The 113,365-nt window shown below is 71.7% G+C and carries 106 protein-coding genes, 1 pseudogene and 1 riboswitch (1 of these 108 only partly in view); of the genes and pseudogenes, 49 read left to right on the top strand and 58 right to left on the bottom strand.

Features of this window, described 5'->3' with window-relative positions; all coding sequences use genetic code 11:
* On the top strand, window positions 1-900 hold the 3' portion of the coding sequence (locus QF034_RS09020; RefSeq protein WP_307174431.1) for a right-handed parallel beta-helix repeat-containing protein. The gene continues 255 nt to the left of window position 1, outside the view; the window shows 900 of its 1,155 coding nt (coding positions 256-1,155); its start codon lies beyond the left edge, outside the window; the stop codon is at window positions 898-900.
* 19 nt (window positions 901-919) lie between these two features.
* Here QF034_RS09020 and QF034_RS09015 read toward each other — a convergent pair whose 3' ends face one another.
* From QF034_RS09015 to QF034_RS09000, 4 genes are all read right to left on the bottom strand, one after another.
* Window positions 920-3,241, bottom strand: a complete 2,322-nt coding sequence (locus tag QF034_RS09015; RefSeq protein ID WP_307174430.1) for a poly(ethylene terephthalate) hydrolase family protein — start codon at window positions 3,239-3,241, stop codon at window positions 920-922.
* 346 nt (window positions 3,242-3,587) lie between these two features.
* Window positions 3,588-4,421, bottom strand: a complete 834-nt coding sequence (locus tag QF034_RS09010) for a pectate lyase (RefSeq protein ID WP_307174429.1) — start codon at window positions 4,419-4,421, stop codon at window positions 3,588-3,590.
* Between the two features lie 84 nt (window positions 4,422-4,505).
* Entirely contained in the window at window positions 4,506-5,360 is an 855-nt protein-coding gene (locus QF034_RS09005; protein ID WP_307174428.1) for a hypothetical protein, read from the bottom strand.
* The gene (locus QF034_RS09000) at window positions 5,357-5,962 is read right to left on the bottom strand and encodes a SigE family RNA polymerase sigma factor (protein ID WP_307174427.1); all 606 of its coding nucleotides are present in this window, start codon (window positions 5,960-5,962) and stop codon (window positions 5,357-5,359) included. Before QF034_RS09000 ends, QF034_RS09005 begins: the two co-directional genes overlap by 4 nt.
* Before the next feature lie 270 nt (window positions 5,963-6,232).
* On the opposite strand from QF034_RS09000, the gene QF034_RS08995 reads away from it, so the two are divergent.
* Window positions 6,233-7,690: an NCS2 family permease gene (locus QF034_RS08995; protein WP_307174426.1), complete on the top strand. Its 1,458-nt coding sequence runs from the start codon at window positions 6,233-6,235 to the stop codon at window positions 7,688-7,690.
* Between the two features lie 72 nt (window positions 7,691-7,762).
* On the opposite strand, the gene QF034_RS08990 is transcribed toward QF034_RS08995, so the two are convergent.
* The 6 genes from QF034_RS08990 to QF034_RS08965 all read right to left on the bottom strand — a co-directional run bounded on the left by QF034_RS08990 (window position 7,763) and on the right by QF034_RS08965 (window position 13,553).
* Window positions 7,763-9,220: a peptidoglycan D,D-transpeptidase FtsI family protein gene (locus tag QF034_RS08990; protein WP_307179839.1), complete on the bottom strand. Its 1,458-nt coding sequence runs from the start codon at window positions 9,218-9,220 to the stop codon at window positions 7,763-7,765.
* Window positions 9,221-9,275: 55 nt separating this feature from the next.
* Window positions 9,276-9,938, bottom strand: a complete 663-nt coding sequence (locus QF034_RS08985) for a response regulator transcription factor (protein WP_307174425.1) — start codon at window positions 9,936-9,938, stop codon at window positions 9,276-9,278.
* Complete coding sequence (locus QF034_RS08980) at window positions 9,935-11,203, bottom strand: sensor histidine kinase (protein WP_307174424.1); 1,269 nt, start codon at window positions 11,201-11,203, stop codon at window positions 9,935-9,937. Before QF034_RS08980 ends, QF034_RS08985 begins: the two co-directional genes overlap by 4 nt.
* Entirely contained in the window at window positions 11,200-12,207 is a 1,008-nt protein-coding gene (locus QF034_RS08975) for a hypothetical protein (protein ID WP_307179838.1), read from the bottom strand. Before QF034_RS08975 ends, QF034_RS08980 begins: the two co-directional genes overlap by 4 nt.
* 98 nt (window positions 12,208-12,305) lie before the next feature.
* Window positions 12,306-12,776 (bottom strand): GNAT family N-acetyltransferase, encoded by a 471-nt coding sequence (locus QF034_RS08970; protein ID WP_307174423.1) that lies wholly within the window; start codon window positions 12,774-12,776, stop codon window positions 12,306-12,308.
* 3 nt (window positions 12,777-12,779) lie between these two features.
* Window positions 12,780-13,553, bottom strand: a complete 774-nt coding sequence (locus tag QF034_RS08965) for an IclR family transcriptional regulator (protein WP_020277261.1) — start codon at window positions 13,551-13,553, stop codon at window positions 12,780-12,782.
* A gap of 132 nt (window positions 13,554-13,685) precedes the next feature.
* Here QF034_RS08965 and QF034_RS08960 point away from each other — a divergent pair, with 132 nt between their 5' ends.
* The 5 genes from QF034_RS08960 (at window position 13,686) to QF034_RS08940 (ending at window position 18,343) form a co-directional block, all read left to right on the top strand.
* Window positions 13,686-15,215: an aldehyde dehydrogenase (NADP(+)) gene (locus QF034_RS08960; protein WP_307174422.1), complete on the top strand. Its 1,530-nt coding sequence runs from the start codon at window positions 13,686-13,688 to the stop codon at window positions 15,213-15,215.
* Window positions 15,216-15,322: 107 nt separating this feature from the next.
* The gene (locus QF034_RS08955) at window positions 15,323-15,931 is read left to right on the top strand and encodes a DUF1349 domain-containing protein (protein WP_307174421.1); all 609 of its coding nucleotides are present in this window, start codon (window positions 15,323-15,325) and stop codon (window positions 15,929-15,931) included.
* A gap of 9 nt (window positions 15,932-15,940) precedes the next feature.
* Complete coding sequence (locus QF034_RS08950; RefSeq protein ID WP_307179837.1) at window positions 15,941-16,405, top strand: GNAT family N-acetyltransferase; 465 nt, start codon at window positions 15,941-15,943, stop codon at window positions 16,403-16,405.
* Window positions 16,406-16,481: 76 nt separating this feature from the next.
* Window positions 16,482-17,195, top strand: a complete 714-nt coding sequence (locus QF034_RS08945; RefSeq protein ID WP_307174420.1) for a DsbA family oxidoreductase — start codon at window positions 16,482-16,484, stop codon at window positions 17,193-17,195.
* A gap of 95 nt (window positions 17,196-17,290) precedes the next feature.
* A complete protein-coding gene (locus QF034_RS08940; RefSeq protein WP_307174419.1) occupies window positions 17,291-18,343 on the top strand; it encodes an aminotransferase class V-fold PLP-dependent enzyme in 1,053 nt (350 codons plus the stop codon).
* A gap of 63 nt (window positions 18,344-18,406) precedes the next feature.
* Here QF034_RS08940 and thpD read toward each other — a convergent pair whose 3' ends face one another.
* From thpD to QF034_RS08910, 6 genes are all read right to left on the bottom strand, one after another.
* Entirely contained in the window at window positions 18,407-19,318 is a 912-nt protein-coding gene (gene thpD / locus QF034_RS08935) for an ectoine hydroxylase (RefSeq protein WP_307174418.1), read from the bottom strand.
* A 6-nt stretch (window positions 19,319-19,324) separates the two neighbouring features.
* Window positions 19,325-19,723 carry an ectoine synthase gene (locus tag QF034_RS08930; protein ID WP_020277268.1) on the bottom strand — a complete coding sequence of 133 codons (399 nt, stop codon included), beginning with the start codon at window positions 19,721-19,723 and terminating at the stop codon, window positions 19,325-19,327.
* A 43-nt stretch (window positions 19,724-19,766) separates the two neighbouring features.
* Window positions 19,767-21,038 (bottom strand): diaminobutyrate--2-oxoglutarate transaminase, encoded by a 1,272-nt coding sequence (gene ectB, locus QF034_RS08925; protein ID WP_307174417.1) that lies wholly within the window; start codon window positions 21,036-21,038, stop codon window positions 19,767-19,769.
* A gap of 52 nt (window positions 21,039-21,090) precedes the next feature.
* Window positions 21,091-21,597 carry a diaminobutyrate acetyltransferase gene (gene ectA, locus QF034_RS08920; RefSeq protein ID WP_086562433.1) on the bottom strand — a complete coding sequence of 169 codons (507 nt, stop codon included), beginning with the start codon at window positions 21,595-21,597 and terminating at the stop codon, window positions 21,091-21,093.
* Window positions 21,598-21,935: 338 nt separating this feature from the next.
* On the bottom strand, window positions 21,936-22,475 hold the full coding sequence (locus tag QF034_RS08915) for a DinB family protein (protein ID WP_307174416.1): 540 nt from the start codon (window positions 22,473-22,475) through the stop codon (window positions 21,936-21,938).
* Window positions 22,476-22,568: 93 nt separating this feature from the next.
* Window positions 22,569-23,669: a pyridoxal-phosphate-dependent aminotransferase family protein gene (locus QF034_RS08910; protein ID WP_307174415.1), complete on the bottom strand. Its 1,101-nt coding sequence runs from the start codon at window positions 23,667-23,669 to the stop codon at window positions 22,569-22,571.
* A 187-nt stretch (window positions 23,670-23,856) separates the two neighbouring features.
* Between QF034_RS08910 and QF034_RS08905 the strand changes: the two genes are divergently transcribed.
* The 5 genes from QF034_RS08905 (at window position 23,857) to QF034_RS08885 (ending at window position 28,185) form a co-directional block, all read left to right on the top strand.
* The gene (locus tag QF034_RS08905; RefSeq protein ID WP_307174414.1) at window positions 23,857-24,702 is read left to right on the top strand and encodes a transporter substrate-binding domain-containing protein; all 846 of its coding nucleotides are present in this window, start codon (window positions 23,857-23,859) and stop codon (window positions 24,700-24,702) included.
* Window positions 24,699-25,535, top strand: coding sequence for an amino acid ABC transporter permease (locus QF034_RS08900; protein ID WP_307174413.1), 837 nt, complete (start codon window positions 24,699-24,701; stop codon window positions 25,533-25,535). Before QF034_RS08905 ends, QF034_RS08900 begins: the two co-directional genes overlap by 4 nt.
* Window positions 25,532-26,323 (top strand): amino acid ABC transporter ATP-binding protein, encoded by a 792-nt coding sequence (locus QF034_RS08895; protein WP_307174412.1) that lies wholly within the window; start codon window positions 25,532-25,534, stop codon window positions 26,321-26,323. The genes QF034_RS08900 and QF034_RS08895 overlap by 4 nt, the downstream gene beginning before the upstream one ends.
* 21 nt (window positions 26,324-26,344) lie before the next feature.
* Window positions 26,345-27,436, top strand: a complete 1,092-nt coding sequence (locus QF034_RS08890; protein WP_307174411.1) for an amidohydrolase family protein — start codon at window positions 26,345-26,347, stop codon at window positions 27,434-27,436.
* Window positions 27,437-27,534: 98 nt separating this feature from the next.
* Window positions 27,535-28,185, top strand: a complete 651-nt coding sequence (locus tag QF034_RS08885) for a hypothetical protein (protein ID WP_307174410.1) — start codon at window positions 27,535-27,537, stop codon at window positions 28,183-28,185.
* A 4-nt stretch (window positions 28,186-28,189) separates the two neighbouring features.
* On the opposite strand, the gene cobC is transcribed toward QF034_RS08885, so the two are convergent.
* The 13 genes and pseudogenes from cobC to QF034_RS08820 form a co-directional block, all read right to left on the bottom strand.
* Window positions 28,190-29,245 (bottom strand): Rv2231c family histidinol phosphate aminotransferase CobC, encoded by a 1,056-nt coding sequence (cobC, locus tag QF034_RS08880; RefSeq protein ID WP_307174409.1) that lies wholly within the window; start codon window positions 29,243-29,245, stop codon window positions 28,190-28,192.
* Window positions 29,235-30,161 (bottom strand): sirohydrochlorin chelatase, encoded by a 927-nt coding sequence (locus QF034_RS08875; protein WP_307174408.1) that lies wholly within the window; start codon window positions 30,159-30,161, stop codon window positions 29,235-29,237. Before QF034_RS08875 ends, cobC begins: the two co-directional genes overlap by 11 nt.
* A gap of 40 nt (window positions 30,162-30,201) precedes the next feature.
* The gene (cobJ, locus tag QF034_RS08870) at window positions 30,202-31,884 is read right to left on the bottom strand and encodes a precorrin-3B C(17)-methyltransferase (RefSeq protein WP_307174406.1); all 1,683 of its coding nucleotides are present in this window, start codon (window positions 31,882-31,884) and stop codon (window positions 30,202-30,204) included.
* A 76-nt stretch (window positions 31,885-31,960) separates the two neighbouring features.
* Window positions 31,961-32,779 carry a precorrin-4 C(11)-methyltransferase gene (gene cobM, locus QF034_RS08865; protein ID WP_307174405.1) on the bottom strand — a complete coding sequence of 273 codons (819 nt, stop codon included), beginning with the start codon at window positions 32,777-32,779 and terminating at the stop codon, window positions 31,961-31,963.
* Between the two features lie 55 nt (window positions 32,780-32,834).
* A complete protein-coding gene (gene cobI / locus QF034_RS08860) occupies window positions 32,835-33,566 on the bottom strand; it encodes a precorrin-2 C(20)-methyltransferase (RefSeq protein ID WP_307174404.1) in 732 nt (243 codons plus the stop codon).
* Window positions 33,563-35,029 (bottom strand): cobyrinic acid a,c-diamide synthase CobB, encoded by a 1,467-nt coding sequence (locus tag QF034_RS08855; protein WP_307174403.1) that lies wholly within the window; start codon window positions 35,027-35,029, stop codon window positions 33,563-33,565. The genes cobI and QF034_RS08855 overlap by 4 nt, the downstream gene beginning before the upstream one ends.
* The gene (gene cobO / locus QF034_RS08850; protein WP_307174402.1) at window positions 35,029-35,628 is read right to left on the bottom strand and encodes a cob(I)yrinic acid a,c-diamide adenosyltransferase; all 600 of its coding nucleotides are present in this window, start codon (window positions 35,626-35,628) and stop codon (window positions 35,029-35,031) included. Before cobO ends, QF034_RS08855 begins: the two co-directional genes overlap by 1 nt.
* A pseudogene (locus tag QF034_RS08845) lies at window positions 35,628-37,650 on the bottom strand (putative cobaltochelatase). Before QF034_RS08845 ends, cobO begins: the two are co-directional and overlap by 1 nt.
* A complete protein-coding gene (gene cobN / locus QF034_RS08840) occupies window positions 37,647-41,303 on the bottom strand; it encodes a cobaltochelatase subunit CobN (protein WP_307174400.1) in 3,657 nt (1,218 codons plus the stop codon). The pseudogene QF034_RS08845 and the gene cobN overlap by 4 nt, the downstream one beginning before the upstream one ends.
* Window positions 41,300-42,811 (bottom strand): cobyric acid synthase, encoded by a 1,512-nt coding sequence (locus QF034_RS08835; protein ID WP_307174399.1) that lies wholly within the window; start codon window positions 42,809-42,811, stop codon window positions 41,300-41,302. Before QF034_RS08835 ends, cobN begins: the two co-directional genes overlap by 4 nt.
* Complete coding sequence (locus QF034_RS08830; protein WP_307174398.1) at window positions 42,808-43,749, bottom strand: cobalamin biosynthesis protein; 942 nt, start codon at window positions 43,747-43,749, stop codon at window positions 42,808-42,810. The genes QF034_RS08835 and QF034_RS08830 overlap by 4 nt, the downstream gene beginning before the upstream one ends.
* Before the next feature lie 101 nt (window positions 43,750-43,850).
* A riboswitch (cobalamin riboswitch) is annotated at window positions 43,851-43,989 on the bottom strand.
* 141 nt (window positions 43,990-44,130) lie between these two features.
* Complete coding sequence (locus QF034_RS08825) at window positions 44,131-44,352, bottom strand: hypothetical protein (RefSeq protein ID WP_086564952.1); 222 nt, start codon at window positions 44,350-44,352, stop codon at window positions 44,131-44,133.
* Window positions 44,353-44,386: 34 nt separating this feature from the next.
* Entirely contained in the window at window positions 44,387-45,637 is a 1,251-nt protein-coding gene (locus QF034_RS08820) for an inorganic phosphate transporter (protein ID WP_307174397.1), read from the bottom strand.
* A gap of 248 nt (window positions 45,638-45,885) precedes the next feature.
* Here QF034_RS08820 and QF034_RS08815 point away from each other — a divergent pair, with 248 nt between their 5' ends.
* From QF034_RS08815 to QF034_RS08805, 3 genes are all read left to right on the top strand, one after another.
* The gene (locus tag QF034_RS08815; protein WP_307174396.1) at window positions 45,886-46,617 is read left to right on the top strand and encodes a class II aldolase/adducin family protein; all 732 of its coding nucleotides are present in this window, start codon (window positions 45,886-45,888) and stop codon (window positions 46,615-46,617) included.
* A gap of 92 nt (window positions 46,618-46,709) precedes the next feature.
* Complete coding sequence (locus tag QF034_RS08810; RefSeq protein WP_307174395.1) at window positions 46,710-47,837, top strand: alpha/beta hydrolase; 1,128 nt, start codon at window positions 46,710-46,712, stop codon at window positions 47,835-47,837.
* A gap of 225 nt (window positions 47,838-48,062) precedes the next feature.
* The gene (locus QF034_RS08805) at window positions 48,063-49,463 is read left to right on the top strand and encodes a hypothetical protein (RefSeq protein WP_370880776.1); all 1,401 of its coding nucleotides are present in this window, start codon (window positions 48,063-48,065) and stop codon (window positions 49,461-49,463) included.
* Between the two features lie 17 nt (window positions 49,464-49,480).
* Here QF034_RS08805 and QF034_RS08800 read toward each other — a convergent pair whose 3' ends face one another.
* Complete coding sequence (locus QF034_RS08800) at window positions 49,481-49,894, bottom strand: VOC family protein (RefSeq protein ID WP_307174394.1); 414 nt, start codon at window positions 49,892-49,894, stop codon at window positions 49,481-49,483.
* 200 nt (window positions 49,895-50,094) lie between these two features.
* Between QF034_RS08800 and QF034_RS08795 the strand changes: the two genes are divergently transcribed.
* The 3 genes from QF034_RS08795 to QF034_RS08785 all read left to right on the top strand — a co-directional run bounded on the left by QF034_RS08795 (window position 50,095) and on the right by QF034_RS08785 (window position 53,157).
* Complete coding sequence (locus QF034_RS08795) at window positions 50,095-51,693, top strand: ABC-F family ATP-binding cassette domain-containing protein (RefSeq protein ID WP_307174393.1); 1,599 nt, start codon at window positions 50,095-50,097, stop codon at window positions 51,691-51,693.
* A gap of 335 nt (window positions 51,694-52,028) precedes the next feature.
* Window positions 52,029-52,247: a helix-turn-helix domain-containing protein gene (locus QF034_RS08790; RefSeq protein ID WP_010037790.1), complete on the top strand. Its 219-nt coding sequence runs from the start codon at window positions 52,029-52,031 to the stop codon at window positions 52,245-52,247.
* A gap of 106 nt (window positions 52,248-52,353) precedes the next feature.
* On the top strand, window positions 52,354-53,157 hold the full coding sequence (locus tag QF034_RS08785; protein WP_307174392.1) for an enoyl-CoA hydratase/isomerase family protein: 804 nt from the start codon (window positions 52,354-52,356) through the stop codon (window positions 53,155-53,157).
* Window positions 53,158-53,712: 555 nt separating this feature from the next.
* Here the strand turns inward: QF034_RS08785 and QF034_RS08780 are convergent.
* On the bottom strand, window positions 53,713-54,429 hold the full coding sequence (locus tag QF034_RS08780; protein ID WP_307174391.1) for a nucleopolyhedrovirus P10 family protein: 717 nt from the start codon (window positions 54,427-54,429) through the stop codon (window positions 53,713-53,715).
* A gap of 83 nt (window positions 54,430-54,512) precedes the next feature.
* Between QF034_RS08780 and QF034_RS08775 the strand changes: the two genes are divergently transcribed.
* The 5 genes from QF034_RS08775 to amaP are packed head-to-tail and all read left to right on the top strand — an operon-like array spanning window position 54,513 to window position 56,879.
* Entirely contained in the window at window positions 54,513-54,986 is a 474-nt protein-coding gene (locus tag QF034_RS08775) for an Asp23/Gls24 family envelope stress response protein (RefSeq protein WP_306968164.1), read from the top strand.
* Between the two features lie 48 nt (window positions 54,987-55,034).
* Window positions 55,035-55,217 carry a hypothetical protein gene (locus QF034_RS08770; RefSeq protein ID WP_086561224.1) on the top strand — a complete coding sequence of 61 codons (183 nt, stop codon included), beginning with the start codon at window positions 55,035-55,037 and terminating at the stop codon, window positions 55,215-55,217.
* Entirely contained in the window at window positions 55,214-55,597 is a 384-nt protein-coding gene (locus QF034_RS08765) for a hypothetical protein (protein ID WP_307174390.1), read from the top strand. Before QF034_RS08770 ends, QF034_RS08765 begins: the two co-directional genes overlap by 4 nt.
* The gene (locus tag QF034_RS08760; protein WP_307174389.1) at window positions 55,594-56,295 is read left to right on the top strand and encodes a DUF6286 domain-containing protein; all 702 of its coding nucleotides are present in this window, start codon (window positions 55,594-55,596) and stop codon (window positions 56,293-56,295) included. The genes QF034_RS08765 and QF034_RS08760 overlap by 4 nt, the downstream gene beginning before the upstream one ends.
* A gap of 5 nt (window positions 56,296-56,300) precedes the next feature.
* Window positions 56,301-56,879, top strand: a complete 579-nt coding sequence (gene amaP, locus QF034_RS08755) for an alkaline shock response membrane anchor protein AmaP (protein ID WP_370880775.1) — start codon at window positions 56,301-56,303, stop codon at window positions 56,877-56,879.
* 21 nt (window positions 56,880-56,900) lie between these two features.
* Here amaP and QF034_RS08750 read toward each other — a convergent pair whose 3' ends face one another.
* Genes QF034_RS08750 through QF034_RS08730 form a run of 5 tightly spaced genes read right to left on the bottom strand, consistent with a single transcriptional unit; the run spans window position 56,901 to window position 61,940 of the window.
* The gene (locus QF034_RS08750) at window positions 56,901-57,656 is read right to left on the bottom strand and encodes an SDR family oxidoreductase (protein ID WP_307174387.1); all 756 of its coding nucleotides are present in this window, start codon (window positions 57,654-57,656) and stop codon (window positions 56,901-56,903) included.
* 5 nt (window positions 57,657-57,661) lie between these two features.
* Window positions 57,662-59,455: a glycoside hydrolase family 15 protein gene (locus tag QF034_RS08745; protein WP_307174386.1), complete on the bottom strand. Its 1,794-nt coding sequence runs from the start codon at window positions 59,453-59,455 to the stop codon at window positions 57,662-57,664.
* A 33-nt stretch (window positions 59,456-59,488) separates the two neighbouring features.
* On the bottom strand, window positions 59,489-59,821 hold the full coding sequence (locus QF034_RS08740) for a hypothetical protein (RefSeq protein WP_307174385.1): 333 nt from the start codon (window positions 59,819-59,821) through the stop codon (window positions 59,489-59,491).
* The gene (locus tag QF034_RS08735) at window positions 59,818-60,396 is read right to left on the bottom strand and encodes a sigma-70 family RNA polymerase sigma factor (RefSeq protein WP_370880774.1); all 579 of its coding nucleotides are present in this window, start codon (window positions 60,394-60,396) and stop codon (window positions 59,818-59,820) included. Before QF034_RS08735 ends, QF034_RS08740 begins: the two co-directional genes overlap by 4 nt.
* Window positions 60,393-61,940: a sodium:solute symporter family protein gene (locus QF034_RS08730; protein ID WP_307174384.1), complete on the bottom strand. Its 1,548-nt coding sequence runs from the start codon at window positions 61,938-61,940 to the stop codon at window positions 60,393-60,395. The genes QF034_RS08735 and QF034_RS08730 overlap by 4 nt, the downstream gene beginning before the upstream one ends.
* A gap of 168 nt (window positions 61,941-62,108) precedes the next feature.
* Between QF034_RS08730 and QF034_RS08725 the strand changes: the two genes are divergently transcribed.
* Window positions 62,109-62,321 (top strand): DUF3311 domain-containing protein, encoded by a 213-nt coding sequence (locus QF034_RS08725; RefSeq protein WP_307174383.1) that lies wholly within the window; start codon window positions 62,109-62,111, stop codon window positions 62,319-62,321.
* A 45-nt stretch (window positions 62,322-62,366) separates the two neighbouring features.
* The gene (locus QF034_RS08720) at window positions 62,367-64,526 is read left to right on the top strand and encodes a carbon starvation CstA family protein (protein ID WP_307174382.1); all 2,160 of its coding nucleotides are present in this window, start codon (window positions 62,367-62,369) and stop codon (window positions 64,524-64,526) included.
* Between the two features lie 129 nt (window positions 64,527-64,655).
* Here the strand turns inward: QF034_RS08720 and QF034_RS08715 are convergent, their stop codons facing one another.
* The 3 genes from QF034_RS08715 to QF034_RS08705 form a co-directional block, all read right to left on the bottom strand.
* A complete protein-coding gene (locus QF034_RS08715) occupies window positions 64,656-65,453 on the bottom strand; it encodes an SURF1 family cytochrome oxidase biogenesis protein (protein ID WP_307174381.1) in 798 nt (265 codons plus the stop codon).
* 49 nt (window positions 65,454-65,502) lie between these two features.
* Window positions 65,503-65,736 (bottom strand): metallothionein, encoded by a 234-nt coding sequence (locus tag QF034_RS08710; protein WP_082319948.1) that lies wholly within the window; start codon window positions 65,734-65,736, stop codon window positions 65,503-65,505.
* A 111-nt stretch (window positions 65,737-65,847) separates the two neighbouring features.
* Window positions 65,848-66,849: a DEDDh family exonuclease gene (locus tag QF034_RS08705; RefSeq protein ID WP_307174380.1), complete on the bottom strand. Its 1,002-nt coding sequence runs from the start codon at window positions 66,847-66,849 to the stop codon at window positions 65,848-65,850.
* 258 nt (window positions 66,850-67,107) lie between these two features.
* Between QF034_RS08705 and QF034_RS08700 the strand changes: the two genes are divergently transcribed.
* From QF034_RS08700 to QF034_RS08680, 5 genes are all read left to right on the top strand, one after another.
* Window positions 67,108-72,414: an HD domain-containing protein gene (locus tag QF034_RS08700; protein WP_307174379.1), complete on the top strand. Its 5,307-nt coding sequence runs from the start codon at window positions 67,108-67,110 to the stop codon at window positions 72,412-72,414.
* 37 nt (window positions 72,415-72,451) lie between these two features.
* Window positions 72,452-72,796 carry a hypothetical protein gene (locus QF034_RS08695; protein WP_307174378.1) on the top strand — a complete coding sequence of 115 codons (345 nt, stop codon included), beginning with the start codon at window positions 72,452-72,454 and terminating at the stop codon, window positions 72,794-72,796.
* On the top strand, window positions 72,793-73,407 hold the full coding sequence (locus tag QF034_RS08690; protein WP_307174376.1) for a hypothetical protein: 615 nt from the start codon (window positions 72,793-72,795) through the stop codon (window positions 73,405-73,407). Before QF034_RS08695 ends, QF034_RS08690 begins: the two co-directional genes overlap by 4 nt.
* Window positions 73,408-73,514: 107 nt before the next feature.
* On the top strand, window positions 73,515-74,399 hold the full coding sequence (locus QF034_RS08685; protein ID WP_307174374.1) for a sterol desaturase family protein: 885 nt from the start codon (window positions 73,515-73,517) through the stop codon (window positions 74,397-74,399).
* The gene (locus QF034_RS08680) at window positions 74,396-75,076 is read left to right on the top strand and encodes a lysoplasmalogenase (protein ID WP_307174373.1); all 681 of its coding nucleotides are present in this window, start codon (window positions 74,396-74,398) and stop codon (window positions 75,074-75,076) included. The genes QF034_RS08685 and QF034_RS08680 overlap by 4 nt, the downstream gene beginning before the upstream one ends.
* Before the next feature lie 23 nt (window positions 75,077-75,099).
* Here QF034_RS08680 and QF034_RS08675 read toward each other — a convergent pair whose 3' ends face one another.
* The 4 genes from QF034_RS08675 to QF034_RS08660 all read right to left on the bottom strand — a co-directional run bounded on the left by QF034_RS08675 (window position 75,100) and on the right by QF034_RS08660 (window position 79,921).
* Window positions 75,100-76,152, bottom strand: coding sequence for a CopD family protein (locus QF034_RS08675; protein WP_307174372.1), 1,053 nt, complete (start codon window positions 76,150-76,152; stop codon window positions 75,100-75,102).
* A 51-nt stretch (window positions 76,153-76,203) separates the two neighbouring features.
* On the bottom strand, window positions 76,204-76,734 hold the full coding sequence (locus tag QF034_RS08670; protein WP_307174371.1) for a hypothetical protein: 531 nt from the start codon (window positions 76,732-76,734) through the stop codon (window positions 76,204-76,206).
* A gap of 77 nt (window positions 76,735-76,811) precedes the next feature.
* Window positions 76,812-78,332, bottom strand: coding sequence for a S8 family peptidase (locus QF034_RS08665; protein WP_307174370.1), 1,521 nt, complete (start codon window positions 78,330-78,332; stop codon window positions 76,812-76,814).
* Between the two features lie 59 nt (window positions 78,333-78,391).
* Complete coding sequence (locus QF034_RS08660) at window positions 78,392-79,921, bottom strand: S8 family peptidase (RefSeq protein WP_307174369.1); 1,530 nt, start codon at window positions 79,919-79,921, stop codon at window positions 78,392-78,394.
* Window positions 79,922-80,174: 253 nt separating this feature from the next.
* Here QF034_RS08660 and QF034_RS08655 point away from each other — a divergent pair, with 253 nt between their 5' ends.
* From QF034_RS08655 to moaA, 3 genes are all read left to right on the top strand, one after another.
* Window positions 80,175-80,531 (top strand): DUF485 domain-containing protein, encoded by a 357-nt coding sequence (locus QF034_RS08655; RefSeq protein WP_086561205.1) that lies wholly within the window; start codon window positions 80,175-80,177, stop codon window positions 80,529-80,531.
* A complete protein-coding gene (locus QF034_RS08650) occupies window positions 80,528-82,153 on the top strand; it encodes a monocarboxylic acid transporter (protein WP_307174368.1) in 1,626 nt (541 codons plus the stop codon). Before QF034_RS08655 ends, QF034_RS08650 begins: the two co-directional genes overlap by 4 nt.
* A gap of 349 nt (window positions 82,154-82,502) precedes the next feature.
* Window positions 82,503-83,492 (top strand): GTP 3',8-cyclase MoaA, encoded by a 990-nt coding sequence (gene moaA, locus QF034_RS08645; protein ID WP_307174367.1) that lies wholly within the window; start codon window positions 82,503-82,505, stop codon window positions 83,490-83,492.
* A gap of 6 nt (window positions 83,493-83,498) precedes the next feature.
* On the opposite strand, the gene QF034_RS08640 is transcribed toward moaA, so the two are convergent.
* A complete protein-coding gene (locus QF034_RS08640) occupies window positions 83,499-83,714 on the bottom strand; it encodes a hypothetical protein (protein WP_307174366.1) in 216 nt (71 codons plus the stop codon).
* A gap of 217 nt (window positions 83,715-83,931) precedes the next feature.
* On the bottom strand, window positions 83,932-84,327 hold the full coding sequence (locus tag QF034_RS08635; RefSeq protein ID WP_307174365.1) for a DUF3099 domain-containing protein: 396 nt from the start codon (window positions 84,325-84,327) through the stop codon (window positions 83,932-83,934).
* A 245-nt stretch (window positions 84,328-84,572) separates the two neighbouring features.
* Between QF034_RS08635 and QF034_RS08630 the strand changes: the two genes are divergently transcribed.
* Window positions 84,573-84,848: a GlsB/YeaQ/YmgE family stress response membrane protein gene (locus tag QF034_RS08630; protein ID WP_307174364.1), complete on the top strand. Its 276-nt coding sequence runs from the start codon at window positions 84,573-84,575 to the stop codon at window positions 84,846-84,848.
* Between the two features lie 92 nt (window positions 84,849-84,940).
* Here the strand turns inward: QF034_RS08630 and tyrS are convergent, their stop codons facing one another.
* From tyrS to QF034_RS08615, 3 genes are read right to left on the bottom strand one after another with little or no spacing between them, the layout of a single operon-like run.
* On the bottom strand, window positions 84,941-86,209 hold the full coding sequence (tyrS, locus tag QF034_RS08625; RefSeq protein WP_307174363.1) for a tyrosine--tRNA ligase: 1,269 nt from the start codon (window positions 86,207-86,209) through the stop codon (window positions 84,941-84,943).
* A gap of 56 nt (window positions 86,210-86,265) precedes the next feature.
* A complete protein-coding gene (locus QF034_RS08620) occupies window positions 86,266-87,684 on the bottom strand; it encodes a metallopeptidase TldD-related protein (protein WP_370880773.1) in 1,419 nt (472 codons plus the stop codon).
* Window positions 87,681-89,204 (bottom strand): TldD/PmbA family protein, encoded by a 1,524-nt coding sequence (locus tag QF034_RS08615; RefSeq protein WP_307174362.1) that lies wholly within the window; start codon window positions 89,202-89,204, stop codon window positions 87,681-87,683. The genes QF034_RS08620 and QF034_RS08615 overlap by 4 nt, the downstream gene beginning before the upstream one ends.
* 272 nt (window positions 89,205-89,476) lie before the next feature.
* Between QF034_RS08615 and fabG the strand changes: the two genes are divergently transcribed.
* The 3 genes from fabG to QF034_RS08600 all read left to right on the top strand — a co-directional run bounded on the left by fabG (window position 89,477) and on the right by QF034_RS08600 (window position 91,504).
* Complete coding sequence (gene fabG, locus QF034_RS08610; RefSeq protein ID WP_086854509.1) at window positions 89,477-90,181, top strand: 3-oxoacyl-[acyl-carrier-protein] reductase; 705 nt, start codon at window positions 89,477-89,479, stop codon at window positions 90,179-90,181.
* Between the two features lie 5 nt (window positions 90,182-90,186).
* On the top strand, window positions 90,187-90,954 hold the full coding sequence (fabI, locus tag QF034_RS08605) for an enoyl-ACP reductase FabI (protein ID WP_307174360.1): 768 nt from the start codon (window positions 90,187-90,189) through the stop codon (window positions 90,952-90,954).
* 199 nt (window positions 90,955-91,153) lie between these two features.
* A complete protein-coding gene (locus QF034_RS08600) occupies window positions 91,154-91,504 on the top strand; it encodes a hypothetical protein (RefSeq protein WP_307174359.1) in 351 nt (116 codons plus the stop codon).
* Here QF034_RS08600 and QF034_RS08595 read toward each other — a convergent pair.
* The gene (locus QF034_RS08595; RefSeq protein WP_307174358.1) at window positions 91,482-92,174 is read right to left on the bottom strand and encodes a FadR/GntR family transcriptional regulator; all 693 of its coding nucleotides are present in this window, start codon (window positions 92,172-92,174) and stop codon (window positions 91,482-91,484) included. The genes QF034_RS08600 and QF034_RS08595 overlap by 23 nt on opposite strands.
* Window positions 92,175-92,253: 79 nt before the next feature.
* Here QF034_RS08595 and QF034_RS08590 point away from each other — a divergent pair, with 79 nt between their 5' ends.
* The 4 genes from QF034_RS08590 (at window position 92,254) to QF034_RS08575 (ending at window position 94,854) form a co-directional block, all read left to right on the top strand.
* Entirely contained in the window at window positions 92,254-93,711 is a 1,458-nt protein-coding gene (locus QF034_RS08590) for a CynX/NimT family MFS transporter (protein ID WP_307174357.1), read from the top strand.
* Between the two features lie 68 nt (window positions 93,712-93,779).
* Window positions 93,780-93,896, top strand: a complete 117-nt coding sequence (locus tag QF034_RS08585; protein WP_086012488.1) for an SGM_5486 family transporter-associated protein — start codon at window positions 93,780-93,782, stop codon at window positions 93,894-93,896.
* Between the two features lie 167 nt (window positions 93,897-94,063).
* The gene (locus QF034_RS08580) at window positions 94,064-94,270 is read left to right on the top strand and encodes a hypothetical protein (protein WP_307174356.1); all 207 of its coding nucleotides are present in this window, start codon (window positions 94,064-94,066) and stop codon (window positions 94,268-94,270) included.
* Window positions 94,271-94,335: 65 nt separating this feature from the next.
* On the top strand, window positions 94,336-94,854 hold the full coding sequence (locus QF034_RS08575) for a SixA phosphatase family protein (protein WP_307174355.1): 519 nt from the start codon (window positions 94,336-94,338) through the stop codon (window positions 94,852-94,854).
* Between the two features lie 57 nt (window positions 94,855-94,911).
* Here the strand turns inward: QF034_RS08575 and serB are convergent, their stop codons facing one another.
* Both serB and QF034_RS08565 read right to left on the bottom strand, forming a co-directional pair.
* A complete protein-coding gene (gene serB, locus QF034_RS08570) occupies window positions 94,912-96,126 on the bottom strand; it encodes a phosphoserine phosphatase SerB (protein WP_307174354.1) in 1,215 nt (404 codons plus the stop codon).
* Between the two features lie 125 nt (window positions 96,127-96,251).
* Window positions 96,252-98,168 carry a streptophobe family protein gene (locus tag QF034_RS08565; RefSeq protein WP_307174353.1) on the bottom strand — a complete coding sequence of 639 codons (1,917 nt, stop codon included), beginning with the start codon at window positions 98,166-98,168 and terminating at the stop codon, window positions 96,252-96,254.
* Between the two features lie 241 nt (window positions 98,169-98,409).
* On the opposite strand from QF034_RS08565, the gene QF034_RS08560 reads away from it, so the two are divergent.
* Window positions 98,410-100,971 (top strand): ABC transporter ATP-binding protein/permease, encoded by a 2,562-nt coding sequence (locus QF034_RS08560; protein WP_307174351.1) that lies wholly within the window; start codon window positions 98,410-98,412, stop codon window positions 100,969-100,971.
* 93 nt (window positions 100,972-101,064) lie between these two features.
* Here QF034_RS08560 and QF034_RS08555 read toward each other — a convergent pair whose 3' ends face one another.
* From QF034_RS08555 to QF034_RS08545, 3 genes are all read right to left on the bottom strand, one after another.
* Window positions 101,065-101,793 carry a transglycosylase SLT domain-containing protein gene (locus QF034_RS08555; protein WP_307174350.1) on the bottom strand — a complete coding sequence of 243 codons (729 nt, stop codon included), beginning with the start codon at window positions 101,791-101,793 and terminating at the stop codon, window positions 101,065-101,067.
* A gap of 354 nt (window positions 101,794-102,147) precedes the next feature.
* Window positions 102,148-103,191 (bottom strand): S-adenosylmethionine:tRNA ribosyltransferase-isomerase, encoded by a 1,044-nt coding sequence (locus tag QF034_RS08550; protein ID WP_307174349.1) that lies wholly within the window; start codon window positions 103,189-103,191, stop codon window positions 102,148-102,150.
* Window positions 103,188-103,886: an SDR family NAD(P)-dependent oxidoreductase gene (locus QF034_RS08545; protein ID WP_307174348.1), complete on the bottom strand. Its 699-nt coding sequence runs from the start codon at window positions 103,884-103,886 to the stop codon at window positions 103,188-103,190. Before QF034_RS08545 ends, QF034_RS08550 begins: the two co-directional genes overlap by 4 nt.
* 235 nt (window positions 103,887-104,121) lie before the next feature.
* Between QF034_RS08545 and QF034_RS08540 the strand changes: the two genes are divergently transcribed.
* From QF034_RS08540 to QF034_RS08530, 3 genes are all read left to right on the top strand, one after another.
* Window positions 104,122-105,267 (top strand): GAF domain-containing sensor histidine kinase, encoded by a 1,146-nt coding sequence (locus QF034_RS08540; RefSeq protein ID WP_307174347.1) that lies wholly within the window; start codon window positions 104,122-104,124, stop codon window positions 105,265-105,267.
* Window positions 105,260-105,901 (top strand): response regulator, encoded by a 642-nt coding sequence (locus QF034_RS08535; RefSeq protein WP_086564108.1) that lies wholly within the window; start codon window positions 105,260-105,262, stop codon window positions 105,899-105,901. Before QF034_RS08540 ends, QF034_RS08535 begins: the two co-directional genes overlap by 8 nt.
* Window positions 105,902-106,057: 156 nt before the next feature.
* Entirely contained in the window at window positions 106,058-106,300 is a 243-nt protein-coding gene (locus QF034_RS08530; RefSeq protein ID WP_307174346.1) for a chaplin, read from the top strand.
* Window positions 106,301-106,550: 250 nt separating this feature from the next.
* On the opposite strand, the gene QF034_RS08525 is transcribed toward QF034_RS08530, so the two are convergent.
* Window positions 106,551-107,336, bottom strand: coding sequence for an Rv1486c family protein (locus QF034_RS08525; protein ID WP_307174345.1), 786 nt, complete (start codon window positions 107,334-107,336; stop codon window positions 106,551-106,553).
* A 161-nt stretch (window positions 107,337-107,497) separates the two neighbouring features.
* On the opposite strand from QF034_RS08525, the gene QF034_RS08520 reads away from it, so the two are divergent.
* The 3 genes from QF034_RS08520 (at window position 107,498) to QF034_RS08510 (ending at window position 109,913) form a co-directional block, all read left to right on the top strand.
* The gene (locus tag QF034_RS08520) at window positions 107,498-108,295 is read left to right on the top strand and encodes an ABC transporter ATP-binding protein (protein ID WP_020272309.1); all 798 of its coding nucleotides are present in this window, start codon (window positions 107,498-107,500) and stop codon (window positions 108,293-108,295) included.
* A gap of 95 nt (window positions 108,296-108,390) precedes the next feature.
* Window positions 108,391-108,822, top strand: a complete 432-nt coding sequence (locus QF034_RS08515; protein ID WP_307174344.1) for an NfeD family protein — start codon at window positions 108,391-108,393, stop codon at window positions 108,820-108,822.
* A 131-nt stretch (window positions 108,823-108,953) separates the two neighbouring features.
* A complete protein-coding gene (locus tag QF034_RS08510) occupies window positions 108,954-109,913 on the top strand; it encodes an SPFH domain-containing protein (protein ID WP_307174343.1) in 960 nt (319 codons plus the stop codon).
* A gap of 64 nt (window positions 109,914-109,977) precedes the next feature.
* Here QF034_RS08510 and QF034_RS08505 read toward each other — a convergent pair whose 3' ends face one another.
* The 3 genes from QF034_RS08505 to QF034_RS08495 form a co-directional block, all read right to left on the bottom strand.
* Window positions 109,978-110,484 carry an HNH endonuclease gene (locus QF034_RS08505; RefSeq protein WP_307174341.1) on the bottom strand — a complete coding sequence of 169 codons (507 nt, stop codon included), beginning with the start codon at window positions 110,482-110,484 and terminating at the stop codon, window positions 109,978-109,980.
* 210 nt (window positions 110,485-110,694) lie between these two features.
* Window positions 110,695-111,234 (bottom strand): YbhB/YbcL family Raf kinase inhibitor-like protein, encoded by a 540-nt coding sequence (locus QF034_RS08500; RefSeq protein WP_307174340.1) that lies wholly within the window; start codon window positions 111,232-111,234, stop codon window positions 110,695-110,697.
* 52 nt (window positions 111,235-111,286) lie between these two features.
* Window positions 111,287-112,069 carry a sporulation protein gene (locus QF034_RS08495; protein ID WP_010037685.1) on the bottom strand — a complete coding sequence of 261 codons (783 nt, stop codon included), beginning with the start codon at window positions 112,067-112,069 and terminating at the stop codon, window positions 111,287-111,289.
* A 145-nt stretch (window positions 112,070-112,214) separates the two neighbouring features.
* Between QF034_RS08495 and QF034_RS08490 the strand changes: the two genes are divergently transcribed.
* Window positions 112,215-112,865: a DNA-3-methyladenine glycosylase gene (locus QF034_RS08490; RefSeq protein WP_307174339.1), complete on the top strand. Its 651-nt coding sequence runs from the start codon at window positions 112,215-112,217 to the stop codon at window positions 112,863-112,865.
* Window positions 112,866-113,365: the final 500 nt, after the last annotated feature.

Genomic DNA, 113,365 nt, shown 5'->3' with positions numbered 1-113,365 from the left:
ACGAGTTCGGAACGCATCACCCTGCGCGCACACGGCGCCGAGAAGGTCCGGATCGACGGCTCAAAGCTGCCTGACGGCTCCTGGCTGGCCGGCATCTACGGTGACTACTGGACGGTCGAGAACCTCGCCTTCGTCAACTCCCCGGCCCAGGGCTTCGTCGCCACGTCCTCCGCCGGCGGCGTCTTCAGGAACCTCGTCACCGCGGACAACGGCGACTCCGGCTTCACCCTGCGCGGCGACGGCACCACCGGCAACCTCGTGCAGAACCTGGACAGCCACGGCAACTACGACCCGGCCGGCCACGGCCAGAACGCCGACGGCATCGCCGTCAAGTTCGGCTCCGGGACGGGCAACAGGATCACCGGCGCCCGGTTGTTCGACAACTCCGACGACGGCCTCGACCTGTGGCAGTTCTCCTCGCCGGTCACCATCGAGCACTCCTGGGCCTTCGGCAACGGCGAGAACCGCTGGAGCGACCCGGCCTTCGAGGGCAACGGCAACGGCTTCAAACTGGGCGGCGGGGGAGCGTCCGTCGCCCACGTCGTCAACAACAACGCCGCCTGGGACAACACGCTGCACGGCTTCACCGAGAACTCCAACACCGGCGCCATTGCCCTGAACCGCAACACCGCCTACGCCAACGCCCAGAACGGCTTCTACTTCGCCACCGGCAGGGCCCGCCTCGGCAAGAACCTCGCGGTGAGCGACAAGGGCGGCCCCGCGAAGCTGGGCTCCGCGGCCGTCTCCGCCGGCAACAACTGGGACAGCGGCGTCGCCACCCCGCCCTTCAGGTCGACGGACGCGAAAAGCGCGTACGCCGCGCGCGGGGCGGACGGCTCCCTCCCCGCGACGACGTTCCTGACGACCGGCTCCACGACCATCGGCTCGACGATGGACTAGCGCGAGTCCCTCCGACGGGTCACCGGCAGGTGTCCATCCACCGGGTGACCAGGGCGGTGTTGTTCTTGTCGGCGTCACGGGCGGGACCGCACAGGAACGGGCCGAAGCGGGTGTCGGCACGCAGCCAGAGGCTGAAGAACGACACGATCCACTTGCCCTGCTTGGCCTTGTCGCCGTAGCCCGTCATCGGGCACAGATGGTCGCCCGGTACCTCGATGTAGAGCTTCTCCGCCCGGGACATGGAGGTGTACCAGGGCACCGCGAAGGTGTCGCCGTGGGCGACGGGGTCGCTCTGACAGGTCAGGAAGAAGGTGGGCTCGGTGACCGAGGCGAAGTTCCCGTTCGGGTGGTACGGGGCGGTCGGCACGCCCGCCCGGAAGCGCGGGTCGTCCCTCAGGGCCGCCATGACGCCCCCGCCGCCCATCGAGTGACCGGCAGCGCCCAGGGTGCCGTTGAGCTTCCCCGACAGCGGATTGCGGGGGGCCTTGCCGAGCGCGAGCAACTGGGTACCGGCGGCGCTGATCTGGCGGCCGCGCGATTCGGGATCGTCGGTGAGTGTCTTCGTTCCGACATTGATGACGACGAAGCCCCAGGAAGCGAGGCGCGGTGCCAGCCACTTCAGGTTCTCCTGGGTGCCCTGATAGCCGGGCATCAGCACCACGCCCGGGTAGGAGCCCCTGGCGGTCGGATACGTGACCGTGCCCGAGCCGTACCCGCTCGGGCGGGGAACGGTGTAGGTGGCGGTGGTCAGCGGCCCGTCGGCGGCCTCCAGGGAAGCGGTCGTCGGGCCCGGGATGCCGGCGGCGGCTGCCGGCGCGGCGGTGGCCGTCAGCAGGGTCAGCGCCAAGCCGATGCTGGTCGCCAGTGCGATCAGCGCCGTCAGGGGCCGGGATCGGGTCGATAACGGCGCGCTGGTGCGGGTGGAACGACTGCAGGGACGCATTGCTCTACCTCCGTGAAGCGCTAGCGGGACTGTGCGAAGAGCCAGTCGATGACCACGTCGTTCTCGTACGTCTGGGCCCAGGACAGATGGGGGCTCACCGGTGTCGTTCCGGCCGTGTAGCTCGTGAACAGGACGTGGCTGCGCGTGGCCCGGGCCTGCCGCAGGAGGGCCCGTGACCGGGCCTCGAACTGTGCCTTCGGCAGGTCGTTGGCCCACTCCCCACGGGTGACCCGCACCGGCGGACTCCAGCGCGTTCATCAGGGTCCAGGTGCCGGGGTTGCCGAACCGGCCCTCCCGGTAGGGGACGACCGGGTCGTCGACCGAGTGGTCGGCCCAGATCGGGATGTGCGTGATCCTGTCCATGGTGGCCGCGTCGCCCCAACCGGCCGTGGGCAGGGCAGCCGCGAACATTTCGGGTCGCTCGGCCAGCAGACTGTAGATGCCGCGACCGCCCGAGGACAGGCCGACCAGATAGAGCCGGTCGGTGTCCACGTGGCCCGCGTGCTCGCGCACGAAGGTGTCGATGAGTTCGATCAGCGCGGCCTGGACCTTCGCGTCGGTCCAGTCCGTGCCGTCGGGTCCGTCCATGGGACGGGGCAGGGGGATCTGCGGAGAGAGGACGAACGCGGGGTCGCGGCGCTGTCGTTCGGGTTCGGCGAACGTGACCGCGACCCGGTTGGACGTCAGCTGGGTCATGTTGTTGTCCGCGACTTCGCCACCGCCGTGCAGGGTGACGACGAGCGGGTACCGGGTGCGGCTCCGCGGGTTCCGCAGGAATCCCGCGGGCCGGTACAGCCGGAAGTCCAGTTCGAAGCCCGCGGAGTCGGTGAAGGAACCGGCGGTGAAGTCGTCGACCACGGGAGTGATGACGTCGTCGTTCCGGTGCGCGAACGGACCGGCCTCGAGTACCGGTTCACCCGCCGGGGTGCGCACGTCCGCCACCTGTCTGACGGAGTAGGCACGGTCGAGCGGAAGGGGATCGGTGGTGCCGACCGCCCTTGCGTTGGAGTCGTTCGGATCGAGCTCCACGATCAGGCGGTCCCCCGGTCGTCCGGGGCGGGAGCGGTCGTCCACTTCGGCGGAGGTGTTGGAGTAGACCCGGGTCACCGTTCGCGCCGCGGTCCGTCCGCCCACGGTGGCCTGGACCTGGAAGGCGGTGGGCGGGACCGTCCCGCCGGGTAAGTCGATGCGGTGCGCGTACTGGATGGCGACCGCTGTCACCAGCCAGTTGTTCCTCGGTGTCACCTGCGTGAGGAGGTCCGTCCGCAGGACCGGGTTGAGCCCTGAGGCGGCTTGCCGTCCTTCGGACGGTGCTGCCGTGGCCGACGTGCTCACGGCCGGTGCCGCGACCGCACCCGCGGTGACGGCGAGCACCGTACGTCTGGGGATCGATCTCATGGGTCCTCGTCTCGGTCATCGAGCTGGGGGGCGGGCCGAGGTGTTACGCGAGAGTTTCGGAGCACCACCGGATCCGTGTCCAGCATCAAACCGAGATCTGTCCATGCGATAGGCGCATCAATTCAAGCGGGTGCGCAGGCAGGTGAGACGACGCCCCCGCCGGTTCGCACCGGCGGGGGCGTCCTGCCGACCGGCCGAGGGGGGCTCGGCCAGGGCTGTCCGGCCGTCCGGAGGGGGGCTCCGGAGGGCCGGGGCGCCGGGACGTCCGGCTGGGGGCCCGGACACCCGGCAGCCGGCCGGCCCAAGGGGGGATTCGGGCCGGCCGGAGCTCACACGTGCCGCGGCATCACTGGTAGCTGATGTCCGAGGCCGTGAACTTGCAGGTCTTGCCGTCCGGGCCGGGCGGGGTCAGTTCCTTGGGCTCCTTGCCCGTGTTGTTGCCCTCGAAGCGCACGCACGTCTTGATCTTCTTCTTGCTGTCGCCGTGGATGCGGATCTTCGACAGCGTCGCCGTGTCGCCGTAGTTGGCGTTCACGCCGACGATCGAGTTCATCGGCGCCGTCACGTCGATGTCGTTCAGCACGACCGTGCGCTTGTACTGGGTCTTGCAGTTGCCGCAGGAGCGCACCAGCTTCCCGGCGTTCTGCACCTGGAAGCCCGACACGTTCAGCGTCCCGGCGCCGTTGAACTGCAGCACCTTGTCGTCGGCGTTCTTCGCGCCGCCGCCGATCACCTTGTACACGGCCGACGACGACTTGCCCTTGAAGCTGGCCGCGTCCTCGCCGACGTCCGTCCACCACACGTTCTGCAGCGTGCAACTGCCCTTGCAGTGCACGCCGTCCGCGGCCGGGGTGCCGATGATGACGTTCTTGAGGACAGCGCCGTCGGCCAGCTCGAAGATGGGGTCCTGGCCCTCGTCCTGGCTGTCGCCGCCGAGCGCGCCGGTGCCGTAGAACATCTTCATGCCGCCGTCGCGGACACCGGAGACCGGGATCGTCTCCGACACGGGCGTCTTGCCCTTGTCCGTGGGCCAGGAAGACGCGGCGCCCGCGGTGGACAGCATCGACGTGGTGGCGATCGCCGCTCCCGTGATGCCGAACGCGGCTAACCCGGAGATCACCGCCCGCCGCTTGGTGACCCGGCGGCGGTGGCGGACGCGCTGTTCTGCTGGTGCAGTCATGTACCGATTCCTCAATGGGAGGTGACTCTTGCGCCTGGTGGTCGCCACCCGCGAGGGAAGGGTTGCCGCGTCTTCAGGAATTTTTCACGAGTCGTCGTCGGTGTCGTCCACGGCCGCGAAACCGCCGCCCACGGACAGTCGCTCCGAGCCGGCGGCGGCCGTCACCGCGTAGCGGTCGGCGCCGGCGTCACGGCCGCCGCGCTCGTGGTCGAACTGGCCCGCGAACACCCACTCGCCCGCCGGGACCTTGCGGCCCTCCTTCAGGGTCCAGGTGTAGAGGAGGAAGCCGTCCCGCTCTTTGACCGTGAGCGTGAAGTCCTGCTCGGGCAGCGACCGCCAGGCGCCCGCGTCGGAGACCCCGCCGGTCTGGGCGACGCTCAACCGTACGGTCAGCGCGGTCAGTTCCGTGCGCGTCTTGATCGTGACGTTGCTCTGCGCCCAGAAGTCGTTGCTGTGCGGGTCGACCGAGCCGTCCGACCACAGCGGCCCGTCCTCGGTGGCGGCCGGCGGGCGCCCGGTGACGGAGGTGCTCGGCGTCCGCGAGGGCGGCGGAGCGGACTCGCGGCGCTCCGGCGGGGCGGACGGCGTGGGATCCACCGGCGGCGCGGGGGCCCGGCTGGTCGCCTCCGGTGACGGCGTGGACGTGGGCGTCGGCGAGGTCACCACGTCCTGCTGCTGCGGCGTGGCGGTCTCCTCCTTCACCGCTGACGCGACGGCGTAACCGCCCACCGCCAGCACACCCGCCACCGCGGCCGTGGCGCCGGCCACCCGCATCCACCCGAACACCGCCGGACGCGTCGCCCGGTGGCCGGAGCCGGCCGGACCGGCCATACCGCGCTCGACCCGGGCCAGGATGTGCTCCCGGTCGGGCTCGTGCGTCCCGGCCGCCTCGTGCAGCCGGGCGCGCAGCTCCTCGTGCACGTCCCGCCGCATGGTCATCGGTCCCTTCCTCCGCCCTCACCGGTGCGCGCCCGCAAGCTTTCCACGGCCGGCGAGCAACGGGGAGCGCCCACCGCCGCGTGCATCCGCTGCGGCACTCCCTGTGTGCCCAGCAACCGCTGGAGTTCGGCCATTCCCTTGGAGGTCTGGCTCTTCACCGTACCCACCGAGACGCCGAGGGCCAGCGCGGTGTCCTTCTCCGACAGGTCGAAGGCGTGCCGCAGCACCACACAGGCCCGCTTGCGGAACGGCAGCCTGCGCAACGCCTCCTGAACGTCGACGACGCCCGCGACGTCCGGGTTCTCGGTGTTCTCCTCGCGCTGCGACCAGAACAGGGCGATGCGCCGCCGCTCCCGCACTGCGCTGCGGATCCGGGTGCGGGCCAGGTTGGCGACCACACCGCGCGCGTACGCCGCCGGATGGTCGGCCGCGCGCACCCGGTCCCAGCGGTGCCACAGCGCCAGCAACGCGTCCGCCGCCAGATCATCGGCGGTGTCCGACTCGCCCGTCAGCAGATAGGCCAGGCGGGCCAGTTCGGCGTAGTGACGCTCGAAGAAGGCGTGGAACTCCACGGAGGCGGCGTCGTCGACGACTGTGCCCACGGGCGACCTCTCCTCGCAGCGGCTTCGGGCACCCCCGGGCTGGGGCGCCTGTGCGTGTCATGTAGATGACATGTGATCATCCGAGGGAGGCCCGGACGAGATCGGGAAGCGTAGCAGCGTTCTCAGGACGGTTCGTACGGAGCTTCGAACGGCGTATGGCGGGCCGGACTCTGATTCCGTAACACGAAGAAAACCTGAATGTGGTTCAACGCGGGAACAATCCAGCCAGCATCCGCACACCGATCACCCAGGCACCGAGGAGCACTCGCCATGTCCGAATCGCAGAAGGTGGCCGACCGGTCCGACGCCGCACCACCGGCGGTGAACAGCGTCGACCGGTTCTTCAAGATCTCCGAGCGGGGGTCCACCTTCGGCCGTGAGATACGCGGCGGCTTCGCCACGTTCTTCACGATGGCCTACATCCTTGTCCTGAATCCCATCATCCTGGGCAGCGCCAAGGACAAGTTCGGGCACCAGCTGGACGCCGTCCAGCTCACCACCGCCACCGCCCTGGTGGCCGCGGTCATGACGATCATCATGGGCGTGGGCGGCAATCTGCCCCTCGCCCTGGCCGCCGGACTCGGCCTGAACGCCGTAGTCGCCTTCCAGATCGCCCCGCTGATGAGCTGGGACGACGCGATGGGCCTCATCGTCCTCGAAGGCCTGCTGATCTGCGTGCTGGTGGTGACCGGTCTGCGCGAGGCCGTCATGCACGCCATACCCCAGCCGCTCAAGCAGGCGATCAGCGTCGGCATCGGCCTGTTCATCGCCTTCATCGGCTTCGTCGACGCCGGGTTCGTCAGCCGCATCCCGGACGCCGCGAACACCACCGTGCCGGTTCAGCTGGGCGGCACGGGAACGCTCACCGGCTGGCCGATTCTCGTCTTCTGCCTCGGCGTCCTGCTGACGATCGGCCTGCTCGCCCGCAAGGTCAAGGGCGCCATCCTGATCAGCATCGTCACCATGACGGCACTGGCGATAGTGATCAACTCCATAGCCGACATCAAGACCTGGGGCCTGACCACACCGTCCTGGCCCGAGAAGCTCGTCGACGCCCCCGACTTCGGACTCATCGGCCACTTCGACCTGTTCGGGGCCTTCAGCGCCCCCGGCGTCGGGGTCATCACCGTCGTCCTGCTGGTCTTCACCCTGATCCTGTCCGACTTCTTCGACACCATGGGCACGGTCGTCGGCATCAGCGCCGAGGCGGGCCTGCTCGACGAGGAGGGCAAGGTCCCGAACCTCGGCCGGGTGCTGCTGATCGACGGTGCCGCGGCGGTCGCGGGCGGCGCGGCCTCGGCCTCCTCGGCGACCTCCTACATCGAGTCGGCGGCCGGCGTCGGCGAGGGCTCGCGCACCGGCTTCTCCAACCTCGTCACCGGCGGCCTGTTCGGCCTCGCGCTGTTCCTGACCCCGCTGCTGACCATCGTCCCGCTCCAGGCCGCCGCCCCGGCCCTGGTCGCCGTCGGCTTCCTGATGATGACCCAGGTCAAGCACATCGACTGGGACCGCTACGACATCGCCATCCCGGCGTTCCTCACCATCGCGGTGATGCCGTTCACCTACTCCATCACCAACGGCATCGGCGCCGGCTTCCTCGCGTACGTCGTCATCAAGACCGTGCTCGGCAAGGCCAGGGAGATCCACTGGCTGCTGTGGGGGACCTCGGTGCTGTTCCTCGTGTACTTCGCGATCGACCCGGTCGAGCAGCTCCTGGGAGCCAAGTAGCGCGAAGGGCCGCCCCCGGGGGGAAGGGGGCGGCCCATCTGTCTGTACAGACGGCTTTCGTGCGGCGGAGGTTCAGTCCTTCAGCGCCGCTTCCATCATCGCCTTGGCGACCGGCGCCGCCAGGCCGTTGCCGCTGACCTCCGAGCGGGCCGCGTTCGACTGCTCGACGACGACCGCCACGGCGACCTCCTTGCCCGACGAGCCGGACTTGGCGTACGAGGTGAACCAGGCGTACGGCACCTGGCTGTTGTTCTCGCCGTGCTGCGCCGTACCCGTCTTGCCGCCCACGGTCGCGCCCGGGACCTGGGCGTTCGTGCCCGTGCCCTTCTCCACGACCGTCCGCATCGCCGACTGCAACTGCTCGGCCGTCGAGGAGGAGACGATCTCCTTCGAGCCCGCGTCGTCGTCGTAGTCCTGCAACACATCACCACCGCTGTTGGTGATCTGCGACACCATATGCGGCGATACCAGCTTGCCGCCGTTGGCTATGGCAGCCGACACCATGGCCATCTGCAGCGGCGTCGCGGTGACGTCGAACTGGCCGATGCCCGTCAGGGCCGTCTGCGACGGGTCCATGTCCGAGGGGTACACGCTCGTGTAGGCCCGGACCGGCACGTCCAGCTTGTCGTCGTCGAAGCCGAACTTCTCGGCCATCGCCTTCACCTTGTCCTGGCCCAGCTGGACGGCCATCTTCGCGAAGACGTTGTTGCACGAGTACTCCAGCGCCGTACGGATCGTGGCGTTCGTACAGGGCGCGTTCGGGTTCTCGTTCGACAGGTCCCGGGAGGTGCCCGGCAGCGTGTAGGGGTCGGGGCTGGCCGTGTTCTCGTCCACCGACGAGTACAGCCCGTCCTCCAGCGCGGCCGCCGCCACGACCAGCTTGAACGTGGAACCCGGCGGCAGCGGCTGCCGCAGCGCACGGTTGACCAGCGGCTTCTCCGGGTCGGCCGTGAGCTTCTTCCAGGCCGCCCCCGCGGTGTTGGCGTCGGTCAGTGACGAGGGGTCGTACGACGGGGTCGACACGACCGCGAGGATCTTCCCGGTCTTCGGGTCGATGGCGACGGCCCCGCCCTTCTTGTCGCCGAGCGCGTCGTACGCCGCCTTCTGCACGTCCGGGTCGATCGTCGTGACCACGTTGCCCGGGTCGGCCCGTTGGTTGGTGATGGTGTCCATCACGGACTTCAGACGGCTGTCGGTGCCGTTGAGGAGGTCGGTGTAGATGCCCTCCAGCTGGGTCGGGGCGTACGCCTGCGAGGCGTAGCCCGTCACCGCCGCGTACAGCTCGCCGTCCGTGTACGTGCGCTTGTACTTGAGGTCGCTGCCCTTCGTCGAGGCCGAGCCGGTGACCGACCGGCCGCCCACGATGATGTTCCCGAGCGGCGCCGAGTACGTCGCGATCGCGTTCCGCCGGTTGTCCTTGTCGTCTGCGAGCGCCTGGCCCTCGTAGTACTGCACCCAGGTCGCCCTGACCAGCAGAGCGAACACCAGCAGCAGCGTGAAGACCGAAGCGCGCCTGATCGTCTTGTTCATCCCGAACATGAGGACGAGCCAGGCGGGGCGGAACGTTCCCACCCGTCCGGTTTTCTCATCCGGCGTTCAGAAATCCCGCCTCGTACGCCGCGATGACCGCCTGCGTACGGTCCCGGGTGCCCGTCTTGGCCAGTACCGCCGCCACATGCGACTTCACCGTGGCGGGGCCGACCTCCATCCGGCGGGCGATCTCCGCGTTGGTCAGCCCCCCCGCCATGTGCCGCAGTACCTCCCGCTCGCGGCCCGTGAGCTTCGCCGCCCACTCCGGCGGCGCCGGGTGCGCGCGTGCGTGCTCGGTCGCGAGGGTGCGGACGGCTGCCGGGAACAGCAGGCTGTCGCTGCGTGCCACCAGCCGGACCGCCTGCACGAGCGCGTCGGCGTCCGCCCGCTTCAGCAGGAACCCGGAGGCTCCGGCGCGCAGCGCGTCGTATACGTAGGAGTCGTTCTCGAAGGTCGTCACGACGACGATCCGGGGCGGCTCGTCCAGGGTGGCGAGGATCTGCTCGGTGGCGCGGATGCCGTCGATCTCCGGCATGCGGACGTCCATGAGGACGACGTCCGGCCGCAGGTCCCGGACGACCGACACGGCCTCGGCGCCGGTGGCCGCCTCGCCCACCACCTCCAGGTCGGGCTCGGCGGAGAGGATGGCGCGCAGCGCGGTGCGGACCATGCGCTCGTCGTCGGCGAGTACGACACGGATGGGGGCGGGGCGGGTCATGCGGGTCCTTTCATCGGCAGACGTACGTGCAACCGCCAGCTCTCTTCGACCGGTCCGGCCGTCATGGTCCCGCCCAGCAGCCTGACCCGGTCCGCGATGCCGCGCAGCCCGTGGCCGCCGCCGGGGCGGGAGGACGCGGGATCAGTGACCGTGGCGGGGCCGGTCACCGGATTCTCCACGGTGATCGCCAGCTCCCCGTCCGCCCCCTCGATCCGCACGTCCACGGCGACCTGCTCACCGGCGTGCCTGAGGGCGTTGCTCAGCCCCTCCTGCACGATCCGGTAGCCCTCCCGGGACAGCAGCGGAGGCAGCAACCCCAGGTCGGTGCCGACCGTGGCAGTCACGCGCTGCCCACCCGCCCGGGTGCGACGCAGCAGCCCGTCGAGGTCGGCCGCGAGGGTCGGCGCCGGGGCGGTGCCGGGCCCGTCACCCTCGCGCAGCACGCCGAGCACGGCGTCGAGTTCGCCGACGGTGCGCCGGGTCGTGTCCTCGATCGCGGCGAGGGCCTCGCGGACGAACTGCGGGTCGGAGTCGAGGACGCGGCGCGCCGCGCTCGCCTGGAGACCGACCGCGCTGAGCGCGTGGCCGACGGAGTCGTGCAGCTCCCGCGCCAGCCGGTTGCGTACGGCCAGGTCGGCGGCGCGTGCCTCGGCGGCCGCGAGCCGGCCCTCGGGAGACGGGCCGAGCAGCGCCGGCGCCCAGCGGGCCAGCAGCGCGCCGCCGCCGGCCGCGCAACCCGCCAGGGCGACGAGCATCACCGCGCCGGCGACCGGCGCGAGCGCCAACGCCCAGGCGTGGTCGAGGACTTCGGGCAGCCCGAGCCGGGTGCCGCCCAGTCCCGCGACGACCGGCAGCGCGATCAGCACGACGGCGAACGGCGGCACGGCCAGCGACATCCCGGCGATGATCCCGCCGAACCCGAGATGCAGGGTGAACCAGCCCGCCGTACGGCCCTTCTCGCCCCGCGTCCGCGCCGGTCCGAAGGCCAGCCGGTCCGTGTCGACACCGCACAGCCAGCGCACGGCGGCGGCCTCCAGCGGCCGGGTCAGCGGGAACAGGGACGTGACGGCGGCGAGCGGCAGCCCCACGCCGAAGGAGGCGAGCTGGAGGGGAAAGGACCCGAAGACGTCCGTGCCGCCGGTGGCCGGACCGATGATCACCGAACCGACCAGGACGTACGGCATGGCGAGGGCGCCGCCGAGGATCAGATGCACCCAGCGCAGCCGGGCCCGCCGGCCGAACAGGGCCCGGGCGGCCTGTCTCACGCTGTCCGCCGCGCGGACCTGGCCGAGCGCTCGGCGAAGGAGTAGACGCCGATGGCGGCGACGAGGAAGCCGACGAGCATCTGCCCAGCGTAGGCGAGGCTCATCAGCGGCGTCGGACGGTCGGCGATGTCCTCGACGCCGCCGAGGGAGGCGAGCGACAGCCAGCCGCCCCAGCAGGCCACGGCGCCCGAGCCGACCCAGGCCAGGCCGAGCGGTACGGCCACGGGCAGCGCCCGGCCCCGCCGGAAGGCCAGCAGGAAGCCGCCGGCGACGGCCGCGAGGAGGAACACCACGAACACCGCTTCCAGGACGGGGAAGTCACCGCCCCGGTCCGCCGCCCGGCCCTCGCTCAGCCCGGCTGTGCCGCCGCAGGCCCACAGCACGTGCAGGGCGAGCGGCAGCAGGGCCAGCACGCCGGCCGCGACGGCGAGGGCACGGTGGGCCGGCCCCACGACACCCACGGGCAGCTCCCACACCCGCCCGCGCCACAGGTGCCCCCAGCGGTCTCGGGCGTAGAGCAGGAACAGGGCGCCCAGGGCGAGCCCTTGGAGGATGAACCCCGAGTACACGACGGCGAATACCCACTCGTCCAGGAAGGCGTCCTTCCCCGGAGACCCCGCGCTCCGTCCCTCGAACGCCCTCACGACCAGCTGCGCCGGGAACCCGACCATGATCGGCGCGAGCAGCCCGGTGGCGACCCACACGGGGAACGCGAGCAGCCACGCGGGCACCCGCAGCCCCCACGGCCGGGTCAGCACCAGCGCCAGCACGATCACCGCGCTGTCCAGCAGCACGGAGATGCCGTTGATCACGGCCATCCCCACCCGGTCGTCGAGGAGTCCGCTCCCCTCCGGAATACCGACGTGGCTCCCGGCGATCCAGGCGGCCTTGAGCCCGAGGTACGGCAGGCAGGAGAGGACGGCGACGGCACGCAGGACGCGCCGGGGGCGGCTGAGAGGGACAGCGGGGCCGTCGACGGCGGCGGGAGCGAGGGTCTGCGTCATGCGAGGTGACTGCGTCATGCGCTCAGGCTCCCGCGCGGCGGGCCGGCGGCACCTCCTGCACGACGACGATCCGCCTCCGCCGGACGGGGGAGGGCGGCTCAGCCCTCCAGGATCAGCACCGTCTCCTCGATCTCCGCACCCCGCGCGCTCGCGTACCCGCTGGCCGTCGCGACGGCACGGAAGCCGCACTTCTCCAGGACGCGCAGCGAGCCCGCGTTGTCCGACGCCGCCCGTGCGTACAGGGGACGCTCGGGCACCTCCGTCAACAGCGCCCGCAGGGCCGCCGTGGCGATGCCCTGGCCCCAGTACGCGCGGTCGACCCAGTACGTCACCTCGCGCTCGCCCGCCACCCCGTACACCGCCGCGCTGCCGACCACGTCGCCGTCGGCCAGGACGGTCCGCACCACGTCGGACGAGGACCGGATCTTGGCCCAGTGGGCGTCGAAGGCGTCCCGGTCGGCCGGGTCCTTGGGGACGAAGGCCGCCATGTGCAGCGCCTCGGGGTCGTTCATCTGCCGGAAGAAGACCGGCAGATCGCTGTCGTGGACCTCGCGCAGCTCGACGTTCATGCCTCAGAGCCTACGGGTGGCCAGCGTCAGCCGGTCCCGCGCGTCGAACAGCGCGTCCTTGACCAGCTGTTCGTGCGCCGGCGTGAGCCGCGCCACCGGCACCGAGCAGCTGATCGCGTCCCGCGCCGGCGTGCGGTACGGGATGGCCACGCCGAAGCAGCGCAGCCCCAGCGTGTTCTCCTCGCGGTCCACGGCGAAGCCCTGCTCCCGGACCTGGGCCAGCTCCTCGATGAGCTTCTCGCGGTCGGTGATCGTGTTCTCGGTCAGCGCGGGCAGGGTCTCCGGGAGCATCTTGCGGACCTGCTCGTCCGAGTAGGTGCTCAGCAGCGCCTTGCCGAGGGACGTGGAGTGCGCGGGCAGGCGGCGGCCGACCCGGGTGAAGGGACGCAGGTAGTGCTGCGACTGGCGGGTGGCGAGGTAGACGACGTTCGTGCCGTCGAGGCGGGCGAGGTGGATCGTCTCGGTCGTGTCGTCCGAGAGCCGGTCCAGGGTCGGGCGGGCCGCCGCCACGACCTCGTCGCCGTCGATGTAGGAGGTGCCGACCAGCAGGGCCCGCACCCCGATGCCGTACCGCGTGCCCGTCGCGTCCGTCTCCACCCAGCCCAGCTCGACGAGCGTGCGCAGCAGCATGTAAAGACTGGACTTGGGGTATCCGACGGCCTCCTGGACCGCCGCGAGGGAGTGCATACCGGGACGCCCGGCGAAGTATTCCAGCAGTTCAACCGTTCGTACCGCGGACTTGACCTGCGCCCCGCCGCCCGTCTCGCCAGCCGACATCGCCCTTGACCCCTTCGTTGGACGGGAAATAGTCTCCACAGCATATTCATCATCAGAGACAGCGTTCAGTATATCGAACGTCCCTGGTGGATGACCCAGTACTGCGGCATTACATGTGTGGAGGGACCCGCGGTGGCAGCAGCACCAGTCTGGAGTGTCGACCCCCGAACCGGGAAGCAGCGTGAACAGGTTGCGGTGGAGGCCACAGCCCAGGAGGTGGACGCCGCCGTCCGTGCCGCGCAGGAGGCGCGTGGCTCACTCGCGGACCGTACCGTCCGCGCGGCCTTCCTGCGCAGCGCCGCCGAGGAGCTTCAGGCGGCCAAGGACGGACTCGTCGAGACCGCCGACGCCGAGACCGCGCTCGGCCCGGTCCGGCTGACCGGCGAGCTCGCCCGCACCTGCTACCAGCTGCGGGCCTTCGCCGACATCGTCGACGAGGGCGCCTTCCTCGACGTCGTCATCAACCACCCCGACGACACCGCGACCCCGCCGATCCCGGACCTGCGCCGCTACAAGGTGCCCCTGGGTGTCGTCGCCGTCTACTCGGCCTCGAACTTCCCCTTCGCCTTCTCCGTCGCCGGCGGCGACACCGCGAGCGCCCTCGCGGCCGGCTGCCCCGTCGTGGTCAAGGCGCACCCTGACCACCCGGCCCTGTCCGAGTACGTCGCGAAGATGCTGCGCCGTGCCGCCGCCCGGCACGACATCCCCGAGGGTGTCGTCGGGCTGGTGCACGGCTTCGAGGCGGGCATCGAGCTGATCAAGCACCCGCTGGTCACGGCGGCCGGCTTCACCGGTTCCGTGCGGGGTGGGCGCGCGCTGTTCGACGCGGCCGCCGCGCGTCCCGTGCCGATCCCCTTCCACGGCGAGCTGGGCTCGCTGAACCCGGTCGTCGTCACCGAGGCCGCCGCCGCCGAGCGGGCCGAGGCGATCGGTGCGGGCCTCGCCGGCTCGATGACGCTGGGCGTCGGCCAGTTCTGTGTGAAGCCGGGCCTCGTCCTCGCGCCGTCCGGCGCCGCCGGTGACGCCCTGCTGAAGTCGCTGACCGACGCCGTCAGCGACACCGACGCCGGGGTCCTGCTCGACCACCGCATGCGCGACAACTTCGTGGCCGGTGTCGCCGAGCGCGCGCAACTGCCCGACGTCGACTCCCCGGTCACGCCCGGCGCGGGCGGCGAGCACACCGTCAGCGCGGGCTTCCTCACGGTTCCGGCGAGCAGGCTGGCGGCGGAGGGCGAGCACGACCTGCTCCTGGAGGAGTGCTTCGGGCCGGTCACCGTGGTGGCCCGCTACGAGGACGAGGCCGAGGTGAAGGCCGTGCTCTCGCGGCTGCCGGGCAACCTCACGGCGACGGTGCAGCTGTCCGAGGAGGAGGCCGCGGGCGAGGGCCGGGGCGCGGAGCTGCTGCAGGAGCTGACGCCGCTGGCCGGGCGTGTGCTGGTGAACGGGTGGCCGACGGGGGTCGCCGTCGCGCCGGCGCAGCATCACGGTGGGCCTTACCCGGCTACGACGTCGACGTCCACGTCGGTGGGGGGTACGGCGATCGAGCGGTGGTTGCGGCCGGTTGCCTACCAGAACGCTCCGGAGGCGCTGCTTCCTGCGGAGCTGCGGGATGAGAACCCCTTGGGGCTGCCTCGGCGGTTCAACGGGCGACTTGAGCGTTGATCGCGTAGCGCCGTAGGGGTGCGGGTGATCTGCGGGCTGCCGGTTGGTTGTGGTTGATCGCGCAGTTCCCCGCGCCCCTGGAGGTCGGACCTGAAAGACTTGGCCGAATGGATCTCGAACTTCCCGAACTTCCTTTCGCCCTGCGCTCTTACGGGCCCGAAGCCCACTGGTCCTATGAGGACGGGGTGCTCACCGGGTGGGCCGGTGCTCGGCAGGATCGGTTTGTGCCGCCCACCGGGGAGGGGCTGGACCCCGCCTCCGACGCGCCGAGGCTGCTGGGGGCGCCCGAAGGGGACTTTCAGCTGATCGCCCGGGTCACGGTCGGGTTCGGTGCGGCCTTCGACGCCGGGGTGCTCTACGTCCATGTCGGCGAGCGCGCCTGGGCCAAGCTCTGTCTGGAGTACTCCCCGGACGTGCCCACCGTCTGCACGGTGGTCACCCGGGGGCACTCCGACGACGCCAACTCCTTCGCCGTCGACGGCAGTTCCGTCTGGCTCCGGGTGAGCCGCACCGGCCGCGCCTTCGCCTTCCACGCCTCCCGCGACGGCGAACGGTGGACCTTCGTCCGCCTCTTCACCCTCGGCGACGAGAAGGAGACGGGCGCGGCCCTGATCGGCTTCATGACCCAGTCGCCGATGGGGGAGGGCTGCGTGGTGACGTACGACCACATCGAGTTCAGGCCGCACTGGCCGAACGACCTGCGCGACGGCAGCTGAGGCCTGGTGGTGATCCGTACCGTCCTGCCGGACGAGGTGGAGGACGTCGTCGCCCTGCACGCGCGGGCCCGGGCGACGTACTACCCCGGCGGGCTGCCGCAGGACGGCACCGACTGGCTCGCCGCCTGGCGGAGCGCCCTCGTGCGACCGGACGGCCAGGTGCTGTGCGTCGTCGAGGAGGGCCGCATGGTCGGCCTGGCTTCCTTCCGCACCCCCGAGGGCGCCCCGGCGGACACGGTGAAGCTGTTCCAGTTCCACGTCGACCCCGGCCACTGGGGCCGCGGCGTCGGCAGCGCCCTGCACACGGCCTGCGCCGAGGCGTGGACCTCCGACGGCAAGCGCACGGCCGTTCTCGAGGTGCACGTCGACAACCGGCGGGCGCAGCGGTTCTACCGGCGGCACGGGTGGGTGCCGGAACCGGCCGAGCCGGGGGATCACCACCTGACGATGAGGCTCCCCCTGACCGCGGAATGAAACCGGCTGCTTGAATGTTCACCAACTCGGCGGAGGGAGCCTCCGCGCCCCGTACGAGCTGGAGAGAGCCGAAGACATGCGCGTCGAGATCTGGAGCGACATCGCCTGCCCCTGGTGCTACGTGGGCAAAGCCCGCTTCGAGAAGGCGCTGCGGGACTTCCCGCACCGCGACGAGGTCGAGGTGGTGCACCGCTCCTTCGAGCTGGACCCGGGTCGTGCCAAGGACGACATCCAGCCCGTGATCACGATGCTCACCAGGAAGTACGGCATGAGCGAGGCGCAGGCCGAGGCCGGTGAGGACAACCTGGGCGCGCAGGCCGCCGCCGAGGGGCTGGACTACCGCACCCGGGGCCGCGACCACGGCAGCACCTTCGACATGCACCGCCTGCTGCACTTCGCCAAGGAGCAGGGGCACCAGGAGCGGCTGCTCGACCTGCTCTACCGGGCGAACTTCGCCGAGGAGCGCTCCGTCTTCAACGACGACGAGCGGCTCGTGGAGCTCGCCGTGGCCGCCGGGCTGGAGTCGGAGGCCGTCCGCGCGGTGCTCGCCGACCCCGGCGCCTACGCCGACGACGTCCGCGCCGACGAGCGGGAAGCCGCGCAGCTCGGCGCGAGCGGTGTGCCGTTCTTCGTGCTGGACCGCAAGTACGGCGTCTCCGGCGCCCAGCCCGTGGAGGTCTTCGCCCAGGCCCTGACCCAGGCGTACGGCGAGCGCTCGCCCCTGACGATCGTCGACAGCGGGGACGCGGACGCGTGCGGGCCGGACGGCTGTGCGGTGCCCCAGCGCTGAAGCCGCAGGTCGGGGCGTATGTATAAGCGCCTCTTAGCGACATCACGCAGAAATCGGTAATGGACGGGGAGATCCAGGGGACGCAGAGTGGTTCCATGGAGACCTTCGAGAATCTCGTCCGTGCCGAGTTCGCCCCGAAGCACACCTACCTCAACACCGCGAGCAACGGGCTCCTGCCCGCCCGTACCGTCACCGCCCTGCACCAGGCGGTGCGGATGCGCGCGGAGGGCGTGCCCCTGGGGCCCCTGTACGAGGACGTCGAGGCGGCCCGCGCGTCCTTCGCCCGGCTGGCCGGCGTGCCGGCCGAGCGGGTCGCCACCGGAGCCTCGGTCGCCGAGTACGGCGGGCTGATCGCCGCCTCGCTGCCCGAAGGCGCCGAAGTCCTCACCGCGGAAGCCGACTTCGCCTCCCTGGTGAACCCGTTCCACGCGCGCGGCGACCTCAAGGTGCGCGCCGTGCCCCTGGAGCGGCTCGCCGAATCCGTCCGCCCCGGCACCGCCCTGGTCGCGGTCAGTACCGTCCAGTCCGCCGACGGCCGGCTCGCCGATCTGCCGGCCGTGCGCGAGGCGGCGCGGGCGCACGGGGCCCGCACCTACGTCGACGCCTCCCAGTCGGCCGGCTGGCTGCCGATGGAGGCCGACGCGGACGACTTCCTCGCCGCCGTCGGTTTCAAGTGGCTCCTGGGACCGCACGGAGCGGCGTTCTTCGTCGCCCCGCGGGACTTCGGCGGGCTCACGCCGCTGCTCGCCGGCTGGGTCGCCGGTGAGGTCCCCTGGGAGAGCTGCTACGGCCCGGTCGAGGAACTCGCCCATTCCGCACGGCGCTTCGACATCAGCCCCTCGCTCTTCAGCTACGCCGGGCTGCGCGCCTCCCTGGAGCTGCTGGAGGAGATCGGCATCGACGTGGTGCACGCACACGACGTCTCCCTCGCGGACCGCTTCCGCGTCGGGCTCGCCGAGCTGGGTCACGCGCCGGTGCCCGCGCCGGGTTCGGCGATCGTGTCCGTGCCGGGGCTCGGCCAGCGGCAGGGCGAGCTGAGCCGGGCGGGCATCGAGGTGTCCGACCGGGCGGGGAACCTGCGGGCGGCGTTCCACCTCTACAACACCACGGCGGACGTCGACCGGCTGCTCGAAGTCCTGGCCGCATGACAGAACCGGGTGGGGCCTCCCGTCCCACACGAGGAGGCCCCACCCGGCAGCTTCGTCACACGGTCACTTCACCGGCGTGAAGTCCCGCGCCCCAATGAACTCCGGACGCCGCACCGGCGCCGCGAACGGCTCCACCGCCGTGTTCTCCACGCTGTTGAACACGATGAACACGTTGCTGCGCGGGAACGGCGTGATGTTGTCGCCGGAACCGTGCATGCAGTTGCAGTCGAACCACGTCGCCGAACCGGCCTTGCCCGTGAACAACTTGATGCCGTGCTGCGAGGCCAGCAGGGTCAGCGCCTCGTCCGACGGCGTGCCCGCGTCCTGCATCTGCAGCGACTTCTTGTAGTTGTCCTTCGGCGTGGCCCCCGCGCACCCGAGGAAGGTCTTGTGCGACCCCGGCATGATCATGAGCCCGCCGTTGGTGTCGTAGTTCTCGGTCAGCGCGATCGAGACCGACACCGTGCGCATCCGCGGCAGACCGTCCTCGGCGTGCCACGTCTCGAAGTCCGAGTGCCAGTAGAAGCCACTGGCCCCGAAGCCCGGCTTGACGTTGATCCGCGACTGGTGGACGTAGACGTCCGAGCCGAGGATCTGCCGCGCACGGCCGACGACCCGCTCGTCCCGCACCAGCCTGGCGAACACCTCGCTGATCTTGTGCACCTCGAAGACCGAGCGGATCTCCTTGGACAGCGGCTCGACGATCGACCGCTCGTCGGCACGGATGTCCGGGTCGTTCACCAGCCGGTTGAGCTCGTTCCGGTAGACGGCGACCTCGTCGTCGGTGATCAGCTCGTCGATCGCGAGGAAGCCGTCACGCTCGAAGGAGAGCAGGTCGGCCGGCGCGACCGGACCGGGCGCGTCGGGGGCGCCCCAGACGACCGGGTCCTGGCGCGGGGTGAGCACCTCGGTGGCGCCCCGACTGGGATAGAGGTCGGGGATACCGGTGGTGGTGGTGTCGGTGGTGGCGGTCATGAAATGTCACACCTCCTCGGTGAGCAGCGGGTAAACGCCGTTCTCGTCGTGGTCCTCCCGTCCGGTCACGGGCGGATTGAAGACGCAGAGGCAGCGGAAATCCTTCTTGATCCGCAGCGTGTGCTTCTCGTGCCCGTCCAGGAGGTACATCGTGCCGGGCGTGATGGTGTACGACTTCCCGGTCTCGCGGTCGGTCAGCTCGGCCTCGCCCTCCACGCAGACGACGGCCTCGATGTGGTTCGCATACCACATCGACGTCTCCGTACCCGCGTACAGGACCGTCTCATGCAGGGAGAAGCCGACCTTCTCCTTGGCGAGGACGATGCGTTTGCTCTCCCACGTGCCGGACGCCGACTTCACGTGCCGGTCGGTACCTTCGATCTCCTTGAACGAACGGACAATCACGGTGCTGCGATGCCTCCTTGATGGGGTGGTGCCGGTTGGTTGGTCAGGCGGTCTCGCGGACGGCGCGGGCCAGCATCGACAGGCCCTCGTCCAGTTCCTCGGGCGTGATGGTCAGGGCGGGAAGCAGTTTCACGACCTCGCTCTCCGGCCCGGACGTCTCGATGAGCAGCCCGAGCTCGAAGGCGCGCTTGGCGACCTTGCCCGCGCGGTCCTTGTCGTGGAACTCCATACCCCACACCAGGCCGCGGCCCCGGTACTCCTTCACGTCGGCCAGGTTCTCCTCGGTGATGGAGATCAGCGCCTGCTCGACCTGCTCGCCGCGCTTGCGGGTCTGCTTCTCCATCGCGGAGCCGTCGGCCCAGTACGCCTCCAGGGCCGCGGTGGCCGTGACGAAGGCCGGGTTGTTGCCACGGAAGGTGCCGTTGTGCTCGCCGGGCTCCCACACGTCGAGCTCCGGCTTGAACAGGCACAGCGACATGGGCAGGCCGTAGCCGCTGATCGACTTCGAGACGGTGACGATGTCCGGCACGATGCCCGCCTCCTCGAAGGAGAAGAAGGCACCGGTACGGCCGCAGCCCATCTGGATGTCGTCGACGATCAGCAGCATGTCCTGCCGCTCGCACAGCTCGGACAGGGCGCGCAGCCACTCGGGCCGGGCCACGTTGATGCCGCCCTCGCCCTGCACGGTCTCGACGATCACGGCGGCCGGCTTGTTCAGGCCGGAGCCCTGGTCCTCCAGCAGCCGCTCGAACCACAGGAAGTCCTCGACGGTGCCGTCGAAGTAGTTGTCGAACGGCATAGGCGTGCCGTGCACCAGCGGGATACCGGCGCCGGCCCGCTTGAAGGCGTTGCCGGTCACGGCCAGCGAGCCCAGCGACATGCCGTGGAAGGCGTTGGTGAACGACACGATCGACTCGCGCCCCTTCACCTTCCGCGCCAGCTTCAGCGCGGCCTCCACGGCGTTGGTGCCGGTCGGGCCGGGGAACATGACCTTGTACGGCAGGTCACGCGGGCGCAGCAGCAGGTTCTGGAAGGCCTCCAGGAACGTGCGCTTGGCGGTGGTCGACATGTCGAGCCCGTGCGTGACGCCGTCCCGCTCCAGGTAGTCGATCACGGCGCGTTTCAGGACGGGGTTGTTGTGCCCGTAGTTCAGTGACCCGGCTCCGGCGAAGAAGTCGAGGTACTCATGGCCGTCCTCGTCGTACATGCGGCTGCCCACCGCACGGTCGAAGACGGTGGGCCAGCCGCGGCAGTAGCTGCGTACCTCGGACTCGACGGTCTCGAAGACACTCAGGTCGGGCTGGGTGATGGTCACGACGAATCGCTCCTCGGTGCGTGGGGGAAGTCTGCGGGAGTCAGGGGGAAAGTCAGGGGGCCAGCGGGCCGATGCGGTACAGGACCTCGGGGTCGTGCGGCCCGTCGGGGAACACGGCCGTGTCGAACAGCACCTCGCGCTCCAGCCGGGCGCCGTGCCGCTCGGCGAACGACGTGAACAGGCGCTCCGAGGCGGTGTTGCCCGGGGTGATGGTGGTCTCCACTGTCGTCACCCCGCGCTCGGTGGCGGTCCGGGCGACCAGACCGTCGAGCAGCGTGGCGGCCAGCCCGCGCCCGCGGTGCGCCTCGTCCACCGCCACCTGCCAGACCAGCAGGGTGCGCGGGCTGTCCGGCCGCACGTACCCGGTGATGAAACCCATCGGCTCGCCGTGCTCGTCACGCGCTACGGCCGACGTGGCCGCGAAGTCGCGGCACCACAGCAGATAGCTGTAGGACGAGTTCAGGTCGAGAACCTTCGAGTCCTTCGCCATCCGCCAGAGTGCGGCTCCGTCAGCCACCGTGGGGCGGTCGATTTGCGGATCTGCTTGTACGGCAGTCATGCGAATTGAACTTACCCAGCGAAAATCGAAATTGCATCGCCGAGAGGGGTTACGGATGGGCCGGGTCTGTGTTATCGCGCGAGCGCGAGGCTTCACATCTCATGGCGGCAATATGCCCGGTATTGCCCGGGTAATACCGGGCATAGCGGTCACGATGTGTAACGCGTCACAGCCATGTAATCCCCACGAGATCTGCCCGAATTTCCTCTCCGAGTGTTCTCAAAATCTTTGGGTTTAGGATCGGAGAAAGCGGGCAGAAGAATACGGGAAGCTGTTCTTGAAAGAATTCTTAATTGTGTGCCAGCTTACATATGGGTCGCTTCGGAATCACGTGCAATTCAAGCCCCGGTCACTCCGTCGATGCGTTCCCGCAGGACATCGGCGTGACCGTTGTGCCGTGCGTACTCCTCGATCATGTGGATCAGCACCCAGCGCATACTGACCTCCATCCCGGGCACCGGCCCCTCGGCGACCCGCCCGATGTGGTCCAGCGGCAGCCCGGCGCACAGCTCCCGGCCCCGCGCGATCTCCCGCCGCCAGACCCCGAGCGCCTCGTCGAGCCCCCGCCCGGGGTCCAGCGTGTAGCCGGTGCCGTCCTCGTACACCGGTGGCACGTCGAGGCCGGCGGCCACCCGCTGGAACCAGTTCCGCTCGACCTCGGCGAGGTGCTGCACCAGCCCGAGCAGCGTCAGCGCGGACGGTTCGGCCGACGCCGTCCGCACCTGCGCGTCGTCCAGCCCGGCGCACTTCAGCTCCAGCGTGGCCCGGTGGAAGTCCAGCCAGCTCTCGAGCATGGCCCGCTCGTCACCGGTGAGGTGCGGGATGGGACGGCCGTCGGGAAGGGTGTGGGGGGCGCCGGCGGGAGTGTCGGTAGTCATGCGGGGAGCATGGCACGGACCACTGACAGCGACGGCGGAACCGGGCCACCGCCCGGCGGTGGACCCCGGCTGCCGCCCGGCGGCGGGCCCCGGCTACCGCCACGCCTCCTCGGCCGCCCGCAGTGCCCCCGCCACATCCACCGACAGCCCCGCCTCCGAGAGCGCGGCCCCCAACGCCGCCAGGCTCGCCCGCACAGCCCCCGGCGTCGCATCGGCCCCGTAGTGATTGACCCGGATCATCTCCTTGGCCAGCGCACCCCCGCCGGCGGCCAGCGGCACCGCCGGATCCGCCTGAAACGCCCTGGCCACCAGCTCCGACGCCACGACCCCGGACGGCGCCCGGAGCGTCGTCGCGACGGGCGCCGCGTCCCGCGCCTCGTGCACATACGGCTCCAGCCCGCCACCGAGCGCGACCGCCCCGGCCCGCGTGGCCGCCGCGGCACGGGCGTGCCGGGCCATCACGGCGTCCGGCCCCACCGCCTCGATCCGCTCCACGCACGCCTCCAGCGCCAGCATCTCCAGCTGCGCCGGAGCGTGCAGCAGCGCCTTGCGGCCGCCGTCGATCCACCGCTCCTTCCAGTCGAGCAGCGACAGATACGAACGGCGCGGCGCCCCCGGGTTCGCCACCATCCGGGCCCAGGCCCGCTCGCTCACCGACACGGCCGACACCCCCGCCGGCCCGCCCATCGCCTTCTGCGCCCCGATCACGCACAGATCCACGCCCCACGCGTCCGGCAGCACCGGCTCGGCACCGATCGACGCCACCGCGTCCAGGTAGAACAGGGCCCCGTGCGCCCGCACCACCTCGCCGATCTCCGCGACCGGGTTGGTGTTGCCGGTCGCCGCCTCCGCGTGCACCAGCGACACGAAGTCGATCTCCGGGTGCTCGGCGAAGGCCTGCCGGATCTGCTCGGCCGTGACCGCCGTGTGGAAGGGCACCGCCAGGTCGACCACCGTCGCCCCGCAGTCCCGCAGCCAGTCGCCGAAGGTCTGTCCGTACGGGCCCGTGATGACGTTCAGGGCCGTCGTGCCCGGACCGGCCGCGGCACGGATCGCGCCCTCCAGCGGCAGCAGCGCCTCGCCCTGCATGATCACGACGTCCTGCTCGGTGCTCAGCAGCCGGGCCACCCGGTCCTCGATCGCGGCGAAACGGTCCGCACCGAGCGGGGCCAGGTCCAGAAACGGATGCGTCACGGTGGCACTCTCTTCACGTACGGGGACTACTCGCGGGAACAACGGGAACGAGCGTAACCGCCGCGCCCCGGCCCGCTGCGACCGGCGACTTCCCAGGTCCGGCGGCTCCGCAGCCATCGGATTGTTTTGAGGAGCCCAAACTTCTCCTTATGATCAGAACCCACAGTTCACTCACAGGAGGCTCGCCGTGAACACGCACCCCGGGCACCGGGCCCGCATCCTGGCCGCCACCACCGCGACGGCCGGGCTGCTGCTCGTGGCCGGCTGCACCTCCACCGACGACGGCGGCAGCGGCAAGAAGACGGCCGCGGGCGGCGTCGAGCTCGTCAAGGCGGGCAAGCTCACCACCTGCACCCACCTGCCGTATCCGCCGTTCCAGTCGGAGATCGACGGCAAGGTCCAGGGCTTCGACGTGTCGCTGATCGACCTGGTCGCCAAGGACCTGGGCGTGCAGCAGGACATCGTCGACCAGCCCTTCGAGAACTTCAAGACCGGCGGGTCCCTCAACGCCGGCCAGTGCGACCTCGCCGCCGCCGGCATGACCATCACCGAGGAGCGCAAGAAGAACGTCGACTTCTCCGACCCGTACTTCAACGCCACGCAGGCCGTGCTGGTCGACAAGAAGAGCGGCATCGGCTCCTTCGCCGCCCTCAAGGGCAAGAAGCTCGGCGCCCAGGCACAGACGACCGGTGAGGACTACGCCAAGAGCAAGGGCCTCGACCCGGTCTCCTTCGAGTCCTCCGACGCCGTCCTCAACGGCTTGCGCACCGGCCAGGTCCAGGCCGTCGTCATCGACTACCCCGTCGTCCAGGGCTGGCTCAAGGACAAGGCCAACGCCGACGCCTTCAAGGTCGTCGACAACCTCGAGACCGGCGAGCAGTACGGCTTCACGGTGAAGAAGGGCAACACCAAGCTCCGCGCCGCCATCAACAAGGCGATCAAGGACGCCCAGACCGACGGCACGTACAAGAAGCTGTACGAGCAGTGGATCGGCCCCTACGACGAGTCCGCCGCGTCGCCGGCCGCCTCATGACCGACACCGCCACGCCCGGGGTCCAGCCCAAGAAGAAGGGCCTCACCCGGCGGCAGAAGCGCAGCCTCTCGCGCGGTGTCCAGTACGCCGTCTTCGTCGGGGCCGTGATCGCCTTCGCGGTCTCGGCGGACTGGGGCCGGCTCCAGAACCAGTTCGCGCAGGCGGACATCGCCGAGCGCATGTTCCCGGACGTCATCACGCTGGCGCTGAAGAACACCGTGCTCTACACGGTGACCGGCTTCGCGGTGGGGCTCGCCCTCGGCATGGTGATCGCGCTGATGCGGCTGTCCTCCGTGGGCCCGTACCGCTGGCTCGCCGGGATCTACATCGAGATCTTCCGCGGCCTGCCCGCCCTGCTGATCTTCATCTTCATCGGCGTCGCCGTGCCGCTGGCCTTCCCCGGCACCGAGATCGTCGGCGGCACGTACGGCAAGGTCGCTCTCGCGCTCGGCCTGGTGGCCGCCGCGTACATGGCCGAGACGATCCGCGCCGGCATCCAGGCCGTGCCCAAGGGGCAGCTGGAGGCGGCCCGTTCGCTCGGCTTCTCGCCCGCGCGGGCCATGATCTCCATCATCATCCCGCAGGCGTTCCGCATCATCCTGCCGCCGCTCACCAACGAACTGGTGCTGCTGTTCAAGGACTCCTCGCTGGTGCTGTTCCTCGGGGTCACCCTGGAGGAGCGCGAACTGTCCAAGTTCGGCCGGGACCTGGCCAGCCAGACCGCAAACTCCACGCCGATCCTCGTCGCCGGACTCTGCTACCTGCTGGTCACGATCCCGCTCGGCTTCGTCGTACGCCGCATGGAGGCGAAGGCCCAGGAGGCCGTCACATGAGCCGACCCGAGATCGAGGTACGCGCGCTGCACAAGTCGTTCGGCGCCAACGAGGTGCTGCGCGGCATCGACCTGGAGATCGGCCGGGGCGAGGTCGTCTGCGTCATCGGCCCGTCCGGCTCCGGCAAGTCGACGCTGCTGCGCTGCGTGAACCTGCTGGAGGAGCCGACCAAGGGCCAGGTGTTCGTCGGCGGTACGGAACTGACCGACCCGGACGTCGACATCGACGCCGTACGCCGCCGCATCGGCATGGTCTTCCAGCAGTTCAACCTGTTCCCGCACCTCACGGTGACCGAAAACCTCACGCTGCCGCAGCGCCGGGTGCTCCGCCGCGACAAGGCGGCGGCCGCGCAGGTGGCCGCCGAGAACCTGGCGCGCGTGGGCCTGTCCGAGAAGGCGGCCGCCTACCCCTCCTCCCTCTCCGGCGGCCAGCAGCAGCGCGTCGCCATCGCCCGGGCCCTGGCCATGGGCCCCGAGGTGATGCTGTTCGACGAGCCGACCTCGGCGCTGGACCCCGAACTGGTCGGCGACGTCCTCGCGGTGATGCGCATGCTCGCCGACGAGGGAATGACGATGATGGTCGTCACCCACGAGATGACCTTCGCCCGCGAGGTCGCCGACCGGGTCGTCTTCATGGACGACGGCGTGATCGTCGAGGACGGCACCCCCGAGCAGGTCATCGGCAACCCGCGCCACGACCGCACCCGCCACTTCCTCTCCCGCCTCCTCGACCCCGCCATGGCCGAGGTGGAGGAGGAGACCTCGGACCAGGTGGGCAAGGCCGACTAGCGGCTGGCTAGGGTGCCGTACATGAGCGATCGCACGGTGCTGCACGTGAAGGGACGGGTGCTCGTCGGACCCGACGAGGTCCGCGACGAGCTGTGGGTCGTCGACGGCCGGATCTCCTACGACCGTCCCGCCGGCGCCCGTGACATCCGTACCGTCCGGGGCTGGGCCCTGCCCGGCCTCGTCGACGCGCACTGCCACGTGGGACTCGACCGGCACGGCGCGGTCCCGCAGGACGTCGCCGAGAAGCAGGCGCTGACCGACCGGGACGCGGGCACGCTGCTGATCCGCGACGCGGGCTCGCCCTCCGACACCCGCTGGATCGACGACCGCGACGACCTGCCGAAGATCATCCGCGCCGGGCGGCACATCGCCCGCACCCGCCGCTACATCCGCAACTACGCCTGGGAGATCGAGCCGGACGACCTGGTCGCCTACGTCGCCCAGGAGGCCCGGCGCGGCGACGGCTGGGTGAAGCTGGTCGGCGACTGGATCGACCGCGACCTCGGCGACCTGTCGGCCTGCTGGCCGCGCGGGGCGGTCGAGGCGGCGATCGCCGAGGCACACCGCCTGGGCGCCCGGGTCACCGCCCACTGCTTCGCGGAGGACTCCCTCCAGGACCTCGTAGAGGCGGGCATCGACTGCGTCGAACACGCCACGGGACTGACCGAGGACCTCATCCCGCTGTTCGCCGAACGGGGCGTCGCCATCGTCCCGACCCTGGTCAACATCGCGACGTTCCCGCAGCTCGCCGACGGCGGCGAGGCCCGGTTCCCGCGCTGGTCGGCCCATATGCGCCGGCTCCACGAGCGCCGCTACGACACCGTACGCAGCGCCTACGACGCCGGGATCCCGGTCTTCGTCGGCACCGACGCCGGCGGCGGACTCGCCCACGGCCTCGCGGCGGCGGAGGTCGCCGAACTGGTCACGGCCGGCATCCCGCCCGTCGAGGCCCTGGCGGCGGGGACCTGGACGGCCCGGGCCTGGCTCGGCCGCCCCGGCCTGGACGAGGGCGCCCCGGCCGACCTCGTCGTCTACGACGAGGACCCGCGCAAGGACGTGGGCGTGCTGACCGCGCCGCGCCGGGTGGTGCTGAACGGGCGCGTGGTCGGGTAGGTGCCGGCCGGGGGGCCTCCCGGTCCCGGATGGCCGGGCACCTGGACCTCTGAGAGCGTGGAAGGCGAGGACGAACCCTGCCGGAGCGGGAGGTTCCGATGCGCGTCGCACCTCTGAGCGGATTGCTGGCCGTCATCCTGACCCTCACCGGTTTCGCGCTGCTCGGCGACACACCCGGCTTTGACGCCACCGGCCGTGAGGTCAGGGCGTTCTACGAGGATCACCAGGGCCAGACGTGGGCGAGCCTGTACCTGCTGGTGCTCGCGGCGGTGTTCATCGTCTTCTTCGCCGCCCACCTGGCCGGTGTCGTACGCGACGTCCCGGCGGGCGGCGGCTGGCTGCACCGGGTGGTCATCGGCGGCGGGCTGCTGCTCGCCATCGGCTTCCTGACCGGGGCCACGCTGACCCTGGCCCTGGTGGACCTCGCAGGCGAACCGACGGCCTCCGGCCCCGCGCTCCAGGCCCTCAACACCTTCAACGAGGACTTCTTCATCCCCTTCGTCGGCGGCATGGGCCTGTTGCTGCTGGGCGCGGGCCTGGCCACCTTCCGCGCCGCCGTCAGCCCGCTGCCCCACTGGCTGGCCTGGGCAGCCGTCGTCCTCGGTGTGCTGGTCTTCATCCCCTGGGTCGGCTACATCGCCTTCGCGGCCGGCGGGCTCTGGGTCGCCGTCACCAGCGTCCTGCTGACCCGCCGCCCCGCGAACGGCACACCCATCGCGCGGGAGACGTCCGGAACCGCCCGGCGGTGAGCCGTCAGCCCGCCACCGCACGCTCCAGCGCCCGCAGGAACCCGTCCACCGTCGCCCGGTCCCGCACCGCCAGCCGCAGCCACTCCCCGTCCAGGCCGGGGAAGGTGTCCCCGCGCCGCACGGCGTAGCCGAGGTCGCGCAGACGGGCGCGGACGGCCGCCGCGTGCGGAAGCCGGATCAGGACGAACGGGCCCTGCGCGGGCTCCACCACCCGCAGCCCGGCCGGGGCGAAGCGGGCCAGGCCCGCCAGCAGATGGGCCCGGTCCGCGGCGATGCGGTACGCCGCGTGAGCCGCCTCCGCCACCGCCCGTGGCCCCACGCACGCCCGCGCCGCGGCCAGCGCCGGTGTCGACACCGGCCACAGCGGCTGCGCCCGCTCCAGGTCCTCGACGGTCTCCGGCGCCGCGAGCACGTACCCGATCCGCAGGCCCGCCAGCCCCCACGTCTTGGTCAGGCTGCGCAGCACCACGAGGCCGGGCACGTCGACACGGTCCGCGAGGGACTCCCGCTCGCCCGGCACCGCGTCCATGAACGCCTCGTCCACCACCAGCAGCCGCCCCGGCCGGGCGAGGGAGGCGATCACGTCCGCCGGGTGCAGCACCGACGTCGGGTTCGTGGGATTGCCGATCACCACCAGGTCCGCGGCCTCGGGGACGGCCGCCGGGTCCAGCCGGAAGCCGTCCTCCTCCCGCAGCAGCACCCGGTCGACCGTGTGCCCCGCGTCCCGCAGCGCGGCCTCCGGCTCCGTGAACTGAGGGTGGACCACGACCGGCCGGCGCACCTTCAGCGCCCGCGCCAGCAGCACGAACGCCTCCGCCGCCCCCGCCGTCAGCAGCACCCGCTCCACCGGCAGGCCGTGCCGCGCCGCCACCGCCGCGCGGGCGGCCCGCCCGTCCGGGTAGGCCGCCAAGCCGCCCAGCGACGCGGCGATGTGTTCCCGCAGCCACGCCGGCGGGGTGTCCGCGCGGACGTTGACGGCGAGGTCGACGAGCGAGCCGCCGTCGTCCCGGACCTCCGCGTCCCCGTGGTGCCGCAGATCGTGCCCGCCGTCAGTGGGCATGGGAGTGCGCCCCGTGGTGGTGCCCGTGCCCGTGGTGGTGGCCGTCGTCGTCCGGGTGGAAGTGCGGCTGCTGCGGCAGCCCCACCTTGTCCTCGAAGCCCGGCAGCGCGATGCGGTACACGCACGAGTCGCAGTTCATCCGCAGATCGCCCTCGACGGCCTCCGTGTACCGCTCCCACACCAGGTCCAGCAGCTCCGGCTCCGGCCCGATGACGTCGGCCGAGCGCACCTCGACCTCCGGGTGCGCCGCCGCCCAGCCCTCCGTCTGCAGCCGCACCCGGTCCGGCAGGATGCCCGTGAACAGGAAGTAGGGGAGCACCACGATCCGGCGGGCGCCCAGCCGCACGCACCGGTCCAGGCCGCTCGGCACGTCCGGCGCCGCCAGCGACACGAACGCCGTCTCGACCCCCGCGTACCCGCGCCCCTCCCACAGCAGCCGCGCCGCCTTGTGCACCTCGGCGTTGGCGTCCGGGTCCGTCGACCCGCGCCCCACCAGCAGCACCGTCACATCGGCCCGGTCACCCGGCCTGCGCCCCGCGGCGCCGCCCAGCGCCTCGTCCAGCCGCCGCTCCAGCACGTTCAGCAGCGTCGGATGCGGGCCGAGCGGACGCCCGTACGTGTACGAGATCCCGGGGTGCCGCTCCTGCTCGCGGGCCAGCGCCGCCGGGATGTCGCCCTTGGCATGCCCGGCGGACACCAGCATCAGCGGCACGGCGGCGAACCGCCGCACGCCCCGCTCCACCAGCTCGGTGACGGCCTCGCCCAGCGGCGGCGGGGACAGTTCGATGAAGCCGCCCGCGACGGGCAGTTCCGGGTGGCGGGCCGCCAGCTCCCGGACGAAGTCGCGGAACGCCTCGGCTCCGGCGTCGTCACGGGTGCCGTGGCCGGCGATGAGCAGGGCGGGCGGGGTGGTCACAGGTTCTCCTCGGCGGACGTGGGGTGGTGGACGGCGCGGTTCACTCGGGCTCCTCCTGCCAGCGGTAGCCCCGCGGTGTCACCATGCGCCCGGCGATCTCGCGGGTCGCGGTGTTGCCCACGGTGACGACCGTCATCATGTCGACCGTCGCCGGGTCGAGCGCGGTCAGCGTCGTGAGCCGGGCGGACTCGTCCGGCCGCGAGGCGTTGCGCACGACACCGACCGGCGTCGCAGGCGCCCGGTGCTCGGCGAGGATGCCCAGCGCCTTGGGCAGCTGCCAGTCGCGGCCGCGCGAACGCGGATTGTAGAACGTCACCACGATGTCGGCCTCGGCCGCCGCCCGTACCCGCCGCTCGATGACCTCCCACGGCGTGTGCAGGTCGGACAGACTGATCGACACGTGGTCGTGGCCCAGCGGCGCGCCCAGGATCGCCCCGGCCGCGAGCGCCGCCGTCACACCGGGCACGCCGACCACGTCGATGTCGTCGGAGGCCTCGGCGAGCGCGGGGGAGGCCATGGCGTACACGCCCGCGTCTCCGCTGCCGATCAGCGCGACGGCCCGCCCCGCGCGGGCCTCCTCGACGGCCGTGCGCGCCCGCTCCTCCTCGGCCCCCAGCCCCGACTCCAGGATCCGGGTGCCGGGCCGCAGCAGATCGCGGATCTGGTCGACGTACTGGTCGAGCCCGACGAGCACGGAGGCGCGCCGGAGCTCCGCCTTCGCCCGCGGCGTCAGCAGGTCCCGGGCACCCGGCCCGAGCCCGACCACCGCGAGCCGCCCGCGCCCCGGCCGCCGTACGACGGCACAGGTCGCCATGGCGGGGCTCGCGGCCGACTTCCGCTTGGGGACGAGGAGTTCGCCCCCGCGCACCAGGGCGGCGGCCTCCGCGACCGAGGGGGTGCCGACGGCGGCGAGCGGCGCGTCGGACGGATTGGGCACGTCCACCTCGGCCAACTCGCCGGCGGAGTACGTCACCAGGGGCACACCGAGCCGCCGTGCGGCCTCGACGATGCCGGGCTCTTCGGCCTTGGCGTCGACGGTGGCGAGCTCGGCGACCGACGCGGCGGACAGCCCGGCCTCCCGCAGGACGCCCTCGATCAGCCCGAGCACCTCCTCGGCGGGGGCACCCTTCGACGCCCCGACCCCGACGACCAGCGACGGCGGGCGCAGCACCACCTCGCGCTCGGCCGCCTGGACGAGCCGGTCGGTCAGCCGGATCGTGTACGACCCCTCGGCAGCCACCGGGAGCGGCGGCAGCGGCCAGGCCACGTCGGCCCGCAGCGCCACCGCCTCACCGTCGAGCAACGCCCGGGAGACCCCGGCGACATCGCCCTCCACGGGCAGGCCGAGGGTGTCCAGGCCGGGCAGGTCCGCCGCGTCCGTCGCCGTGGTCACGACCGGCTCGGCACCCAGCACCTCCCCGACCTCCCGGGCGAGTTCGTTGGCCCCGCCGGCGTGCCCGCCCAGCAGGGACACCGCGAACCGGCCCCCCTCGTCGACGCACACCACGCCCGGGTCCGCCGTCTTGCCGGACAGCAGCGGCGCCACCAGCCGCACCACCGCGCCGGTCGCCAGGAAGCACACGAGCTGCTCGCACTGCCCGAACGCGGCCCGTACCGCCTCCCCGACGGGACCCTCGTACACGCGCGTGCGGTCCGGCCACGCGGCGGCCAGCCGGTCCCGCGCGGCCGCTCCCGCCGCCGTGGCGGAAATGAGGCCGATCACTGGGCGACTCCTTCTGCGATTTCTACGATTGCTGCGACACGTTCGACACGTACGACACGTACGACAGGCCGGACGATCATGTACGGGCACCCCGTTCGCGCAGGGCCTTGCGGGCCTCCGGGTCGGCCTTGCGGTAGCCGTGGAAGTGACCCGGGTGGTAGAGGTGCGAGCGCGTGCCGTGCGCGTCGAGCGCCGGGCCGACCAGGAACAGGGTGTGCTTCCAGAGCTTGTGTTCCTTGACCGTCTCCTCCAGCGTGCCGATCGTGCACTTCACGATCAGCTCCTCCGGCCAGGTCGCCTGGTACGCCACCACGACCGGGGTCGTCGTCGGATAACCGCCCTCCAGCAGCTCCCGCACGAGCTGCCCGCTGCGGGCGGCGGAGAGGAAGATCGCCATGGTGGTGCCGTGCCGGGCGAACTCGCGGACCTCCTCCCCGGGCGGCATGGGCGTCTTGCCGCCGCCGAGCCGGGTCAGGACGACGGACTGCGCGACCTCGGGGATGGTCAGCTCGCGCTGCGCGAGCGCGGCGACGGCGGAGAAGGCGGACACCCCGGGCACGACCTCGGTCGCGAGGCCGATCTCGGCACACCGGTCGAGCTGCTCCTGGGTGCCGCCCCACAGGGCGGGGTCACCCGAGTGGATCCGGGCCACCTTCAGCCCCTCTTCGCGCGCCCGCTCGTACACGGCCACCACGTCCTCCAGGGACAGGGCCGCCGAGTCGAGGATCTCGGCGTCCTCGCGCGCGTGCTGGAGAACCTCCGCCTGGACCAGGCTCGCCGCCCAGATCACCACGTCGGCCTCGGCGATGGCGCGCGCGGCGCGGAACGTCAGCAGGTCGGCGGCGCCGGGGCCGGCACCGACGAAGGTCACCTTGCCGGTGGGGGCGTCGGCCATGGGTTGGTCCTCTCGTACAGGGGGGTTCCGGTAGGCGGGGTGATGCACGGGCCGGTCAGAGCTTTCCGCCGCGCCCGCCGTCGCGCCGCGCGGGGGAGATGAGCGTCGACAGATAGGGCAGGGGAGTGCCGTCCAGGTCGGCGGCCGGCCGGATCGACTCCTCCGTCAGCCCCAGCGCCGACCCCCACACCGCGTCGCCGATCCGCCCGGTCTCCCGCAGCGCCTCGGCGACCTCGCGCGCCTGCCGGCCGAACTTGTAGGCGACGACCGTCCCGGGCCCGGCGAGGGCCTCCTTGAGCACCGTCGCGCCCGCCGTGACGGGCACCAGCGTGAGCGGCTCGGTCCCCTCGGTCAGCACGGCGCCCGACCGCGCGGCGAGGTCCTGCATGGCGGTGATCCCGGGCACCGTCTCGACGACGGTCCCCGGCACCAGCCCGGCGACCGTCTGCGCGAGATAGGTGAACGTGGAGTACACGTTGGGGTCCCCGATGGTGGCGAAGGCGACGGAACCGTGCCCGCGCAGCAGCTCGGCCACCCGCTCGCCCGCCGCGTCCCAGGCCGCCTCGCGCCGCGCCCGGTCGCTGCGCTCGTTCAGCGCGAACACGACCCGGACGACCTTCTCCTCGGGCACGTAGTGCAACACGGTCGCCTCGGCCCGCCCGCGCTCTCCGGTGTCCATCACGGGAACGACCACGACCTCGGCTTCCCGCAGGGCGTTCACGCCCTTGACGGTCACCAGCTCCGGATCCCCGGGCCCGACCCCGACCCCGACCAGCCTGCTGCTCATGACGTCCGGCACCTCTCCACGAACCGACGGGCGACACCGGGCTGTGCCGCCCAGTGCGTGTGCAGATAGCTGGCGTGCACACCGCGCCGCACGAACCCCTCGACCCGACGCCGAGGGGTCCGAAGGCCCCAGGCGGGTTCGGCCCCCGCCCCGGGCTCCACGACGGTCCGGTGGAACTCGTGCCCGCGCATCCGTGTACCGGCCGCCGCGAGCACACTGTCGCCGACGGCCACCGCGTCCCGGTACCCCAGGGTCAGCCGCCCGGTCATCCGCGCCCCGGCGTCCAGCACCCCGCACATCGGCTGCCCGTCCAGCTCCCGGCACAGATACAGCAGCCCGGCACACTCGGCGGCCACGGGCGCACCGCTCTCCGCCAGGTGGGCTACGGCCTTGCGCAGGGGTTCGTTGGCGGACAGCTCGGCGGCGTACACCTCGGGGAACCCGCCCCCGATCACCAACCCCCGCGTCCCTTCGGGCAGTTCCTCGTCCCGCAGCGGATCGAAGGGCACGACGTCGGCACCGGCGGCGGCGAGCAGCTCGGTGTTCTCGGCGTAGGAGAAGGTGAACGCCTCACCACCGGCGACGGCGACAACCAGCCCGTCCGGCGTTTGAGGACGAGGCCGTTCAGGCCGATCGGGGGTCCAGGGGGCGGAGTCCCCTGGCGGGGTCGAAGGGGCGGAGCCCCTGGAGGACGGGACGGGTAGGGGCGGCGGGGGCGAGGAAGCCACAGCCTCAGCCGCATCCCAGGCCTCGCACGACAACACCCCCGCACTCCGGGCCAGCCCCGCCAACGCGTCCAGATCACAACCGTCGGAGACCTGCGCGGCCATCGCCGCCACCGCCTCCACCGCCTCGGCCCGCCGCTCGGCGACCGGCACCAGTCCCAGATGCCGCGACGGCGTGTCCACCTGCGGAGCCCGCCGCAGCACCCCGAGCACCGGCACGCCCGTCTGCTCCAACGCCTCCCGCAGCATCACCTCGTGCCGGTCCGACGCGACCTTGTTCAGAATCACGCCCCCGACCCGCACCTCCGGATCCCAGGAGACGAACCCGTGCACCAGCGCCGCCACCGACCGCGACTGCGACGACGCGTCGACGACCAGCACCACCGGCGCCCGCAACAGCTTCGCGACATGAGCCGTGGAGGCCAGCTCCCCCTCCCCGGCGGCCCCGTCGTACAGCCCCATCACACCCTCGACGACAGCGAGATCGCACCCGCGCGCCCCGTGCAGGAACAGCGGCCCGACCAGCTCAGGCCCGCACAGATACGCGTCGAGGTTCCGCCCCACCCGCCCGGTCGCGAGCGCGTGGTACCCGGGGTCGATGTAGTCCGGCCCGACCTTGTGCGGGGACACGGCGAGCCCCCGCGCGGCGAACGCGGCCATCAGCCCCGTGGCGACGGTGGTCTTGCCACTGCCCGACGAGGGCGCGGCGACGACCAGCCGGGGCACGGACGAGGACATCACCACTCGATGCCCCTCTGCCCCTTCTGCCCGGCGTCCATCGGGTGCTTCACCTTGGACATGTCGGTCACGAGGTCGGCGAAGTCCAGGAGCTTCTCCGGAGCGTTGCGCCCCGTGATCACCACATGCTGGGTACCGGGCCGGTTGCGCAGGACGTCCACGACCTCGTCCGTGTCGACCCACCCCCAGTGCATCGGGTAGGCGAACTCGTCCAGCACGTACAGCCGGTAGGTCTCCGCCGCCAGGTCCCGCTTGACCTGCTCCCAGCCCTCCCGGGCCTTCTCCTCGTTGTCCAGCTGCGCGTCGCGCTGCACCCAGGACCAGCCCTCGCCCATCTTGTGCCAGGCGACGGACCCGCCCTCGCCGGAGGCACCGAGCACGCGCAGCGCGTTCTCCTCGCCGACCTTCCACTTCGCCGACTTGACGAACTGGAACACCCCGATCGGCCAGCCCTGGTTCCAGGCCCTGAGCGCGAGCCCGAAGGCGGCGGTCGACTTGCCCTTGCCGACGCCCGTGTGCACGACGACCAGCGGCCGGTTCCGGCGCTGTCGGGTCGTCAGACCGTCGTCCGGAACGACACTCGGCTGTCCCTGCGGCATTACGCGGCCCTCCTCGAAGTCCCCTGCACATCCCTGACCAGCCCGGCGATCGAGTCGGCCCGCAGCTCGTCCAGCGTCACGGCGGTGCCGCCCAGCTCACCGGCGAGCTGCCCGGCGAGCCCGAGGCGCACCGGCCCCGACTCGCAGTCCACGACGACGGACGCGACGCCCTCGGCCGCGAACAGCCGTGCCGCCCGCCCGGCCAGGGCGACCGGCTCCGGGCCGCCGGTGGCCCGCCCGTCCGTCACCAGCACGACCAGCGGCCGCCGCGCCGGATCCCGCAGCCGCTCCACCCGCAGCACGTCGTGCGCGCGCAGCAGCCCGGCGGCCAGCGGCGTGCGCCCGCCGGTCGGCAGCGACTCCAGCCGGGTGGCCGCCGCGTCCACGGACGAGGTCGGCGGCAGCGCGACGTCCGCCCCCGAACCCCGGAACGTCACCAGGCCCACCTTGTCGCGCCGCTGGTACGCGTCCAGCAGCAGCGACAGCACGGCCCCCTTCACGGCGCTCATCCGCTGCCGCGCCGCCATCGAACCGGAGGCGTCCACGACGAACAGCACGAGATTGCCCTCGCGCCCCTCGCGGGTCGCCTGCCGCAGATCGTCCCGGCGCACGACAAGACCCGGCCCGGACCGCCCGCGCGCCCGCTGGTGCGGTGCCGCGGCCTGCACGGTCGCCGCCAGGTGCAGCTTGGTGAGCGCGCCCCTCGGGCGCCGGGCCCCGGTCGTGCGCCCGTGTTCGGTCCGGGCCCGCGAGCGCCGCCCGGCGGCACCCTCGCCGATCCCGGGCACGCTCAGCACCTTGGTCCGGAACGGCTCGGCCGCCCGTACGGCCGACTGCTCACCGGCGCCCGACGGCTGCGGCTGCCCGTTCTCCCCGGCCTCGGGCGTGGCCCCGGTGTCATCACCCTGGGGCCCGTCCTCGGGCTCCGGCTGCCCGCCGTCCCCGCCGCCTCCGCCGGGCCCGTCCGGACCCTGGTCAGGGTCGGGGTCCGGGTCCGGGTCGTCGTCCCCGGAGAACTCCTCCAGGGTCTCGTCCAGCTTGTCCTCGTCAAGACCCGGCGCGTCGAAGGGGTTGCGCCGCCGCCGGTGCGGCAGCGCGAGCAGCGCGGCCTGCCGGACGTCCTCCGCGAGCACGTCCGTACGCCCGGCCCAGGCCGCCAGCGCGGTCGCCGTCCGCGCCATCACGATGTCGGCGCGCATTCCGTCGACCTCGAAGGCCGCGCAGGTCGCCGCGATCTGCCGCAGCGCCCCGTCGCCCAGCCGCACGGACGGCAGCAACTCCCGCGCCGCCACGATCCGCGCCCGTACGTCGGCCTCCTCGTCCGCCCACCGGGTCGCGAAACCGTCCGGATCGGCGTCGTAGGCGAGCCGCCGCCGGACGACCTCCACCCGCTGGTCGGGCTCCCGCGAGGCCGCGACCTCGACGGTCAGCCCGAAACGGTCGAGCAACTGCGGCCGCAGCTCGCCCTCCTCGGGGTTCATGGTGCCGACGAGCAGGAACCGCGCCGCGTGCCGTACGGAGACGCCCTCGCGTTCCACGTACGAGGCGCCCATCGCGGCCGCGTCCAGCAGCAGGTCGACCAGGTGGTCGTGGAGGAGGTTGACCTCGTCCACGTAGAGGATGCCGCGGTGCGCGTCGGCCAGCAGGCCGGGCTCGAAGGCCTTCACGCCCTCCGACAGCGCCCGCTCGATGTCCAGTGCGCCCACCAGCCGGTCCTCCGAGGCACCGACGGGGCAGTTCGACCATCCGGGCCGGACGGGACCGGCCGGCGGTTCCCGGCGCGTGCGGTCCGTCCGGGCAGGCGGGGTCGGGGGAGGCGGGGTCGCAGGAGAAGCGGCACCCGGGGACGACGGCGACCTCCGGCATGAGCGCGGACAGCGCCCGCACGGCGGTCGACTTGGCGGTGCCCTTCTCACCGCGCACCAGCACACCGCCGACCGCCGGCGACACGGCGTTCAGCAGCAGCGCGAGCCGCAGGTCGTCCTGGCCGACCACGGCCGTGAACGGGAACGGGGTGCTCACTTGTCGTCACCTTCCAAGTCGCCTTCGAGCTCCAGGTACGTGGCACGCAGCCGTTCCAGCGTCTCCGCGTCCGGCTCCGCCCACAGTCCGCGGTCGGCGGCCTCCAGCAGCCGCTCGGTGATGCCGCGCAGCGCCCACGGGTTGGACGTCTTCATGAAGTCCCGGTTCTCCGGGTCGAAGACGTACTCGGCGCTGAGTTTCTCGTACATCCAGTCGTCCACGACCCCGGCCGTGGCGTCGTACCCGAACAGGTAGTCCACGGTCGCGGCCATCTCGAAGGCGCCCTTGTAGCCGTGCCGCCGCATGGCCGCCATCCAGCGCGGGTTGACCACCCGGGCGCGGAACACCCGGTGCGTCTCCTCGCCCAGCGTGCGGGTCTTCACCTGGTCCGGGGTGGCCGAATCACCGACGTACGCCTCGGGGCTCGCGCCCGTCAGATGGCGGACCATGGCGACCATGCCGCCGTGGTACTGGAAGTAGTCGTCGGCGTCGACGAGGTCGTGCTCACGCGTGTCGACGTTCTTCGCGGCGACCGCGATCCGCCGGAACGCCGTCTCCATGTCGCCGCGCGCGGCCCGCCCGTCGAGGCCCCGCCCGTAGGCGTAGCCGCCCCACACCGCGTACACCTCGGCGAGGTCCGCGTCGGAGCGCCAGTTGCGCGCGTCGATCAGCGGCAGCAGACCGGCCCCGTACGCGCCCGGCTTGGAGCCGAAGATCCGGGCGGTCGCCCGGCGCCGGTCGCCGTGCTCGGCGGTGTCCTCATCCGCGTGCGCCCGGACGTAGTTCTGCTCGGCGGGCTCGTCCAGCTCGGCGACCTTGCGGACGGCGTCGTCGATCAGCCCCACCACGTGCGGGAACGCGTCCCGGAAGAAGCCGGAGATCCGGACCGTCACGTCGATGCGCGGCCGGCCGAGCTCCTCCGGGGAGATCACCTCGAACCCGGTCACCCGGCGCGAGGCGTCGTCCCACACCGGCCGGCAGCCCAGCAGCGCCAGGATCTCGGCGATGTCGTCGCCCTGGGTGCGCATGGCCGAGGTGCCCCACACCGTCAGGCCGACGGACTTCGGGTACTCGCCCGTGTCGGTCAGATACCGCTGCACCAGCGAGTCCGCGAGCGACTGCCCGACCTCCCAGCTCAGCCGGGACGGGATCGCCTTGGGGTCGACGGAGTAGAAGTTGCGCCCCGTCGGCAGGACGTTGACCAGACCGCGGGTCGGCGAGCCGGAGGGGCCCGCCGGGACGTAACCGCCGTCCAGGGCCCGCAGGATGTGCCCGATCTCGTCGGTGGTCCTGGCCAGCCGCGGCACGACCTCCGCGCAGGCGAACTCCAGCACCGCCACGGCGTCGGCGACCTCCCCGCCGAGCACCTCCCGGACCAGCGCCGGGGCCTCGGCGACCGCCCAGCCGCGCTCCTCCATGCCCTCCGCGACCCGCCGGCACAGCTGCTCCAGCAGGTCGATCGCGTCGGCGGCGGTGCGCGCCGGGCCCGCCACCAGCTCCGTCAGCTCCGCCGGCACCTTCACCGGAGCGCCCGGCTCGGCCAGCAGCTCCTTCTCTACCAGCCCGAAGTGCTGCGCCAGCGCCGCCCTCAGCCCGGGCAGCGCATTGGCCTGGCCGCCCCACACCTGCGAGGCGCGCAGCACCGCCAGCACGAGGTTGACGCGCGGCTCGCCGACCGGGCCGCCGCCCAGGATGTGCAGGCCGTCGCGGATCTGCACGTCCTTGATCTCGCACAGATAGCCGTCGATGTGCATGACGAACTCGTCGAACGCCTCGTCGTCCGGCTGCTCGTCGACATGCAGGTCGTGATGGAGCTCGGCGGCCTTCACGAGGGTCCAGATCTGCGCGCGCACGGCCGGGGCCTTCGCCGGGTCCAGGTCGGAGACGAGCGCGTACTCGTCCAGGAGCTGCTCCAGCTTGGCCAGGTCGCCGTAGGTGTCGGCGCGGGCCATCGGCGGCACCAGGTGGTCGACGACCGTGGCGTGCCCGCGCCGCTTGGCCTGGGTGCCCTCGCCGGGGTCGTTGACGATGAAGGGGTAGATCAGCGGCAGCTCCCCGAGCACGGCGTCCGGGGCGCAGCCGCCGCTGAGCCCGAGGCCCTTGCCGGGCAGCCACTCCAGCGTGCCGTGCTTGCCCATGTGCACGATCGCGTCGGCGCCGAAACTGTTCTCCAGCCAGCGGTAGGCCGCCAGGTAGTGGTGGGAGGGCGGCATGTCCGGGTCGTGGTAGATCGCGATGGGGTTCTCGCCGAAGCCGCGCGGCGGCTGGATCATCACCACGACGTTCCCGAACCGCAGGGACGCCAGCACGATGTCGTCCCCGTCGACGTAGAGGTTGCCCGGCGGCTCGCCCCACGCCTCGGTCATGGCGTCCCTCAGCTCCGGGTCGAGCTTGTCGAACCAGGCCCGGTAGTCCACCAGCGGCACCCGCGCGGGCGCGGCGGACAGCTGCTCCTCCGTCAGCCACTCCACGTCGTGCCCGCCGGCCTCGATGAGCCGGTGGATCAGCTCGTCGCCGTGGTCAGGGTACTCGGTGAGGCCGTACCCGGCGTCCTTGAGGGCGTCCAGCACCCGCACGGCCGAGGCCGGGGTGTCCAGCCCGACGGCGTTGCCGACCCGCGAGTGCTTGGTCGGGTACGCGGTGAAGACGAGCGCGAGCTTCTTCTCGGCGTTCGCCTTGTGCTTCAGCCGCGCGTGCCGTACGGCGATCCCGGCGACCCGCGCGGCCCGCTCCGGGTCGGCGACGTACACGGGCACGTCGTCCGCGCCCTGCTCCTTGAACGAGAACGGCACGGTGATCAGCCGACCGTCGAACTCCGGGATCGCCACCTGCATCGCGGCGTCCATGGGGGAGAGGGCGGCGTCGGACGCCTCCCAGGCGCTCCGCGAGGACGTCAGGCACAGCCCTTGCAGCACGGGGATGTTCAGCTCGGCGAGGGCGCCGATGTCCCAGGACTCCTCGTCACCGCCGGCCGAGGCCTGCGAGGCGTGGGTGCCGCCGGCGGCGAGGACGGTGGCGACGAGGGCGTCCGCCCGGCCGAGGATCTCGTACAGCCCCGCGTCGGCCCCGCGCAGCGAACCGCAGTACACCGGAAGCGCGTTGGCGCCCCGCGCCTCGATCGCATCGCACAGGGTGTCCACGAAGGCGGTGTTGCCGCTCAGCTCGTGCGCCCGGTAGAAGAGCACGCCGACGGTCGGCCGGCCCTCGACCCGCGCGCGCTCGCCGCGGACGCCGTACTCCGGCATCCGCTGGGGCGCGGCGAAGCCCTCGCCCGTGAGCAGCACGGTGTCGGACAGGAACCGCGCCAGCTCGGTGAGGTTGGCCGGCCCGCCCTCCACGAGGTACTTCAGCGCCTCCGCCACGACACCGGCCGGCACCGACGACTCGGCCATCAGCTCCGCGTCGGGCACCGTCTCGCCGCCGAGCAGCACGGTCGGGACGCCCGAGGCCTTCAGCGCGGCGAGCCCGTCCTCCCAGGCCCGCTTGCCGCCGAGGAGCCGTACGACGGCGATGTCCGCGCCGTCGAGGAGGGCCGGAAGTTCCTCCCCGACGTCCACGCGGGTCGGGTTGCCGATCCGGTACGAGGCGCCGGCGGCGGCCCGGGCCGCCAGCAGGTCCGTGTCGGCGGTCGACAACAACAACACAGTGCTCATGCGGGTGCTCCCGGTGGAATGAAGGGCAGTCCTCGCGGCACGCCCGACTCGATGAGCCGCCACAGCGCGTCCGTGTCCGCGTGCTGTTCGATCAGGTCGCCGAGCCGGTCGAGCTGCTCCTCGCGCAGCGCGGCGAACGAGGTGCCGGGCGCGGGCACGAAGCGGCGCCCCGCGGCGGCCGCCACCTCGCGCAGGAAGGCCCGCCGGAACCCGTCCGACTCCAGCGAGCCGTGCCAGTGCGTGCCCCAGGTCTGGCCGACCCGGCAGCCGTCCAAAAAGGCGGAGCCGCCCTGGACGTCGGCGACCCCGTGGTGGATCTCGTACCCCTCGACGCGCTCCCCGAGGGCCTCGCCCTCCGGCCGGGTGAGGGTCTTCTCGCGGGCGAACCGCACCCGCACGGGCAGGACCCCGAGCCCCTCGACATGGCCCCGGCGGCTCTCCACGTCGTCCTCGATGTGCTCGCCGAGGATCTGGAAACCGCCGCAGATCCCGAGGACGGGCCGGTGCTCGGCGGCCCTGCGGACCAGGGCCTCGGCGAGCCCCCGCTCGCGCAGCCACTCCAGCGCACGGACGGTCCCGCGGGTCCCGGGCACGATGACGAGGTCGGCGTCGGCGAGTTCCTCCGGCCGGTCCACGAACCGCACGACGACACCGGGTTCGGCGGCCAGCGCGTCGACGTCCGTGAAGTTGGACATCAGCGGAACGGCGCACACGGCGACGCGCAGCACGTCCTCGCCGACCGGCGGGGCGACGACGGACTCACGGACCGTCCCCCGCAGGGAGACGCGCAGCCCGTCCTCCTCGTCGATCCCCAGCCCGTGCCGGAAGGGCAGGACGCCGTACGTACGCCGCCCGGTGAGGCCCTGGAGCATGTCGAGACCCGGCTCCAGCAGGGAGACGTCCCCCCGGAACTTGTTGACGAGGAACCCGGCGACGCACTCCTGGTCCTCGCGCGACAGCAGCGCCACGGTTCCGAAGAACGAGGCGAAGACACCGCCCCGGTCGATGTCGCCGACGACGAGCACGGGGAGCCCGGCGTTGCGGGCGATCCCCATGTTGACGATGTCGGTCCGCCGCAGATTGATCTCGGCGGGACTGCCCGCCCCCTCACAGATCACCGCGTCATACGTGCCCCGCAACTGCTCCAGACAGTCCAGCACGGTCCCGAGCAGTTGCTGCTGCCGTCCGCCGTGGTACCCGCGTGCGCTGAGCTCCCCGACCGGTTTGCCCAGCAGCACGACCTGGCTGCTGCTCTCGCCGCCGGGCTTGAGCAGCACCGGGTTCATCAGCGCGGTCGGCTCGACGCGGCAGGCCTGCGCCTGCATGGCCTGCGCCCGCCCGATCTCGGCCCCTTCCTTCGTCACGAAGGAGTTGAGGGACATGTTCTGCGCCTTGAAGGGCGCGACCTTGACGCCCTGCCGCACCAGCCACCGGCAGATCCCGGCGGTCACGACGCTCTTGCCGGCGTCGGAGGTGGTACCGGCGACGAGAAGCCCACCGCCCGTCATGACGTACGCCCTTTCGCGATACGGCGCGCGGCGACACAGACGCCGAGCGCGAGCCAGCCGACCCGCCTGGACAGCCGTACGGCCCGTTCGATGTCCCGGGTGGCGACGGGGCGCCCGGCGCCGTTGAGCACGGGCCGGTGCTCGACGCGCCCGCCGTACGACAGGGTCCCGCCCAGCCGCACCCCGAGCGCCCCCGCGAACGAGGCCTCCACGGGCCCGGCGTTGGGGCTCGGATGCCGGTCGGCATCGGCACGCCAGGCGTGCACCGCTCCCCGTGGATCGTCTCCCGCCAGGGCCGCGAGCACGGCGGTCAGCCGGGCCCCCGGCCAGCCCGCGAGATCGTCCAGCCGTGCGGAGGCCCACCCGTAGCGCCGGTAGCGGGCCGACTTGTGCCCGACCATGGCGTCGAGGGTGTTGACGGCCCGGAACCCGAGGAGCCCCGGCACACCGCCGATGGCCCCCCACACGAGCGTGCCCACGACCGCGTCGGAGGTGTTCTCGGCGACGGACTCGACCACGGCCCGGGCGATCCCGTCGGCGTCGAGCGTCTGCGGATCCCGCCCGCACAGATGCGGCAGCCGCGCCCGGGCCCCTTCGACGTCCCCCGCCTCCAGGGCACCCCCGATGGCCTGCGCCTCCCGCGCGAGCGAAGTCCCCCCGACCACGGCCCAGGTGGCGGCAGCCGTCAGCGCGACGGACGCGACGGCGGAGTCCCTCACGGCACGCGAGGCGACGCCCCCGAGCGCGACGGCGCCTCCGGCGCACACCGCGGTGTGCAGCGCGCCCCACCCGCGGTGGTCCCGCCACAACACCCGTTCCACGGCCCCCGCGGCCCGCCCGAACACGGCGACCGGATGTCCTCGGCGGGGATCGCCGAGCAGCAGGTCACCGATCAGACCGGCGGCGGCGCCGTACGCGAAGACGCGACCGGCACCCATGGGCTCAGCCGGCCGCGGGGGCGGGCAGGGGTGGGGTACTGAACCTCGATCGGCAGCCGCGCATGGCGATATGTCCTCACTCAGGGTGTCCACGCCCTGGTTCGACTAGACCGGCGGTGAGAGTTCCTGGCTCCCGGGGATTGCTACCCCGGTGACAGTGGCGGGACCGCGCCGGACTTCCACCGGCTTCCTCTCCTGCCGCCGTACTGGCCCCGGCAGTCCACCACGGCCGGGATCAGCCGTCAACTTGCCGTTGACCTGCGTGGGGAGAGTGTGCAGAAGCCCACACCGGCGCCCCGACGCCGACTTGGCGCCCCCGCCACACGACAACCGGGCGGCACAGGACCGAAGTCCCGTACCGCCCGGCAGAAGTGACCGTGATCAGGCCACGATCAGATAGATCCCGTATCCCACAGCCGCCGCACACGCCGCGAAGCACGCGTAGGCGCCCGTCACCGCGAGTCCCGCGGTCCCGCCCTCGGCGGCCGCCCGCTCGCGGCGGGACAGGCCGGTGATGCCGAGGGTGAACAGGCCCACGAGGGCCACGGTGACCACGAGGCTGACGCCGAAGACGGAGCCGAGGGCCGCCCAGTCGATTTTCATGGCAGAGGTTCTCCTTGTAACCGAGTGGGCGGGATCAGACCGGGGTGGTCGTGGTGGAGGGCCGGCGTTCGACCGGGGCCGGCGCCGGGATCGTGGCGCTCGGCTCGTCCGTGGCCGTGCCACCCGCCGGCGGCGGTGTCACCGCGGCCATCGCCGTGGTCACCACACCGGCCGGCTCCGCCTCGTCGGCGTCGTTGACGTTGGTGTGGTCGACGACCTCACGCCGCGAGAGCTTCCAGATCGCCGCGCTGGAGGCGACGAGGAAGACGGCCACGACCGCGGTGCCCCAGCTGCCGAAGCCGGTGACGTACTCGGCGAGCGCGCCCACCAGGGCCGCCGCCGGCAGCGTCAGGCCCCACGCGACGAACATCCGCGTCGCCGTCGACCAGCGGACGACGCCGCCCTTGCGGCCGAGTCCCGCGCCCATCACCGAGCCGGACACGGAGTGGGTGGTGGAGAGGGAGAAGCCGATGTGCGAGGAGGCCAGGATGACCGTGGCGGCGCTGGTCTGGGCGGCGAAGCCCTGCTGCGGCCGGAGGTCGGTCAGGCCCTTGCCCATGGTGCGGATGATGCGCCAGCCGCCGAGGTACGTGCCGAGCGCGATGGCGAGACCCGCCGAGAGGATGACCCAGGTGGGCGGGTCGGAGTCGGGGGCGACGGCGCCGCCGGCCACCAGGGCGAGGGTGATGACACCCATCGTCTTCTGGGCGTCGTTGGTGCCGTGGGCCAGGGAGACCAGGCCCGCGGAGGCGATCTGGCCGGCCCGGTAGCCCTTCTCGGAGGCCTTGCCGTCGGCCTTCTTGCCGAGGGAGTACGTCAGCCGGGTGGCGAGCAGTGCCGCGACGCCCGCGACCAGCGGGGCGGCGATTGCCGGGATCAGCACCTTGGTGACCAGGACGTCACCGTGCACCGCGCCGACGCCCGCCGAGGCGATCGTGGCGCCGATCAGGCCGCCCATCAGGGCGTGCGAGGAACTGGACGGCAGGCCGACCAGCCAGGTCACCAGGTTCCAGAGGATCGCGCCGACCAGGGCGGCGAAGATGACCTCGGGACGGATGCCGGCCTCGTCGACGAGGCCTTTGGAGATCGTGTTGGCGACTTCCACGGACAGGAAGGCGCCGACCAGGTTGAGGACGGCCGACATGGCGACGGCGACCTTGGGCCGCATGGCGCCCGTGGAAATGGTCGTGGCCATCGCGTTCGCGGTGTCGTGGAAACCGTTCGTGAAATCGAACGCGAGTGCGGTTACCACCACAATCGCGAGGATCAGCGAGAAGCTTTCCATTTACCCAGGCAATCGTTCGAGGTCGTTGGCCAGTCGAACGTAGGTAACCCGAGTGAACGGAAGATGAACTGAGGGGGGCGCCGGGGTGTCTGCAATCGAGGGTTGCCGTTCCGTCCTGGGGGCGGGACCAGGTTCGTATACGCGTCAAGGGTATCTGTCCTGGTATGCGAATTTCCGTAGGCGCGACTTCCGGCCTGAAGTGGACCCGCCCGGCGGCGCGTTGAGGACCTGCCTGGCAGGATCGCCGCATGGCTGAGCAGCGAGGCGACGGACGAGGCGCCGGGGACGTCCGGGACGGCGGACAGGATGCGGGGGAGTCGCGGCGGAGGGGCGTGCGTCCCGAGGAGGCGCGCGCCTGGGAGGAGCTCGTCACGACGGCCCGCCGGACCGTCTCCGACGGGCTCGTCGTCGGCACGTCGGGGAACGTCTCGGTGCGCGTCGGGGACACGGTCCTGGTCACGCCGTCGGGCGTCCCCTACGACCGGCTGCAGCCGGACGACGTGACGGGAGTCGGCCTCGACGGCCGGCAGGTCCTCGGCGCGCTCGTCCCCACCAGCGAGCTGCCCATGCACCTCGCGGTCTACCGCACGACCGGCGCCCGTGCCGTCGTCCACACCCACGCCGTGCACGCGACGGCCGTCTCGACGCTCGTGAGCGAGCTGCCGCTGATCCACTACATGGCCGCCGCGCTCGGCGGACCCGTCCGGGTCGCCCCGTATGCCACGTACGGCACCGACGAGTTGGCCGAGAACATGCTCCACGCCCTCGCCGACCGCTCCGGCTGTCTCCTCCAGAACCACGGCACCGTCACCCACGGCGCGTCCCTCGACCAGGCCTACGACCGCACGGCCCAGCTGGAATGGATGTGCCGTCTGTGGCTGACCGCCACATCGGTCCCGGGGCTGTCCCCGAGCCTGCTGTCGGGCGAGCAGCTGGCGCAGGTCCAGGAGCAGCTACGGGGCTACGGCCAGCGCCGCTGACCTGCCGCCCCGGTCACCCCGCCGCTGTCTCCTCCTCACCCCGCCGCTGCCGCCCACTGGTCCGTCGCCCGGTCCGCCGGGACACTGGTGACGTGCGCACTGCCAGAGCGACGGCCGCTGCCGTCACCGCCCTGTTCGGAGTCGGTGCGGCCGCCGTGGCCGCCGGACGGTTCGCCAGTGACGCCGCGCTGAAGGCGACTCCCGGCAGGCCCCTGCCCACCGAACCCCGGCTCACCGTGCACGGCACCGCCGCGGGGCAGATCAGCCTCACCCGGGACCTGGCCGCCCTGCGGCCCGGCCGCTACGGCCTGTCCGGCGACGGCTCCCACGCGGTCGTCGGACCCGTCCTGGCCGACGCCTCGGACACCGCCGACACCGTCGTACGCCGCCTGGAGCGGGTCACGCACGGCACCCTGGAACCCGGCGACAAGGCCTGGCTCACCCCGAACCTGTACGTCGGCAACCCGAGTGCCGCCCTCGGCATCGAACACGCCGACATCGACATCCCCGGCGAACTCGGCGCCCTGCCCGCGTGGTTCGTGCCCGGCGCCCGGGACACCTGGGTGATCGCCGTGCACGGCCTCGGCACCACCCGGGAACTCGCCATGAACGTCATGGGGTTCCTGCACCGCAACCACTTCCCGGTGCTCGCCCTCTCCTACCGCGGCGACCTGGGCGCGCCCCGCCCGCCCCACGGCCTGAACCACCTCGGCGAGACCGAGTGGCGCGACCTCGACGCGGCGATCCGCCACGCCGTGCGCCACGGCGCCCGGCAGGTCGTCCTGCACGGCTGGTCCACCGGCGCCACCATGGCCCTGCGCGCCGCCGCGCACTCGGACCTGCGCGACCGCGTCTCCGGGCTCGTCCTGGACTCCCCGGTGCTCAGCTGGGAGACCACCCTGCGCGCCCTCGCCGCGGCCCGCCGCACCCCCCGCGTGCTGCTGCCCCTGGCGGTCCGCGCCGCCCAGGGCCGCACCGGTCTGTACGGCGACCGAGCCCCGGGCGCGTCCCCCGCCGCCGGGCTCCGGGTCCCGGCACTCGTCTTCCACGGACCGGACGACACGGTGGCTCCCTGGCAGCTCTCCCGCCGGCTCGCCGACGCCCGCCCCGACATGATCGCCTTCCGCACCGTCGGCAACGCGCCCCACAGTGCGATGTGGAACGCCGACCCGCAGGCCTACGAGGAAGCCCTGCGACGCTTCCTGACACCTCTCATGTGACCCCCTGGCCACGCGCACCCCCTGGTTCACGCCCCCTTCACCCTGTCGCAACCACCTCCCGGTCCCCCTTCCCCGCTGACCGGTCGTGATGATTCCGTTTAGCGTCGTACCACTGGCCTGTTTGCGGCCCTCGACCACTCATGGGACCCCGTGCGTTGGCCATCCCCGTCGCCCGCCGTGACATTCCGTTTGGGTTTTCGGACCGTCAACCGGAAGACTGCCCTCGTGACGTCCCGTATCCCGCGCGACTCCAGGCTTCGACTCGTCCGCCCGCGACCCCTGGCCGCCGCCCCCAGAGCGATGAACCAGCGGCGCTCGCGCCGCCCCGCACCGCGCCCCCCGGAGGGCACCCCGGCACCGGCGGAGCTGGCCGGAATGGCACGCTCAGGTCTGGCCGACGCGGCCCGCGTCGCCCGCTGGGCCGACACCGAGCTCGGCCCCGGCCGGGGCAGCGCCACCGCCGACGGCAAGGCCACCCTCTCCGCCGCGACCGCCGAACGGGCCGCCCACGAGCTGGGCCTGACCCCGGATCAGGTCAGAGCCGACTGGGACACCGCACGGCTCGCCGGTCTCGTCGAGGTGCACGGCGACAGCGCCCGCCCCGGCTGGCGGCTGCGCGCCTGGGACCGCGACGACAGTGCCGTCCTGCGGGGCTGGGTCGCCCTCTTCGACGCCTGGTCGCTCGCCTATCCGGAACCCGAGGACCACGAGCCCGCCGCCGTCGCCGAGGTCGTCTCGGCCATGCCGCAGGTGCTCTCGTTCCTCCAGCTGTCCGCCGGCCCCGTCCCCGTGGAGCAGCTCCTCGACCTGCTGGAGCAGCGCGTCACCGAGCTGCGCACCGCACGCTGCGAGATCCCCTACGGCCCGCAGCCCGAACCGCAGGCCGAACCGGCGCCCACCGACGCCCCCCTCGCCCCGCTCCTCGACTGGGCCCTGCGCGCCCTCGCCTCCGTCGGCGCCCTCACCTACGGCGACGGCCAGGCCACGCTCACGCCGCTCGGCAGCTGGGCCGTCTGGGTCAAACTGGAGCAGATCTGCGTCGCCGCGCAGAGCCCCGCCGGGAACATCGAGCAGGCGGCCGAGGACATGCTCCGCGGCTGCGCCCAGCTGCGCCCGAACGCGGCCCGCGCCGAGTACCGGGCCTGGCTCGCCGCCCGTCCCGTCGGCAGCGCCGTCACCGAACTCCTCGGCGCCGCCCGGGGCGAGGACGCCCTGCTGCGCGGCCTCGCCTTCGAGGCGCTGCGCGTGGTCGGCGCCCCAGCCGAGCCGGACGTCCGCGCCGTGCTGGACGAGCCGACGCTCCGGCCGTACGCGCTGCTGTGGCTGGCCGAGCACGACGGCACCGACCCCGAGGACGCCCACGAGGTCCTCACCCGGGAGGAGGCGACCTGGCTGTGGGTGGACACCGCGGCCGCCGTCGCCGACCACGGTGAGGCCCCGCTGCTCGTGCGCCACCTGGAGTCCGCCGTGCAGCCGACCGTCCCGATGCTGCTGGACGAGGTGCGCGCCGTGGGCCATCCGCGGACCGTGCAGGTCCTGGTCGCCCTCGCCGCGGCGCACCCCGACCCGGCCCTGGCCAAGGCCGTACGCCGGGCCGCATTCCAGGTGCACACCGGCGGCAGCTAGGACCCCGGGCCGGGCCGTCAGCCGGATATCTCCGGCGCGTACGTCCCGAAGCTCCACACGTTGCCCTCGAGGTCCCGGGCCATGTAGTCCCGCGAGCCGTAGTCCTGGTCCGTCGGGGGCATCAGGATCTCCGCGCCGTGGTCCACCGCGCGGCGGTGGTGCGCGTCCACGTCGTCCACGACGACGTACACCCCGGTCGTGCCCGCGTCCCTCATGGCCTTGTCGAAGACGCTGCCGGTGCCCTTGCTGCCGATCATCACCGCGCCGTCGCCCTGCACCAGCTCGGCGTGCATCACCGCGCCGTCCTCGCCCTCGAACACCGACAGCTCCGTGAATCCGAAGGCCTCCGTGAGCTGCCGGATGGCCGCCTTCGCGTCGGCGTAGAGCAACGTCGGATAGATGCTCGGACGCCCGCCGGACGTGCCTGCCATACCGATCACTCCCTTCTGCTGCCCAGTCTGGCACCCATCACTGACAACGACCCGGCGAGACGAACCGAACACCCGCACGCAGAAAAAGTGGTTGCACTGCCCCGTTAGACTGTCCCCCATGGCCTTTCTCCTCGCGCATTAGACGGCGGGAACGTCCTCAGCCGCCCATCCCGCCCCCGTATCCGCCCTGGAGTCTGTCCGTGATCTCCGCCTCCGGTATCGAGCTGCGCGCCGGTGCCCGCGTCCTCATCGAAAACGCCACCTTCCGTGTCGCCAAGGGCGACCGCATCGGCCTGGTCGGCCGCAACGGCGCGGGGAAGACCACCCTGACCAAGTGCCTGGCGGGGGAGGGCATGCCCGCCGGCGGCACCATCACCCGCTCCGGCGAGGTCGGCTACCTCCCGCAGGACCCCCGCACCGGCGACCTCGACATCCTCGCCCGCGACCGCATCCTCTCCGCGCGCGGCCTCGACGTACTGATCCGCAAGATGCGCGACAACGAACAGCGCATCGCGGTCGGCCAGGGCGCCACCCGCGAGAAGGCCCTCAAGCAGTACGAGCGCCAGGAGACGGAGTTCCTCACCAAGGGCGGGTACGCCGCCGAGGCCGAGGCCGCCACCATCGCCGCCGCGCTGAACCTGCCCGACCGCGTGCTCGGCCAGCCCCTGCACACGCTCTCCGGCGGTCAGCGCCGCCGTATCGAGCTGGCCCGGATCCTGTTCTCCGACGCGGACACGCTGCTGCTCGACGAGCCGACCAACCACCTCGACGCCGACTCGATCGTCTGGCTGCGCGACTACCTCAAGACCTACCGCGGCGGCTTCATCGTGATCTCCCACGACGTCGACCTGGTCGAGACGGTCGTCAACAAGGTGTTCTACCTGGACGCCAACCGCGCCCAGATCGACATCTACAACATGGGCTGGAAGCTCTACCAGCAGCAGCGCGAGGCCGACGAGAAGCGCCGCAAGCGCGAGCGGCAGAACGCCGAGAAGAAGGCCTCGGCGCTGCATTCCCAGGCCGACAAGATGCGGGCCAAGGCCACCAAGACGGTCGCCGCGCAGAACATGGCCCGCCGGGCGGACAAGCTGCTGGCCGGCCTGGAGGCCGAGCGGAAGTCCGACAAGGTCGCCAAGCTGCGCTTCCCCGAGCCCTCGCCGTGCGGCAAGACCCCGCTCATGGCCGAGGGCCTGTCGAAGTCATACGGCTCGCTGGAGATCTTCACCGACGTCGACCTGGCCATCGACAAGGGCTCGCGCGTCGTCATCCTCGGCCTCAACGGCGCGGGCAAGACGACCCTGCTCCGCCTTCTCGGCGGGGCTGAGGAGCCCGACACCGGCAAGGTCATCGAGGGGCACGGCCTCAAGCTCGGCTACTACGCGCAGGAGCACGAGACTCTCGACCCGGAGCGCACGGTCCTGGAGAACATGCGCTCGGCCGCCCCCGACCTGGACCTGGTGGAGATCCGCAAGACACTCGGCTCGTTCCTGTTCTCCGGCGACGACGTCGACAAGCCCGCCGGTGTCCTCTCCGGCGGCGAGAAGACCCGCCTGGCGCTCGCCACCCTGGTGGTGTCCTCGGCGAACGTGCTGCTCCTCGACGAGCCGACCAACAACCTCGACCCGGCCAGCCGTGAGGAGATCCTCGGCGCGCTGCGCACGTACAAGGGCGCGGTCGTCCTCGTCACGCACGACGAGGGCGCCGTCGAGGCGCTCCAGCCGGAGCGGATCATCCTGCTGCCGGACGGCGTCGAGGACCTGTGGGGCGCCGACTACGCGGATCTCGTCGCCCTCGCTTGATCGAATACGTGATCAACGGCGTATGGATCATTCGGCCTAGCGGTGATCCATCATCTGTGTGAGATCTCCTCGTACCGAGGTGTGTCCTACATCGATTTCGCGGCCGAGCCCCCGATTCTTCCGGGCTCGGCCGCGACGCCTTTCTGACCTGGCCTTTCCCGTGTGAATCCGTTCGGGCGTACGGACGCCACTCTTCGGAATTCTGTATTCCGTTTGTGGGGACGCGCTCCCGTCGTCACAACCTTGTCTCACGGACCTTGCCGAATGGGTGGCCATCAGGGCCCGGAGGGGTGATCATGAGGAGACCAGAGCGCACTTCCCATGAGGAGGCACGGGTGGCCGAGACTCTGAAGAAGGGCAGCCGGGTGACCGGCGCCGCGCGCGACAAGCTCGCGGCAGACCTGAAGAAGAAGTACGACGCCGGTGCGAGCATCCGGGCGTTGGCCGAGGAGACCGGCCGCTCGTATGGCTTCGTACACCGCATGCTCAGTGAGTCGGGTGTCACGCTGCGAGGGCGTGGCGGGGCGACCCGGGGCAAGAAGGCCACGGCCTGACCCCGGGTGGCCCCTCGGCTCCGATGGTGGCCACCCGGTCGGTCGGCTGATCGACCGGGTGGTTACTGTGCAGTCACTTAGCTGACCGCACACATCGGAGGCGTCCATGGCTTCGCCCGACAAGGACCTCGTTCCCGTACTCGACAAGGACGGCGTACGGCTCACCGTCGACGACGCGATCGCCACGGTGACGCTGACCAACCCGGCCAAGCGCAACGCGCAGAGCCCCGCTCTGTGGCGGGCGCTGACCGAGGCCGGCCGGCAGCTGCCGGGCTCCGTCCGCGTCGTGGTGCTGCGGGCCGAGGGCAAGTCCTTCTCGGCCGGTCTCGACCGGCAGGCGTTCACGCCCGAGGGCTTCGACGGGGAACCGTCGTTCATCGACCTCGCGCGTGGCAGCGACGCCGAGCTGGACGCGACCATCGCCGAGTACCAGGAGGCGTTCACCTGGTGGCGGCGCAGCGACATCGTCTCCGTCGCCGCTGTCCAGGGGCATGCCATCGGGGCGGGCTTCCAGCTCGCTCTTGCCTGCGACCTGCGCGTCGTCGCCGACGACGTGCAGTTCGCCATGCGCGAGACCAGCCTCGGACTCGTGCCCGACCTGACGGGGACGCATCCGCTGGTGGGACTCGTCGGATACGCCCGCGCGCTGGAGATCTGCGTGACCGGGCGCTTCGTCACGGCCGACGAGGCCGTGAACACCGGGCTGGCCAACGTGGCCGTGCCCGCCGACCAGCTCGACGACACGGTCCGCGACCTCGTCTCGGCCGTGCTCGCCGCGCCCCGCGACGCGGTCGTCGAGACCAAGGCACTGCTGCGCGGCGCCCAGGACCGCTCCTACGAGACCCAGCGCGCCGCGGAACGCCAGTCCCAGGCCCGCCGCCTGCGCGACCTCGCGGGCGTCGGCGACTGAGCCGACCGTAGTACGGCCGTCACCAGGGGGCCGCGACCGGTTGCACGACGCCTGCGCCGGCACCACGGCGGGCCCAACGCCACCTCGTGCCGCCGAGCGTGCGCATGCGCTGTTGGTGCGGATACCCAAGCTGTGGCGGTCCGCCCCCGGCGGGTGACCCACAGGGCGCGGTGCCCGCGCTGAGGCTGGGCCGCCGGGCGGGCGCAGCGGCACCCCATGCCGCGGGGTGGCGGGCGGCCCCGGTCTGCGCCCCAGGGCGGGCCCACCGCCGACCTGTGCGGCCGGGTGGCGGACGCCCCCGTGGCCTACGGCCTGTGCCCCACAGGGCGCGCCCGCCGTGCTGTCGCTGGGGTGGCACTGCAGGATGCGGCGGCAGCTCGTGTCGCCGGCCGGCGAATGCCCCATGGCGGGCCCAACACCACCCCGTGCCGCCGGTCGGCGGGCGCCCCCTTGCGGACGCCCCACGGCCGGTGCCCCACAGGGCGCGGTGTCCGTGCTGTCGCTGGGCCGGCGCGTGCGGGCTCAGTGCCCCCTCGTGCCGGCGGGGGCGCTCCCTCAGCCGATCCCGCTCACCAGGACCGCCACCGTCGGATGGTCCGGCAGGGTCGTTCGCACCGCGGTGCGGACCTGGCGTGCCACGTCACGGGCCCGGTGGTCCTCGCGTACCGCGACTTCCAGCCGGACGTGGCGGTGCGGCAGCGCGGTCTCGCCCGGGAGTTCCTCGATGTGCACGGGGTGGCCCAGCGCGCCGGTCAGCCGGAGCACGCCCGGGACCTTGAGCGCCGCGGCGGCGACGCGACCCTCGTCGTCGCCCCCGGCCTGCGCGGCGCGCGGCGGCTCGGGGAGCGGCGCGGCGGGCCCGGGCGGCTCCGCCTTCTCGTCCAGCAGGCCCGTCACGCGCAGATCCACGTCCGTCACCGTCAGACCGAGCCGCTGCGTCGCGGCCGCCGCCAGCGTCGCCCGCAGTAGGGACGCCGTCGTCGTCAGCGGCTGCGAGGCCGTGGCCGCGAACTCCGCCGTCACCCGCAGCGGACCGGGCGGCAGACCGCTCGGCGGGGCCGGCACGGCCGGTCTCCCGGTGTCCGCCGGATCGGCGAGCGCGACACGGAGCGCGTCGAGGCGCACGCCCGGCGCGTCCCCCGCCGCGCGCCGCAACACCGCCTCGGCCGCCCGCTCGGCGATCCAGGCGCCGTCCCGCGCATCACCCAGCGGCAGCAGCCTGCCGAGGCTCAGCTGATGTCTCACTGCCTGCGTCCACCCGTCGGCCGTCATTCCTCCAGCCTGCCGTATCAAAGGCGCGTATCCACGCAACCATGCTTACCGTTGTCGAAGGACGACGAAAAGGACACACGGCGATGACTGACATGACCGAGAACCGTGGCGGGGAGACCGAGACGTCGGCGGCGCGCAGGAGTCCGCTGACCAAGCGTGGCGGGGGAGACCCCGGCTCACGGGGGCGGACGACCATCGCGGACGGCGTCGTGGAGAAGATCGCCGGACTCGCCGCACGCGATGTCGACGGCGTGCACGCCATGGGCAGCGGCCTGTCCCGCACCTTCGGAGCCGTGCGCGACCGCGTGCCCGGCGGCGCGAAATCGGTGTCGCGCGGCGTGAAGGCCGAGGTCGGCGAGGTGCAGGCGGCCCTCGACCTGGAGATCGTGGTCGTCTACGGCGTGGCGATCGCCGATGTGGCCCGGGACGTACGGGAGAACGTCATCACCGCCGTCGAGCGGATGACGGGACTCGAGGTCGTCGAGGTCAACATCGCCGTGAGCGACGTGAAGCTGCCGGACGAGGAGGAAGAGGAACCGGAGCGCCGGATCCAGTGAGCCACCCGCCCCGCAGAGCGCAGCGACCGAGAAGCTGAGGAGCGCAGTATGAGCATGGCCGTCGCCGGCATGATCGCCGGCATGGCACTGGCATTCGCCGGGTATTTCGGCGGATTCGGCGCCTTCCTGCTGGTGGCGGCGCTGGGCGCCGTGGGCTTGGTCGTCGGCCGGTTCCTGGAGGGGGACATGGACTTCGGCGACTTCTTCCGTTCCCGTGAACGGCGGCGGTGACGGCCGTGAGCGCGGGGGCCGGTGAGCTCGACAGACCCCTGACCGTCGTCCCGCCCGGCGGGCGGGGCGCCACCCGGATCGCCGACCGGGTCGTCGCGAAGATCGCCTCGCAGGCGGCCCTCGAAGCCGTCGGAGCGCTGCCGCCCGACGCCGCCCGTCCGTCTGCCACCGTCGCCGTCCGCCACGACATCGCGCATGTGCGTGTCCACGTCGAACTCGACTACCCCAGCGACGTCGGCGCGCGCTGCCGCCAGGTGCGTCGCCGAGTCGTCGAGCGGGTAGGCGCGTTGGTGGGAATGCAGGTGCCGGAGGTCGTCGTCCAGGTGGAGCGGCTGCACCTGGCCGCCGGGCCCGGCGCGGTACAGGGGAGGACGCGATGAGCGAACCCCGGGCCACCGAACCGCCCGAGCCCGAGCCCGAGGGCACCACACAGCGGCTGCCCGTCCTCCAGAAGCCGGAGACCGGCACCGGACCCGACCGGTCCGCGCAGGCGGGCGGGGACGGAACGCCGCCCGTGTACGAGAGCGAGGGCGGCCGCGAAGGCCGCTTCTGGTCGCCACGCCGCGTCCCGGCGGGCATCGTCGCCCTGCTGCTCCTGGGACTGACCGGACTGTTCCTCTACGACATCGTGTCCGTGCGCGCCGACCGGCCCGGCATGAGCTGGCGCCGGGAGCTGGCCCGGCAGCTCGCCCAACGGCCCCTCGACGACACCTGGGTGCTCGTCGGGGCCGGGGTCGCCGCCGCCCTCGGGCTCTGGCTGCTGGTCCTGGCCGCCACGCCCGGCCTGCGGCACGTGCTCCCGATGCGGCGGACGCACGCCGACGTACGCGCCGGACTGGACCGGGACGCCGCCGCGACCGCGCTGCGCGACCGGGCCATGGCGGTGGCCGGTGTGCAGTCGGTACGGGTGCGGGTGCGCCGCAGGCGGGCGGCCGCCCGCGCCGTGTCGCACTTCCGTGAACTGGACGACGTACGAGCCGACTTGGACGCCGTGCTCACCGACGCGATCAGCGGACTGGGACTCTCCCGGCCGCCCTCGCTGTCGGTGCGCGTACGGCGGCCCGGCCGGAAGGAGTGACCGCGATGCTCAGGGTCGTCAACCGCGTGTTCCTGGGGCTCGTCGGCCTCGTCCTGCTGGTGCTGGGCGGCTCCGTGCTGGCCGTCGGCCTCGGCGCTCCGGCACCCTCGTGGTGGATCCACGACAGCCGCCACGACGTGCTGCTGAGCAACGCCGAACGCACTCGCTGGCGGGACGACGGCTGGTGGTGGCCGGTCGTCATCGCCGTACTCGCCGTGCTGTTGCTGCTCCTCCTGTGGTGGCTGGTCGCGGTGCTCCGCCGGCGCCGCCTCGCCGAGGTCCTCGTGGACACCGGCGACGGCGAGGGAGCCCTGCTGCGCGGCCGGGCCCTGGAGGACGCCCTCACCGAGGAGGCGGCACAGATCGACGGCGTCGACCGGGCCCGCGCCCGCCTGAGGGGCCGCCGCAGCGCCCCCGAGGCCCGCGTACGGCTCGCCCTGGAACCGCACGTGGACCCGGGCACGGCCCTGCACGACCTGACGACCGGCGCCCTGACCCACGCCAGAACAGCGGCGGGCCTCGCGTCACTGCCGGCGGAGGTACGCCTGCGGGGGGTCAAGCACGGTGCGGAGCGGGTGAGCTGACGGTCCCGACGCAAACGGCGCTCAGAATCCGTGCCGCGCCCCGCCGTCCACCGGCACCATGACCCCGGTCAGATAGGAAGCCGCGGGCGACAGCAGGAACGCAGCCACCCGCCCGAACTCCTCGGGCGCCCCGTACCGCCGCAACGGAATACGCGACTCCGACGCCGCCCTGGTCGCCTCGGGATCCGCCGACAACGCGTCCAGCTCGCGCACGCGGTCCGTGTCGATGCGCCCGGGAAGCACCCCGACCACCCGAACTCCCCGCGGACCCAGTTCGTCGGAGAGCGACTTGGCGAACCCGGCCAGCCCCGGTCGCAGCCCGTTCGAGATCATCAGCCCCGGAATCGGCTCGTACACCGACCCGGACAGCACGAACCCGATGACACCCCCGGACCTCAACTCGGCCGACGCGGCGCGAGCCAGCCGCACCGCACCCAGGAACACCGACTCGAACGCCGCCTGCCACTGCTCGTCCGTGTTGTCGGCGACGAACCCGGCCGGCGGCCCGCCCACGCTGACCAGGACACCGTCGAAGCGGCCGAAGTGCTCCCGCGCGGCCCCGATCAGCCGGGCCGGCGCGTCGGGATCGGCGTTGTCGACGGCCACCCCGACCGCGTTCGGGCCCAGCGCGGCCGCCGCGTCGGCGACGTTCTTCTCGTCCCGCCCCGAGACGACCACCTTCGCCCCGTCCGCGACGAGCTCGCGCGCGGCGGCGTTGCCGAGGCCCCGGGTGGCCCCGGTGACGATGTACACCCGGTCCTTCAGTCCAAGATCCATGGTCCCTATCCTGCCCCGTCCGCCCCGAACAGGGCGAGGGCGGTGTTCACCAGACCGATGTGGCTGAACGCCTGCGGGACGTTGCCGAGCTGCCGGCCGGTCACCGGGTCGAACTCCTCGGACAGCAGGCCGACATCGTTGGCGAGTCCCGCCAGCCGCTCGAACAGCTCCCGGGCCTCCTTCGTACGGCCCGTCATGTGCAGGGCGTCCGCGAGCCAGAACGAGCACACCAGGAAGGCGCCTTCGGAGCCGGGCAGTCCGTCGACGGCCGAGTCGTCCGCGCCGTCGGTGGTGTAGCGGCGCAGGAAGCCGCCGTGGTCCAGCTCCTCGCGGACCGCGTCGATGGTGCCGATCACCCGGGGGTCGTCGGGCGGCAGGAAACCGACGCGCGGGATGAGCAGCAGCGCGGCGTCCAGTTCGCGCGAGCCGTACGACTGCGTGAAGGTGTTGCGTGCGGGGTCGTAGCCCTTCTCGCACACCTCGCGGTGCACCTCCTCGCGCAGCGCGCGCCAGCCGTCCAGGTCGCCGTCCAGCTCCGGATGGTGCTCCAGGGTGCGTACGGCACGGTCGGCGGCGACCCACACCATCACCTTCGAGTGCACGAACTGGCGCCGGCTGCCGCGCACCTCCCACAGCCCCTCGTCCGGCTGCCGCCAGTGGGTGCGCAGGAAGTCCATCAGGGCCGTCTGCAGCGCCCACACGTCCGGCTGGGCGGACAGGCCCGATTCGCGGGCCAGCGACAGGGAGTCCATGACCTCGCCGTAGACGTCCAGCTGGAGCTGGTTCACGGCGTCGTTCCCGACGCGTACGGGGGCGGACCCGGCGAAGCCGGACAGCCACGGCAGCTCGAACTCGGGCAGCCGTCGCTCGCCCGCCACGCCGTACATGATCTGGAGGTCCGCCGGGTCGCCGGCGACCGCGCGCAGCAGCCAGTTCCGCCAGGCCTCGGCCTCCTCCTGATAACCCACCGCCAGCAGCGCGCCCAGGGTGAGGGTGGAGTCGCGCAGCCAGCAGTAGCGGTAGTCCCAGTTGCGCACCCCGCCCGGCTCCTCGGGCAGTGAGGTGGTCGCGGCGGCGACGATGCCGCCGGTCGGGGCGTAGGTGAGCGCCTTGAGGGTGATCAGGGAGCGGACGACGGCGTCCCGGTACGGTCCGTCGTAGCGGCAGCGCGACACCCAGGCCCGCCAGTCCTCCACGCTGTGGCGCAGCGACTCGTACGGGTCGACGAGCGGCGGGCGCTCCACGTGGGAGGGGTGCCAGGTGAGGACGAACGCGACCTTCTCCCCCTTGCGGACCGTGAACTCCGCGTGCGTCCCGAAGTCCTCGCCCCAGCTGGGCACCTCCGGCTCGCTGCGCAGCCAGGCCGAGTCCGGTCCGGCGACGGCGACGCGGTGGCCGTCGGCCCGGCGTACCCAGGGGATGATCGAGCCGTAGTCGAAGCGCAGCTTGAGGACGCTGTGGAGCGTCACCTCGCCGTCCAGGCCCTCGACGACGCGTACGAGGTCGGGGGCCTGGTCGCGCTGCGGCATCAGGTCGGTGACGCGGACCTTCCCGTGCGCCGTCTCCCACTCGGTGTCCAGGACGAGGGTGTCGCGGCGGTAGGCGCGCCGGGCGCACCGGTCCGCCCCCACGGGGGCGATGCGCCAGAAGCCGTTGTCCTCGTCGCCGAGCAGCTTGGCGAAGCAGGCGGCCGAGTCGAAGCGGGGCAGGCACAGCCAGTCCACGGATCCGTCCGTGCCGACCAGGGCGGCGGTCTGTTCGTCGCCGATGAGCGCGTAGTCCTCGATGCTCGGGTCCACGCAGTGCGGGTTCCCGGCAAGTCGGCGCGGCAATCAGGGCGAGGGCCGGGGGAGTGACGGGCCGTCGGCGACCGGGGCGCGCGTGCCCGAGAAGATCACCCCCGGGTCCGACGGGGCCTGGTTGAGCACCCAGAGGCCGATCAGGGTGGCCAGCGTGAAGACGACGGCGATCAGCACGGCGAGCACGAGCCGCCGCCGGCGCTCGCGCCGCAGCCACTCACCGCGTGCCGTGCGGTACGCGTCGGGGTCGGGAAGCACCCCGCCCGCCAGCGCCCTGAGCGCCTCGCGGAGCTCCTCCTCGGTGCGGCCGTGACCGGCCCGGTCGGGACTGGTGCCATGCGACGGAGTCGCGTCTCGATGCGTCATCGCCGGGCCTCCATCGCCTGGGTCAGGGCGGCGATGCCGCGTGCCGTGTGCGTCTTGACCGAACCGCCGGATATGCCCATCGCGGCGGCTATCTCGCTCTCCTTGAGGCCGAGCCAGTGCCGCAGCACCAGCGCCTCGCGCTGCCGGGGCGGCAGCTGCTGGAGCGCGTCGACCAGCACGCGCTGGTCGTCCCGCAGCAGCGCGGCGTGCTCGGCGGAGGCGACCGTGTCGTCCGGCGGGTGCTCCTCGTGTCTGCGGGCGACTTGAAGGTGCCGGATCCGCATCCGCGTCAGATTGCAGACGGTGGAGCGCAGATACGCCTCCGCCGCGGCCGCGTCCCGCAGCCGCCGCCACTTGCGGTAGATCTGGTAGTACGCCTCGGCCACCACGTTCTCCGGGTCGTCGGCGCCGAGCAGGACGGCGAGGCGCAGCATCGAGGAGTAGTGCAGCTCGAAGAGGCGGGCGACACCGGCCTCGCGCTCCAGGTCGGCGGAGTCGCCGGCCGGGGGAGCGAGGGGCTCGGCCGGTTCCGGTGCCGGCACCGGTGGCAGCGTGGGGTTCTGTCTGCGTCTCACGGGGTGTTCGCTCCCGTCTCCGGGCGTCGCCGGACGGTCAGGCGGGACGGCAGGCCGGTCGTGTCGGCGCCGCGCGGGACACCGAGGCGGGTCAGCACCGCGGTGCCGGTCACCGCGACGGCCAGATTGAGCAGCAGGGCGGCGAGCCCGGCGTAGATCTCCAGCGGCCGGGCGCCGGTGCCGAGCGGCACGATCGAGGAGAACCCCTCGCGCACCACCAGGTAGGTCCCCGACGCCATGCCCACGGCCCACCCGGCGAGCAGCGCCCGCGGGTGCGGCCACCGGGTGAACAGCCCGACGGCGACGGCCGGGAAGATCTGCAGGATCCACACGCCGCCGAGCAGCTGGAGGTTGACGGCGTCCTGGTCGCGCAGTCCGAACACGAACGCCACGGCCCCCACCTTCGCGGTGAGCGACACCGCCTTGGCGATCCGCACCTGCCGCTTCGGCGTGGCCGTCGGATGGACGTACTCGACGTACACGTTCCGGACGAAACTCGTGGCCGCGGCGATCGACATCACCGCTGCCGGGACGAGTGCCCCCACGGTGATCGCGGCGAACACCAGGCCGGCCAGCGGCGCCGGCATCAGCCGGTCCACCAGCATCGGCACGGCCGCCTCGGCACCGCCGCGCGGCGCCCGCACCCCTGCCGCGAGGGCGGCGATGCCGAGGAACCCGAACAGCGCGAGCAGCCCGGTCCAGGCGGGCAGCGCCACCGAGACCTTGCGCAGGGTGCGGGGGCCGTCGGCGGCGAAACCGGCGGTGAGCACGTGCGGGTACATCAGCAGGGCGAGGGCGGAGCCGAGTGCGAGCGTGGCGTAGGCCGGCTGCTGCGCGGGGGACAGGAGTAGCGCCGGGCCGCCCAGCCGCCGCGCCGCGCCGTCGAAGACCGGGCCCGGGCCGCCCAGCCGGGCGAGGACCAGCCAGGTCACCGCGGTGAGCGAGACGAACACCGCCACCGCCTTCAGCGCGGAGATCACCGTGGGCGCCCGCAGCCCGTGCCGGTACGTGGCCACCGCGAGCCCCGCGAACAGCGCGACCAGCACCAGGTCCCCGGCAGCGCCCCGCGGGTACACGCCCCCGGCCGTCAGGACCGCCCTGATGCCCAGCAGTTGCAGGGCCAGGTACGGCATCGTGGCGAGGATCCCGGTCAGTGCCACCACCAGGGCCAGCGGCGGCGACCCGTACCGGCCGCGCACGAAGTCGGCGGCGGTGATGTAGCCGTGCCGCCGGGCCACGCTCCACAGCCGGCTCAGCAGCACGAAGGCGAGCGGGCAGACGATCACCGTGTAGGGCACGGCGAAGAAGGCGGGCGCGCCGTTGCCGTAGGCCAGGCCGGGTACCGCGGTGAAGGTGTAGGCGGTGAAGATCGTGCCGCCCAGCAGCAGCCAGGTCCAGCCGGGGCCGAGGGAGCGGTCGGCCAGGGCCCAGCCCTCCAGGGAGGGCAGCCGGTCGACCGGGCGCAGCCGCCGCGCGGTGACGGCGAGCAGCGACGCCCCGCCGATCACGGCGAGGAACGTCGCGGTCATGGCGCCGTCAGCCATGGGTCACCGTCCTTGGTGTGCCTGTGCCCTCGGGCGAGAGTTGCGCGGACGGCCCGTCCGGAGGACAGGAAACCGGCGGGAAATCTTTCTCGAATGCCGTGTCCACCACTTCCGGCGAGTGCGCAACTCTTGCACAGACCGACAGCGAGCGGGAGAGGAGCACAGGTCATGGCACGCACCGGGCACCCCCGGCTACGGCGCGTCGCCGTCGCCCTGCTGCTGCTCGCACCCGCGGCCGCGTTGCTGTGGGTCCCGCTGTACGCCGGTGCCGGTCCGCGGCTCGCGGGGACGCCGTTCTTCTACTGGTACCAGCTCGCGTGGGTACCGGGCTGCGGCCTGTGCCTGCTCGCCGCGTACGCGCTGACGGACCGACACCGCTGATCCGCAACCCCCCGTTGTGCACACCCGTCGAGGTGAGGAGCCGCCATGCCCGCATCAGCCCTGCCCGAATCCGGACCAGAGGTGCCGGAATCCGGACCAGAAGTGCCGGAGAAGTCCAGAACACGGCAGATCCTGCTCTGGGCCGCCGTCTCCCTGCTCGGCGCGGTCGCCTGGGGCGTCCTCGCCCTGGCCCGCGGCGAGCGGATCTCCGCGGTCTGGCTGGTGATCGCCGCGCTCGGGTCGTACGCCATCGCCTACCGCTTCTACTCCCGGTTCATCGCCCGCCGGGTCCTGGAGCCGGACGACCGCCGGGCCACCCCCGCCGAACGCCTCGAGGACGGCGTCGACTACCACCCCACCGACCGCCGGGTCCTGCTCGGGCACCACTTCGCCGCCATCGCCGGCGCCGGGCCCCTGGTCGGGCCGGTGCTCGCGGCCCAGATGGGCTATCTGCCGGGGACCCTGTGGATCGTGGCGGGGGTGATCTTCGCGGGCGCGGTGCAGGACATGGTCGTGCTGTTCCTGTCGATGCGACGGGACGGCACGTCGCTCGGGCAGATGGCCCGCGACGAGATCGGCCGGGCCGGCGGTGCCGCCGCGCTGATCGCCGTGTTCGCCATCATGATCATCCTGTTGGGAGTCCTGGCGCTGGTCGTCGTCAACGCCCTCGCCCACAGCCCCTGGGGCACCTTCTCCGTCGCGATGACCATCCCCATCGCCCTGTTCATGGGCTTCTGGCTGCACGTCATCCGCCCGGGCCGGGTCGTCGAGACCAGCCTGATCGGCGTGGCCCTGCTGCTGCTCGCCATCGTCGGCGGCAGCTGGATCCAGGAGTCCTCACTGGCCTCCGCCTTCACGCTCAGTCCCACGACCCTGGTCTTCTGCCTCGTCGGCTACGGCTTCGTCGCCTCCGTCCTGCCGGTGTGGATGCTGCTGGCGCCGCGCGACTACCTCTCCACCTTCATGAAGATCGGCACCATCGCCCTGCTCGCGGTCGGCGTGGTCGTCGCGGCGCCGGTCCTGCGCACGGACGCGGTGAGCGACTTCGCCTCGTCGGGTGCCGGGCCCGTCTTCGCCGGGGCGCTGTTTCCCTTCCTCTTCATCACCATCGCCTGCGGCGCGCTGTCCGGCTTCCACGCGCTGGTCTCCTCCGGGACCACCCCCAAGCTGATCCGGAAGGAGTCCCAGGTCCGGATGATCGGCTACGGCGCCATGCTGATGGAGTCGTTCGTCGCGATCATGGCGCTGATCGCCGCGGCGACCCTGGAACCGGGCCTCTACTACGCCATGAACGCCCCGGCGGCCCTCCTCGGCACGACGGCCGAGTCGGCCTCCCACGCCGTCGCCGGCCTCGGCTTCACCGTCACCCCCGACCAGCTCACCCAGGCCGCCAAGGCCGTGGAGGAACAGACGCTGATCGCCCGCTCCGGAGGGGCCCCGACCCTGGCCGTCGGTATGTCGGAGATCTTCTCCGGGGTCTTCGGCGGCGCCGGGATGAAGGCCTTCTGGTACCACTTCGCCATCATGTTCGAGGCGTTGTTCATCCTGACGACGGTGGACGCGGGCACCCGGGTCGGCCGTTTCATGCTCCAGGACATGCTCGGCAACGTGTGGAAGCCGGTCGGCCGGGTCAACTGGAAGCCGGGCATCTGGCTGTGCAGCGCCCTGGTCGTGGCGGCCTGGGGTTACTTCCTCTACACCGGCGCCACCGACCCGCTCGGCGGGATCAACCAGCTCTTCCCGCTCTTCGGCATCGCGAACCAGCTCCTCGCCGCGATCGCCCTCGCCGTCTGCACCACGATCCTGATCAAGTCCGGCCGGCTGCGCTGGGCCTGGGTCACGGGCATCCCGCTCGCCTGGGTCGTCGCGATCACCTTCACCGCGGGCTGGCAGAAGATCTTCTCCGCCGACCCGAAGATCGGCTTCTTCGCCCAGCGCGCGCGGTACGCCGACGCCCTCGACGCCGGTCAGGTCCTGCCGCCCGCCAAGAACCTCGGCGACATGCACACCGTCGTCACCAACTCCACGATCGACGGTGTGCTGATCGCCCTGTTCCTGCTGCTGGTCGCCGTGGTGATCGGCAACGCCGCGGTGGTCTGCGTGCGGGCGATACGGGCCCCGGGCTCGACTCCGGTCACCGAGGCGCCGTACGTCGTATCCCGCCTCGACGTGCCGGACGAGCCGCTGGCGGGAGCCCGTACGTGAGGGCGGTGCGCTGGGCGCGGGCGGTGCGCTGGTACGTGCGGGAACTTGCGGAGGTCCTGAACCGGTCGCACCGGGAGGAGTGCCGGCAGGGGCGCTGCTGCTGACGCGGCCGGGGGCGGCCGGCGGGGGTCACACCGCCGCCGGCTCCGCCTCGCTCGCGTCGGCTTCCCCGGCCGCCGCCTGTGCCCGGTCGCGGGCCTCGCGGCGGGCCAGGACCACCCAGCCGACCGGGACGGCGGCGGAGAACAGCCACCACTGGATGGCGTACGCGTAGTTCAGGGCGGCGTCCTCCTTGCCGGGGTTGCCCAGCAGTTCGGGGATGTCGCCCTTGGGCTCGGGCGCCGTCTGCGTGATGTAGCCGCCGAGCACCTGCGCGTCCAGGCGCCGGGCCTCCTGCTCGCTGTTGATCAGCATGATCTGCCGGTCAGGCAGGCCCTTGAGGTCCTTGATCCCGCTCGCCGCCGTCGTCTCACTCGGCATCAGCCGCCCCTTGACGGTCACCTCGCCGCCCGGCGGTGCGGGGACCTTCGGGAACGTGGTCTGGCTCGGGCCGTCCGAGGGGATCCAGCCCCGGTTGACCAGCAGAACCTTGCCGTCGTCGAGGACGAGCGGGGTCAGGACGTGGTAGCCGACCTCGTCGTCGGAGTTGGTGCGGCGGCGGACGACGACCTCGTCCTCCGTGTCGAAGCGGCCCTTCGCGGTCACGGTCCGGTACCGCTCGCTGCTGGTGACGGTGTGCCCGGGCGCGGTGAGCTTCTCCACGGGCACCGGGTCGGCCGCCAGCGCGTCGGTGACCAGCTGGTTCCGGGCGGTGCGCTCCTCGTAGCGATGCATCTGCCAGATGCCCAGCCTGATCATCGTGGGGATGAGAAGCAGGGCGATCAGCGTCAGGATCACCCACTGCCGGGACATCAGGAAGCGGTACACCCCACGACCGTACAACTCGGTCGTGGAGTGTTCTCAGCGGGGTACGGGTTCAGACCTTGTCGACAATTCCCACCTTTCCCTCCGCGCGGGCGCAGTGGGCTCCGCAGAACCAGTGGCCCTCGACCTCGACGCCCTGGCCGATGATCTGTACCCGGCAGTGCTCGCAGATGGGGGCCATACGGTGGATCGCGCAGGCGAAGCAGTCGAAGACGTGCACCGCCCCCTGCGCGTGCACCTCGAAGGTCATTCCGTACTGATTGCCACATACCTCACAGGTCGCCATGCGCCACAGGGTGAGCCGTCGTCCCCGCTCGGGCGAGCGGCCGCCGGGCGAGTCGCCCGTCAATCACCCGTCCGTACGGTCACCCGTCCGTACGGTCACCCGTCCGTACGGTCACCCCTCCGACGCCGGCTCCACATCCGCGAGGAGCTGCCCGAAGGCCGCCTCGTCCACGATCGGGGTGCCGAACTGCCGGGCCTTGACCACCTTGGACGTGCCCGAGTCCGGGTCGTTCGTGACGAGCAGGCTGGTCAGCCGGGACAGGCTGGTGGCCACATGCAGCCCGGCCTCGGTCGCCCGGTCCTCCAGCAGCTCGCGCTCGGTCGAGGTGTCACCGGAGAACGCGACCCGCATGCCCTGCTTGAGCCGCCCGCCCGTCTCGTACCGCCCGGGGTTGGGGTAGGGGCAGGCGGGGCGCTTCCGGGAGGGGCGCCAACTGGTCTGGCGGTAGCCGCCGTAGCCCCGCGGGCCCGCCTGCTGCCCGATCCGGGGCGTGGCAGGGCGGTCCGACCACTCCGTCAGCGGCCGGCACTCGTGCAGCGGCAGCCGCACGCCGCTCGCCGCCGCGGCCCTGAGGCTGGGGCGGAACGCCTCCGCAAGCACGCGCGCGTCGTCCAGCGCGTGGTGCGCCCGCCGCTGGACGACGCCGAAGTGCGCGGCGAGCGACTCCAGCTTGTGGTTGGGCAGCGGAAGCCCTAGCTCCTTGGAGAGCGCGATGGTGCACAGCCGCTGCCGCACCGGCGCCTCGCACTTGGCGCGCGCGTACTCCCGGGCGATCATCTGCCAGTCGAAGACGGCGTTGTGCGCGACGAGCACCCGCCCCTCAAGCCGGGCCGTGAACTCCTCGGCGATGTCCTGGAAGAGGGGCGCGCCTTCGAGCGCCTCGCTCGTCAGCCCGTGGATCCACACGGGGCCGGGGTCGCGCTCCGGGTTGACCGTCGTGTACCAGTGGTCCTCGACCTCACCGCGCGCGTCCAGCCGGTAGACGGCCGCCGAGATGATGCGGTCGTCCCGGGCGAGGCCCGTGGTCTCCACGTCAACGACCGCGTATCCCTTGGGATACGCGGCCGGCCACGCAGGGGGCGAGAACGCTGCGGTCGTCAGGTCTTCCAGCATGGTCACTGAGGATACGGGCCTCGACTGACAGTCAGGTGCCGTACCGTGCCGTGCCGCGTCCGCCGTGCCCCGGCAAGGCGAACCAGGGGATTCCGGCCCCGGGTCTGAGGGCATCCCGAATGCAGTTGACGGGAAGTCCGCTGAGGCGGGTGGAGGGCGAAGGGGCAGCGGGGCAAGGAGCGGAGCCGGATGTGCCGCATGTCTCCTGTGCCATTCTTGCCCGTGCCGCACAGGGGCCGAAGGGGGACGAGCGGGACGATGGGGGAGAACAGGCAGGCGCTGATCGTCGCCGTTCCGCAGTACGAACTCTCGGAGCGCTTCCACGACCTGACGGAGACGGTGGGACGTGACGTCGAGCTGATGACCGGGGCGCTGCGCTCCTCCGGGTACAGCGTCGAGCGGATCGGGGCGACCCCCGACGAGCCCGCCCTGCGCTCCCGGATCCGCAGTGCGATCAGCAGAGTCTGCGCCACCGCGCCCGAAGACGGCACGGTCCTCATCCACTTCACCGGACACGGACTGTCCGCGGACGGCGCGGACTACCTCGTGCCCGCGGACGCCCAACTCACCTGGGCGACCACGCCGCCGCAGGTGGCGCTGGACAGCCTCATCGGCCTCGACCTCGCCGAACTGCTCCAGGGATGCCGTGCCGGTACGGTCCTGCTGACCGTCGACGCCTGTCGCGAGGAAGCCGCCCCGGGCGGCACGTCGTACGGCGGGCCGGCGACGAACTTCCCGGCCGGGCGGGACCGGGTGGCCGTGCTCTTCGGCTGCGGTCCAGGCCAGACCTGCGGCTCCGACAAGGAACTCGGCAGCCACTTCACGCGCGCGCTCGCCGACGCCCTGCAGCCGGACACCGCGCCCCGCACGGTCGCCGACGTCATCGCCCACACCGTCCGCAGAACCGCCGAGTTCGCCCGGGCCGCCCGCCAGCGGCAGACGCCGACCGCCCACTACGCGCCCAGCGGCCCGGAGGCCGTCCACAAGGTCGAACTCTGCGCCGGCCGCACCCTCCACGAGGAGTGGGCCGCAGCGGTCCGCGACCCCGAACTCTGGTCCGCCGTCGAGGGCGGCGGTGACGCACGACGTGACGAACTCCAACGCGCCCTCGTGCGGTTGACGGCCGAGTGCGCCAAGTGGCGCGGCACCGCGTTCGCGACCGTCCCCGACCCCTGGTCGGACGACGACTACCCGGTGCGCGTGCTGGCCCGCGGGCTCAGACCCCTGCTCGCACCCTCGCAGACCCAGGGCGGCCCGCTCCTGGACCCGGGCGAGTTCGCGGTGCTCGCCGCCGCACCCTTCGTCCGCGAGGCCGTGTACGCCATGGGCGTCAAGGAGACCACGGCGGTCGAGCCCTTCCAGCTCGATCCGGAAGCCGGCTCCCTGGGACGCGATCCGGAGCGCGTCGACCTGGAGCACACCTTCGCCGCGCACGCCCTGCTCTGGCGCAAAGGCCGCGAGCTGGCCGGACGCGGCCGGGCCGAGGACGCCGCGGCGGTCGCCGCCTGGCTGCTGCACCGGCATGTAGGGGGCAAGGAGCAACTGTGGGACACGTACGCGCCCCAGCTGCTCGCTCCACTCGCGAAGGCGCTGATCGGTCCCGGCTCCGCACCGGCCCGGACCGAGGAACTGACCGACGAACTCATGCGGGTCTGCCGGCAGATCGCGGTCGCCCCCACCGAGCCGAACCAGGGCGAACGGGACCGCACCGACACCCACTGGCGCCTGGAGGAGCTCGCCCGCGCGGACGGCACGGCGGAGCGCTGGCGCCCCCGCGAGCTGTCCTGGCTGCTGGGCGTCGCGGGCCTGCTCGGCGGCGACCTGAGGCAGCTGCCCGGTGTCCTGGTGGACAACATCGGGGTCGCCGACGGTCTGCGGCCCGGCGAAGCCGTGGCGAGCGTGCGCGAGCTGCGCTGGGCGCGGGACCGGCTGAGCAAGACACTCGACCTGGACCTGCCCTGCCCGCACCCCGCGGTGCACGCCGCTCTGGAGACGCTGGCCGGCTGGGCCGACGAAGCCGTACAGAACGTGCGCCGGCGCCTCACCTCCGCCCAGCCCGCCGCGCTCCTCGCCCACGTGCCCGACCGGATCACCTGCCGTCGGCTGCGCCCGCGGTACGACAGCGCCGTCAAGAGCGACGCCTACGGTGTCCCGCTGATGCGGTTCAGCCTCGCCGAGGACGAGATGCGCGAACTGCTCATGGGCACCCATCTGTACGGCGACCCGGCCCTCGCCCTCCGGGAGATGTACCAGAACGCCCTGGACGCCTGCCGCTACCGGCAGGCCCGGCTGCGCTTCGGAAAGGCCGACGGGAGCGTCCCGTACTCCTGGCAGGGCGAGATCGTCTTCCGGCAGGGCACGGACGCGGAGGGCCGCTCCTACGTGGAGTGCGAGGACAACGGCGTCGGCATGGATCACAAGAGCCTGCGGGGCACCTTCTCGCGGGCCGGCCGCCGCTTCGAGCAGTCCCGCGAGTACCGCAGGGAACAGGCCCGCTGGCGCCGCGCGGACCCGGCCCTGCGGGTCTATCCCAACAGCCGTTTCGGCGTGGGTGTGTTCAGCTACTTCATGCTGGCCGACGAGATCAGCATCTGGACCCGGGCGACCGACGAGTACGGGCGCGCGGACGCGGACGGCGGACTGCGCGTGGACGTGGCCTCGACCGGCAGTCTGTTCCGGGTCCGCAGGAACGACGGGGCGCAGCCCGGGGGCGGCACCCGCGTGCGGCTGTACCTCCAGTCGGGCGACATCGACGTGGCGCAGGAGCTGGCCAAGCGGGTATGGCGGTCCGAGTTCGCGATGCGGGTGGAGCGGGACGGGGAGGCTGTGCGGACGTGGGAACCAGGAGCGCTGTACTACTTCGGTGATGCCCGGCGCCCCCTTCCCGCGGGCCCCGACGCGTGGTGGGTGGACGGAAAGGGATGCCTCCTGGCCGACGGCATCCTCGTGGATCCGGCGTCCATGGTCCAGGAGGACAGCAGCGCCGCCGCCTGGCTCCGCACCAGCGCCGGGAAGCTGGACCGGCACGACAACGCAGGCAAGGACTGGCACGACCTGGGCGGGCATCCCTTCGGCTTCGTGATGGACCTGCGCGAGACGCACGCTCCGGACATCAGCACCGACAGGACCAGGATCCTCTCCTACGACCGGGCGTGGGTGGACGAGCAACTCCTCGACGCGGCCCGCGCGTTCGGGGCACCGGAGTGGCTGACGCTGGAGTGGCTCTGGGCGTTCGCCTGGCTGCACCCGGCCGCGGCGGTCCGGGTGACGGCGCGGCTGCTGGCTGCCGATACCCGTCTGACCAGCAGAACCGGCTCGTACCGGGCGACGGTCCTCGACTTCCGCAGGGTCGGGTGCTTCCCGTTGGACGTGGCGCTGGTTCCGCTGAAGAACTTCGGGGCGGCTGTCCTGCCGGAGCAAGCCGGGGTGCTGTCCTGGCGGGCGGCGGTTCTGCGCAGCGTCGGGATCGAACTGGGCGACCGGGCCTGGGAGCGACTGGCGTTGCCGGAGTCGGTGGACGGCTATCCCGCGCCCGAGTCCTGGGAGTCCGGCGTCAGCCCTCGGGAGCTGTGGCTGTCCGATGCCACGTGGCAGGCGGCTCTGCCTCAGTTCCCGGAGGAGAGCATCACTCTGGGGGAACTCATGAGGCGGTTGCGCCGGTACGCCATCGCCGGCCTGGACGTGCCCGCCGTCACCGGACTCGACGCGGCGCACCGGATGCTGCTCGACGCGACGGACCGCCGGATCCTCCTCGGCCGTGAGCGCTTTGACGCGTTGCTTCGCGAGGATTACGCGCGCCACTTCGCCCACGATGTGGTCGCGGTGCTCCGGAGGTTCAGTGTCGTGGAGGGCCTGCCCCTCCGGGAGGCCCTGGAGCGGGCCAGACGGTTCGCCGCGGCCGGATTCCCCCTGGACGTGCCGCACGACACCGAGGTCGTCCCCGCCGACGCCATCGCCACCCACGAGGAGCTCAACGTGCTGGCCTGGCACCCCCGGTTCACGCCCCCGGGGAAGCGGAGAGTGGGGACGCCGCCGGCTCAGGAGAAGTACGAGGAGATCCTGCGTCGGTACGCGTGGCTCGGCTGGCCGGCGGAGGGACCGGCCCCCGCGGAACCTCCCGCCGCCACGTCCTCCAGGTTCGACGTACCCAGGTCCTGGACGGACGAGCAGCGCACCGAGTTCACGATGAGCCTCGGCATCGCCACATACAGCGCCGATCTGGACCTGTCGCCCCGGCAGATGGCCAGGGCATCGGGAATGCTGGGGATCCCGGTGGCCCAGGTGCCCGAACGGTTCGCGGATGTCCTGGCGGCCCAGCAGCTGCGCGTCCCCCCTCCTGGCGAACTGGCCGACCGCGTCTTCACCAGGCTCGACAGTGATCTCCTCGGCGCCGTCATCGACTACGGGTTCACCGACAACTGGCCGTACGACCCGACCGGATGCCCCGCGCCCCTGGTGGAGACGGCGCAGGCCGTGCGGAAGGTCCGGGCCGACGGCGCGCTGGTGGCGCAGCGGCTCACGGAACTCGCCGAGGCGGGCCTCGTGGACGCACGCGCGCCGGCGCTCGTGGAGCAGTGGCGTGCCGTCTCGGCCGGTGACTGGGACCTGCTCATGTGGTCGGGGCGAGACGTGGCGTCACGCCGCGGATATTACGACTCGGAGGGATCGCTGGAGCTGACGAACATGGGCAGAGTGGTCCGCGGCGTCGCCCTGCGCCAGGGACTCGACGTCTTCTTCGTTCTGTATGCCGCGGCGATGGACCGCACCACGCTCGGCTCCGCGATCGAACGGCTCACCGCGCTCGGCCCGCTGGTCGGGCTCGACGTCTCGGCGCTGGACCGGTTGGCCGATGAGGCACCTGCCGATCTGCGTCCCACCGGCGCTGGCATCCTGGCCTGCTGCACGCCGCAGCGGACGGAGCGGGAGAATGCCTTCCTCCCGTCCTGGCGGGGTGTCCACCTCCCGCGTTGGCGCTCCCGCCCGAGCCCCGCCGTCCTCGTGTCCCACGCCCGGGCCAACGACGCGACCCTCGGCGAGAGCGTGGCCGCCCTGGCCCGCTACGCCCCCCTCGGTGCGCCCTGGCAGGAGCCCGCCGACGGAGCCGAGGGCGGATCCGACGGCTGGCGCGAGCACCGGCCCACCGAGCACGACAGCGCGCTGTTCCGGCCGGACCTCGTCGGCCACGGACCCGTGGGCCCGCTCGAACTGCTGCGTGTCGCGGCCCGGTTCGGCTGGGCGCTGACCACGGCGTGGGACCGGCTCGCGTTCTACCGCCCGTTCGGCCTCGACCTGCTGGTGGAACGGCCGGGAGCGGACGCGGACACGGTGCCGACCTGGCAGGACCTGATCATGCTCACCGAGCAGTACACGGGGCGGGCGCCCGCGCTGAGCGGGGCGGTGACGGCCGAGCGCATCGCCGTGGCCGCGCGTGAGCTCGGGCAGCCGACCCGCGGGGTGTACGACCGGCTCGCCGTGTACGCGCCGCTGTTCGGCCTCGTCCTGCCGCCCGACTGTCCCGCCGAGCCGGCCCCGATGCCGCCGGCGGAGCCCTGCCGGGCCCGATGACAACCGTCAGACCCTTGACGCGACCCTGTGAGGAGCCATGCCCGACCACGTTCCGACCGAGTTCCGTGAACAAGAGGTCACCGTCCACCCGGAGGAGCCCTTCACCGTCGCACGGTCCGAGGACGGCCGCTGGTACACCGTGACGGGACTGTGCCCGACGTGCAGAGCGGCAACGGTCTTCCGGGTCGCGTACGGAGTGCTGGGCCCGCCCAAGCGGCTGTGGCGCCGGGACCGGAGCGAGCCCGAACCCCTCACCGGCTGCATCCCCGTCTACTGCGCCTGCGGTTACCCCCACCCCGAACGGCCGCCGGAGTCCCCCGACTCGGGCTGCGGTGCCTTCTGGGACGTTCCGGTGCCGCCCGCGCACGGGGCGGCGTCGTGACCGACCTCGCCAGGAAGCGGTTCGCCCAGCTCGGGCAGCAGCTCCAGTACGACCAGCTGGGCGCCGTACGCCGGCAGGCCGAGGGCTGGCGCAACGGGCTGACCGGGCTCACGGGGCTGGTCGGCGTGGTCTTCGTCCTGAAGGGCCGCGAGAGTGTCGCGGGCATGCCGGGCGCCTGGCGCTGGACCACGGCACTGCTGCTGGTGCTGGCCTTCGTGCTGCTGCTGTCCGGGGCCCTGGGAGCCGTACGGGCCGCCCACGGTCCGCTCGGACGGCAGACCTGGCTGAGCGGTGACCGGCTGCTCGCCGCCGTCCTGGACGAGGTCGTGCGCACGCAGGCCGCTCTGATCCGGGCGCGGCGGCTGTCCGTCGCCGGGCTGTGCGCGATCGTCGCAGCGATCGCGGTCTCCTGGCTCGTGCCCGTCGACGATCCCGCGAACCCCCGGGAGGGCGGGCCGTACGTTCTGGTGACCACGGGCGGCGGCGTGCGGTGCGGGGAACTGGTGATGAGCGACGCCACGGCGGTGACCATCAAACCGGCGAAGGGTGACGAGTACCGCAGCATCCCGATCGGCACGGTCCGGTCGGTCACGCCGACGCGGCGGTGCTGACGGCGCGGCGATTGGCGGAGATCGCCAAGAAGCAAGCGCGTACCGTCGGTAATACTTGTCGGTAACAACGTCTGGTGGGGGCGGGACGGCCGCCCTACGGTTCAGACATGTCGAACCTGCCCGATGTCGTGCTGTGGTCGATACCCGCCTTCGTGCTGCTCACGGTGGTGGAGATGGTGAGTTACCGTCTCCACCCCGACGAGGACGCGGCGGGCTACGAGGCGAAGGACGCCGCGACGAGCGTCGGCATGGGGCTCGGCAGTCTGGTCTTCGACTTCCTCTGGAAGATCCCGATCGTGGCCGTCTACACGGCCCTCTACGAACTCACGCCGCTGCGCGTGCCCGTGCTGTGGTGGACCGTCCCGCTGATGCTGCTCGGGCAGGACTTCTTCTACTACTGGTCCCACCGCGGCCACCACGTCATCCGCATCCTGTGGGCCTGCCACGTCGTCCACCACTCCAGCCGGAAGTTCAACCTCACCACCGCGCTGCGGCAGCCCTGGACGTCCCTGACCGTGTGGCCGTTCTACGTGCCCCTCATCGCCGCCGGAGTCCACCCCGCCGCGCTGGCGTTCTGCTCCTCCGCGAACCTCGTGTACCAGTTCTGGATCCACACCGAGCGGATCGACAAGATGCCCCGCTGGTTCGAGTTCGTCTTCAACACGCCGTCGCACCACCGGGTCCACCACGCCTCCCAGGGCGGTTACCTCGACCGCAACTTCGGCGGCATCCTCATCGTCTGGGACCGGCTGTTCGGATCCTTCGTCGCCGAGACCGTGCGGCCCGTGTACGGACTGACCAAGAACATCGGCACGTACAACCCGCTGAAGGTGGCGACGCACGAGTACGTGGCCATCGCGAGGGACCTGAGGGCGGCGCGCGACTGGCGTGAGCGCGCGGGGCGCGTGTTCCGGGGGCCGGGGTGGGGGCCCGCGCGGGCCGAGGCACCGGTGTCGCCTGCCGGTACGGCTGCCGAGAGCGCGTCGGCGTGAGCCACTCCCGGCTCCTCCTCGGCGCCTTCGGTCTCGCCGCCGTCGTCGACCTCGTCTCCCTCGCGGCCGGCTTCGACGCCGGGCACGCCGTCGCCAAGCCGCTGCTGATGCCGCTCCTGGCGCTCTGGGCCGTCCTGCGCCGGGCGCCCCGGCCGCTCGTGGCCGCCCTGCTGTTCGGCTGGGGCGGGGACGTGCTGCTGCTGTCCGGCGCCGAGCCGGCCTTCCTCGCCGGCATGGGCTGCTTCGCGGCGGGGCACGTCTGCTACCTCGTCCTCTTCGCCAGGCACGGCAGCCGGTACGCCGTCCCCCGCGCGCGTGCCGCCCTCCTCGCCCTGGGCTACGCCACCGCCCTCGTCACGACCGTCGCGCTGCTGTGGCCGGACCTGCCCGCGGACCTGCGCCTGCCCGTCGCCGGGTACAGCCTCCTGCTCACGGCCATGGCGTACCGGGCCGCCATCCGGCTCGGCCTCTTCACCGGACTCGGAGGCGCGCTCTTCCTGCTGTCCGACACGCTCATCGCGACCGGCGTCGCCGACTGGCCGCAGCCGCCCGGGCCGGACTTCTGGGTCATGCTCACGTACAGCGCCGCACAGGCCCTGCTGACCGGCGGCACGCTCGGGGCGCTCAACGCGCGCCGGGCACCGGCCGCGACGTACGGAGAGATGCGCGCCGCCTGAGGGTCACCGGCGCAGGGGGAGCGTCACCAGCGGATCGGAAGCGGCAGGGCCGTCAGCAGTCCGGACACGGCGACCACCAGGCCCAGTGCGACCACCTCAGCCCACGCCGGCGCACAGGCGGTCAGCGGGTCGGCCGCCCGGCGCAGCCGCCGCCGGGCCCACAGGGCGAGGGCGGCGACGGCGGCCACGAGGAGCACCTTGGCGAGCAGGGCCCGCCCGTACGCCGTCGCCGTCAGCTGCTCAAGGACCGTCTCCGGCGGCATCCGGCGCAGCGAACTCCACACGCCCGTCGCGGTGATGGCGGCGAGCAGAACGGTCGCCACGCGCGCGTAGAGACCCAGCAGGGCCGCGCCCGCCTGCGTGCCGTAGCGGCCGTGCCATCGCCGCAGGGTCCGCAGCGCGTGCAGCAGGCCGCCCGTCCACAGCGCCGCACAGGTCAGATGGACGAGCGTCAGCCCGGAGCCGGTCAGCGGGGTGTGCTCGGTCGTGGGGTGCGCGCGCAACGCCTCGGCGACGACCACGGCGCCCAGCGGCCACAGCTGTGTGACCGGCCGGCGCGAGACGGCACACAGCCCCGCCACGAGGAAGGCGTTGACCTCCAGCAGGGCGAGCTTGCCGTCCCGGGAGGCGTAGAGCCCGCCGACGTCGATGTCCGACAGGCCGTCAGGGACGAGATAGCCCGTCGCCACGACCGAGGCGAGCCCGAGCGCGGCGACGAAGCCGGTGACGGCCGCGAACGGCGACCAGCTGCGCGGCACGACCGGGCGGCCGGCGGCTTCCTCCGTACCCGGCACGGAACGCGCCGGTGGCCGGTTCACGAACGCGCCCGGCACGGAACGCGCCGGTGGCCCGTTCACGAACGCGCCCGGCACGGAACGCGCCAGCCGGTTCACGAACAGCTCGCCGACCGGTACGCACAGGGCCGCGAACAGCGCCGTGCGCAGCAGGGCCACGCCGCCGGCGCCGGGCGCGGCGGCCTCCCCGGTGCCGTGCAGCGCGGTGGACGGGCCGAGCAGCGGGATCAGCGCGGCCAGTGCCGCCAGCACCAGCACGGCGACGGGTCTTGTCAAGGTCACCCCGAGATCTTCACCAGCCTTCACACGGCTGGGCAAATCCGGGGAAAGAACTCAGGCAGCCTTCGACGCGGCCGACCACCACAACCGGACTTCCTTGCGCACGTCCGTCGGCCGCAGCTCCCACCCTTGCGCGAGCGCGACCTCGGCGACGTACCAGCCGCCGACGCCCCGGTAGGCCCGCAGCGGTATCGCGCACTCGGCCGGCGGCCGCGGCTTGTTCTTCTCGACCGGAGCCGAGGCCCGGGCGGTCCACTTCGCGACCGCCTTGTCCACGCGCGCCTTGTAGTACTCGGCATCTCCCTCATGGCGCAGCTCCGGCCAGGACACGCACCAGGAGGCCAGACGCCCGACCCTGTTCATCGTCACTTCCGTGGCGCGGAGGTAGCCGCGTTCGAGGGTGTTGCTGAACACCGTGACCACCTCGGCGAACATGCCGACGACGAGAAACGCGGCCAGCACCGCCGCCCACAGCACACACACCACCGGAAACCACACCACACTCGCGGCGAACCGCAGGGCCAACTGCCACCTCGGCCGTACCGGTCGAGCTGTCCAGGTCGAGGGATCCACGTACACGTCCATGACAAGGAATCCTGCCGCAGACAGGAAGCGGGCCGGTCGGGTGCCCCCGCCCGGCCCGGACTACCTCCACACGAGCTCTACTTGGTCACCGCGTCCAGCGCGTCCGCGATGCCCCAGCCGTAGAAGCCGTTGCGGTTCTTGGAGCCCTCGCACACCGCGTCGATCTTGCCGTCGGCGTCGATGTCGTACGGGTCCGTGCACGGCGTGGCGTCGGCCTCGGCGTACAGCAGGGCCTTCACCAGGGCCGGAGAGGCGTACGGGTGCGTCGACTTGATGAGGGCGGCGACGCCCGCGACGTGCGGGGACGCCATCGACGTACCGGCCATGTAGCCCCACTTGCCGCCCGGCAGCGTGCCCAGGATCAGCCCGCTCGTGGCCGGCGCCTCCGGCTTCTGGTAGGCGGTCGAGTCGCCGCCCGGGGCGGCTATGTCGATGACTCCCAGCCCGTGGTTGGAGAAGGACGACTTGATGCCCTTCGCGCCCGTCGCCGCGACCGTGACGACGCCCGGCAGCTGGGTGGGTATGTCGAGGCACTTCGACGGGTCGACGACCCGGTCGCCCGGCGTGGAGTCGTTCGGGGACGACGGGTCGGTGATCTCGTCGGAGGCCAGGTCGTAGTTCTCGTTGCCGGCCGCCGCGACGTTGACCGCGCCCTTCTTCTCCGCGTACCGCGAGGCCCGGCCGACCGCGTCCAGCAGCGCCTTCTGGTCGGGGTCGTTCTTGCAGTTGAAGTACCAGGGGTCGGTGTAATAGCTGTTGTTCGTCACGTCGACCCCGTGCTCGGCCGCCCACACGAAGCCGCACACGACGGCCTCCGTGTAGAAGAAGCCGTCCGGGTTGGACACCTTGATGCCGGAAACCTTCACGCCGGGCGCGACACCGGTCATGCCGACGCCGTTCTTCGCGGCGGCGATCTCACCCGCCACGTGCGTCCCGTGCGGGCTCTCCGCGGCGCCCGGCCGCCAGGCCCCGTCGGACGTGTCGGGTTTGCCCGAGACACAGTTGACCGACGCGCCCCGGTCGAAGTTGGGCGCGATGTCGGGGTGGGTGTCGTCGACACCGGTGTCGATCACGGCGACCGTGACCTTCTTGCTGCCCAGCGACTTCTCGTGCGCCTTGTCCGCCTTGATGGCGGGCAGGTCCCACTGCTGCGGCTCCAGCGGGTCCTGCCCGGCCGGGGCCTCGGCCCGGGCGACCTCGGCCGCGCTCAACGCCTTCGGCGTGCCCAGGTCGCCCGTCGACGCCGACGGCAGCGGCTTGGTGCGGGTGGCACCGGCCGACTGCACCCCGGGCACCTTGCGGATGCTCTTGGCGAAGTCGGGGTTCGAGGAGTGGACGACGATGACGCCGATCTGGTCGTACGACGTCACGATCGTGCCCCCGGCCTTGCCGACGGCCTTCTTCACGTAGGCCGAAGTGCCGTGGCCCGGCTTGACGTTGACGACGTAGCTGAGCGAGGTCGCGTCGGCCGAGACCGGCGCGGGCGCCTCGTCGGCGGCCGTGGCCGTGGTGTTCGGCAGGAACGCGAGGGCCGTGGCCATGGCCATCCCGGCCGGGATCGCGACGGCGCGGCGGTAGCGCGCGTGCGGCGCAGTCATGCTTTCTCCAGTTCGTTCACGGTACGGGCGGACTGTGCGGAAGGTCTGGGAAACGCGCGTCACTTGACGGCGCGCAGCGCGTTGACGATGCCGTACCCGTAGAAGCCGTTGACGCGCTTGCCGCCCTCGCACACCGCGTCCTGCGTGCCGTCGCCGTCCTGGTCGTACGACTCGGGGCAGGCCGTCCGGTCGGCCTGCGCCTTCAGCAGGGCCTGGAGCTGGGCCGGGGACGCCCACGGGTGCTTGGACTTCAGCAGCGCGGCGACAGCGGAGGCGTGCGGGGAGGCCATCGAGGTGCCCTGGAGGAAGCCGTACGCGCCGTTCGGCAGCGTGGACAGGATGCGGCCGTCCTTCGAGGGCGTGTCGGGTATCTGGTAGCGCCGGTCGCCGCCCGGCGCCGCGACGTCGACGACGCCCTCGCCGTACGTCGAGAAGTACGACTTCACGTTGTCGACGCCCGTCGAGCTCACCGTGACGACACCCGGCAGCTGGTTCGGCACGTCGAAGCACTCGTGCGGGTCGATGGTCCGCTCGACGGGGGTGGAGTCGTCCGGGCTGGAGTCGTCGACGATCGCGTCCGCGTCCAGGTCGTGGTTGGAGTTGCCCGCCGCGGCGACGTTGAGTGTGCCCTTCTTCTGCGCGTACAGCTGCGCCCGGTTGACCGCGTCGACGATGGCCCGCTGGTCGGGGTCGTCCAGGCAGTTGTACAGCCACGGATCGACGTAGTAGCTGTTGTTCGTGATCTCGACGCCGTGGTCGGCGGCGAACACGAAGGCGCACACCACGCTCTCCGGGTAGAAGAGACCGTTCGCCCGGTCGGTCACGTTGATGCTGGAGACCTTCACACCGGGTGCGACGCCTGCCACGCCGATTCCGTTGCGCGCGGCGGCTATCTCACCCGCGACATGCGTGCCGTGGTAGTCCTCGGCGGTGTACGGACGCCAGGCGCCCTGGCTGGTGTCGGGCTTGCCGCCGGCGCAGTTGGCGGACTGGGACGCGGAGAAGTTCGGGGCGATGTCGGGGTGGGTGTCGTCCACGCCGGTGTCGATCACGGCGACGGTCACCTTGCTGCTGCCCGGGTTGATCCGCGCGGCCTTGTCGGCGCCGATCGCGCGCAGATCCCACTGGTCGGCCTCGAGGGGCTCGCTCTCGGGCGTCTGCGCCGAGGCGGCCTCGGTGCGCTTCGCCTGAGCGGCCGTCAGGTACTCGACCGCGCCCTCCTCCTTCGTCCCCGCGGCCGCCAGGGGCGTCGTACGCGTCGCACCCGCCGACTGGACCCCGCGGGCCTTGCGTATGGTCGTGGCGAAGTCGGCGTTCGAGGAGTGGACGACGATCACGCCGATCCGCTCGTACGTGGCCACGACCGAGCCGCCGGCCTTCCCGATCGCCTTCTTCACCGACGCGATCGTGTGACGGTCCACCTTGGTGTTGACGACGTACGCCAGTTGCGGCGCGTCCGCCGTCCGGGCGGCCGACTCCGCCTGCGGGGCCGCCGACGCGGCGGCGGGCAGGAAGCCCAGCGAGGCCGTCAGGGACAGCACGACGGGCACGGCGAGGGCGAGCCGGCGTCTGGAACGCAAGTGAGACATGGGGTCTCCACATCCTGGAAACGAAACCGGCCCGAGGCACAGGTGGTGCTCGGGCAGGTACATGACGAGGTGGTGCAGGGCGAAGCTATCCCGCGCTCTCGCTGCCAGCAACGTTTTGCCGAAACGACTTCGGAAAGAACGCCGCGCGGTTGAACCGGTTCTCGCGTGCCGCCGTGACGTTGGACAAGGAGCGCGGGGACACTCGCCTCCGTCCCTGTTCACAACCGCTTCCGTCATCGCGAGGAGACTCTCCGTGGCCACCGACGCACCGCCCCCCTCGAAAGAGCAACACAAACTCCCTTCACCAGAGGAGTTCAGCGAGGTGCAGGAGAGCGCGGAGTTCGGTGAACTGCGCCGCTCCTACCGCTCCTTCGCCTTCCCGCTGACCGTCGCCTTCATCGCCTGGTACCTGCTGTACGTCCTGCTGTCGAACTACGCGGGCGGCTTCATGGGCACCAAGCTGTTCGGCAACATCAACGTCGCCCTGATCCTCGGCGTCGCCCAGTTCGTCACCACGTTCCTCATCGCCTGGTGGTACTCGCGGCACGCCGCCGCGAAGCTCGACCCCAAGGCCGAGGCCATCAAGTCCCGGATGGAGGGCGGCGCATGAGCCCCGCACAGCAGACCCTTCTCGCCGCGAACGAGGCCAGCGAGCACCGCCCGCTGATCATCACCCTGTTCGCGCTGTTCGTCCTGGCCACCCTCGGCATCACCATCTGGGCCGGCCGCCAGACCAAGGACGCCGCCGACTTCTACGCCGGCGGACGCCAGTTCAGCGCCTTCCAGAACGGCCTCGCCGTCTCCGGCGACTACATGTCGGCCGCGTCGTTCCTCGGCATCGCCGGCGCGATCGCCATCTTCGGCTACGACGGCTTCCTCTACTCCATCGGCTTCCTGGTCGCCTGGCTGGTCGCCCTGCTCCTGGTGGCCGAGCCGCTGCGCAACTCCGGCCGCTACACCATGGGCGACGTCCTCGCGTACCGCATGCGCCAGCGCCCGGTCCGCACCGCCGCCGGCACCTCCACCATCGTGGTGTCGATCTTCTACCTGCTGGCCCAGATGGCCGGTGCGGGTGTCCTCGTCTCGCTGCTGCTCGGCATCACCTCCGACGCCGGCAAGATCCTCATCGTCGCCCTCGTCGGCGTCCTGATGATCGTCTACGTCTCCATCGGCGGCATGAAGGGCACCACCTGGGTGCAGATGGTCAAGGCCGTACTGCTCATCGGCGGCACCATCCTGATCACCTTCCTGGTGCTGCTGAAGTTCAACTTCAACATCTCCGACCTGCTCGGCCAGGCCGCCGAGAACAGCGGCAAGGGCGCCGCCTTCCTGGAGCCCGGCCTGCAGTACGGCGCGACCGGCACCTCCAAGCTGGACTTCATCTCCCTGGGCATCGCCCTGGTCCTCGGCACCGCCGGTCTGCCGCACATCCTGATCCGCTTCTACACGGTGCCCGACGCCAAGGCCGCCCGTAAGTCCGTGAACTGGGCGATCGGCATCATCGGCGGCTTCTACCTGATGACGATCGCGCTCGGCTTCGGCGCCGCCGCCCTCATCTCGCAGGAAGAGATCATCGCGTCCAACCCGTCCGGCAACACGGCGGCACCCCTGCTCGCCCTGCACCTGGGCGGTGTCGACTCGACCTGGGGCGCGATCCTGCTCGCCACGATCTCGGCGGTGGCCTTCGCGACGATCCTCGCCGTCGTCGCCGGCCTCACCCTCGCCTCGTCGTCGTCCTTCGCGCACGACATCTACGCCAACGTCATCCGCAAGGGGAAGGCCTCCGGCGCCGAGGAGGTCCGCGCGGCCCGCTGGGCGACCCTCTTCATCGGCGTCGTCTCCATCGGCCTGGGCGCCCTGGCCCGCGACCTGAACGTGGCCGGCCTGGTCGCGCTCGCCTTCGCCGTCGCGGCCTCCGCCAACCTGCCGACGATCCTCTACAGCCTGTTCTGGAAGCGGTTCACCACCCAGGGCGCCCTGTGGTCGATCTACGGCGGTCTGATCGTCGCCGTCGGCCTGGTGCTGTTCTCGCCCGTCGTCTCCGGCGACCCCAAGGCGATGTTCCCCGAGGTCGACTTCGCCTGGTTCCCGCTGAAGAACCCGGGCATCATCTCCATCCCGTTCGGCTTCCTCATGGGCTGGCTCGGCACGGTCCTGTCCAAGGAGGAGCCGGACGTCAAGAAGTACGCCGAGCTGGAGGTCCGGTCCCTGACCGGCACCGGCGCCCACTGAGCACCAGCCCCCTCAGGGGGTGTCCGCAAAGTCCCGCCTGCCCCGCGACGCCCGGCACGCACTCTCGCCGCACCGGGCGAACACCCGAGTACGACCAGTACGCGGGTGTCCGCCCGGCACGCCGAGAGCACGCACCGGACGCCGCAGGGCCCGCCCTCCGGGCGGACGACGGGACTTTGCGGACACCCCCTAGCGCGGCCGCGTCGTAGGAACCTCCAGGTCCCTGCGGCGCGGCCGCGTCCCGCGTCGTGGGGTCGGGCCTGTGGGGATGTCAGTGGGGTCACGTAGGCTCTCAGGTATCGGAGAAGAAGCGCTCCGGGCACGATCCGCGTCGAGGGAGGGGGCCCACGTGCTCATCGACACCTACGGCCGAGTGGCCACCGACCTGAGGGTCTCGCTGACCGACCGGTGCAATCTGCGCTGCACGTACTGCATGCCCGAGGAGGGCTTGCAGTGGCTGGCCAAGCCGGACCTGCTCACGGACGACGAGATCGTCCGTCTGATCGACATCGCGGTCACCTCCCTCGGCATCGAGGAGGTCCGCTTCACCGGCGGCGAGCCCCTGCTGCGCCCCGGCCTGGTCGGCATCGTCGAGCGCGTCGCGGCGCTCGAACCGCGCCCGCAGATGTCCCTCACGACCAACGGCATCGGCCTCAAGCGCACGGCGGCGGCCCTGAAGGCGGCAGGCCTGGACCGGGTCAACGTCTCCCTCGACACACTCCGGCCGGACGTCTTCAAGACCCTCACCCGCCGCGACCGCCACAAGGACGTCATCGAGGGCCTGCACGCCGCGCGCGACGCCGGCCTCACGCCGGTCAAGGTCAACTCGGTCCTGATGCCGGGGCTCAACGACGACGAGGCCCCCGACCTGCTGGCCTGGGCCGTGGAGCACGACTACGAGCTGCGCTTCATCGAGCAGATGCCCCTGGACGCCCAGCACGGCTGGAAGCGCGACGGCATGATCACGGCAGGCGACATCCTGACCTCCCTGCGCACGCGCTTCGAGCTGACCCCCGAGGGCGACGAAGCACGCGGCTCGGCCCCGGCGGAGCGCTGGCTGGTCGACGGCGGGCCGCATGTCGTCGGCGTGATCGCCTCCGTCACCCGCCCCTTCTGCGCGGCCTGCGACCGCACCCGCCTCACGGCCGACGGACAGGTCCGCACGTGCCTGTTCGCCCAGGAGGAGACCGACCTGCGCGCCGCCCTGCGCTCGGGCGCCCCGGACGAGGAGATCGCCCGCATCTGGCGCCTGGCGATGTGGGGCAAGAAGGCGGGAGCGGGCCTGGACGACCCGACCTTCGTCCAGCCGGACCGGCCGATGTCGGCGATCGGGGGCTGAGGGACCTCAGCGGTCGGTCTCTTCCCACTCCTTGAGAAGAACCACGTCCTTCAAAAACCCCCGCACCCCGAGGAACTGCGACAGATGTTCGCGATGCTCCTCGCAGGCCAGCCACGTCTTGCGCCGCTCCGGCGTATGGATCTTCGGGTTGTTCCACGCCAGCACCCACACGGCATCCGTGCGGCAGCCCTTCGCGGAACAGATGGGCGTCTCGTCACTCACAGATTCGTCTCACCACTGCACACAGAAAAGGCGACGCCGAGCAGCCACGGGGGGAGCTGCCCGGCGTCGGTCCGTCGCTCCGACGGGGGATGCGGAGCGCGTACGAAGTATGTCACGGGTAACCCCGAGCCCGGCACTGGAACAACATGATTGATCTGAGCTTTTCTTGAGCTTGGCGGGAAGATGACGTGCGTCCGTGACCCGCCCCCGAGCGCTCCTACCGCTCCTGCGACTCGGCTCGCGCCCCCGGCACCGTCCCGGACACGGCGTCTTCCGCGACGGATTCCGCGGGGCCGTCCTGCGCCCCCGGCGGCGCGATCATCGGCCGCACCGGCGGCACCACGAACGTGGACGGCAGGGACGGCGCGTTCTCGCGCCCGGCGTTCGCGATCACCACCGCGATGTACGGCAGCACCAGCCCGAGCACCAACGCCACGACGGCGACGTGCCGTTCGACGTTCCACAGTGTGGCCGCGAGGATCACGGAGATCGTGCGGACCGTCATCGAGATCACGTACCGGCGCTGCCGCCCGCGGACGTCCTCCTGAAGCCCCGCTCGGGCGCCGGTGATCCGGAAAACCTGGACGTGTCCGCCGCCATGCTGCTTCCGCATCGCATTCCACCATCCGCCCGTATCGCACTCTCCCCGCCCCGTAGCCGCCCTCGGCCGGTCGGGGACCCTGCCCAGGGCAGCTTCCACGTTACGCCGCGCCTGCGTCGGCTACGAGACCGGGGCCGGTCCGGCCCCGGTCGAACGGCCTGAGCCGTGCTGTGTACGGCCATCCCCGGCATGCGGCGTAGGGCACCTGGGCCGACACTGGGCGTAGTGCTCACGTCGAGCCGTACGAGGAGGCAGCGATGGGCTGGTTGTGGGCGATCATCGTGGGACTGGTACTCGGTCTGCTCGCCAAGGCGATCATTCCGGGCAAGCAGCACATCCCCCTGTGGCTGACCGTCATCCTGGGCATCATCGGCGGCATCGCCGGCAACGTCATCGCCCGGGCGGCCGGTGTCGATGCCACAGCGGGCATCGACTGGTGGCGGCATGTCTTCCAACTGGTGATGGCGATCATCCTCGTCGGTCTCGGCGACCGGGCCTGGACGGCGGCCAGGGGAGACAGGCGAAGGGCGTAACGAGGCAGATTAGAGCGTAACGGGGCAATCGGCGAAGGGGGGGGCGGCCTCCGGCACCGGAGACCGCCCCCCTTCCTCGCGTCCTCGCGCGCTCAGGCGCCCGTGACCTCCACCGCCGCCAGGTTCTTCTTGCCCCGGCGCAGCACGAGCCAGCGGCCGTGCAGCAGGTCCTCCTTGGCGGGGACCGCGTCCTCGCCGGCGACCTTGGCGTTGTTCACGTAGGCACCGCCCTCCTTGACCGTGCGGCGCGCGGCCGACTTGCTGGCCACCAGGCCGACCTCGGCGAACAGGTCGACGACCGGGCCGAGCTCGGCGACCTGGATGTGCGGCACCTCCGACAGGGCTGCGGCCAGCGTCCGCTCGTCCAGCTCCGCCAGCTCGCCCTGCCCGAAGAGGGCCTTGGAGGCGGCGACCACGGCGGCCGTCTGGTCGGCGCCGTGCACCAGCGTCGTCAGCTCCTCGGCCAGCGCACGCTGCGCGGCACGGGCCTGCGGACGCTCCTCGGTCTGCTTCTCCAGCTCCTCCAGCTCCTCGCGGGAGCGGAAGGACAGGATGCGCATGTACGTGGAGATGTCCCGGTCGTCCACGTTCAGCCAGAACTGGTAGAACGCGTACGGCGTCGTCATCTCCGGGTCGAGCCAGACGGCGCCGCCCTCGGTCTTGCCGAACTTGGTGCCGTCCGCCTTGGTCATCAGCGGCGTCGCCATGGCGTGCACCGTGGCGTCCGGCTCCAGCCGGTGGATCAGGTCCAGGCCCGCCGTGAGGTTGCCCCACTGGTCGCTGCCGCCCTGCTGGAGCGTGCAGCCGTACCTCCGGTAGAGCTGGAGGAAGTCCATGCCCTGGAGGAGCTGGTAGCTGAACTCCGTGTAGCTGATGCCCTCGGAGGACTCCAGGCGCCGGGCGACGGAGTCCTTGGTCAGCATCTTGTTGACACGGAAGTGCTTGCCGATGTCCCGGAGGAACTCGATCGCGGAGAGGTTCTCCGTCCAGTCGAGGTTGTTGACCATGACGGCCGCGTTCTCGCCCTCGAAGGAGAGGAAGGGCTCGATCTGGCCGCGCAGCTTGTCGACCCAGCCGCGGACCGTCTCCGGGTCGTTCAGCGTGCGCTCCGCTGTCGGGCGCGGGTCGCCGATCAGGCCCGTGGCACCGCCGACCAGCGCCAGCGGCCGGTGACCGGCCTGCTGGAGCCGGCGCACGGTCAGCACCTGCACCAGGTGCCCCACGTGCAGCGACGGCGCCGTCGGGTCGAAGCCGCAATAGAACGTGACGGGACCGTCCGCGAGCGCCTTGCGCAAAGCGTCCTCGTCAGTGGACAGGGCGAACAGCCCGCGCCACTTCAGCTCGTCGACGATGTCCGTCACGGTTCTCGTGTCTCCTTGATGATCTTCGGGCAGTCGGGTGACAGCCGACTACGAGGTTATACGCCCTGACTGACAGAGCTCATATTGAAATCCGGGACGCGCAGCGCGGGCATCGCGGCCCTGGTGAACCAGTCGCTCCACTCCCTGGGCAGCGTCTTCTCGGTGCGCCCGGCCTCCGTGGCCCGGCCGAGGACACCGACCGGCGACTCGTTGAACCGGAAGTTGTTCACCTCGCCGGTCACCTCGCCGTTCTCGACCAGGTAGACGCCGTCCCGGGTCAGACCGGTGAGCAGCAGCGTCGCCGGATCGACCTCCCGGATGTACCACAGGCAGGTCAGCAGCAGCCCGCGCTCGGTGTTCGCGACCATCTCCTCCAGGGAGCGGTCCTCGCCCCCGTCCAGGATCAGGTTCTCGATCCCCGGTGCCACCGGCAGCCCGGTCAGCCCGGCACTGTGCCTGCTGGTCGTCAGGTGCCGCAGCTCGCCCCGGCTCATCCACTCGGTGGCCGCGAGCGGCAGCCCGTTGTCGAACACCGACTGGTCGCCCCCCGAGGAGTGCGCGATCACGAAGGGCGCCGACTCCAGACCGGGCTCGTTCGGGTCGCTGCGCAGCGTCAGCGGCAGATCGGTCAGTTTCTCGCCGACCCGCGTACCGCCGCCCGGCTTGGAGAACACCGTGCGGCCCTCCATCGCGTCCCGGCCCGACGCCGACCACATCTGGTAGATCAGCAGGTCCGCGACGGCCGTCGGCGGCAGCAGCGTCTCGTACCGGCCCGCGGGCAGCTCCACACGCCGCTCGGCCCACCCGAGGCGCACGGCCAGCTCCGCATCCAGCGCCGCCGGGTCGACGTCCTTGAAGTCCCGGGTGGAACGACCGGCCCAGGCGGACCGGGTCCGGTCCGGCGACTTGGCGTTCAGCTCCAGCGTCCCGTTCGGCTGGTCGTGCCGCAGCCGCAGTCCCGTGGACGTCCCCACATACGTCGACACCAACTCGTGGTTGGCGAAGCCGTACAGCTCCCGGCCGCCGGCACGCGCGCGTGCGAAGGCCTCGCCGAGCGCCGGAGCGAAGTCGGCGAACACGGCGGAGGAGGTCTCGGCGGGCGCCTCCGTGAACTCCGGCGCCTGCGTCACGCCCGTGACCAGCGGCTGCGCGTCCTCTGCGGGCCCGGCGCCGCGCGCGGCGGCCTCGGCGGCCCGTACCAGGGGCTCCAGCTCGTCGGCCGTCACGGCGGACCGCGACACGACCCCCGAGGCCGTGCCCTGCTTGCCGTCGACCGTGGCGACGACGGTGAGCGTGCGTCCGCGCGTGACCCCGTTCGTGGTCAGCGCGTTGCCCGCCCAGCGCAGGTTGGCGGTGGACTGCTCGTCGGCGATGACGACACACCCGTCCGCCCGGGACAGTTCGAGGGCGCGCTCGACGACCTCGTGCGGCTTGCTGGTCAACGAAGTAATGCCGTCAGGCACACGCCCGCTCATCGGCCGGCCTCCTGCGTGGTGTTGAGGATGTTGACGCCCTTGAACAGGGCCGACGGGCAGCCGTGCGACACGGCCGCGACCTGGCCCGGCTGGGCCTTGCCGCAGTTGAAGGCGCCGCCCAGGACATAGGTCTGCGGACCGCCCACCGCGGCCATCGAGCCCCAGAAGTCGGTCGTCGTCGCCTGGTAGGCCACGTCCCGCAGCTGCCCCGCGAGCCGCCCGTTCTCGATCCGGTAGAAGCGCTGCCCGGTGAACTGGAAGTTGTACCTCTGCATGTCGATCGACCAGGACCGGTCGCCGACGACGTAGATGCCCCGCTCCACGCTCCCGATGAGGTCCTCGGTGGACATCCCGGCCGGGTCCGGCCGCAACGACACGTTGGCCATGCGCTGCACCGGCACGTGCCCGGGGGAGTCGGCGTAGGCGCAGCCGTTGGACCGCGCGAAGCCGGTCAGTCTCGCGATCCGCCGGTCCAGCTGGTAGCCGACGAGCGTGCCGTCCTTCACCAGGTCCCAGGACTGCGCCGCGACGCCCTCGTCGTCGTACCCGATGGTGGCGAGCCCGTGCTCGGCGGTGCGGTCGCCGGTGACGTTCATCAGCTCCGAGCCGTAACGCAGCTTGTTCAGCTGGTCGAAGGTCGCGAAGGAGGTGCCGGCGTAGGCGGCCTCGTAACCGAGCGCCCGGTCCAGCTCGGTGGCGTGCCCGATGGACTCGTGGATGGTCAGCCACAGGTTGGACGGGTCGACGACCAGGTCGTACAGGCCCGCCTGGACGCTCGGCGCCCGCATCTTCTCGGCGAGCAGTTCCGGGATCTGCTCCAGCTCGCTCTCCCAGTCCCAGCCGGTGCCCCGCAGGTACTCCCAGCCGCGTCCCACGGGCGGCGCGAGGGTGCGCATCGAGTCGAACTCACCGCTCGACTCGTCCACCGACACGGCGTTGAACACCGGGTGCAGCCGCACCCGCTGCTGCGTGGTCACGGTCCCGGCGGTGTCGGCGTAGAACTTGTTCTCGTGGACGGTGAGCAGCGAGGCGTCCACATGGTCGACCCCGTCGGCCGCCAGCAGCCGCGCGCTCCAGTCCCCGATCAGCCCGGCCTTCTCCTCGTCGGGCACGGTGAACGGATCGATCTCGTACGACGAGATCCAGGTCTTGTCGGCGTGCACCGGCTCGTCGGCCAGCTCCACCCGCTCGTCGGACCCGGCCGCCTTGATCACTTGTGCCGAGAGCTTCGCCATGGCCACCGCCTGGGAGGCCACCTTGGCGGCGGCGTCCAGGGTGAGATCCACCCCCGAGGCGAAACCCCACGTACCGGCGTGCACGACGCGCACCGCGTATCCGAGGTCGGTGGTGTCCGACGACCCGGCGGGCTTGGCGTCCCGGAACCGCCAGGAGGCGCTGCGCACCCGCTCGAACCGGAAGTCCGCGTGCTCGGCGCCCAGCGCACGCGCGCGTGCGAGGGCCGCGTCGGCGAGGGCGCGTAGGGGAAGGGCCGTGAAGGCCTCGTCGATGGTATGAGGCACCGCCGTCTCTTTCTGTCGAGGTGAGGGTGGTCGCCGTACTTCGTGACTGCTCCGATCATGTCGCCTCGGCCCGCGCGCGGGCCACGAGTTTCCCGACCCGGTCGCGCGGGTTTCTGTAGGGACCCGACAGTGAGTCCCGTACGCCACTGTCGGTGCCCGATTGTCCGCGGGCGTGCCCGGACCGATAGGTTTTCGGGGAAGCCGCCTGTCATCGCCGCCTGTCGTCCAGGCGCCCGGGCGGGGTATCAGACCGCTACCGAAAGGGTGATCCGTTGAGCCGCTCGGTTCTCGTCACCGGAGGCAACCGGGGCATCGGCCTCGCCATCGCCCGCGCTTTCGCCGATGCCGGCGACAAGGTCGCCATCACGTACCGCTCGGGTGAGCCCCCGGCGGGCTTCCTCGCCGTCAAGTGCGACATCACCGACGCCGAGCAGGTGGAGCAGGCCTACAAGGAGATCGAGGAGGCCCACGGCCCCGTCGAGGTCCTCGTCGCCAACGCCGGTGTCACCAAGGACCAGCTCCTGATGCGCATGTCCGAGGAGGACTTCACGTCCGTCCTGGACACCAACCTCACCGGTACCTTCCGTGTGGTCAAGCGCGCCAACCGCGGCATGCTGCGCGCCAAGAAGGGCCGCGTCGTCCTGATCTCGTCGGTCGTCGGGCTGCTCGGCTCCGCGGGGCAGGCCAACTACGCCGCCTCCAAGGCCGGCCTCGTCGGCTTCGCGCGCTCCCTCGCCCGTGAGCTGGGCTCGCGGAACATCACCTTCAACGTCGTCGCGCCCGGCTTCGTCGAGACCGACATGACCGCGGTGCTCTCCGACGAGCAGCGCGCCGGCATCGTGAAGCAGGTCCCGCTCGGCCGTTACGCGCAGCCGGAGGAGATCGCCGCGACGGTGCGGTTCCTCGCCTCGGACGACGCCTCGTACATCACTGGAGCCGTCATCCCCGTTGACGGCGGACTGGGAATGGGTCACTGATCACCATGAGCGGAATTCTCGAGGGCAAGCGCGTCCTGATCACCGGTGTGCTGATGGAGTCCTCCATCGCCTTCCACGCCGCCAAGCTGGCCCAGGAGCAGGGCGCCGAGATCATCCTGACCGCGTTCCCGCGGCCCACGCTGACCGAGCGCATCGCCAGGAAGCTCCCCAAGCCCACCAAGGTCATCGAGCTCGACGTGACGAACGACGAGCACCTCGGGCGCCTGGCCGACATCGTCGGCGAGGAACTCGGCGGCCTCGACGGCGTCGTCCACTCCATCGGCTTCGCCCCGCAGGACGCCCTCGGCGGCAACTTCCTGAACACGCCGTTCGAGTCCGTCGCCACGGCCATGCACGTCTCGGCGTACTCCCTGAAGTCGCTCACCATGGCCTGCCTGCCGCTGATGCAGAACGGCGGCTCCGTCGTCGGTCTGACCTTCGACGCGCAGTTCGCCTGGCCGCAGTACGACTGGATGGGCCCGGCCAAGGCCGCACTGGAGGCCACCAGCCGCTACATGGCCCGTGACCTGGGCAAGCAGAACATCCGGTGCAACCTGATCTCGGCGGGCCCGATCGGTTCCATGGCCGCGAAGTCCATCCCGGGCTTCGGCGAGCTGGCCTCCGTGTGGGACTCCCGCTCACCGCTGGAGTGGGACCTGAAGGACCCCGAGCCGGCCGGCCGCGGCATCGTCGCGCTGCTGAGCGACTGGTTCCCGAAGACCACCGGCGAGATCATCCACGTGGACGGCGGTCTGCACGCCATCGGAGCCTGATCTCGCGTACGGAGCCTGAGCTCCTGTACGGAGCCTGATCTCCCGTACGTCGTCGGCGCCCCGTTTCCCGCAGCGCGCGGGGAGCGGGGCGTCACCCGTTCGGCTCATCCGGCCGGGCGGGGGAGGCGCACAACTGGGCACCCTGGAGTACGCGTTCACCACGCGAGCCCCTCCCCAGCACGGCCGAGGAGGTCCCCTTGTGCGCTTGTCCCGCCGAACGGCCTCACTGTCCCTCGCCGTCGCCCTCGTCCTGACCCTGGCGTATGAAGCGGTGCCCCACGCGCGCGTGCCCGCCGACGAGCACGAGCCGGCCGCCCCCTTCGGTGCCGCGTGCCGGATCCGCGTCACCGGCTCCAAGGTGACCGTGTACTGCCACAACCCGTACCCCGAGGCCGACCGCGTGAGCCTGCACGTCGAGTGCGCCCGCTGGTGGGACATCGACACCGACAGCTCCCCGGTGGAGGCCGGGCCCGCGCAGACCGTGCGGCTGACGGGACGCTGCTGGAAGGAAGTCGGCGACGTGTGGATCAGTCACCGGCGGGCGGGCTGAACCCGCCCAGGCGGCACAGGAACGGATAGCGGGCGGCCTCCGCCGCCGCCTGCGCCGCGTCGCCCGTGCGGATCGCGTCGAGCAGCCGCGCGTGCTCCATGTACGTCTCCGGCGTCAGCTCCTCGCCGACGTCCTCGCGCAGCCAGTCCCGCAGCACCTCGCCCAGGTCCGCGTACATGGCCGTCATCACGTCGTTGTGGGAGGCGGACACCACGGCCAGGTGGAAGGTCGCGTCCGCCGTCACGAACGCCTCCGCGTCACCCGACTCCCAGGCCTCCTCGCGCCGCCTCAGCAGCGCGTCGAGCTGCTTGAGGTCCCTCTCCGTACGCCGCTCCGCCGCCAGCCTGGCCGCGGCCGACTCCAGCGTGGACCGCAGCTCGGCGATGTGCCGGGGGTCGGCGCCGGCGAACCGCCGCTGCATCACCCCCGCCAGCTCACTCGTCGCCACGACGTACGTGCCCGAGCCCTGGCGGATGTCCAGCAGACCGTTGTGCGACAGGGCGCGGACGGCCTCGCGGACCGTGTTGCGGGCGACACCCAGCTGCTCGACCAGTTCGGGCTCGGTCGGGATCCGGGAGCCGACCGGCCACTCGCCGGAGGTGATCTGGGCCCGCAGGGCTGCGATGACCTGCTCGGAGAGCGCCGAACGTCGGGGATGGCTCAGGGGCATGACACACCTTCGCACGACCGGGGCGTCGGAGCGCGGCCCGGGAGGGAACGGCGTGGACAGTCAATCATCCTATGATTCTATGATGGGCCTCATGGCTAGCGAGGAAACCCGGACGATGACGCCCCCGACCGTACGCAGCTCGGCCGCGCACGAGGCCGGGGAACCCGGCGGCACCGCCACGCGCGCGTGGACGATGCGGCTGCTCGTCCTCGGCATCGTGCTCTCCGCGCTGAACCTCCGCCCCGCCATCACCAGCCTCGGCGCCCTCCTGGAGGAGGTCCGCGACGGGCTCGGCATGAGCGGCAGCGTGGCCGGGCTGCTGACCTCCGTGCCGCCGCTGTGCTTCGCCGTCTTCGGCGTCATGGCCCCGCGGCTCGCCCGCCGCTTCGGAGCCGGCGCCGTGGTGTGCGCCGGCATGGCCGCCATCGCCACCGGCCTGGCGATCCGGCCGTACGCCGGCGGCACGGCCGGCTTCCTGGCCGCCAGCGCCCTCGCCCTCATGGGCATCGCGGTCAGCAACGTCCTGATGCCGGTCATCGTCAAGCACTGGTTCCCCGACCGCGTGGGCTCCATGACCGGCTTGTACTCCATGGCGCTCGCCCTGGGGACAGCCCTCGCGGCAGCGGTCACGGTGCCCCTGACCGACGCCCTGGGCGGCAGCTGGCAGTCGGGCCTCGCCCTGTGGGCGGGGCTGGCCGTGGCGGCGGTCCTGCCGTGGCTGCCGTTCGTACGGGGGCGTGCGGCGGGTACGGCGGCGTCCGGGCCGGGGGAACGGAGCCGGGCCACGGAGACCCGGGCCAGGGAGACCGGGCCGGGGGAGCGGGCCGTGAGCCCGGAGACCGACGGCGACCGGCCGGTGCGGGACCCCGAGACGGACGGCGACCGGTCGGCGCGGGACCAGGAGACGCCGGGCTCGGGTCCCGCCGGATCCGCCGCCGGGGAGGCTCCGCGGCTGCGGATCACCCGGAGCCGTACCGCCTGGGCCCTGGCCGTCTTCTTCGGGCTCCAGGCGACCGCCGCCTACATCACCATGGGCTGGATGGCGCAGATCTTCCGGGACGCCGGCGTGCCCGCGGGCACCGCGGGGCTGCTGCTCGCGGTCACCATGGTGATGGGCGTGCCCCTGGCCTTCGTCATACCGCGCCTGGCCACGCGGCTTCCGCACCAGGGCCCGATCGTGCTCGCCCTGGGCGTCTGCGGCCTCGCCGGCTACGCCGGGCTGTACCTCGCGCCGGCCGCCGGAGCCTGGGCCTGGGCCCTGCTGCTCGGCGTCGCCAACTGTGCCTTCCCGCTCGCCCTCACCATGGTCGGCATGCGGGCCAGGACCGGCCCGGGCGTGGCCCAGCTGTCGGCGTTCGCGCAGAGCACCGGCTATCTGATCTCCATCCCGGGGCCGCTCCTGGTGGGCGTCCTCTACCAGCACAGCGGCGGCTGGGGCCTGCCGATCGCGCTGATGAGCGCCCTGATGATCCCGCAGATGGCGGTCGGATTCCTGGCGGGCCGGGACCGCACGGTGGAGGAGGAGGCGGGCCGCTGAGCCCGCCCCGGAACCGTTGGTATCACCCCGGGGCGCCCGGTGCCCGCGGCGGGTGCGAGACTTGTCCCATGCCAGTGCTCGACCCGAATCCCCAGCACGGTCAGAAGAAGATGCTGCTCGTGTTCGGCGCCTTCTTCGCGATCTTCATCATCATCGGCGTCATCGCGACCATCGCCTCGCCATGACCGGCCGCCGCCCCGCCCGTGGTGGGGCTAGCCCCCCTGTCCCCTAGGGGGTGAGGGTCAGGGTCAAGTGGGTGGATCACCGGATGGGTCGGCCGCCCCGGATTCCGTAACTTCGACGTGTGACCGCGAGACGCGGGCCACGGACCATTCGAAGAAGCGGAGGCACCATGTCGGCTCCTACGCACACCCGGCCCCACCCGGCGACCCGGGCCGGTGCCGACAGCCGGCTGCCCTGGTGGGCCCTCGCCCTGCCCACGCTCGCCTTCGTCGCGCTGCTCGTGCTGATCCTGAACCCCTCCGATGCCCAGGCGGCCACCGGTGACCCCGTGATCACCCACCTCCTCGAGCGGGCCCGGCAGCTGATGGCCCGCTGAGCACGGCAGAAACCGGTGGTCAACTCCCTGCGCCCCGTGGCCTGTTTCGTGCGAAGCTGGATCTTATGAGCGTCGCAGAACCCCGCACGATTGTCCTCTTCCGCCATGCGAAAGCCGACTGGCCACAGGTGAGCGATCATGAGCGTCCGCTCGCCGACCGGGGCCGAAAAGAAGCGGCGGAGGCCGGGCGCAGGCTGGCCGACACCGGCATCGCCTTCGACCTGGCCCTGTGCTCCACCGCGGTCCGGACCCGGGAGACCTGGAAGCTCGCCGTCCAGGAGTTCCCGCAGCGACCGAAAACCGTCTACGAGGAGCGGATCTACGACGCCTCGCCGGGCGAACTGATCGCCGTGCTCAACGAGACTCCCGACGACGCGCAGAACATCCTCGTGATCGGCCACAACCCGGCCATCCAGGGCCTCGCCGACATCCTGGCGGGCACGGCCGAGGGCGACGCCCGCGACCGGATGAGCCGCCGCGGGTTCCCGGCCGCCGCCTTCGCCCTCCTGTCCTTCACCGGCTCGTGGAAGAGCCTGGAGCCGGGCGTGGCCACGCTGCGGGACTACTGGGCGCCGACCGAGTGACCGACTCCGTGTGAGCGGGGCCCGGCACCGTTGCGGTGCCGGGCTCGCCTGGCCGGTTCAGACCGTGTCGAGGGTGTCCGCCGCCTCGACCTCTTCGCGCGTGATCCCCAGCAGGTACAGCACGGTGTCCAGGAAGGGGAAGTTCACCGCGGTGTGCGCGGCCTGGCGCACCACCGGCTTGGCGTTGAAGGCGACGCCCAGACCGGCCGCGTTCAGCATGTCCAGGTCGTTGGCACCGTCACCGATCGCCACGGTCTGCGACAGCGGCACCCCCGCCTCGGCGGCGAACCGGCGCAGCAGCCGGGCCTTGCCGGCACGGTCGACGATCTCGCCCGTGACCTTGCCCGTCAGCTGCCCGTCGACGATCTCCAGCGTGTTGGCGTGGGCGAAGTCCAGCCCGAGCCGCTCCTTCAGATCGTCGGTGACCTGGGTGAAACCGCCGGAGACGACACCGACTTGGTAGCCGAGCCGCTTCAGCGTACGGATCAGCGTGCGGGCGCCCGGCGTCAGCCGCACCTCGCTGCGCACCTTGTCCACGACCGAGGCGTCGAGCCCCTCCAGCAGCGCCACGCGCGCGTGCAGGGACTGCTCGAAGTCCAGCTCGCCGCGCATCGCGGCCGCCGTCACCTCGGCGACCTGGTCCTCGCAGCCGGCGTGCGCGGCGAACAGCTCGATGACCTCGTCCTGGATGAGCGTCGAGTCGACGTCCATGACGACCAGGCGCTGCGCGCGCCGGTACAGACCGGCGGCCACGACCGCCACGTCGATGCCGAGCTTCGCCGCGTCGGGCGCCAGGGCGGTGCGCAGCGGCTCGGTCTCCACGCCGGACACGGCGAACTCCACGGCGGTCACGGGGTACTTGGCGAGCCGGAAGATACGGTCGATGTTGCCGCCGGTCTTGGTGATCCGCGCGGCGATCGCCGCGGTCGCCTCCGCGGTGAGCGGATGCCCGAGCACGGTGACCAGGGAGCGGCCCAGTCCGCGCGGCCGGTTGTCGCCGAGGCCGGAGATGATCTCCGCCTGCATCTTCATCGACTCGGCCCAGCTGTGGACGGTCGCCCGCAGATCGCCCTCGAGCCCCTTGGGCGGCTCGGTCACGAGCGCGCACAGCACCATTCGGCCCCGGGTGACGACCTGCTCGATGTCGACGACGTCGACGGAGTAGGCGGCCAGGGTGTCGAAGAGGCCGGCCGTGATGCCCGGACTGTCCTTGCCGAAGATCTTGACAAGGAGGGTGGGAACGTCGGAGGACGAGGTCTGCGAAGCGCTCATGGTGGTTCCACCGTATCCGGCGGGCAGGTCGTACCGCCCGTGAGGTCCGCCTGGCGGACAGCGAACACTGGGTGACGGGTGGGTGGCCCGCACCTTGCGTGCCCTGTCCCCACCGGCGGTGGGGCCTACTTCCCCCCACGCGGTTTCCGCGGCGGCGGAGGCGGAGGCGGAGGCGGCGGCGCGTCGTCCGGCCGGGACGGCGGCCGGTTCCCGCCCTGCGGCCCGGGCGGCTGCCGGGGCCCACGCGGCGGCGGCCCGACCGGCCGCGCCACGGTGGGCACGCTGTACACGTCCCCGTCCTGGTGAGCAGCGGGGTCACTGCCCGACGGTGGTTCGTGAGATGCCCTGGGTTCACCGGCGCGTGGCCGCGCGTCCTCCGGTGCGCGCTGTTCGTCCGGCACCCGGACGTACGGATTGGTGGCCGGGTTGGGTGGCCGGTACGGCACTCCCCGCGCGTAGGGCCCGGCCTCCTCCCCGTACGACGACGCCCGCCCGGCGCCGGCCCCGCCCCGGCCACCGGACCGCCCGGCGTCGGCGCCGTACCCGGCCGGTCCCGTTCCGGCCCCCGGCCCCGTCGCATGCCCGGCACCGGCGTCGTACCCGGCCTGCCCCCTGCTTGCCCCTGGTCCGGCCACCCCCACCCCACGGGCCAACCCCGTAGCCCACCGCCCCGCGCCCCCGCTCGCCCACGCGAGCAACGCCCCCACCGCCCCGGCCCCCGCACCCCACCCTGCGCCCAGCAGCAGGGCCATGCCGACGTGGCCGTGCAGGTCGATGCCCGCGCCGAACGCGTCGAAGCCGAGGACGGACAGGGAGGCGGTCACGGAGACGTCCGTCAGCCGGGCGAGCAGTGGCAGGGCCAGCGCGGTCACGACCCCCAGCCGCAGCGCACACCTCCCCGCGCAACCGAGCGCGCCCGAACCCCGTACGTCCCCAGGACCGGGCACCGGCGTCCGCACCGCCGTCAACACCCCCGCCAGCAGCATCATCAGCGCCGCCGCCACCCCCAGCAGCCACACCCGCCCGTCCAGCTCGGCCAGCCGCCCCAGCGTCACGGGCTGGTCGGAGCGGACCGCGAGCAGGTCGTCCAGGGGGTCCGGCAGCAGGCGGGTCAGTTCACCCGTCGCCCGGCCGTCCCACGGCACGAGCAGGCCGATCGGGACGCCCAGCCACACCCCGTTCGGCGCCCCGAGCAGCGCCGCGCCGGCGATGCGCCGGGGATGGTCGTCGCCGGTCGCCGCGTACGCCGCCGCCGCGAGCCCCGCCGCCACCGCGACCAGCAGCACGGTCACCACGGCGGAAACGGCGGGCCGAACGACCCGGTGCACGGCCTCCCAGCCCCGCGGCAGCGGCGTGCGGCGCGAGGCCAGCAGGGCGATGAGGAGGATCCCGGCCGACCAGCCGGCCCCGCCGAGCAGCGTGGGCCCGGTGTCGACCGTGAAACCGACCGCCGCCCGCGCGTCGACCAGGTCGCCGATCCGGTCCGGCAGCAGCCCCCCGATGTCCCCCAGCCCGGGAATCTCCAGGCCGTCTCCACCGCCCCCGCCCGCCAGGTCGTCCAGGCCCAGCGCGCCGCCGTCGATCGTGATGACGTCGTGCCCCGCCCACGCCAGCCCGCCCAGCATCGCCACGGACAGCGCGACCACCGCGCCCGCACGCGCGAGGAGTTCGGTCGGCGCTATCACAACTCCCGCCGCCCGCAAGGACCTTAGGAAGAAGTACGACAGCAGCACCGCCCCGACCAGGCTCACCCCCAGTGGCGTGATCTCGATGGCCGTGTCCGCCTGCGCGCCCGTGAGGCCGAACGCGGACACATCACCGGACGGCGTGACCGAACCACCCGCCCCGATGGCCACCACCGCCGCGGTCATCGGCCCCAACGAGCCCGCCGTGTCCGCCTCCAGCAGCCGCAGACCCAGCGCAGCCGTACCCGCCATCCCGATCAACGCCCAGCTCACGGCGGCGACGGCGGACATCAGCACGTCCCCCCACGGCACGCGCGTGCCGTCCCTCGCCGTCCCGACACCTGTACCGGCACTCATGGCAGACCCCCCGATCCGCTGCGCGACGGGAACACCACGCATGTCCCCCTCGCGTCGAAATACCACTCTCCGGCCCGTTTTCAACCCCGTCAACGGAATCGGCAGATGCCTCCGTACGCGGTCTTCACAAGGCCCGACTTTCGGTCAGGCGGCCGCTACTGAAATAGTTCCCCCCGATGTTCGACATCCCTAGACTCCCCATGTCGGGGGTAACTCGGGGGACAACTCAGTGGGGCATGGAGTGCCGGAACTCGTACTGGAATCAAACGGACGTACCTGGACGCTCGATCCGTCCAGGGCCTACACCCTCGGACGTGATCCGCAGGGGGACGTCGTCTTCGACGACGCCAGGGTCTCCTGGCGTCACGCCACGGTCAGCTTCAACGGCCGCAGTTGGGTCATCGAGGACCATGGCAGCACCAACGGCACCTTCGTGCAGGGGCAGCGGATCCATCAGCTGGAACTCGGCCCGGGCTCCGCGGTCAACCTGGGCAACGCGACCGACGGCCCGCGCCTGGACTTCTCCGGTGCCGCCGCCTCCGTCGCCACGCCGCAGGCCCAGCCGCAGCAGCAGCCGTACGCCGCACAGGGCGCGAACCCCGGCTGGGCCCAGCAGGCCCCTGCCCAGCAGGCACCCGCCCAGCAGGCGCCCTACCAGCAGCAGCCCCAGGCCCCGCAGCAGCAGGCCCAGGCCGGCTGGCAGCAGCCGCAGCAGCACGCGGCACACATCCCGCAGCAGCAGGGCCCCGGCGGCGTCGCGGGGGCGCCGCCGGTCTACGGCGACCGCAGCCCGACCACGTTCCACCAGTTCTCCCTCGGCCGCGTGATGCGCATCGGCCGTGCCCTGGAGAACGAGCTGGTCGTCTCCGACCTCCAGGTCTCCCGGCACCACGCCGAGTTCCACTCGACGCCCGACGGGCGCATGGAGATCCGCGACCTGGGCTCGCACAACGGCACGTACGTCAACGGCCAGCCGATCCCCAAGGGCGGCACGCAGCTGCTCGGCCCGACCGACGTCGTCGGCGTCGGCCACTCGACGTTCCGGATCGTCGGCGACCGGCTCGAGGAGTTCGTCGACACCGGTGAGGTGTCCTTCTCCGCGCGCCACCTGACCGTCACGGTCGACGGCGGCAAGCAGATCCTCAAGGACGTCTCCTTCGGCGTCCCGGAGAAGTCGCTGATCGCGGTCATCGGCCCGTCCGGATCCGGCAAGTCGACGCTGCTCAAGGCGCTCACCGGCTACCGCCCGGCCGACCAGGGCGAGGTCCTCTACGACAACCGCAACCTCTACAAGCAGTTCGCCGAGCTGCGCCAGCGCATCGGTCTGGTCCCGCAGGACGACATCCTGCACAAGGAGCTGACCGTCAAGAAGGCCCTGAAGTACGCGGCCAAGCTCCGTTTCCCGGCCGACACCACGGCCGCTGAGCGCGACGCCCGTATCGACGAGGTGCTGCGCGAGCTGAAGCTGGACATCCACAAGGACAAGAAGGTCACGTCCCTGTCCGGCGGCCAGCGCAAGCGCGTCTCCGTGGCCCTGGAGCTGCTCACCAAGCCGTCGCTGATCTTCCTGGACGAGCCGACCTCCGGCCTCGACCCGGGCATGGACCGCGATGTCATGCAGCTGCTGCGCGGCCTGGCGGACGACGGCCGTACGGTCCTCGTCGTCACCCACTCCGTGGCGGAGCTGGCGCTGTGCGACAAGCTGCTCGTGATGGCGCCCGGCGGTTCGGTGGCCTACTTCGGCCCGCCGGAGGAGGCGCTGAACTTCTTCGGCTACGACACCTGGGCCGATGTCTTCTCCGCCTTCGAGAACTACCGCGACTACGACTGGGCGGGCCGCTGGAAGGGCTCGCAGCACTACCAGATGTACGCCGCGGACATCGACGCCGTAGCGCCGCAGTCCGTACAGGTTCCGCCGATGCAGGCGATGAAGCCGCCGAAGCCGCAGGGCTGGATGTCCCAGTTCGTCACGCTCGTGCGGCGCTACGTCTCGGTGATCGCGTCCGACAAGGGCTTCCTGGCGCTGATGGTGATCCTGCCGGCCGTGCTCGGCGCGGTCAGCCTCCTCATCGACGCCGACAAGGGACTGCTGCCGAACCCCGCCAACCCGCAGACCGGCCGGATCATCCCGAACGGCACGGCCACCACGGTCCTGCTGATCCTCGCGGTCGGCGCCTGCTTCGCGGGCGCGGCGAACTCGGTCCGCGAGCTGATCAAGGAACGGGTCATCTACGAGCGGGAGCGCGCGACCGGCCTCTCGCGCTCGGCGTACCTGATGTCGAAGGTGTTCGTGCTCGGCATGATCACCGTCCTGCAGGGCCTGCTGGTCGGCGTCATCGGCTTCTCCAGCCGGGAGATCCCGGAGGAGGGCCTGGTGCTCGGCAGCGCGACCCTCGTCGAGCTCTCCATCCCGATCATGGCGCTGGGCTTCACCTCGATGATGTTCGGCCTGATCATCTCGTCGCTGGTCAAGACCGCCGAGAAGACCATGCCGCTGCTGGTGATGTTCGCGATCATCCAGGTCGTCTTCACGGGCTGCCTGTTCACGCTGCACGGCTCGATCGGCGTCAACCAGTTCTCGTTCCTGATGCCGTCGCGCTGGGCGGTCGCTGCCTCCGGTGCCACGCTGGACTTCAACAAGATCAGCCCGCCCGAGACGGCCGGCGACACCGACCCGCTGTGGGAGCACACGGTCGGGGCCTGGGCCATGGACATGGGCGCGCTCCTCGCGCTCGGCGTGATCTGCGGCTTCTTCGTGGCCCGCTTCCTGCGCCGCCACGAGCCCGAGGTCATGCGCAAGTAGTCACCGCTCCACCGCGCCCGAAGGGCGGCACCCCGTCAGGAGGGTGCCGCCCTTCGGCGTTCGTTCAGCGAAGCAGAGAGGTCCGCGCCGGCCTCAGTACGCGCTGTTGACGTTGTCCATCGAGCCGTACTTGTCAGCCGCGTAGTTGCAGGCGGCGGTGATGTTGGCGACCGGGTTGTAGATGTCCCAGGAGGTGCCGGGGACGTGGTACGCCTTGAAGGTCGGCGGGATGACCTGGAGCAGGCCCTTCGACGGGATGCCGTTGATGGCGTTGATGTCCCAGTTGTTGATCGCCCGCGGGTTACCCGAGGACTCCCGGATGATGTTGCGGTGGATGCCGTCGTAGGACGCCGGGATGTTGTGCTTCTTCAGGATGTCGAGCGACTCGCGGATCCAGCCGTCGAGGTTGTTCGGGTAGCTCTTGGCGGCGGCCTTCTTGACCTGGGCGCGCTTGGCGGCCCGGCTCGCGGCCTCCTTGGCCTCGCGCGCGGCCTCGGCCTTCTTCTTCGCGGCCTCGGCGGCGGCCTTCTTCTTGGCGGCGGCCGCGGCGTCGGCCTTCTTCTTCGCCGCTATCTGCTCCGCCTTCAGGCTGGCACCGGCCATCTGGTCGGTGACGCTCGCCTTGACGTCCTTGATCTGCTCGGTGCTGAACGCCACCGCAGCCGGCTGAGCGGCCTCGGTCGTGGTCTTGGTCGAAGCGCCGCTCGGCACCGCGGAGAAACCGATGGCGGCGGCGCCGAGGGCGGCGACACCCGCCATGGCGATCTTGTGGTGACGGGTCAGGGTACGACTCTGAACACGGCTGAAGATGTTCTTGGGCATGCTGCTGTGGACCTCTTCGAATAGCGCGGGAGTCGCTCGGCGTCCGGCGTTGGACTCGGTGTGTTTCCGACACGAACGCCGCGGAGGTGAACCCACGGCGCTGAGCGACGCAGCAATTCTTAGCGGCCGCAAAATTGCGTGGCAAAGGTGTGACGTACGATGCCCGATAGTGGATCAGGGATGGGCAAATCGGGGCAGACTGGACTGTCTGTGCCGCTCAATAGGTGGGGCTTTGTCTCCTATGCACTTTCGTACGTGACGTGGGTCCTATGCGCGGGCTCACACCGGGCGGAGTGCGGTCTCACCGCTGGTTGCACAAGCGATGCTCTGTGTGAGGGGTTTGCCACGCCGTCGCTACGGCAGGACGAGGTGCACGTCCCCGAACTCGTGCCACAGATAGCGGCCCTGGAGCGCGGCCTCGTAGCCACGCTCGATCGCCTCCCGCCCGGCGACCGCCTCCAGCATCAGCAGATGCGAGGCCTCCGGCTCGTGCAGTCCGGTCAGCAGCCCGTCCACCACACGCACCCCGCGCTCCGGTGTGACGACGAGATCCGTCCACCCCGCACGCGCGCGTACGACCCCGTCGGCGCCCACCGCCGACTCCACGGCCCGCACCGCCGTCGTCCCCACCGCCAGCACCCGGCTGCCACCGGCCTTCGCGGCGTTGATCAGCCGCGCCGACGCCCCGGGCACCGCGAAGCGCTCCGGATACGGCGGCTCGTGCGCCTCCGCCGACGCCACCCCCGTGTGCAGCGTGACCGGCGCGAACTGCACGCCCCGGCTCACCAGCTCAGCCACCAGCCGCGCCGTGAAGGGCCGCGCCGCGCTCGGCATCTCCGCACTGCCCGCCCCGTCCGCGGACGGCAGCGCGAACACCGTCTGGTAGACGGACAACGGCTGGTCGCGCTCCGTGTACGCGTAGCGAATGGGCCGCCCGTGCTCCCGCAGCAGCCCCGGCACCCCCGGCCCGGCGACCCGCGCCCACCACAGTCGCCCGCTCCGCCCGCTCAGCGGCTCCTCCAGAACCAGCCACCCGCCTCCCGGCAGGCGCACCTGCGTACCCGCGGGCCCACCCGCACGCGGACGCGTGGTGCCCCGCCCGTCGGGCTCCCGCAGCTCCACCGCCCAGCGGCCGTCGTCCCCACGCGTGGAGAAATGCACCACCACGCGCGCGTGCCCGATCCGCCCGTCCACGGCCGCCGCCAGCGTGGCCGAGGTGTTGACCACGAGGAGATCCCCGGCCCGCACCAGCCGCGGCAGCTCCGTGAACGTGTGATGCGCCACCTCGACACCCCGGGACACCAGCATCCGCACGGCATCCCGGTCCAGCCCGGGGCCCCGCTGCTCGGCCGGCACCCGGGCCGACAGCTCCTCCGGTACCCGCACGGCCGGCGTCATCGCACCCCGTCCACCAGAGCCGGAGCCCCGTACCTCCCGCTCGCGGGCCGCTCGTCCAGCAGCCGCAGGAACCCCGGCAGCACAGCCGCCGGCTCCGGCCGCGGATCGTGATCGTCCGGTACGGCCGCCGCATACAGGTCCGTGGCCATGTCCCCGGGATCCACCGCCCAGACCCGCAGCCCCGGCTCCTCCACGGCGAGCACCGCCATCAGCTGGTCCAGTGCCGCCTTGGACGCCCCGTAGCCGCCCCAGGTCTCGTACGCCTCGGCTGCCGCGTCCGAACTGACCGCCACGACGGTGCCGGCCCGCGAGGCGCGCAGCAGCGGCAGCGCCTCCTGGACCAGGCCGAGACCCGCCACCAGGTTCACCTCCAGCGCCCGCCGCAGCCCCTCCAGGGGGAGCTCCTCCAGCCGTACCAGCGGCTCGGCGCCCAGCGCGCTCGCGTTGTGCACCAGCAGGTCGGCGCCGCCGAGTCGCCCCGCCGCCGACACCAGTGCCGCCCGGTGCGCGGCGTCCGTGACGTCTCCCGGCAGGGCGGTCACGCGCGCGCCGTGCGCGGAGACGGCCTCTGCGGCTTCCCTCAGTGTCTCGGCGCCCCTGGCATCGAGCACCAGATCCCAGCCCCGCCCGGCCAGCGCCTCCGCGAGCGCCCGGCCCAGCCCCTTCGAGGCCCCGGTGATGATCGCAACCGGCATGATCCGCTCCCTCGCCGTGGTCGTGTGCCCTCACCGTAGGAACAGGGACGCCCGGACCGCCTCGGACGCGGGCCGCAGTCCACCGGGTCCCTTCGCCCTACGCCACTGGCCCGGTGCCCCGGTCCTCCGCCGTGCCGCCCGCCCGTATCGGCCCAGCGACCTAGGTCCAGCGGCCCGGGCGACCGCCGCCACCGGTCCGATCCGCGCTGTCACAGCCCGCCGGTACCGTGAGGACATGAGCCACGGTCCCCGGTCCGGCCTCGCCGCGGTGAGTTCCGCGTTGCTGGCCATGAGCAGGCATCTCGAGGTGCGCGACGTCCTCAAGACGATCGTCGCCTCGGCCCGCGAACTACTCGACGCGCAGTACGCCGCGCTCGGCGTCCCGGACGACCACGGCGGCTTCGCCCAGTTCGTGGTCGACGGCGTCAGCGAGGAGCAGTGGAAGGCGATCGGCCCGCTCCCGCGCCAGCACGGCATCCTCGCCGCGATGCTCCGCGAGGCCAGGGCCGAGCGCCTCGCCGACGTCCGCAAGGACCCCCGCTTCGAGGGCTGGCCGAGCGCCCACCCCGACCTGGTCGACTTCCTGGGCCTGCCCATCCGCGACGGCGACGAGGTCATCGGCGCCCTGTTCCTCGCCAACAAGAACTGCCCCAAGCCAGAAGGCCGTTGCGGCTTCACGCAGGACGACGAGGAGTTGCTCGGCATCCTCGCCCAGCACGCGGCGATCGCCCTCACCAACGCCCGCCTGTACGAACGCAGCCGCGAGCTCACCATCGCCGAGGAACGCTCCCGCCTCGCCCACGAACTGCACGACGCGGTCAGCCAGAAGCTCTTCTCCCTGCGCCTGACCGCCCAGGCCGCGGCCCGCCTGGTGGACCGGGACCCGTCCCGGGCCAAGGGCGAACTCCAGCAGGTGGCGGCCCTCGCCGCCGAGGCCGCCGACGAACTGCGCGCCGCTGTCGTCGAGTTGCGCCCCGCCGCCCTCGACGAGGACGGCCTCGTGGCCACCCTTCGGACGCAGGTCCAGGTCCTCGACCGCGCCCACTCCGCCCGCGTCACCTTCGCCGGCCGCGGGGTGAAGGCCCTGCCGGCCTCCCAGGAGGAGGCCCTCCTGCGTGTCGCCCAGGAGGCTCTGCACAACGCCCTGCGCCACTCCGGCGCCGACCACGTGGACGTGACCCTGGACCGCCGCGGCAGCGGAGCCGTCCTGCGCGTCACGGACGACGGCAGCGGGTTTGACCCGAGGACGGTCCGCCGCGCCGGACGCCACCTGGGCCTGGTCTCGATGCGGGACCGGGCGAGCGGGGCCGGCGGCACGCTGACCGTGGAATCGGCGCCCGGCAAGGGCACCACGATCGAGATGGAGGTCCCCGGTGGCTGACGCAATCAAGGTGCTGCTCGTCGACGACCACCAGGTCGTCCGCCGGGGCCTGCGCACCTTCCTGGAGGTACAGGACGACATCGAGGTCGTCGGCGAGGCGGCGGACGGCGCCGAAGGGGTCGACCGCGCGGAGGAGCTGCGGCCCGACGTCATCCTCATGGACGTCAAGATGCCGGGCATGGACGGCGTGGGCGCCCTGCGCAGACTCCGCGAACTGGACAACCCCGCGCGTGTGCTGATCGTCACCAGCTTCACCGAGCAGCGCACGGTGGTCCCGGCCCTGCGCGCGGGCGCCGCCGGCTACGTCTACAAGGACGTCGACCCCGACGCCCTCGCCGGAGCCATCCGCTCCGTCCACGCCGGGCACATCCTCCTCCAGCCGGAGGTCGCCGACGCCCTGCTGTCCCAGGAGGAGGCCAACTCGGGCCCGGGGCGGGCCGGTTCGCTCACCGAGCGGGAGCGCGAGGTGCTCGGCCTGATAGCGGACGGCCGCTCCAACCGGGAGATCGCCCGCGCCCTCGTCCTCTCGGAGAAGACCGTCAAGACCCACGTCTCGAACATCCTGATGAAACTCGACCTGTCCGACCGAACGCAGGCCGCCCTGTGGGCCGTTCGCCATGGCGTGACCGGCTGACTCGCTCATCCCACGGCAACACGGAAGGTTCCATTCCGAGCTGAGATTCATACTGTCGTGGGAACGTCCCTCACATGGCGCAACCTCGGTGGATCTCCGCCGTTCTCCAGTGCGTGCTGCGGCGCCTGCCGCGGCAATCGCAAGGAGGGCTCAGAAGTGAAGAACCTGAAGAAGGCCGCTGCCGTGACGATGGTGACCGGTGGCCTGCTGGCCGCGGGCGCGGGCATGGCCTCCGCCACCAGCGCGCACGCCGACGGCCAGGCCGTGGGCTCCCCGGGCGTCGTCTCGGGCAACGTCATCCAGGCCCCGGTGCACGTCCCGGTCAACGTCTCCGGCAACAGCGTGAACGTCGTGGGCGTCCTGAACCCCGCCTTCGGCAACCACGCCGTCAACCACTGACACCCCACCTCCGTCTCCGAGCCGGAGGTGACACCGGCCTCCCAGCAACGCCTGGGAGGCCGGTCCACTTAGCCTGCGGGCAGTCGTGCCTCCCCCAGTGCCTTAAGGGCCTGGGAGGTACCCCCAGGGCGGCACGGGTGGGCGCAGGCGGCACCCCGCTACGCCGGGCTGCGCACCCACCCGCCCTCAGCAGCAACGTCGAGCACCAGACCAACCCCGGTCAGCGCCCCCACCGCACCGCTGCCCAGCGTCACCGCACCCCCCGCTCCCGCTCCTCCACAACGGAGTTGTACGCCGCGACCTGCGCCCGCCGAGCCGTCCGCTCCACCGGCCGCAACGCCTCCCGCCGCGCAGACATCTCGGACGAACTCACCGCACCACCGTGCCCACTCTCCGTCGCCACAGCGATGAGCGTCCCCACCCGCTGCGCCAACTCCAGCACCCGCACCGCCCGCGACGGATACCCAGGCGCCAGCACCTCCCGCCCCCGCTCGGCCCGAGCCCGGTACGCGTCGACCGCCGCCTCCGCCACCGGCCCCGACCCGGCCACATCCAGCCGCGTCAGCGCCTCGGTCGCCTCCCTGAGCGCCTCCGCCAGCTCCCGCTCCGCCTCACCCAGCGACGGCACATCCGCCGGCGGCGCCTCCCGTACGGGCAGCACATGCCACACCACTTCGTCCCGCACACCCTCAGGCCCGGCCTCGTACACGTCCGGCACCAACCCCAAGGCGGCCCCGTGACAGACCACCGCCTCCTCTGCCTCCAGCGCCCGCGCGTTGAACTCCGGCGGCCCGCTCAGCCCCAGCGGATGCCCCGGCGCGGGCAGAGCCACCCGCAGCCCGGACACCCCCAGCGTCCGCAGCCGCCCCAGCGCGAGCGTCAGCCCGACCTGGCCCGATTCTCCCGGCAGCCCCTCCACCCGATGCACCGCGTCCTCGCCGACGATGGCGAGCACAGCGTCATCCGGTGAGACAAGTCCGGCCAAAAGGGCATTTCCCCATGCAGCGAGACGTCCAGCGCGTGGTTCCGTGAGCATGTCCCCACCCTAGGACCCTCCAAGGACCGGACCGAGGGAATGTCCGGGCCGACCGGTGGCGTAGATTTCATGGAGGGCTGCGCCCACCGGCGCGGCGGACCGAGCCACAGGCTTACGCGACAGCCGAGACCGGCCACACTGCAAGGGGAGACAACGCGCTCATGAGCGATGTTCTGGAGCTTCAGGACGTATCCGTGGTCCGCGAGGGCCGGGCTCTGGTGGACCAGGTCTCCTGGTCGGTCAAGGAGGGCGAGCGCTGGGTCATCCTGGGCCCGAACGGCGCCGGCAAGACCACCCTCCTCAACCTCGCTTCCACCTACCTCTTCCCCAGCTCGGGCACCGCCGCCATCCTCGGCGAGACCCTCGGCAGGCCCGGCACGGACGTCTTCGAACTGCGCCCGCGCATCGGTATGGCCGGCATCGCCATGGCCGACAAGCTCCCCAAGCGCCAGACCGTCCTGGAGACGGTGCTGACCGCCGCGTACGGCATGACCGCCACCTGGCACGAGGACTACGAGGAGATCGACGAACAGCGCGCCCGCGCCTTCCTCGACCGCCTCGGCATGAGCGAGTACCTGGAGCGCAAGTTCGGCACGCTCTCCGAGGGCGAGCGCAAGCGCACCCTCATCGCCCGTGCCCTGATGACCGACCCCGAGCTGCTGCTCCTCGACGAGCCCGCCGCCGGCCTCGACCTCGGCGGCCGCGAGGACCTCGTCCGCCGCCTCGGCCGCCTGGCCCGCGACCCGATCGCCCCCTCGATGCTCATGGTCACCCACCACGTCGAGGAGATCCCCCCGGGCTTCACGCACGTCCTCATGATCCGTCAGGGCAAGGTCCTCGCCGCCGGCCCGATGGAGCTCGAACTCACCTCCCGCAACCTCTCCCTCTGCTTCGGCCTCCCGCTCGTCGTCGAACAGGCGGGCGAGCGCTGGACGGCACAGGGCCTCCCGCTGTCCTGACCCGGCCCCTCACCGCACAAATCCCAAAGTAAGAAGGGCATTTCACACCCTGGGCGCCCTGTCGGTGACAGGGCCGTCCGACCTACCATGCCCCTGTGGACATCGACGCATGGCTGTGGTGGCTGATCGGCGCGACCGCGCTCGGCATCGCGCTCGTGGTCACCGCGATGCCGGAACTCGGCATGCTCGCGGTGGGCGCCATCGGCGCCGCGGTGGTCAACGGCCTCTTCGGCGGCGGAGCCGTCGCCCAGGTCGTCGTCTTCGCCGTCATCTCGACGGCCGGCATCGCCGTCGTACGCCCCATCGCGAACCGGCATCGCGCCCAGCGGCCCCAACTCGCCACCGGCGTGGACGCGTTGAAGGGCAGACAAGCCGTCGTCCTGGAACGCGTCGACGCCTCCGGCGGCCGGATCAAGCTGGCCGGAGAGGTCTGGTCGGCCCGCGCCCTCGACACCGACCGCGCTTTCGAAGTAGGCCAGGAAGTGGACGTCGTGGACATCGAGGGAGCCACTGCGATCGTCATGTGACCTCGCAAGACGTAACTGGAGTGAACTCCTCGCCAGCTACGCGACGGTCTGACAGACTCGACCAGCAAGATCTTCGACAACCATGAGATCTGCCGAAGTCGCCGAGGCGGAGAAGGGTACGGGGAACGACGATGGAACCGGTCATCATCGTCCTGATCATTCTGGTGGTGTTGGTCTTCATCGCCCTGATCAAGACGATCCAAGTCATCCCACAGGCCAGCGCGGCCATCGTCGAGCGTTTCGGCCGCTACACGCGGACGCTGAACGCCGGCCTCAACATCGTCGTCCCGTTCATCGACACCATCCGCAACCGCATCGACCTGCGCGAACAGGTCGTCCCGTTCCCGCCGCAGCCGGTGATCACCCAGGACAACCTGGTGGTCAACATCGACACGGTCATCTACTACCAGGTGACCGACGCTCGCGCCGCGACCTACGAAGTCGCCAGCTACATCCAGGCGATCGAGCAGCTCACCGTCACCACGCTCCGCAACATCATCGGCGGCATGGACCTGGAGCGGACCCTCACCTCCCGCGAGGAGATCAACGCGGCCCTGCGCGGCGTCCTCGACGAGGCCACCGGCAAGTGGGGCATCCGCGTCAACCGCGTCGAACTCAAGGCGATCGAGCCGCCCACCTCCATCCAGGACTCGATGGAGAAGCAGATGCGCGCCGACCGCGACAAGCGCGCCGCGATCCTCCAGGCCGAAGGTGTCCGGCAGTCCGAGATCCTGCGCGCCGAAGGTGAGAAGCAGTCCCAGATCCTGCGCGCCGAAGGTGAGGCCAAGGCAGCGGCCCTGCGCGCCGAGGGCGAGGCCCAGGCCGTACGTACGGTCTTCGAGGCCATCCACGCCGGCGACCCGGACCAGAAGCTGCTCTCCTACCAGTACCTCCAGATGCTCCCCAAGATCGCCGAAGGCGACGCCAACAAGCTCTGGATCGTCCCCAGCGAGATCGGCGACGCCCTCAAGGGCCTCTCCGGCGCCATGGGCAACTTCGGCGGCATGGGCGGCGGTTCCGGCGGCAACGGTGGCGCGTCCGCAGGCGCTGTCCCCGCCCAGGAACGCCGCGAGAAGCCATCCATCGACTGACCCAGCACGCATGAAGGGGGCCCGCTTCCCAGAGGAAGCGGGCCCCCTTCATGCGACAGCCAGGCTAGGCGGCAGGCTGGGCCAGCCACTCCGGCAGCGCGTCGAAATCGTCCTGCCCCAGCGCCAGCAGCATCGCGTCCGCCGGAGTCGGCTCGAACGGTTGCCGCAGCAGCGGCATCCCCGCCTGCTCCGGAGTCCGGTTCGCCTTGCGGTGGTTGTCCTCGGCGCACGAGGCCACCGTGTTCAGCCAGGTGTCCTGACCCCCCTGCGACCGCGGCACCACATGGTCGACGGTCGTCGCCCGCCTCCCGCAGTACGCGCACCGGTGCCGGTCCCGGACCAGCACACCCCGCCTCGACCACGGCGCTCGTCTTCGGAAGGGCACCCGTACGTACTGGCAGAGCCTGATCACACGGGGCACCGGTATGTCGACCGCGGCTCCCCGCATCCGCAGTTCGGGGTGGGCCTGCTCGACGACGGCCTTGTCCTGCAGCACCAGAACGACGGCTCGGTTCAGCGTCACCGTCGACAACGGCTCGAAGCTCGCGTTGAGTACCAGCGTGTCCCGCATACCAGCCCACCTCCCGTGTGCACCGGCCCACCCCCTGGCGGGCTGGGATCAACTCTGGCCGGGCACGCCGAGATGGACAACGCAATATCTGCTGCTCCTACGGGGGGTGACCCCCGCGGCCCCCGGCAACAAAAATGCCCGCTCCTGATCAATTCCAAGACCAGGAGCGGGCAAACGTTCCGTGAACGCCGGGATCGCGGGGGCGGCTCGTCAGCCCTCGGCGGGCACCTCGTACTCACCGATCAGCTGAGCCCGCGCGATCGTGTGGAACCGCAGGTTGAAGCCCACGGCGGCAGGCGAAGCGTCCGCATCCGGACCGAGCTTCTCCTGGTCCACGGCGTACACCGTGAACACGTACCGGTGCGGCCCGTCCCCGGGTGGCGGCGCGGCACCACCGAACTCCTTGCCGCCGTAGTCGTTACGAGCGTGGATCGCACCCTCGGGCAGACCCTCGAACTTGCCGCTGCCCGCACCCACCGGCAACTCGGTCACCGACGCCGGGATGTCGAACAGCACCCAGTGCCAGAACCCACTGCCCGTCGGGGCATCGGGGTCGTAGCACGTCACGGCGAAGCTCTTGGTCTCGGGCGGGAAGCCCTCCCACCGCAGCTGCGGCGAGGTGTTGCCGGCCGCGTGGACCTGAGCGTCCTTGAGCGTCGCACCCTGCTGGACGTCCTCGCTCGTCACAGTGAACGACGCCACGGGCGGATGGAAGTCGTGGGGGAGCGGCCGCCGCTTGAGCTCGGTCACCTCGGTACCTCCTGATCGGTTCTTGCAGTTGATCCCGAGCCTAGGGCCTCCCCTAGAACCAGTTGCGCTTGCTGCCCACCTCGGAGAGCCACTGGTTGAGGTACGCGGCCCAGTCGGTCCCCTGGTAGTCGTTGAGACCCACCTGGAAGGACCGGAAGGTGTCGCTGCCCTCGCTGAACAGACCAGGCCTCTTGTCCATCTCGAGCACCACGTCCATGGCGTGCGCGTCGGCCACGAAGCTCAGCTCGACCTGGTTCAGTCCCCGGTACTGCTGCGGCGGGTAGAACTCGATCTCCTGGTAGAACGGCAGCTTCTGCCGCGTACCCCGGATGACCCCGCGCTCCATGTCCGCGTTCTTGAAGCGGAAGCCCAGCTGGATGAAGGCGTCCAGGATCGCCTTCTGCGCCGGCAGCGGGTGCACCTTGATCGGGTCCAGGTCACCGGAGTCCACCGCCCGCGCGATCTCCAGCTCCGTGGAGACCCCGATGTGCATCGAGCGCAGCTCCTGCCCGTCGATCGTCGTGATCGGCGTCTCCCACGGAATCTCCAGCCCGAACTGCACCGCGTGCACCGCGTTCGCCTGAAGCTCGAACGCCCCGCCCAGCCGGGACTTCGTGAACTCGATGTCCTGCTTGTACTCCTGGTCGCCGCTCTCCACCTCGACCTTGGCCTGGAGCCCGACCGAGAGCCCCTCGATCTGCTGGTTCACGGAACCGCCCTGGATCCGCACCTCACCCTGGACGACACCGCCCGGGACGACGTTGACCTCATGCAGCACCGTCTCGACCGAAGCCCCGCCGGCCCCCAGGCTCGCGAGCAGCTTCTTGAACGCCATGTCTCTCCCTCTCGCCCACTACGGGTGAATCCCTGATCCCTACAAACGCGATCCGGCCGTGGCCGGTTCCACGCCCTCACCCTGGCAAGGCCGGTGCCCTGAGGCCACCCCGCCGCACCAGCCGTCTCCAGTACCCTCGGACGGCATGATCGCGATCCCCGACCGTACGCCCCTGCCCAGGGAGTTCTTCGACCGGCCCGTCCTCGATGTCGCCCCCGACCTCCTCGGCCGCATCCTGGTACGCACCACCCCGGACGGTCCGATCGCCCTCCGCCTCACAGAGGTAGAGGCCTACGACGGTGCAGACGACCCCGGCTCCCACGCCTATCGCGGCCGCACGGCCCGCAACGACGTGATGTTCGGTCCCCCCGGGCACGTCTACGTCTACTTCACCTACGGCATGTGGTTCTGCATGAACCTGGTGTGCGGCCCCGAGGGCAAGGCGAGCGCGGTCCTGCTCCGCGCCGGCGAGATCATCGAGGGCGCCGAACTGGCCCGCACCCGTCGACTCTCGGCCCGCAACGACAAGGAACTGGCCAAAGGCCCGGCCCGTCTGGCGACGGCCCTGGGCGTGGACCGCTCCCTGAACGGCACGGACGCCTGCACCTCCGATGACACCCCCCTGAAGGTCCTCGCGGGCACGCCCGTACCGCGCGACCAGGTCCGCAACGGACCACGCACCGGAGTCGCGGGTGAGGGAGGCAACGGCGACGTGCACCCCTGGCGCTTCTGGATCGCCAACGATCCAACGGTGAGCCCGTATCGGGCCCATGTCCCGAGGCACCGCCGGAGTTGACGCGTCCCCGCAAGATGCGTAATGTAGCCCGAGCCGCTTGACCCGGGTACGGCATTCGCCAGCAGCCGGAAGCGGCCAACCCACTACCTGACGACTTCCCCTCAGCAGGGGCGAATTCGGCGTGCTCGCATGCCTGAATTCGGCGCCGACGGACTCGATTATGAGTTGGCCGGGGGAATCGGCTAGCGTAGTGAATGTCGAAAGGCCGACGAGCGAAAGCCAAGGCCGCTCGGCAAATCCCGCCGACAGGGAATCGGATCGAGAAAACGATCTGATAGAGTCGGAAACGCAAGACCGAAGGGAAGCGCCCGGAGGAAAGCCCGAGAGGGTGAGTACAAAGGAAGCGACCGTTCCTTGAGAACTCAACAGCGTGCCAAAAGTCAACGCCAGATATGTTGATACCCCGTCTCCAGCATCTGCTGGGGCGAGGTTCCTTTGAAAAAACACAGCGAGGACGCTGTGAACGGCCGGGCTTATTCCGCCTGGCTGTTCCGCTCTCG

Source organism: Streptomyces africanus, assembly GCF_030816955.1.
Lineage (GTDB): Bacteria > Actinomycetota > Actinomycetes > Streptomycetales > Streptomycetaceae > Streptomyces > Streptomyces africanus.
The sequence above is the reverse complement of the archived record's forward strand: the minus strand, read 5'-3'. Positions and strand labels throughout refer to the sequence as shown.

Bases quoted from the DNA above. Each gene is read 5' to 3' on its own strand.
- QF034_RS08650 (WP_307174368.1), top strand. From the start codon at position 80,528: ATGAGCCCCGCACAGCAGACCCTTCTCGCCGCGAACGAGGCCAGCGAG.
- serB (WP_307174354.1), bottom strand. From the start codon at position 96,126: ATGAGCGCTTCGCAGACCTCGTCCTCCGACGTTCCCACCCTCCTTGTC.
- QF034_RS08505 (WP_307174341.1), bottom strand. From the start codon at position 110,484: ATGCGGGACACGCTGGTACTCAACGCGAGCTTCGAGCCGTTGTCGACG.
- QF034_RS08590 (WP_307174357.1), top strand. From the start codon at position 92,254: ATGATGGGCCTCATGGCTAGCGAGGAAACCCGGACGATGACGCCCCCG.
- QF034_RS08695 (WP_307174378.1), top strand. From the start codon at position 72,452: ATGCCCGACCACGTTCCGACCGAGTTCCGTGAACAAGAGGTCACCGTC.
- QF034_RS08595 (WP_307174358.1), bottom strand. From the start codon at position 92,174: ATGCCCCTGAGCCATCCCCGACGTTCGGCGCTCTCCGAGCAGGTCATC.
- QF034_RS08725 (WP_307174383.1), top strand. From the start codon at position 62,109: ATGGCACGCACCGGGCACCCCCGGCTACGGCGCGTCGCCGTCGCCCTG.
- QF034_RS08955 (WP_307174421.1), top strand. From the start codon at position 15,323: ATGGATCTCGAACTTCCCGAACTTCCTTTCGCCCTGCGCTCTTACGGG.
- QF034_RS08760 (WP_307174389.1), top strand. From the start codon at position 55,594: ATGAGCGAACCCCGGGCCACCGAACCGCCCGAGCCCGAGCCCGAGGGC.
- cobO (WP_307174402.1), bottom strand. From the start codon at position 35,628: ATGCCGCAGGGACAGCCGAGTGTCGTTCCGGACGACGGTCTGACGACC.
- QF034_RS08660 (WP_307174369.1), bottom strand. From the start codon at position 79,921: ATGTCTCACTTGCGTTCCAGACGCCGGCTCGCCCTCGCCGTGCCCGTC.
- QF034_RS08565 (WP_307174353.1), bottom strand. From the start codon at position 98,168: ATGAGTGCCGGTACAGGTGTCGGGACGGCGAGGGACGGCACGCGCGTG.
- fabI (WP_307174360.1), top strand. From the start codon at position 90,187: ATGAGCGGAATTCTCGAGGGCAAGCGCGTCCTGATCACCGGTGTGCTG.
- QF034_RS08815 (WP_307174396.1), top strand. From the start codon at position 45,886: ATGGCTGAGCAGCGAGGCGACGGACGAGGCGCCGGGGACGTCCGGGAC.
- QF034_RS08510 (WP_307174343.1), top strand. From the start codon at position 108,954: ATGGAACCGGTCATCATCGTCCTGATCATTCTGGTGGTGTTGGTCTTC.
- amaP (WP_370880775.1), top strand. From the start codon at position 56,301: ATGCTCAGGGTCGTCAACCGCGTGTTCCTGGGGCTCGTCGGCCTCGTC.
- cobI (WP_307174404.1), bottom strand. From the start codon at position 33,566: ATGAGCAGCAGGCTGGTCGGGGTCGGGGTCGGGCCCGGGGATCCGGAG.
- ectA (WP_086562433.1), bottom strand. From the start codon at position 21,597: ATGACTGCCGTACAAGCAGATCCGCAAATCGACCGCCCCACGGTGGCT.
- QF034_RS08835 (WP_307174399.1), bottom strand. From the start codon at position 42,811: ATGACGGGCGGTGGGCTTCTCGTCGCCGGTACCACCTCCGACGCCGGC.
- QF034_RS08730 (WP_307174384.1), bottom strand. From the start codon at position 61,940: ATGGCTGACGGCGCCATGACCGCGACGTTCCTCGCCGTGATCGGCGGG.
- QF034_RS08900 (WP_307174413.1), top strand. From the start codon at position 24,699: ATGACCGACACCGCCACGCCCGGGGTCCAGCCCAAGAAGAAGGGCCTC.
- QF034_RS08895 (WP_307174412.1), top strand. From the start codon at position 25,532: ATGAGCCGACCCGAGATCGAGGTACGCGCGCTGCACAAGTCGTTCGGC.
- QF034_RS09015 (WP_307174430.1), bottom strand. From the start codon at position 3,241: ATGAGATCGATCCCCAGACGTACGGTGCTCGCCGTCACCGCGGGTGCG.
- QF034_RS09010 (WP_307174429.1), bottom strand. From the start codon at position 4,421: ATGACTGCACCAGCAGAACAGCGCGTCCGCCACCGCCGCCGGGTCACC.
- QF034_RS08775 (WP_306968164.1), top strand. From the start codon at position 54,513: ATGACTGACATGACCGAGAACCGTGGCGGGGAGACCGAGACGTCGGCG.
- QF034_RS08825 (WP_086564952.1), bottom strand. From the start codon at position 44,352: ATGAAAATCGACTGGGCGGCCCTCGGCTCCGTCTTCGGCGTCAGCCTC.
- QF034_RS08940 (WP_307174419.1), top strand. From the start codon at position 17,291: ATGGAGACCTTCGAGAATCTCGTCCGTGCCGAGTTCGCCCCGAAGCAC.
- QF034_RS09005 (WP_307174428.1), bottom strand. From the start codon at position 5,360: ATGACCATGCGGCGGGACGTGCACGAGGAGCTGCGCGCCCGGCTGCAC.
- QF034_RS08855 (WP_307174403.1), bottom strand. From the start codon at position 35,029: ATGTCCTCGTCCGTGCCCCGGCTGGTCGTCGCCGCGCCCTCGTCGGGC.
- QF034_RS08555 (WP_307174350.1), bottom strand. From the start codon at position 101,793: ATGCCCAAGAACATCTTCAGCCGTGTTCAGAGTCGTACCCTGACCCGT.
- QF034_RS08495 (WP_010037685.1), bottom strand. From the start codon at position 112,069: ATGGCGTTCAAGAAGCTGCTCGCGAGCCTGGGGGCCGGCGGGGCTTCG.
- QF034_RS08965 (WP_020277261.1), bottom strand. From the start codon at position 13,553: ATGTCGGCTGGCGAGACGGGCGGCGGGGCGCAGGTCAAGTCCGCGGTA.
- QF034_RS08575 (WP_307174355.1), top strand. From the start codon at position 94,336: ATGAGCGTCGCAGAACCCCGCACGATTGTCCTCTTCCGCCATGCGAAA.
- QF034_RS08995 (WP_307174426.1), top strand. From the start codon at position 6,233: ATGTCCGAATCGCAGAAGGTGGCCGACCGGTCCGACGCCGCACCACCG.
- QF034_RS08945 (WP_307174420.1), top strand. From the start codon at position 16,482: ATGCGCGTCGAGATCTGGAGCGACATCGCCTGCCCCTGGTGCTACGTG.
- QF034_RS08885 (WP_307174410.1), top strand. From the start codon at position 27,535: ATGCGCGTCGCACCTCTGAGCGGATTGCTGGCCGTCATCCTGACCCTC.
- QF034_RS08525 (WP_307174345.1), bottom strand. From the start codon at position 107,336: ATGCTCACGGAACCACGCGCTGGACGTCTCGCTGCATGGGGAAATGCC.
- QF034_RS08710 (WP_082319948.1), bottom strand. From the start codon at position 65,736: ATGGCGACCTGTGAGGTATGTGGCAATCAGTACGGAATGACCTTCGAG.
- QF034_RS08740 (WP_307174385.1), bottom strand. From the start codon at position 59,821: ATGACGCATCGAGACGCGACTCCGTCGCATGGCACCAGTCCCGACCGG.
- QF034_RS08800 (WP_307174394.1), bottom strand. From the start codon at position 49,894: ATGGCAGGCACGTCCGGCGGGCGTCCGAGCATCTATCCGACGTTGCTC.
- QF034_RS08820 (WP_307174397.1), bottom strand. From the start codon at position 45,637: ATGGAAAGCTTCTCGCTGATCCTCGCGATTGTGGTGGTAACCGCACTC.
- QF034_RS08580 (WP_307174356.1), top strand. From the start codon at position 94,064: ATGTCGGCTCCTACGCACACCCGGCCCCACCCGGCGACCCGGGCCGGT.
- QF034_RS08520 (WP_020272309.1), top strand. From the start codon at position 107,498: ATGAGCGATGTTCTGGAGCTTCAGGACGTATCCGTGGTCCGCGAGGGC.
- cobN (WP_307174400.1), bottom strand. From the start codon at position 41,303: ATGAGCACTGTGTTGTTGTTGTCGACCGCCGACACGGACCTGCTGGCG.
- cobC (WP_307174409.1), bottom strand. From the start codon at position 29,245: ATGCCCACTGACGGCGGGCACGATCTGCGGCACCACGGGGACGCGGAG.
- QF034_RS08985 (WP_307174425.1), bottom strand. From the start codon at position 9,938: ATGACCCGCCCCGCCCCCATCCGTGTCGTACTCGCCGACGACGAGCGC.
- QF034_RS08705 (WP_307174380.1), bottom strand. From the start codon at position 66,849: ATGCTGGAAGACCTGACGACCGCAGCGTTCTCGCCCCCTGCGTGGCCG.
- QF034_RS08975 (WP_307179838.1), bottom strand. From the start codon at position 12,207: ATGACGCAGACCCTCGCTCCCGCCGCCGTCGACGGCCCCGCTGTCCCT.
- QF034_RS08540 (WP_307174347.1), top strand. From the start codon at position 104,122: ATGAGCCACGGTCCCCGGTCCGGCCTCGCCGCGGTGAGTTCCGCGTTG.
- QF034_RS08780 (WP_307174391.1), bottom strand. From the start codon at position 54,429: ATGACGGCCGACGGGTGGACGCAGGCAGTGAGACATCAGCTGAGCCTC.
- QF034_RS08890 (WP_307174411.1), top strand. From the start codon at position 26,345: ATGAGCGATCGCACGGTGCTGCACGTGAAGGGACGGGTGCTCGTCGGA.
- QF034_RS08490 (WP_307174339.1), top strand. From the start codon at position 112,215: ATGATCGCGATCCCCGACCGTACGCCCCTGCCCAGGGAGTTCTTCGAC.
- QF034_RS08830 (WP_307174398.1), bottom strand. From the start codon at position 43,749: ATGGGTGCCGGTCGCGTCTTCGCGTACGGCGCCGCCGCCGGTCTGATC.
- QF034_RS08785 (WP_307174392.1), top strand. From the start codon at position 52,354: ATGGCTTCGCCCGACAAGGACCTCGTTCCCGTACTCGACAAGGACGGC.
- QF034_RS08700 (WP_307174379.1), top strand. From the start codon at position 67,108: ATGGGGGAGAACAGGCAGGCGCTGATCGTCGCCGTTCCGCAGTACGAA.
- QF034_RS08635 (WP_307174365.1), bottom strand. From the start codon at position 84,327: ATGCGGAAGCAGCATGGCGGCGGACACGTCCAGGTTTTCCGGATCACC.
- QF034_RS08720 (WP_307174382.1), top strand. From the start codon at position 62,367: ATGCCCGCATCAGCCCTGCCCGAATCCGGACCAGAGGTGCCGGAATCC.
- cobM (WP_307174405.1), bottom strand. From the start codon at position 32,779: ATGGCCGACGCCCCCACCGGCAAGGTGACCTTCGTCGGTGCCGGCCCC.
- QF034_RS08750 (WP_307174387.1), bottom strand. From the start codon at position 57,656: ATGGATCTTGGACTGAAGGACCGGGTGTACATCGTCACCGGGGCCACC.
- QF034_RS08670 (WP_307174371.1), bottom strand. From the start codon at position 76,734: ATGGACGTGTACGTGGATCCCTCGACCTGGACAGCTCGACCGGTACGG.
- QF034_RS08770 (WP_086561224.1), top strand. From the start codon at position 55,035: ATGAGCATGGCCGTCGCCGGCATGATCGCCGGCATGGCACTGGCATTC.
- QF034_RS08585 (WP_086012488.1), top strand. From the start codon at position 93,780: ATGCCAGTGCTCGACCCGAATCCCCAGCACGGTCAGAAGAAGATGCTG.
- thpD (WP_307174418.1), bottom strand. From the start codon at position 19,318: ATGACCGCCACCACCGACACCACCACCACCGGTATCCCCGACCTCTAT.
- QF034_RS08550 (WP_307174349.1), bottom strand. From the start codon at position 103,191: ATGACGCCGGCCGTGCGGGTACCGGAGGAGCTGTCGGCCCGGGTGCCG.
- QF034_RS08665 (WP_307174370.1), bottom strand. From the start codon at position 78,332: ATGACTGCGCCGCACGCGCGCTACCGCCGCGCCGTCGCGATCCCGGCC.
- QF034_RS08685 (WP_307174374.1), top strand. From the start codon at position 73,515: ATGTCGAACCTGCCCGATGTCGTGCTGTGGTCGATACCCGCCTTCGTG.
- QF034_RS08630 (WP_307174364.1), top strand. From the start codon at position 84,573: ATGGGCTGGTTGTGGGCGATCATCGTGGGACTGGTACTCGGTCTGCTC.
- QF034_RS08970 (WP_307174423.1), bottom strand. From the start codon at position 12,776: ATGAACGTCGAGCTGCGCGAGGTCCACGACAGCGATCTGCCGGTCTTC.
- QF034_RS08620 (WP_370880773.1), bottom strand. From the start codon at position 87,684: ATGAGCGGGCGTGTGCCTGACGGCATTACTTCGTTGACCAGCAAGCCG.
- QF034_RS08545 (WP_307174348.1), bottom strand. From the start codon at position 103,886: ATGCCGGTTGCGATCATCACCGGGGCCTCGAAGGGGCTGGGCCGGGCG.
- QF034_RS08915 (WP_307174416.1), bottom strand. From the start codon at position 22,475: ATGACTACCGACACTCCCGCCGGCGCCCCCCACACCCTTCCCGACGGC.
- QF034_RS08990 (WP_307179839.1), bottom strand. From the start codon at position 9,220: ATGAACAAGACGATCAGGCGCGCTTCGGTCTTCACGCTGCTGCTGGTG.